Origin of the sequence: Hydrogenophaga taeniospiralis CCUG 15921, assembly GCF_001592305.1 — a bacterium.
GTDB lineage: Bacteria > Pseudomonadota > Gammaproteobacteria > Burkholderiales > Burkholderiaceae_C > Hydrogenophaga > Hydrogenophaga taeniospiralis.
Genome location: NZ_BCWR01000006.1, coordinates 1 through 109,712 on the forward strand (window position 1 = coordinate 1; position 109,712 = coordinate 109,712).

112 protein-coding genes and 2 pseudogenes (1 of these 114 running past the window's edge) are annotated in these 109,712 nt (G+C 67.2%); 43 read left to right on the forward strand and 71 right to left on the reverse strand.

All coding sequences use genetic code 11. From position 1 onward, the window contains the following. Window positions 1-103: 103 nt before the first annotated feature. The 9 genes from fusA to HTA01S_RS09050 form a co-directional block, all read right to left on the reverse strand. Window positions 104-2,206: an elongation factor G gene (gene fusA / locus HTA01S_RS09010; protein WP_068169690.1), complete on the reverse strand. Its 2,103-nt coding sequence runs from the start codon at window positions 2,204-2,206 to the stop codon at window positions 104-106. 99 nt (window positions 2,207-2,305) lie between these two features. Then, a complete protein-coding gene (rpsG, locus tag HTA01S_RS09015) occupies window positions 2,306-2,776 on the reverse strand; it encodes a 30S ribosomal protein S7 (protein WP_068169697.1) in 471 nt (156 codons plus the stop codon). Between the two features lie 156 nt (window positions 2,777-2,932). Next, a complete protein-coding gene (gene rpsL / locus HTA01S_RS09020; protein WP_068169701.1) occupies window positions 2,933-3,310 on the reverse strand; it encodes a 30S ribosomal protein S12 in 378 nt (125 codons plus the stop codon). Between the two features lie 167 nt (window positions 3,311-3,477). Then, window positions 3,478-4,602 carry a D-alanyl-D-alanine carboxypeptidase family protein gene (locus HTA01S_RS09025; RefSeq protein WP_157572058.1) on the reverse strand — a complete coding sequence of 375 codons (1,125 nt, stop codon included), beginning with the start codon at window positions 4,600-4,602 and terminating at the stop codon, window positions 3,478-3,480. A 97-nt stretch (window positions 4,603-4,699) separates the two neighbouring features. After that, on the reverse strand, window positions 4,700-5,323 hold the full coding sequence (locus tag HTA01S_RS09030; RefSeq protein ID WP_068169703.1) for an alpha/beta hydrolase: 624 nt from the start codon (window positions 5,321-5,323) through the stop codon (window positions 4,700-4,702). Window positions 5,324-5,390: 67 nt separating this feature from the next. Beyond that, entirely contained in the window at window positions 5,391-5,729 is a 339-nt protein-coding gene (locus HTA01S_RS09035; protein ID WP_068169708.1) for a (2Fe-2S) ferredoxin domain-containing protein, read from the reverse strand. Window positions 5,730-5,738: 9 nt separating this feature from the next. Beyond that, window positions 5,739-6,845, reverse strand: coding sequence for a VanZ family protein (locus HTA01S_RS09040; protein WP_068169711.1), 1,107 nt, complete (start codon window positions 6,843-6,845; stop codon window positions 5,739-5,741). Between the two features lie 27 nt (window positions 6,846-6,872). Continuing rightward, on the reverse strand, window positions 6,873-7,301 hold the full coding sequence (locus HTA01S_RS09045) for a CopD family protein (RefSeq protein WP_068169714.1): 429 nt from the start codon (window positions 7,299-7,301) through the stop codon (window positions 6,873-6,875). A 245-nt stretch (window positions 7,302-7,546) separates the two neighbouring features. Then, complete coding sequence (locus HTA01S_RS09050; protein WP_068169717.1) at window positions 7,547-8,674, reverse strand: hypothetical protein; 1,128 nt, start codon at window positions 8,672-8,674, stop codon at window positions 7,547-7,549. 325 nt (window positions 8,675-8,999) lie between these two features. Between HTA01S_RS09050 and hemB the strand changes: the two genes are divergently transcribed. Both hemB and HTA01S_RS09060 read left to right on the forward strand, forming a co-directional pair. Continuing rightward, window positions 9,000-10,001, forward strand: coding sequence for a porphobilinogen synthase (gene hemB, locus HTA01S_RS09055; protein ID WP_068169720.1), 1,002 nt, complete (start codon window positions 9,000-9,002; stop codon window positions 9,999-10,001). A 34-nt stretch (window positions 10,002-10,035) separates the two neighbouring features. Next, window positions 10,036-11,145, forward strand: a complete 1,110-nt coding sequence (locus tag HTA01S_RS09060; RefSeq protein WP_068169723.1) for a magnesium transporter CorA family protein — start codon at window positions 10,036-10,038, stop codon at window positions 11,143-11,145. A 2-nt stretch (window positions 11,146-11,147) separates the two neighbouring features. Here HTA01S_RS09060 and HTA01S_RS09065 read toward each other — a convergent pair whose 3' ends face one another. The 3 genes from HTA01S_RS09065 to HTA01S_RS09075 form a co-directional block, all read right to left on the reverse strand. Beyond that, window positions 11,148-11,798: a glutathione S-transferase family protein gene (locus tag HTA01S_RS09065; protein ID WP_068169726.1), complete on the reverse strand. Its 651-nt coding sequence runs from the start codon at window positions 11,796-11,798 to the stop codon at window positions 11,148-11,150. A gap of 87 nt (window positions 11,799-11,885) precedes the next feature. Next, the gene (locus HTA01S_RS09070) at window positions 11,886-12,569 is read right to left on the reverse strand and encodes a dienelactone hydrolase family protein (RefSeq protein WP_068169729.1); all 684 of its coding nucleotides are present in this window, start codon (window positions 12,567-12,569) and stop codon (window positions 11,886-11,888) included. 33 nt (window positions 12,570-12,602) lie between these two features. After that, entirely contained in the window at window positions 12,603-13,202 is a 600-nt protein-coding gene (locus HTA01S_RS09075) for a 2-hydroxychromene-2-carboxylate isomerase (protein WP_068169732.1), read from the reverse strand. Between the two features lie 83 nt (window positions 13,203-13,285). On the opposite strand from HTA01S_RS09075, the gene HTA01S_RS09080 reads away from it, so the two are divergent. The 4 genes from HTA01S_RS09080 (at window position 13,286) to HTA01S_RS09095 (ending at window position 15,716) form a co-directional block, all read left to right on the forward strand. Further along, window positions 13,286-14,056, forward strand: coding sequence for an SDR family oxidoreductase (locus HTA01S_RS09080; protein ID WP_068169735.1), 771 nt, complete (start codon window positions 13,286-13,288; stop codon window positions 14,054-14,056). A gap of 80 nt (window positions 14,057-14,136) precedes the next feature. Beyond that, window positions 14,137-14,757: a MarC family protein gene (locus tag HTA01S_RS09085; protein ID WP_068170721.1), complete on the forward strand. Its 621-nt coding sequence runs from the start codon at window positions 14,137-14,139 to the stop codon at window positions 14,755-14,757. Continuing rightward, a complete protein-coding gene (locus tag HTA01S_RS09090) occupies window positions 14,754-15,197 on the forward strand; it encodes a hypothetical protein (protein ID WP_245638044.1) in 444 nt (147 codons plus the stop codon). Before HTA01S_RS09085 ends, HTA01S_RS09090 begins: the two co-directional genes overlap by 4 nt. A gap of 105 nt (window positions 15,198-15,302) precedes the next feature. Then, the gene (locus tag HTA01S_RS09095) at window positions 15,303-15,716 is read left to right on the forward strand and encodes a VOC family protein (protein WP_068169738.1); all 414 of its coding nucleotides are present in this window, start codon (window positions 15,303-15,305) and stop codon (window positions 15,714-15,716) included. A 91-nt stretch (window positions 15,717-15,807) separates the two neighbouring features. Here HTA01S_RS09095 and hpaI read toward each other — a convergent pair whose 3' ends face one another. From hpaI to hpaR, 10 genes are all read right to left on the reverse strand, one after another. Further along, on the reverse strand, window positions 15,808-16,617 hold the full coding sequence (gene hpaI / locus HTA01S_RS09100; protein ID WP_068169741.1) for a 4-hydroxy-2-oxoheptanedioate aldolase: 810 nt from the start codon (window positions 16,615-16,617) through the stop codon (window positions 15,808-15,810). Next, on the reverse strand, window positions 16,614-17,636 hold the full coding sequence (locus HTA01S_RS09105; protein WP_068169743.1) for a 2-dehydropantoate 2-reductase: 1,023 nt from the start codon (window positions 17,634-17,636) through the stop codon (window positions 16,614-16,616). Before HTA01S_RS09105 ends, hpaI begins: the two co-directional genes overlap by 4 nt. Then, window positions 17,633-18,394 (reverse strand): class II aldolase/adducin family protein, encoded by a 762-nt coding sequence (locus HTA01S_RS09110; RefSeq protein ID WP_068169745.1) that lies wholly within the window; start codon window positions 18,392-18,394, stop codon window positions 17,633-17,635. Before HTA01S_RS09110 ends, HTA01S_RS09105 begins: the two co-directional genes overlap by 4 nt. Before the next feature lie 34 nt (window positions 18,395-18,428). Continuing rightward, entirely contained in the window at window positions 18,429-19,256 is an 828-nt protein-coding gene (gene hpaH, locus HTA01S_RS09115) for a 2-oxo-hept-4-ene-1,7-dioate hydratase (protein ID WP_068169747.1), read from the reverse strand. Window positions 19,257-19,259: 3 nt separating this feature from the next. Next, window positions 19,260-19,706, reverse strand: a complete 447-nt coding sequence (locus tag HTA01S_RS09120) for a 5-carboxymethyl-2-hydroxymuconate Delta-isomerase (RefSeq protein ID WP_068169750.1) — start codon at window positions 19,704-19,706, stop codon at window positions 19,260-19,262. A 14-nt stretch (window positions 19,707-19,720) separates the two neighbouring features. Then, complete coding sequence (hpaD, locus tag HTA01S_RS09125) at window positions 19,721-20,647, reverse strand: 3,4-dihydroxyphenylacetate 2,3-dioxygenase (RefSeq protein ID WP_068169752.1); 927 nt, start codon at window positions 20,645-20,647, stop codon at window positions 19,721-19,723. 337 nt (window positions 20,648-20,984) lie between these two features. Further along, window positions 20,985-22,457: a 5-carboxymethyl-2-hydroxymuconate semialdehyde dehydrogenase gene (hpaE, locus tag HTA01S_RS09130; RefSeq protein WP_068169755.1), complete on the reverse strand. Its 1,473-nt coding sequence runs from the start codon at window positions 22,455-22,457 to the stop codon at window positions 20,985-20,987. Window positions 22,458-22,576: 119 nt separating this feature from the next. Next, window positions 22,577-23,341 carry a fumarylacetoacetate hydrolase family protein gene (locus HTA01S_RS09135; protein WP_068169759.1) on the reverse strand — a complete coding sequence of 255 codons (765 nt, stop codon included), beginning with the start codon at window positions 23,339-23,341 and terminating at the stop codon, window positions 22,577-22,579. Next, window positions 23,338-24,000, reverse strand: a complete 663-nt coding sequence (locus HTA01S_RS09140; protein ID WP_068169761.1) for a fumarylacetoacetate hydrolase family protein — start codon at window positions 23,998-24,000, stop codon at window positions 23,338-23,340. Before HTA01S_RS09140 ends, HTA01S_RS09135 begins: the two co-directional genes overlap by 4 nt. A 10-nt stretch (window positions 24,001-24,010) precedes the next feature. Next, window positions 24,011-24,502 (reverse strand): homoprotocatechuate degradation operon regulator HpaR, encoded by a 492-nt coding sequence (gene hpaR / locus HTA01S_RS09145; RefSeq protein ID WP_068169765.1) that lies wholly within the window; start codon window positions 24,500-24,502, stop codon window positions 24,011-24,013. Window positions 24,503-24,617: 115 nt separating this feature from the next. Between hpaR and HTA01S_RS09150 the strand changes: the two are divergent. After that, a pseudogene (locus HTA01S_RS09150) lies at window positions 24,618-25,655 on the forward strand (NAD(P)H-dependent flavin oxidoreductase); the annotation flags it as partial. 406 nt (window positions 25,656-26,061) lie between these two features. Here the strand turns inward: HTA01S_RS09150 and HTA01S_RS09155 are convergent. Then, on the reverse strand, window positions 26,062-27,195 hold the full coding sequence (locus tag HTA01S_RS09155; RefSeq protein WP_068169768.1) for a coiled-coil domain-containing protein: 1,134 nt from the start codon (window positions 27,193-27,195) through the stop codon (window positions 26,062-26,064). Window positions 27,196-27,266: 71 nt separating this feature from the next. Here HTA01S_RS09155 and radA point away from each other — a divergent pair, with 71 nt between their 5' ends. From radA to HTA01S_RS09180, 5 genes are all read left to right on the forward strand, one after another. Beyond that, a complete protein-coding gene (radA, locus tag HTA01S_RS09160) occupies window positions 27,267-28,649 on the forward strand; it encodes a DNA repair protein RadA (RefSeq protein ID WP_068169771.1) in 1,383 nt (460 codons plus the stop codon). 7 nt (window positions 28,650-28,656) lie between these two features. Then, window positions 28,657-29,823: an acyltransferase family protein gene (locus HTA01S_RS09165; RefSeq protein ID WP_084235978.1), complete on the forward strand. Its 1,167-nt coding sequence runs from the start codon at window positions 28,657-28,659 to the stop codon at window positions 29,821-29,823. After that, complete coding sequence (locus tag HTA01S_RS09170; protein ID WP_068169775.1) at window positions 29,820-30,266, forward strand: glycerate kinase; 447 nt, start codon at window positions 29,820-29,822, stop codon at window positions 30,264-30,266. The genes HTA01S_RS09165 and HTA01S_RS09170 overlap by 4 nt, the downstream gene beginning before the upstream one ends. Before the next feature lie 58 nt (window positions 30,267-30,324). Continuing rightward, window positions 30,325-31,263 carry a branched-chain amino acid transaminase gene (locus HTA01S_RS09175; protein WP_068169777.1) on the forward strand — a complete coding sequence of 313 codons (939 nt, stop codon included), beginning with the start codon at window positions 30,325-30,327 and terminating at the stop codon, window positions 31,261-31,263. 118 nt (window positions 31,264-31,381) lie between these two features. Continuing rightward, window positions 31,382-31,591 carry a zinc-finger domain-containing protein gene (locus HTA01S_RS09180; protein WP_068169780.1) on the forward strand — a complete coding sequence of 70 codons (210 nt, stop codon included), beginning with the start codon at window positions 31,382-31,384 and terminating at the stop codon, window positions 31,589-31,591. 320 nt (window positions 31,592-31,911) lie between these two features. Here HTA01S_RS09180 and HTA01S_RS09185 read toward each other — a convergent pair whose 3' ends face one another. After that, window positions 31,912-33,204: an ATP-binding protein gene (locus tag HTA01S_RS09185; protein WP_068169782.1), complete on the reverse strand. Its 1,293-nt coding sequence runs from the start codon at window positions 33,202-33,204 to the stop codon at window positions 31,912-31,914. Continuing rightward, entirely contained in the window at window positions 33,201-33,920 is a 720-nt protein-coding gene (locus HTA01S_RS09190; RefSeq protein ID WP_068169784.1) for a response regulator, read from the reverse strand. The genes HTA01S_RS09185 and HTA01S_RS09190 overlap by 4 nt, the downstream gene beginning before the upstream one ends. Window positions 33,921-34,007: 87 nt before the next feature. Between HTA01S_RS09190 and HTA01S_RS09195 the strand changes: the two genes are divergently transcribed. After that, entirely contained in the window at window positions 34,008-35,615 is a 1,608-nt protein-coding gene (locus HTA01S_RS09195; RefSeq protein WP_084235979.1) for a class I adenylate-forming enzyme family protein, read from the forward strand. 65 nt (window positions 35,616-35,680) lie between these two features. Here HTA01S_RS09195 and HTA01S_RS09200 read toward each other — a convergent pair whose 3' ends face one another. Next, a complete protein-coding gene (locus tag HTA01S_RS09200; RefSeq protein ID WP_084235980.1) occupies window positions 35,681-37,264 on the reverse strand; it encodes an AmpG family muropeptide MFS transporter in 1,584 nt (527 codons plus the stop codon). Between the two features lie 46 nt (window positions 37,265-37,310). Between HTA01S_RS09200 and HTA01S_RS09205 the strand changes: the two genes are divergently transcribed. Continuing rightward, window positions 37,311-38,183: a M48 family metallopeptidase gene (locus tag HTA01S_RS09205; RefSeq protein ID WP_068169792.1), complete on the forward strand. Its 873-nt coding sequence runs from the start codon at window positions 37,311-37,313 to the stop codon at window positions 38,181-38,183. A gap of 149 nt (window positions 38,184-38,332) precedes the next feature. Here the strand turns inward: HTA01S_RS09205 and HTA01S_RS09210 are convergent, their stop codons facing one another. Genes HTA01S_RS09210 through HTA01S_RS09225 form a run of 4 tightly spaced genes read right to left on the reverse strand, consistent with a single transcriptional unit; the run spans window position 38,333 to window position 41,902 of the window. Beyond that, window positions 38,333-38,965 (reverse strand): MBL fold metallo-hydrolase, encoded by a 633-nt coding sequence (locus tag HTA01S_RS09210; RefSeq protein WP_068170723.1) that lies wholly within the window; start codon window positions 38,963-38,965, stop codon window positions 38,333-38,335. Window positions 38,966-38,991: 26 nt separating this feature from the next. Beyond that, the gene (locus HTA01S_RS09215; RefSeq protein ID WP_084235981.1) at window positions 38,992-39,954 is read right to left on the reverse strand and encodes a lysylphosphatidylglycerol synthase domain-containing protein; all 963 of its coding nucleotides are present in this window, start codon (window positions 39,952-39,954) and stop codon (window positions 38,992-38,994) included. Beyond that, entirely contained in the window at window positions 39,951-41,165 is a 1,215-nt protein-coding gene (clsB, locus tag HTA01S_RS09220) for a cardiolipin synthase ClsB (RefSeq protein ID WP_068169794.1), read from the reverse strand. Before clsB ends, HTA01S_RS09215 begins: the two co-directional genes overlap by 4 nt. Beyond that, complete coding sequence (locus tag HTA01S_RS09225) at window positions 41,162-41,902, reverse strand: endonuclease/exonuclease/phosphatase family protein (RefSeq protein ID WP_407656102.1); 741 nt, start codon at window positions 41,900-41,902, stop codon at window positions 41,162-41,164. Before HTA01S_RS09225 ends, clsB begins: the two co-directional genes overlap by 4 nt. 332 nt (window positions 41,903-42,234) lie before the next feature. Here HTA01S_RS09225 and pgm point away from each other — a divergent pair, with 332 nt between their 5' ends. Together pgm and HTA01S_RS09235 are read left to right on the forward strand one after the other, a co-directional pair. Beyond that, window positions 42,235-43,905, forward strand: coding sequence for a phosphoglucomutase (alpha-D-glucose-1,6-bisphosphate-dependent) (gene pgm / locus HTA01S_RS09230; protein ID WP_068170729.1), 1,671 nt, complete (start codon window positions 42,235-42,237; stop codon window positions 43,903-43,905). Between the two features lie 104 nt (window positions 43,906-44,009). After that, entirely contained in the window at window positions 44,010-44,501 is a 492-nt protein-coding gene (locus tag HTA01S_RS09235; RefSeq protein WP_068169802.1) for a hypothetical protein, read from the forward strand. A gap of 145 nt (window positions 44,502-44,646) precedes the next feature. Here HTA01S_RS09235 and HTA01S_RS09240 read toward each other — a convergent pair whose 3' ends face one another. Then, the gene (locus HTA01S_RS09240) at window positions 44,647-45,438 is read right to left on the reverse strand and encodes an exodeoxyribonuclease III (protein ID WP_068170732.1); all 792 of its coding nucleotides are present in this window, start codon (window positions 45,436-45,438) and stop codon (window positions 44,647-44,649) included. Between the two features lie 10 nt (window positions 45,439-45,448). Here HTA01S_RS09240 and pyrE point away from each other — a divergent pair, with 10 nt between their 5' ends. Together pyrE and HTA01S_RS09250 are read left to right on the forward strand one after the other, a co-directional pair. Continuing rightward, window positions 45,449-46,165: an orotate phosphoribosyltransferase gene (gene pyrE / locus HTA01S_RS09245; RefSeq protein WP_068169804.1), complete on the forward strand. Its 717-nt coding sequence runs from the start codon at window positions 45,449-45,451 to the stop codon at window positions 46,163-46,165. A 7-nt stretch (window positions 46,166-46,172) separates the two neighbouring features. Next, window positions 46,173-46,871, forward strand: a complete 699-nt coding sequence (locus HTA01S_RS09250) for a DUF4124 domain-containing protein (protein ID WP_245638045.1) — start codon at window positions 46,173-46,175, stop codon at window positions 46,869-46,871. Window positions 46,872-46,899: 28 nt separating this feature from the next. On the opposite strand, the gene gatB is transcribed toward HTA01S_RS09250, so the two are convergent. The 3 genes from gatB to gatC all read right to left on the reverse strand — a co-directional run bounded on the left by gatB (window position 46,900) and on the right by gatC (window position 50,343). Further along, window positions 46,900-48,420 (reverse strand): Asp-tRNA(Asn)/Glu-tRNA(Gln) amidotransferase subunit GatB, encoded by a 1,521-nt coding sequence (gene gatB / locus HTA01S_RS09255; RefSeq protein ID WP_068169806.1) that lies wholly within the window; start codon window positions 48,418-48,420, stop codon window positions 46,900-46,902. A gap of 133 nt (window positions 48,421-48,553) precedes the next feature. After that, entirely contained in the window at window positions 48,554-50,047 is a 1,494-nt protein-coding gene (gatA, locus tag HTA01S_RS09260; protein WP_068169809.1) for an Asp-tRNA(Asn)/Glu-tRNA(Gln) amidotransferase subunit GatA, read from the reverse strand. After that, window positions 50,044-50,343 carry an Asp-tRNA(Asn)/Glu-tRNA(Gln) amidotransferase subunit GatC gene (gatC, locus tag HTA01S_RS09265; protein ID WP_068169812.1) on the reverse strand — a complete coding sequence of 100 codons (300 nt, stop codon included), beginning with the start codon at window positions 50,341-50,343 and terminating at the stop codon, window positions 50,044-50,046. Before gatC ends, gatA begins: the two co-directional genes overlap by 4 nt. A 264-nt stretch (window positions 50,344-50,607) precedes the next feature. Here gatC and HTA01S_RS09270 point away from each other — a divergent pair, with 264 nt between their 5' ends. From HTA01S_RS09270 to HTA01S_RS09300, 7 genes are all read left to right on the forward strand, one after another. After that, window positions 50,608-51,651 carry a rod shape-determining protein gene (locus tag HTA01S_RS09270; RefSeq protein WP_068169816.1) on the forward strand — a complete coding sequence of 348 codons (1,044 nt, stop codon included), beginning with the start codon at window positions 50,608-50,610 and terminating at the stop codon, window positions 51,649-51,651. A gap of 51 nt (window positions 51,652-51,702) precedes the next feature. Continuing rightward, window positions 51,703-52,653, forward strand: coding sequence for a rod shape-determining protein MreC (mreC, locus tag HTA01S_RS09275; RefSeq protein WP_068169818.1), 951 nt, complete (start codon window positions 51,703-51,705; stop codon window positions 52,651-52,653). Then, a complete protein-coding gene (gene mreD / locus HTA01S_RS09280) occupies window positions 52,650-53,180 on the forward strand; it encodes a rod shape-determining protein MreD (protein ID WP_068169821.1) in 531 nt (176 codons plus the stop codon). The genes mreC and mreD overlap by 4 nt, the downstream gene beginning before the upstream one ends. Before the next feature lie 122 nt (window positions 53,181-53,302). After that, window positions 53,303-55,279 carry a penicillin-binding protein 2 gene (gene mrdA, locus HTA01S_RS09285; protein ID WP_068169824.1) on the forward strand — a complete coding sequence of 659 codons (1,977 nt, stop codon included), beginning with the start codon at window positions 53,303-53,305 and terminating at the stop codon, window positions 55,277-55,279. Between the two features lie 478 nt (window positions 55,280-55,757). Then, on the forward strand, window positions 55,758-56,141 hold the full coding sequence (locus tag HTA01S_RS09290; RefSeq protein WP_068169827.1) for a hypothetical protein: 384 nt from the start codon (window positions 55,758-55,760) through the stop codon (window positions 56,139-56,141). Between the two features lie 11 nt (window positions 56,142-56,152). Continuing rightward, on the forward strand, window positions 56,153-56,767 hold the full coding sequence (locus HTA01S_RS09295; RefSeq protein ID WP_068169830.1) for a type IV secretion system protein: 615 nt from the start codon (window positions 56,153-56,155) through the stop codon (window positions 56,765-56,767). Window positions 56,768-56,868: 101 nt separating this feature from the next. Next, window positions 56,869-58,497, forward strand: a complete 1,629-nt coding sequence (locus tag HTA01S_RS09300; RefSeq protein WP_068169833.1) for a type IV secretion system protein — start codon at window positions 56,869-56,871, stop codon at window positions 58,495-58,497. 63 nt (window positions 58,498-58,560) lie between these two features. Here the strand turns inward: HTA01S_RS09300 and HTA01S_RS09305 are convergent, their stop codons facing one another. After that, window positions 58,561-59,928, reverse strand: a complete 1,368-nt coding sequence (locus tag HTA01S_RS09305; protein ID WP_157572036.1) for an alpha/beta hydrolase family protein — start codon at window positions 59,926-59,928, stop codon at window positions 58,561-58,563. Beyond that, the gene (locus tag HTA01S_RS09310) at window positions 59,925-60,605 is read right to left on the reverse strand and encodes a hypothetical protein (RefSeq protein WP_068169839.1); all 681 of its coding nucleotides are present in this window, start codon (window positions 60,603-60,605) and stop codon (window positions 59,925-59,927) included. Before HTA01S_RS09310 ends, HTA01S_RS09305 begins: the two co-directional genes overlap by 4 nt. Before the next feature lie 222 nt (window positions 60,606-60,827). Between HTA01S_RS09310 and HTA01S_RS09315 the strand changes: the two genes are divergently transcribed. Beyond that, entirely contained in the window at window positions 60,828-61,022 is a 195-nt protein-coding gene (locus tag HTA01S_RS09315; protein ID WP_068169841.1) for a hypothetical protein, read from the forward strand. Window positions 61,023-61,034: 12 nt separating this feature from the next. Further along, complete coding sequence (locus tag HTA01S_RS09320) at window positions 61,035-61,235, forward strand: hypothetical protein (protein ID WP_068169845.1); 201 nt, start codon at window positions 61,035-61,037, stop codon at window positions 61,233-61,235. 160 nt (window positions 61,236-61,395) lie between these two features. Here HTA01S_RS09320 and HTA01S_RS09325 read toward each other — a convergent pair whose 3' ends face one another. The 30 genes and pseudogenes from HTA01S_RS09325 to HTA01S_RS09465 form a co-directional block, all read right to left on the reverse strand. Further along, on the reverse strand, window positions 61,396-62,154 hold the full coding sequence (locus HTA01S_RS09325) for a sulfite exporter TauE/SafE family protein (protein WP_068169850.1): 759 nt from the start codon (window positions 62,152-62,154) through the stop codon (window positions 61,396-61,398). A 132-nt stretch (window positions 62,155-62,286) separates the two neighbouring features. Then, entirely contained in the window at window positions 62,287-63,630 is a 1,344-nt protein-coding gene (locus HTA01S_RS09330) for a sensor histidine kinase (protein ID WP_068170737.1), read from the reverse strand. Window positions 63,631-63,637: 7 nt separating this feature from the next. Next, on the reverse strand, window positions 63,638-65,080 hold the full coding sequence (locus tag HTA01S_RS09335) for a nickel-dependent hydrogenase large subunit (RefSeq protein WP_245638046.1): 1,443 nt from the start codon (window positions 65,078-65,080) through the stop codon (window positions 63,638-63,640). A gap of 95 nt (window positions 65,081-65,175) precedes the next feature. Continuing rightward, on the reverse strand, window positions 65,176-66,171 hold the full coding sequence (locus tag HTA01S_RS09340; protein ID WP_068169857.1) for a hydrogenase small subunit: 996 nt from the start codon (window positions 66,169-66,171) through the stop codon (window positions 65,176-65,178). Further along, window positions 66,168-66,638, reverse strand: coding sequence for a hydrogenase maturation protease (locus HTA01S_RS09345; RefSeq protein ID WP_068169860.1), 471 nt, complete (start codon window positions 66,636-66,638; stop codon window positions 66,168-66,170). Before HTA01S_RS09345 ends, HTA01S_RS09340 begins: the two co-directional genes overlap by 4 nt. After that, window positions 66,635-68,155 carry a Ni/Fe hydrogenase subunit alpha gene (locus HTA01S_RS09350; RefSeq protein ID WP_068169863.1) on the reverse strand — a complete coding sequence of 507 codons (1,521 nt, stop codon included), beginning with the start codon at window positions 68,153-68,155 and terminating at the stop codon, window positions 66,635-66,637. Before HTA01S_RS09350 ends, HTA01S_RS09345 begins: the two co-directional genes overlap by 4 nt. A 4-nt stretch (window positions 68,156-68,159) precedes the next feature. Then, complete coding sequence (locus HTA01S_RS09355) at window positions 68,160-68,687, reverse strand: NADH-quinone oxidoreductase subunit B family protein (RefSeq protein WP_068169866.1); 528 nt, start codon at window positions 68,685-68,687, stop codon at window positions 68,160-68,162. Next, window positions 68,684-69,382: a 2Fe-2S iron-sulfur cluster-binding protein gene (locus tag HTA01S_RS09360; protein WP_068169870.1), complete on the reverse strand. Its 699-nt coding sequence runs from the start codon at window positions 69,380-69,382 to the stop codon at window positions 68,684-68,686. The genes HTA01S_RS09355 and HTA01S_RS09360 overlap by 4 nt, the downstream gene beginning before the upstream one ends. Beyond that, window positions 69,379-71,202: an NAD(P)H-dependent oxidoreductase subunit E gene (locus HTA01S_RS09365; RefSeq protein WP_068169872.1), complete on the reverse strand. Its 1,824-nt coding sequence runs from the start codon at window positions 71,200-71,202 to the stop codon at window positions 69,379-69,381. Before HTA01S_RS09365 ends, HTA01S_RS09360 begins: the two co-directional genes overlap by 4 nt. Continuing rightward, on the reverse strand, window positions 71,199-72,659 hold the full coding sequence (locus tag HTA01S_RS09370; protein WP_279338449.1) for a sigma-54-dependent transcriptional regulator: 1,461 nt from the start codon (window positions 72,657-72,659) through the stop codon (window positions 71,199-71,201). Before HTA01S_RS09370 ends, HTA01S_RS09365 begins: the two co-directional genes overlap by 4 nt. Next, window positions 72,656-74,545 carry an enoyl-CoA hydratase-related protein gene (locus HTA01S_RS09375; protein ID WP_068169874.1) on the reverse strand — a complete coding sequence of 630 codons (1,890 nt, stop codon included), beginning with the start codon at window positions 74,543-74,545 and terminating at the stop codon, window positions 72,656-72,658. Before HTA01S_RS09375 ends, HTA01S_RS09370 begins: the two co-directional genes overlap by 4 nt. Window positions 74,546-74,552: 7 nt before the next feature. Then, window positions 74,553-75,059 (reverse strand): hypothetical protein, encoded by a 507-nt coding sequence (locus tag HTA01S_RS09380; RefSeq protein WP_068169877.1) that lies wholly within the window; start codon window positions 75,057-75,059, stop codon window positions 74,553-74,555. A 164-nt stretch (window positions 75,060-75,223) separates the two neighbouring features. Next, window positions 75,224-76,336 (reverse strand): hydrogenase expression/formation protein HypE, encoded by a 1,113-nt coding sequence (hypE, locus tag HTA01S_RS09385; protein WP_068169881.1) that lies wholly within the window; start codon window positions 76,334-76,336, stop codon window positions 75,224-75,226. Next, entirely contained in the window at window positions 76,333-77,496 is a 1,164-nt protein-coding gene (hypD, locus tag HTA01S_RS09390; RefSeq protein ID WP_068169885.1) for a hydrogenase formation protein HypD, read from the reverse strand. The genes hypE and hypD overlap by 4 nt, the downstream gene beginning before the upstream one ends. After that, entirely contained in the window at window positions 77,493-77,732 is a 240-nt protein-coding gene (locus tag HTA01S_RS09395; RefSeq protein WP_068169892.1) for a HypC/HybG/HupF family hydrogenase formation chaperone, read from the reverse strand. Before HTA01S_RS09395 ends, hypD begins: the two co-directional genes overlap by 4 nt. Then, window positions 77,723-78,874, reverse strand: coding sequence for a Kae1-like domain-containing protein (locus HTA01S_RS09400; RefSeq protein ID WP_068169895.1), 1,152 nt, complete (start codon window positions 78,872-78,874; stop codon window positions 77,723-77,725). The genes HTA01S_RS09395 and HTA01S_RS09400 overlap by 10 nt, the downstream gene beginning before the upstream one ends. Before the next feature lie 13 nt (window positions 78,875-78,887). Continuing rightward, entirely contained in the window at window positions 78,888-79,880 is a 993-nt protein-coding gene (hypB, locus tag HTA01S_RS09405) for a hydrogenase nickel incorporation protein HypB (protein WP_068169901.1), read from the reverse strand. A gap of 19 nt (window positions 79,881-79,899) precedes the next feature. Beyond that, entirely contained in the window at window positions 79,900-80,247 is a 348-nt protein-coding gene (locus HTA01S_RS09410; protein ID WP_068169905.1) for a hydrogenase maturation nickel metallochaperone HypA/HybF, read from the reverse strand. Further along, a complete protein-coding gene (locus HTA01S_RS09415; RefSeq protein WP_068169908.1) occupies window positions 80,240-81,418 on the reverse strand; it encodes a hypothetical protein in 1,179 nt (392 codons plus the stop codon). The genes HTA01S_RS09410 and HTA01S_RS09415 overlap by 8 nt, the downstream gene beginning before the upstream one ends. Beyond that, window positions 81,415-81,966: a [NiFe]-hydrogenase assembly chaperone HybE gene (hybE, locus tag HTA01S_RS09420; protein ID WP_068169913.1), complete on the reverse strand. Its 552-nt coding sequence runs from the start codon at window positions 81,964-81,966 to the stop codon at window positions 81,415-81,417. The genes HTA01S_RS09415 and hybE overlap by 4 nt, the downstream gene beginning before the upstream one ends. Before the next feature lie 184 nt (window positions 81,967-82,150). After that, entirely contained in the window at window positions 82,151-82,390 is a 240-nt protein-coding gene (locus HTA01S_RS09425; protein WP_068169916.1) for a rubredoxin, read from the reverse strand. Between the two features lie 2 nt (window positions 82,391-82,392). Beyond that, on the reverse strand, window positions 82,393-83,274 hold the full coding sequence (locus HTA01S_RS09430) for a hydrogenase expression/formation protein (protein ID WP_068169918.1): 882 nt from the start codon (window positions 83,272-83,274) through the stop codon (window positions 82,393-82,395). Between the two features lie 25 nt (window positions 83,275-83,299). Beyond that, window positions 83,300-83,800: a thioredoxin domain-containing protein gene (locus HTA01S_RS09435; protein ID WP_068169923.1), complete on the reverse strand. Its 501-nt coding sequence runs from the start codon at window positions 83,798-83,800 to the stop codon at window positions 83,300-83,302. Continuing rightward, window positions 83,797-84,198, reverse strand: a complete 402-nt coding sequence (locus HTA01S_RS09440; protein WP_322788361.1) for a HypC/HybG/HupF family hydrogenase formation chaperone — start codon at window positions 84,196-84,198, stop codon at window positions 83,797-83,799. Before HTA01S_RS09440 ends, HTA01S_RS09435 begins: the two co-directional genes overlap by 4 nt. Before the next feature lie 15 nt (window positions 84,199-84,213). Further along, entirely contained in the window at window positions 84,214-84,891 is a 678-nt protein-coding gene (locus HTA01S_RS09445) for a HyaD/HybD family hydrogenase maturation endopeptidase (RefSeq protein ID WP_068169926.1), read from the reverse strand. Between the two features lie 20 nt (window positions 84,892-84,911). Continuing rightward, the gene (locus tag HTA01S_RS25515) at window positions 84,912-85,274 is read right to left on the reverse strand and encodes a HigA family addiction module antitoxin (protein WP_218017337.1); all 363 of its coding nucleotides are present in this window, start codon (window positions 85,272-85,274) and stop codon (window positions 84,912-84,914) included. Continuing rightward, window positions 85,263-85,973 (reverse strand): annotated as a pseudogene (gene cybH / locus HTA01S_RS09450) (Ni/Fe-hydrogenase, b-type cytochrome subunit); the annotation flags it as partial. The pseudogene cybH and the gene HTA01S_RS25515, both read right to left, overlap by 12 nt. A gap of 41 nt (window positions 85,974-86,014) precedes the next feature. Continuing rightward, window positions 86,015-86,617, reverse strand: coding sequence for a HupE/UreJ family protein (locus tag HTA01S_RS09455; protein WP_068169929.1), 603 nt, complete (start codon window positions 86,615-86,617; stop codon window positions 86,015-86,017). Between the two features lie 26 nt (window positions 86,618-86,643). After that, a complete protein-coding gene (locus HTA01S_RS09460) occupies window positions 86,644-88,503 on the reverse strand; it encodes a nickel-dependent hydrogenase large subunit (RefSeq protein ID WP_068169932.1) in 1,860 nt (619 codons plus the stop codon). 24 nt (window positions 88,504-88,527) lie between these two features. Further along, window positions 88,528-89,616, reverse strand: a complete 1,089-nt coding sequence (locus HTA01S_RS09465; RefSeq protein WP_068170743.1) for a hydrogenase small subunit — start codon at window positions 89,614-89,616, stop codon at window positions 88,528-88,530. Between the two features lie 550 nt (window positions 89,617-90,166). Here HTA01S_RS09465 and HTA01S_RS09470 point away from each other — a divergent pair. Together HTA01S_RS09470 and HTA01S_RS24645 are read left to right on the forward strand one after the other, a co-directional pair. Then, window positions 90,167-91,519, forward strand: coding sequence for an ammonium transporter (locus HTA01S_RS09470; protein WP_068169936.1), 1,353 nt, complete (start codon window positions 90,167-90,169; stop codon window positions 91,517-91,519). A gap of 16 nt (window positions 91,520-91,535) precedes the next feature. Further along, a complete protein-coding gene (locus HTA01S_RS24645; protein WP_084235985.1) occupies window positions 91,536-91,970 on the forward strand; it encodes a hypothetical protein in 435 nt (144 codons plus the stop codon). Here HTA01S_RS24645 and otnI read toward each other — a convergent pair. After that, complete coding sequence (otnI, locus tag HTA01S_RS09480) at window positions 91,949-92,785, reverse strand: 2-oxo-tetronate isomerase (RefSeq protein ID WP_068169941.1); 837 nt, start codon at window positions 92,783-92,785, stop codon at window positions 91,949-91,951. The genes HTA01S_RS24645 and otnI overlap by 22 nt on opposite strands. A gap of 29 nt (window positions 92,786-92,814) precedes the next feature. Further along, window positions 92,815-93,240 carry an Lrp/AsnC family transcriptional regulator gene (locus HTA01S_RS09485; RefSeq protein WP_068169945.1) on the reverse strand — a complete coding sequence of 142 codons (426 nt, stop codon included), beginning with the start codon at window positions 93,238-93,240 and terminating at the stop codon, window positions 92,815-92,817. Between the two features lie 123 nt (window positions 93,241-93,363). On the opposite strand from HTA01S_RS09485, the gene HTA01S_RS09490 reads away from it, so the two are divergent. The 5 genes from HTA01S_RS09490 to HTA01S_RS09510 are packed head-to-tail and all read left to right on the forward strand — an operon-like array spanning window position 93,364 to window position 97,818. Further along, window positions 93,364-94,488 (forward strand): ornithine cyclodeaminase, encoded by a 1,125-nt coding sequence (locus HTA01S_RS09490; protein WP_068169947.1) that lies wholly within the window; start codon window positions 93,364-93,366, stop codon window positions 94,486-94,488. After that, entirely contained in the window at window positions 94,485-95,435 is a 951-nt protein-coding gene (rocF, locus tag HTA01S_RS09495; protein ID WP_068169950.1) for an arginase, read from the forward strand. The genes HTA01S_RS09490 and rocF overlap by 4 nt, the downstream gene beginning before the upstream one ends. A gap of 49 nt (window positions 95,436-95,484) precedes the next feature. After that, window positions 95,485-96,249: an ABC transporter substrate-binding protein gene (locus HTA01S_RS09500; RefSeq protein WP_068169954.1), complete on the forward strand. Its 765-nt coding sequence runs from the start codon at window positions 95,485-95,487 to the stop codon at window positions 96,247-96,249. A 40-nt stretch (window positions 96,250-96,289) separates the two neighbouring features. Then, a complete protein-coding gene (locus HTA01S_RS09505) occupies window positions 96,290-97,078 on the forward strand; it encodes an amino acid ABC transporter permease (RefSeq protein ID WP_068169957.1) in 789 nt (262 codons plus the stop codon). Beyond that, a complete protein-coding gene (locus HTA01S_RS09510; protein ID WP_068169959.1) occupies window positions 97,075-97,818 on the forward strand; it encodes an amino acid ABC transporter ATP-binding protein in 744 nt (247 codons plus the stop codon). The genes HTA01S_RS09505 and HTA01S_RS09510 overlap by 4 nt, the downstream gene beginning before the upstream one ends. A 21-nt stretch (window positions 97,819-97,839) precedes the next feature. Here the strand turns inward: HTA01S_RS09510 and HTA01S_RS09515 are convergent, their stop codons facing one another. Beyond that, on the reverse strand, window positions 97,840-99,510 hold the full coding sequence (locus HTA01S_RS09515; RefSeq protein WP_068169962.1) for a GMC family oxidoreductase: 1,671 nt from the start codon (window positions 99,508-99,510) through the stop codon (window positions 97,840-97,842). A gap of 147 nt (window positions 99,511-99,657) precedes the next feature. On the opposite strand from HTA01S_RS09515, the gene HTA01S_RS09520 reads away from it, so the two are divergent. The 4 genes from HTA01S_RS09520 to HTA01S_RS09530 all read left to right on the forward strand — a co-directional run bounded on the left by HTA01S_RS09520 (window position 99,658) and on the right by HTA01S_RS09530 (window position 103,194). Next, window positions 99,658-100,602 (forward strand): LysR family transcriptional regulator, encoded by a 945-nt coding sequence (locus HTA01S_RS09520; RefSeq protein WP_068170747.1) that lies wholly within the window; start codon window positions 99,658-99,660, stop codon window positions 100,600-100,602. 161 nt (window positions 100,603-100,763) lie between these two features. Further along, window positions 100,764-100,931 (forward strand): hypothetical protein, encoded by a 168-nt coding sequence (locus HTA01S_RS25520; RefSeq protein WP_169804758.1) that lies wholly within the window; start codon window positions 100,764-100,766, stop codon window positions 100,929-100,931. Further along, the gene (locus HTA01S_RS09525) at window positions 100,928-102,820 is read left to right on the forward strand and encodes a M48 family metallopeptidase (RefSeq protein WP_068169965.1); all 1,893 of its coding nucleotides are present in this window, start codon (window positions 100,928-100,930) and stop codon (window positions 102,818-102,820) included. The genes HTA01S_RS25520 and HTA01S_RS09525 overlap by 4 nt, the downstream gene beginning before the upstream one ends. A 23-nt stretch (window positions 102,821-102,843) precedes the next feature. Then, complete coding sequence (locus HTA01S_RS09530) at window positions 102,844-103,194, forward strand: hypothetical protein (RefSeq protein WP_068169968.1); 351 nt, start codon at window positions 102,844-102,846, stop codon at window positions 103,192-103,194. 83 nt (window positions 103,195-103,277) lie between these two features. Here HTA01S_RS09530 and HTA01S_RS09535 read toward each other — a convergent pair whose 3' ends face one another. Next, window positions 103,278-103,664 carry a VOC family protein gene (locus tag HTA01S_RS09535; RefSeq protein ID WP_068169970.1) on the reverse strand — a complete coding sequence of 129 codons (387 nt, stop codon included), beginning with the start codon at window positions 103,662-103,664 and terminating at the stop codon, window positions 103,278-103,280. 529 nt (window positions 103,665-104,193) lie between these two features. Between HTA01S_RS09535 and HTA01S_RS09540 the strand changes: the two genes are divergently transcribed. From HTA01S_RS09540 to HTA01S_RS25200, 5 genes are all read left to right on the forward strand, one after another. Continuing rightward, window positions 104,194-104,562, forward strand: a complete 369-nt coding sequence (locus HTA01S_RS09540; protein WP_068169973.1) for a hypothetical protein — start codon at window positions 104,194-104,196, stop codon at window positions 104,560-104,562. Window positions 104,563-104,799: 237 nt separating this feature from the next. Further along, complete coding sequence (locus HTA01S_RS24650; protein WP_218017331.1) at window positions 104,800-106,095, forward strand: hypothetical protein; 1,296 nt, start codon at window positions 104,800-104,802, stop codon at window positions 106,093-106,095. A gap of 605 nt (window positions 106,096-106,700) precedes the next feature. Then, window positions 106,701-107,090 (forward strand): hypothetical protein, encoded by a 390-nt coding sequence (locus tag HTA01S_RS25195; protein ID WP_157572038.1) that lies wholly within the window; start codon window positions 106,701-106,703, stop codon window positions 107,088-107,090. Between the two features lie 108 nt (window positions 107,091-107,198). Beyond that, on the forward strand, window positions 107,199-107,624 hold the full coding sequence (locus HTA01S_RS24655; RefSeq protein ID WP_169804759.1) for a DUF4259 domain-containing protein: 426 nt from the start codon (window positions 107,199-107,201) through the stop codon (window positions 107,622-107,624). Between the two features lie 226 nt (window positions 107,625-107,850). Beyond that, a complete protein-coding gene (locus tag HTA01S_RS25200) occupies window positions 107,851-108,333 on the forward strand; it encodes a hypothetical protein (RefSeq protein ID WP_157572039.1) in 483 nt (160 codons plus the stop codon). Between the two features lie 475 nt (window positions 108,334-108,808). On the opposite strand, the gene HTA01S_RS09545 is transcribed toward HTA01S_RS25200, so the two are convergent. Continuing rightward, a protein-coding gene (locus HTA01S_RS09545) for an IS91 family transposase (protein WP_068169975.1) crosses the window boundary here: on the reverse strand, window positions 108,809-109,712 show its 3' portion. 290 nt of this gene lie beyond the right edge of the window; 904 of the gene's 1,194 nt are visible here — the last part of the coding sequence; its start codon lies beyond the right edge, outside the window — the gene reads right to left on this strand; the stop codon is at window positions 108,809-108,811.

Sequence of the window (109,712 nt, forward strand, 5' to 3'; positions counted from 1 at the left end):
TTCCTAGAAAGAACAAACCCGTGTCACGGTTTTAGGTCTGCACCCCACTGCTGATTCGCCCCGCACGGGGACAGGGCGGCGTGAGATCGCAGACCGGCTGAAATTACTTGGAGCGTGCCGCGACGATGGCTTCGGCCACGTTGCGCGGTGCTTCGGAGTAGTGCTTGAACTCCATCGTGTAGGTGGCACGGCCTTGGGTGGCAGAACGCAGCGAGGTCGAATAGCCGAACATTTCGGACAGGGGCACTTCAGCCTTGATGGCCTTGCCGCCACCGACCATGTCTTCCATGCCCTGCACCATGCCACGGCGGCTGGAGAGGTCGCCCATCACGGTACCGGCGTAGTCTTCCGGTGTTTCCACTTCCACGGCCATCATGGGTTCCAGAATGACCGGCTGGGCCTTGCGGCAGCCTTCCTTGAAGCCAAAGATCGCGGCCATCTTGAATGCCAGTTCGTTCGAGTCCACGTCGTGGTACGAACCGAAGTGCAGCGTGACCTTGACGTCCACCACCGGGTAGCCGGCCAGCACGCCCTGACCCAGGGCTTCGATCACGCCCTTTTCCACCGCGGGGATGTACTCGCGCGGCACCACGCCGCCCTTGATGGCGTCGACGAACTCAAAACCCTTGCCGGCTTCTTGCGGCTCGATCTTGAGCACGACGTGGCCGTACTGGCCTTTACCACCGGACTGGCGCACGAACTTGCCTTCGGCTTCGTCAACGGTGCCGCGAATCGTTTCGCGGTAAGCCACCTGCGGCTTGCCGACGTTGGCTTCCACACCAAACTCCCGCTTCATGCGGTCGACGATGATTTCCAGGTGCAGCTCGCCCATGCCGGCGATGATGGTCTGACCCGATTCTTCGTCGGTGCGCACGCGGAACGACGGATCTTCGGCGGCCAGGCGGCTAAGGGCGATGCCCATCTTTTCCTGGTCGGTCTTGGTCTTGGGCTCGACCGCCTGGGCGATCACCGGCTCGGGGAACACCATGCGCTCCAGCGTGATGATGGCCGACGGGTCGCACAGGGTTTCACCCGTGGTCACATCCTTCAGGCCCACGCAGGCAGCGATGTCGCCGGCACGGATCTCTTCCACTTCCTGGCGGTTGTTGGCGTGCATCTGCACGATACGGCCGATGCGCTCTTTCTTGCCCTTGACCGCGTTGTACACGGTGTCGCCCTTCTTGAGCACGCCGGAGTACACACGCACGAAGGTCAGCTGACCCACGAACGGATCGGTCATCAGCTTGAACGCCAGCGCAGACAGCTTCTCTTCGTCGTCCGCCTTGCGGGAGGTCGGCACTTCGTCTTCGTCGGTACCGGTCACCGGAGGAATGTCCACCGGCGAGGGCAGCAACTCGACCACGGCGTCCAGCATGCGCTGCACACCCTTGTTCTTGAAGGCGGTGCCGCACAGCATGGGCTGGATTTCACAAGCCAGGGTACGCGCGCGCAGGCCAGCGGTGATTTCCGCCTCGGTGAGCTCACCCTCTTCGAGGTACTTGTTCATCAGCTCTTCGGTGGCTTCGGCAGCGGCTTCCACCATCTTTTCGCGCCATTCCTTGGCCTGCTCCAGCAGGTTGGCCGGAATTTCCTCGAAAGTGAACTTCATGCCCTGGGAAGCCTCGTCCCAGATGATCGCCTTCATCTTGCGCAGATCGACCACGCCGGTGAAGTGCTCTTCAGCGCCGATCGGGATCACGATAGGCACCGGAGTTGCTTTCAGGCGCAGCTTCATCTGGTCAACGACCTTGAAGAAGTTGGCACCGGTGCGGTCCATCTTGTTCACGAAGGCCAGACGCGGCACCTTGTACTTGTTGGCCTGACGCCAGACGGTTTCCGACTGGGGCTGCACGCCACCCACGGCGCAGTACACCATGCAGGCGCCGTCGAGCACGCGCATGGAACGCTCCACCTCGATGGTGAAGTCCACGTGGCCGGGGGTGTCGATGATGTTGAAACGGTGCTCCGGGAAGGAGTTGTCCATGCCTTTCCAGAAGCAGGTGGTGGCAGCAGACGTGATCGTGATGCCACGCTCCTGCTCCTGCTCCATCCAGTCCATGGTGGCTGCACCGTCGTGCACTTCACCGATCTTGTGGTTCACACCCGTGTAGAACAGGATGCGCTCGGTGGTGGTGGTCTTGCCAGCGTCGATGTGCGCCGAGATACCGATATTGCGGTAACGCTCAAGGGGCGTATTGCGTGCCATGAAAATTCTCCAAAATTAAGTACCAGAGCCCGCTGCCCTCATGAGGCCAGCGGGCTCGCTTCTGACAAGGATGGCGGACCCGAATGGAGCCCGCGAGCTTCAGAAGCGGAAGTGGCTGAAAGCCTTGTTGGCTTCGGCCATGCGGTGCACTTCGTCACGCTTTTTCATGGCGCCTCCGCGGCCTTCGGTGGCCTCGATCAGCTCGTTCGCCAGGCGCATGGCCATGGACTTCTCACTGCGCTTGCGCGCAGCTTCCTTGATCCAGCGCATCGACAGCGCCAGACGACGCACCGGGCGCACTTCAACAGGCACCTGATAGTTCGCGCCGCCCACACGGCGGGACTTGACCTCCACCATGGGCTTGACGTTGTTGATGGCGATGGAGAAGGCTTCGACCGGGTCTTTGCCGGTCTTTTTCTCGATCTGCTCCAGGGCACCGTAGATGATGCGCTCGGCGACAGCTTTCTTGCCGCCTTCCATGATCACGTTCATGAACTTGGAGAGCTCGACGTTGCCGAACTTGGGATCCGGCAGGATTTCACGTTTAGGGACTTCGCGACGACGTGGCATTTTTTCACCTCATATTTGTTCAGTTGGCACCTTTTCAGGCACCGCGAGAGCCATCCTGAACTCTCACTTACTCGACCCGCACGGACGATTCCGTGTTGTGGGCCTTGGCGCTCGATCCACCGGCCAGGCAGAAGCGGCACCGGAATTTCCAAAGAGTCAGGCCTTCTTGGGACGCTTGGCGCCGTACTTGGAGCGCGACTGCTTGCGGTCTTTCACGCCCTGCAGGTCCAGCGAGCCACGCACGATGTGGTAACGCACACCAGGCAAGTCCTTGACACGACCACCGCGAACCAGCACGACGCTGTGTTCCTGGAGGTTGTGGCCTTCACCGCCGATGTAGGAGATGACCTCAAAACCGTTGGTCAGGCGCACCTTGGCGACTTTACGCAGAGCGGAGTTGGGCTTCTTGGGGGTCGTGGTGTACACACGGGTGCACACACCGCGACGCTGCGGAGAGTTTTCCATGGCCGGGCTCTTGGATTTGGTCTTTTCGACCTCCCGGCCGTGGCGCACGAGTTGATTGATGGTTGGCATGAAACGTCCCTAAACGTTTAAAGAAAAGCGAAAACGAAAACCTCTCGGAAAATTCCGAAAAGCCCTCTACTGTAGCACGGGCCTGGTTTTCTGACAAACCAACGCATGGATTCGACCGCCCTCATAGGGCAAGGCCGCCAAATGCCCCCTCAGCACTTCGGCGGACCTCACTGGATCCAGAGGCGCAAGGCATCCCAGGCGCGGCCAAAAACACCGCTTTCGTCCACCGTTTCGAGCACCGTCAACGGCACCTCGGCCACGGGCGCGCCGTTGGCCAGGGTCACGCGCAGCGTGCCCACGGGCTGCCCGCGCGTCAAGGGCGCCACCAAAGGCTCGGGCCGAACGATATCGGTCTTCAGCTTGGCCCCCTCCCCGGTCGGCACGGAAACCACCACGCCCTCGGGTCGCCCCAGCTTCACCTGGGCGGCCGTACCCTTCCAGACGCGCGGCGTGGCCAACGCCCCACCCACCGGGGACAGGCGCACGGCTTCGTACGCCGTGTATCCCCAATTGAGCAGCTTTTGACTCTCCGCCGCCCGCGCGTTTTCACTGGTCGCCCCCAGCACCACGCTGAGCAGGCGACGCTGCCCTTGCGCACCCTCACCCAGACCGGGAACCTGGCGCCGAGCAGTGGCCACCAGGCAATAGCCCGCGGCATTGGTATGCCCCGTCTTCAACCCATCAACACTGGGATCGCGAAACAGCAACAGATTGCGGTTGGTGTCGTTGGAGGCCGGCGTGCCTGGGTAACGGTAGCGCTGGATCGCGTAGTACGGCACATACTCCGGAAAATCCCGAATGAGGCGGGTGGCCAGGGTGGCCAGATCCCGGGCGGTGGTGGTGTGGCCGGCCACGGTCAACCCCTCGGGGTTCTTGTAGCTGCTGGCCTTCATGCCCAGGGCCTTGGCCTGATCGTTCATCATCTGGACGAACCGCTCTTCGGTCCCCCCGACGCCCTCAGCCAGCGCCATGGTCGCATCGTTACCCGACTGCACGATCATGCCCTTGACCAGGTCTTCAACCGGCACTTGCATCTTGGGGTCGATGAACATGCGCGATCCCGGCATTTTCCAGGCCCGCTCGCTCACCGGCAGGGTTTGCTTCAGACTGATCTTGCCCGACTTGAGGGCATCAAACACCAAGTAGGCGGTCATCAGCTTGGTCAGCGAAGCGGGCTCCACCGGCTTGTCGGCATCCCGGGCCGCCAACACCTGCCCGGAGGTCACATCCAGCAACAGGTATGCCTGCGCGGCAACCTCGGGTGGTTGGGGCATCTGGGCCGCCGCCGACATGGCCACCGTGGCGGCCAACACAGAAACTACACGGGAAAACAATCGACGCAACAAATCCGGTCCTTGAGAAAAAGTAGAAAGAACACCCGCCGCCAGTTCAGGCACGCAGGTGACGCAAGACCAGCTCCCGGAGCAAGGGCAACTGGCCATGAAAGAAATGCCCTCCACCGGGCACTACCAGCACCGGCAACGATTGGGGTCGCGCCCAATCCATCGCGGCCGACAGCGGCACGGTATCGTCGCGCTCGCCATGGATGACCAAGGTGCGCAGATGGAGTTCCGCAGGAACGCTCGCCACCTCGAACCGGCTGGCGGCAGTGCCCACCAGAACCACCCGTTGAATGTCGCGCCGTGGGTGCAGCGCTGCCACCGCGTGACTGGTGACAAAGGCGCCAAATGAGAAGCCGGCCAGACACAGCGGCCCCTGCGGTGCCTGGGCTTCCACAATGGACAGCAGATCGGCCAACTCGCCCCGACCCTCGTCGTAGGCGCCTTCGCTGCGCCCCACACCCCGGAAGTTGAAACGCACGGCGGTCCAGCCCCCGAGCACCCAAGCGCGGGCCAGGGTCTGCACGACCTTGTTGGTGAGCGTTCCACCGTGCAAGGGGTGAGGATGTGCCAGCACCGCCACCCCCAGAGAGGTCCCCTCGGGCCGGTCAATCGCCACTTCCAGCAAACCAGCGGGGCCGGTCTGTAGCAAGTATTCGGTCTGCGCATTCATATGCAGGCTCCATGGACCAGGCGTGCGACCGGCCCCAGGGCAGGACACACCGGTGCGGGCACCATGGCTAGCGCCCCACGTCGGGGGGCGTCAGAAGGCGCTGCACCACCACGCCATCACGCAGATGGGACTGCACGATCTCGTCGATGTCGCTCTCGTCGACATAGCTGTACCAGACGGCTTCCGGGTACACCACCGCGATCGGCCCTCCCGCACAGCGGTCCAGGCAACCGGCCTTGTTCACCCGGACTTTGCCGACCCCCAGCAGGCCGAGGCTTTTCGCCTGGGACTTGCAACGGTCAAACGCCGCCTGGGCCTTGTGCTGGGCACAGCAGGCCTCCCCGCCATCGCGCTGGTTGAGGCAGAAGAAGATGTGCCGCTCGTAATAAGACTTGTTTTCAGGCATCGGTGGATTTTAGTGGGGGTGGGGTGATGGGGTCGGCCGGGCCACGGCCATCACCCCATGGATCAACGCAGCAAACGGCCAGAGCCAGCCCAGCCACTGGGACAGGCCATGAAAGCGGATGAACCGGCCCTGCTCCCAGACTTCCAGCGACTGGGCGAAGTACGGACTGGCCGGCGCGCGGTTCAACAGGCTCAGCGACACCGCCAGACTCAGCAACATGCCCACGTTGCAGACCCGCCTGGGCAGGGGCAACAGCGCGAGCCCGACCAACAACGCCAAGCCCATGCCCAATACCGCTTGAGGACTGACCCATGACCAGACGTGCTCCGGACCGTAAGTGAGTGCTGACGATACACCGGCCGCCGCCGTCGCGCACAACAACAACATCACCATGAAACCTGCCCGACGGGGGACGGATCGCATGTCGGCGTATCCCATCAACAAAGGAGCCAACAGGCTCAGGACCACGCACAGCGTCTCCGCCAGCGGCCCCAGGGGAACCGATGCCTCCCCCCGCAGCGGCAGCCATTCCAGAAAGGGCGTGTCCTCCAGCAGGGCGGTCAGACCCGCCTCCAGCCGATCCCACACCTGCCCAAGACCGAAGGGCACTGACACCGGATAAAGCAGCGCAAAAGGCCACAGGGCCAGCAACACCAGCCCCCCGCGGGCGCTGGGCTCGAACCAGTCGGCGCGAAACCGGGCCCAGCGCCTCACCCCCCCCAGCCGCTCCAGCACCCAGGCCGTGCTCGCTCCCAGCACGGCGCCAGCCGCGTTCAGCGCGAAGTCCACATTGGACGGAATCCGCATGGGCAGGTAGTTCTGCAGCGTTTCCACCACCAAGGACAACAGGACGGGCAGGCCGACCGCCAAGGGCCAGGACCAGTGCCCCCAGCCGGAGCGCAGCATCGCCAGCGCCAGCAGGAATCCCAGCGGCGCATAACCGAGCAGGTTGGCGACCACATCGAACCCGGTCCAATACTGCGGCAAGGGCGCCTGGAGGAACGCCATGGGCAGGACGCCCTGCACCCGCCAACCCGAAAACGGATAGAGGCTGGCGTAGACCACCAGCGCGCCAAACAGCAACGCCAGTGGCCAGGCGGAAGAAGACGGTTTCACAGCGGAATCAAGTCCGCAAAACGGACGTCAAAAGGGTTTGACCACGACCAGCAGGACCACGAGCACCAACATGATGACCGGCGCCTCGTTGAACCAGCGGAACCAGCGATGGTCGCGCCGATTGGTTCCCCGCACGAACTGGCGCAGCAAGACCCCACAGGCGTGGTGATAGCCCAGGATCAACACCACCACCGCCAGCTTGGCATGCAGCCATCCGTTGCCCGCGCCGCGCCCGATGCCGTAGCCCAGCCAGAGCCACAGCCCCAGCCCCAGGGCAGGGACCGCCAGCATGGTGGTGAAACGCATCAGTTTGCGCGCCATGAGCAACAGGCGCTCGCGTTCCGCCACGCTCTCGGGCGGCATCATGGCGAGATTCACGAAGATGCGGGGAAGGTAGAACAGGCCGGCAAACCAGCTGGTCACAAAAACGATGTGAAAGGATTTGACCCAAAGCATGAGGTCAGTGTAGCCCCCGCACTGAGCCCATCGAAAAAGCCGCGGGCAAAAAAGAACCCGGCCGTGGGCCGGGTTGGGAAGCCTTTTTGCTGTCACACACTAAGGCACCCGCTCAGGGAGGAAAAGCGGGAGGCTCACCTTTCGGCTCGCCCAGCTAGATGTTACACCAAAAAAACATTTCCTCCAAAAAACACCCTGTCAATTTTGACAATTTCGCGGCCTGCACAGGCCACAGAGTGTGACATTTACATCATTTTTGCAAGTTCGAACATGACGGCGGTACCCAGCGCCTCGCGAATATTGCCGCGCCCAACCTTGGCCATGGAAAACTCGCCGAACCCGGACATGTCGAACGAGCTGTCGTCGGGAGAGATTTCAACAAACGGGAACTCGAACACTTCGCGCAGCAGGTCGCGGCGGAAGCTCTCGAACGCGTCGTTCTTGATTTCAGAGTCAACCACGATCAGGTTGGGCATGCGCGCCTTGATCGCATCGCGGGCCTGCTCGAAGTCCACCACGCTGTCGGAAACGATGCCGATCTCCCGCAGGGCGTCGCGCACGTCGGCACGGATCTGCAGGCTGGGCGAAATGGTCAGCACGTAGGTGCCCGAGAGCGACTTGAACATGGAGGAGTGATCGTCGGACAGGTCGACAGCCGAAATGCCATCGATCGCCTGCACGGTGCGGTTGAACAGCGCCGTGAAGTTGACCCCTTCGTCGGTCATCTCCCGCGAAATCTCGATCCCGCCTGCGCCCAGCGCAATCTGCCGGATCAACATCCAGCTCAGGTTGTCGGACGAAGTGACGCTGGAGGGCGGCACGCCATCGTTGGACACCCGCATCTGCAACCGGGCGTGCTGGGGCCAGGCGTTGAGGTCCATGCGCACGTCCACCCGGTTGCCGAACGGCATTCCCCAGTCCAGCACAGCGTTCACGAAGGTGTGCGCCACCGTGGGGTCGATCAGCACCTCGACCGGCTTGAGCTTGCGTCGAAGGGCAATGCCCAGGATGGCCAGCTCTTTCTTGCGCTCCTGCAACACGCCCTCGACCAGCACCGACATGTCCACCTTTTCATGGGACTGGCGGATGCGTCCGCCATGGAACCGGTTGATCTGCTGGGCGCTCACCCCCGCCAGCTTGATGCGCTCGGCCGGAACGCTCAGCGCGCGGTGTTCCAGCTTGTTGATGCGGCCGTTGGCCAGCAGGTTGTCGATGTGCTGCTGCAGCGTGCTCACGCCTTCGGTGATCTGATCGGCCAGGCCCGTGACCAATTCGGGCCAGTGGGCCTCCAGCGACCAGGCATCGGCGTCGCCAGCACCTCCCGCCTTGCCGGCGGCCGTGGGGTTGGGAGAGCTTTTCTTGGTTTGCAACATGGTGAGGACTCGTGAATTAGGTGCAGGATCCCCAACCTGAGCGCACCGGGAGCACAGACGCCGGTTTCACCGCATGGTCAAAAGCGGCCCGGAAGGCCATTTGACGGTAGGGGGCGACATGAAAGTACCACCGCCTCCCCGAGCGCGATACGGGGACAACTGCAGTATTTTCTTCTTACTGTGGAGTTCAACACAATCCCCCATATTTTTCAATCTCATTGCTCTTCTTACCAACTGATACATGCGGGATCGGCCCCGCTTGCCCGGTGTCGCCCTTGAAAACACCAAGCGTCCAGCCCGGCGCGGCTTTGCCACAATAGCCCCCATGCATCTACCCACCCCCTACCCCCTCGCCCGCCCGCGTCGCCTGCGCCGCGATCCTTTCACCCGGGATCTGGTGCGCGAACACCACCTCACCGCGTCGGACCTGATCTACCCGGTGTTTGTGCTTGATGGGCACCACCGGCGCGAAGCGGTGGGCTCCATGCCGGGCGTGGAGCGCCTGAGCCTGGACCTGCTGCTGCCGGTGGCGGAAGACTGTGTGAAGCTGGGCATCCCGGTGATGGCGCTGTTCCCGGTGATCGACCAGTCGCTCAAGACATCCGACGGCCAGGAAGCACTGAACCCCGACGGCCTGGTGCCACGCGTGGTACGTGAACTCAAGAAGCAATTCCCCCAGCTGGGTGTGATGACCGACGTGGCGCTCGACCCGTTCACCAGCCACGGGCAGGACGGCGTACTGGACGAGCACAACTACATCCTGAACGACCCCACGGTCGAGATCCTGGTGCAGCAGGCCCTCACCCAGGCCGAAGCGGGTGTGGACATGGTCGCGCCCAGCGACATGATGGACGGCCGCATCGGCGCCATCCGCCGCGCCCTGGAGGCCAAGGGCCTGGTGCACACGCGCATCATGGCCTACAGCGCCAAGTACGCCAGCGCCTTCTACGGCCCGTTCCGCGATGCCGTGGGCTCGGCGGCCAACCTGGGCAAGGCCGACAAGAAGGTCTACCAGATGGACCCGGGCAACAGCGACGAAGCGCTGCGTGAAGTGGCGCTGGACATCGCCGAGGGCGCCGACATGGTGATGGTCAAACCCGGCATGCCGTACCTGGACATCGTGCGCCGCGTGAAAGACGAGTTCCATGTGCCGACCTTCGCCTACCAGGTCAGCGGTGAATACGCCATGCTCAAGGCCGCCGCACAGAACGGCTGGCTGGACCACGACGCGGTGATGATGGAAAGCCTGCTGGCCTTCAAGCGCGCGGGCGCCGACGGCGTGCTGACCTACTTCGCTCGCGACGCGGCCCGTCTGCTGCGCGCCTGAGCCTGCTCCCACCGCCCGGAACCCGTCACCCCCCATGCGCATCTTCCACATCCAGCCCGGCGGGGTCCGTGAAAGCGATCAGCTGCCGGGGCCACTGGAGGGCCCGGGATACGTCTGGATCGCGTGCGGACGGCGGGAATTCGAGATCGGGCAGGCGGAGATCCAGGCCACGCTGCAGGCGCTGTGTGGCATGAAGCTGGTGGACCTGCACCTGTCGGACCTGCTGAACAACCAGCTGCCCTCCCACTACGACTACACCTCGCAGTACGACATCCTGGTGTTCCGGCGCCTGGCCGCCGGCCACAGCGAAACCGATCTGTCCCGGCCCGGCGCCGTGCTCACCGAGCCGATCAAGCGCAGCGGCCCGCCGGTGCTGCGGCGCATCGACACCAGCCCGGTCGGGTTCGCCGTGTTTGACCGGGTGCTGCTCACGGTGCACCCGGCCGGCTGCACCGTGCTCGAACAGTACGCCACGCGGCTGCTGTCGGCCGCCACCGTCACCGCCCGCGCTGCTGGTGTGCACCTGCCCCCCCACCCGGCCGATCTGATGCTGCGCATCGTCAACCAGATGGTGGACGGCTATCTGGAGCTGCGCCGCGAACTCACGCGCCAGCTCGACCACTGGCAGGCCGAGCTGTTGCACCCCAAGGGGCGTTTCAACAACTGGGGCTCGCTGCTCGACGCGCGCAATTCCCTGCACCACCTCGACGAAATCTGCGAAGACCAGCGCTCGGCGATCCAGGACTGGATCGAATCGCTGGCCACCTGGGACGCGAACGAGCACAGCGGCGGACAGGCCGGGCTCGAAATGCTCATGGTGCGCAGCCGCGACGTGCTCGAGCACATCGAACGGGTGGTGCACCACGTGCGCCGGCTGGAACAGAACGCGGAAACCGCGGTGCAGATGCACTTCTCGGTCCAGAGCAACCGCACCAACGACATCATGCGCACGCTCACGGTGCTGACCGCGATCTTCCTGCCGCTGAACCTGATCGCGGGTATCTTCGGCATGAACTTCGAGTTCATCCCGCTGCTGCACCGGGAGTCGGGCTTCTGGTGGGCCATGGGCACCATGGCGTTGACGGCGGTGCTGCTGGGTGTGCTGTTCTGGCGCAAGCGTTACCTGGCACGCACGGCGAGATAGGCTCAAACAAACGGCGGACTCAGACCTTCGTTGGCCAGGGCGCGCTGAACCGCTGGCCGCTCCAGCACGCGCTGCAGGTAGGGCCCCAGATGGGGCCGGTCGCGTGCCGGTGTGCTGGCGAAATTCCGCGTCCATCGGCACAGGGTGAACACATACGGGTCCAGCGCGGTGTACGAGGTCCCCATGAACCAGGGCCCGGCGTGGCGCGCCAGCTCGGTGTCGAGCTGGTCCAGCAGGATGCGGATGCGGGCCTCGGCATGGATCTTGACCTGGGCCACGCCCGAGGCATTGCCGGCGTTGACCCAGCGGTCCGGATGGAAATACACCATCAGCGTGCTCTGCAGCGTGTTGGTCAGCCACATCAGCCACTTGTAGAAATGGGCGCGCTCGGCCGTGCCCAGCCCGGGCACCAGACCGGCCTCGGGGTGGGTGTCGCACAGATGCAGGCAGATGGCGGCGGTCTCGTAGAGCACCAGATCACCATCGGTCAGCACCGGGATCAGGCCATTGGGGTTGAGCCGGAGGTAGGCGGTCGTCTTCTGCGCGTCCTGCGTGCGGTCCACCAGCACCCGCTCGTAAGGCAGGCCCAGTTCTTCGAGCAGGATGTGCGGCACCATGCTGGCGGTGCTGGGGTAGTGGTACAGCTGGATCATGGTCAGTTCTTCGGGGTGGATGCACCCAACAGATTGGCGGCATTGTCCCAGGCGATGCGGCGCGTCACATCCACGGCGTACATGGCGTCAGGCGAGGTGCTGGGCCAGGAAGGCGAGCGTGCGCTCTCGCGCGAGCTTCGCAGCCGGGGCGTTCCAGGCGCCGCGGTGGTCGCAGTTGAAGCCGTGGTTCGCGGCATAGACGTGCACCGCCACACCGGGCTGGAGCTTTTCGAAGGCGTGCACGCTGTCCAGCGGAATCCAGTGGTCCTGTTCGCCGAAGTGGGCCATCACCGGCACCCGGGGCTGGCGCGCCACCTCGGCCTCGGTGGTCATGCCGCCGCCGTAGTAAGGCACGGCGGCCGACAGGCCTTTGAGCGCGCTGGCCGCACGCCATGTCAACAGGCCGCCCCAGCAGTAGCCCACGATGCCGACCTTGCCCGCCTGCGCCGCGTGGTCAATGGCGGCCTGGATGTCGGACATCACGCCCGGCGCCGGCAGCGCTTCCACCGCGGCCTTGAGCGCCATGCCGGCCTGCATGTCGGCTTCGGCGTAGCCCATTTCCACACCAGCCTTCACGCGGTGGAAGGTCGAGGGCGCGACAACGAAATAACCGTCGGCCGCGTAGCCATCGGCCACGGCGCGGATGTGCGCGTTGACGCCGAAGATTTCCTGCAACACGACAAGGCCGCCTCTGGGCTGGCCCGCGGGTTGCGCCACGTAGGCGGGAAAGGTGAAGCCGTCGGCGGCAGTGAGGTTGGTGAATTGCCCCATGCAATGCTCCTGTGTCGAAGTTAAAAAAGGTGGTCAGGCGAGTAGCCGGCGTTCGACGAAATCGAGCCGGTCCTGGCCCCAGAAAACTTCGCCGTCGATGACGTAGCTTGGCGCACCGAACACCCCGGCGTCAATCGCCTGCGTGGTGTGAGCCGTGTACAAGGCCTTCACGCCGTCCTGCTGCGACTGCGCCAGGCGCTGCGGGTCCAGCCCACATTCGTCCAGCAGTTCGGCCAGCACGACGGCGTCGGCGATGTCGCGCTCCTGCGCCCACACCGCCCGGCCCACCGCGCCGGTCAGCCGCATCGCGGCGGCCTCACCGTCCTGCCCGGCCACCACCGTGATGAGCCAGCCCGCGGGATCGCCCGCCACCGGGAAGCAACGTGGCTGCGGGTTGAGCGGAATGCCCAGCGCCTCGCTGAAGCGGCGCAGTTCCACCAGGCGGTAGGCCTGGCGCTGGGGCGCCCGCTGCGGCAGCGGCAGACCGCCCGAGGCGGGGAACACCTGGCCGAAGTCCACCGGCAGCACGCGCACCTGGGTGTCGGTGCGCTGCAGCAGCTCGGCAAAGCGCTCGTGACCGAGGTACATCCAGGGGCTCTGGGGAGCGAAGTAGTAGTCGACGGTGCGACGCATGGAGGTCTCCTGACGCTGTTGTAATGGCGGACTGGGGAGCCGGTGTTGTAAGCGATGCCGGCGGCTTTTGCAGGAGACAGGTTATGGGACAGGACGACAACGCAAGGTATCCGAAGGTGTTGCTGGTGACGGGTGGTAGCCGAGGCATCGGTGCGGCCACCGCCCTGCTCGCCGCGCGCCAGGGCTGGGCCGTGGCGGTGAACTACACCGCCAACTCGCTCGCGGCCGACGAGGTGGTGCGCGCGATCCGCGCGGGCGGCGGCACGGCGATCACGGTGCAGGCCGATGTGGCCGACGAGGCGCAGGTGCTCAAGATGTTCGAGAAGGTGGACGCCAAGCTCGGACGGCTCACCGGGCTGGTGAACAACGCGGGCGTGGTGGACGTGACCGCGCGGGTGGATCAGATGAGCGCTGCGCGCTGGAAGCGCATGTTCGACATCAACGTGTTCGGCAGCTTCCTCTGCGCGCGCGAGGCGGTGCGCCGCATGAGCACGCGGCACGGCGGCGAGGGCGGGTCGATCGTGAACGTGTCCAGTGCCGCGTCGCGCCTGGGTTCGCCGGGGCAGTACGTGGACTACGCGGCGGCCAAGGGCGCGGTCGACACCTTCACCATCGGCCTGGCCAAGGAGGTGGCGGCCGAAGGCGTGCGCGTCAACGCGGTGCGACCGGGCCTGATCGAGACACAGATCCACGCCTCGGGCGGACTGCCCAACCGCGTCAACGAGCTCAAACACCAGGTGCCCATGCAGCGCGGCGGCACGGCCGAGGAAGTGGCGCAAGCCATCGTCTGGCTGCTGTCGGACGCGGCGAGCTACACCACCATGAGCCTGCTCGACGTGTCTGGCGGCCGCTAGCCACAACCGCTGCGCACGAATGCCCCCTGAAATCCGCTGATGCGGTGTGGGCGCCCCGTTCCTGCCCCACAATGCCGCCCATGGATTTCAAGCCCCTCATCACCCTGCTCGCCATCGTCAACCCGCTGGCGATCGTGCCCTTTTTCATCCACTACACGCAAGGCTTCAGCGGCCAGCAGCGCCGGCGCACCATCCTGATCTCGTCGATCAGCGCTTTCGCGGTCATCGCCACCTGCGCCATCATCGGCCTGCAGATCCTGGAGTTTTTCAGCATCTCGCTGGCGAGCTTCCAGGTGGGCGGCGGCATGCTGCTGCTGACCTCGGCGCTGTCGATGCTGAACGCGCAACCGGCCGAAGCCAAGACCACCCAGGGCGAGGTGGACGACGCCTCGGCGCGCGCCTCCATCGCCGTGGTGCCGCTCACCATCCCGCTGCTCACCGGCCCAGCCACCATGTCCACCGTGGTGATCTACGCCGACCAGGCCAAGACCTTCTTCCAGCACGCCGCGCTGGTGGGCTACGGCGTGGTGGTGGCGCTGGCCACCGCCGTGTGTTTCTCGCTCGCCAAGCCGATCGCGCGCCTGATGGGCCAGACCGGCATCAACGTCATGACCCGGCTGATGGGCCTGATCCTGGCCGCGCTGTCGGTGGAGGTGATGGCCGCTGGCCTGACCAAGCTGTTCCCAGCCCTGGGCGGTTGAAGGTCGAACCCGAGCTCGGGCTGCGCCGGCACACCGCGCTCGACGCGCGGCAGGCGCCCGTCGACCGCCACACCTTGGCCGCCACCGTGGACGGCGCGTTCGCCTGCCTCGAAGCCGTGCACACGACCTGGACCGGCTACCGCTTCAACCTGGCACAGAACACCGCCGACAACTCGTCCGCCGGCCAAGTCGTCGTCGGACCGCGCCTGCCCGTGACCGACCTGATGGCGCTCGATGCCGTAGTGGTGCGCCTGCACGACGGCAGCCGCACGTTGGGCCACGCCCTGGACGCGGTGGCGCGGCTGGCGCGGGAGCTGGCTGCCACGAACAGCGCGCCCACGTCAAGTTACTGCTGCGCCAACGCCAGGTCGGTCGAGAGGATGCCGGCAGCCTTGCAGGCGGCGCGCACGGTGGCGATCCTGTCTAGGATCACCTTCTGACCTCGGCTGACCGGATGGCTGCACAAAACCCTTCCCCAAATAACTGTATGAATGTACAGTTTTGTGGTGCCATCTTGCACTCCAAACCCACTCAAGGACCCCACCATGCTGGACCACATGACTTTTCGCGTGACGGACATTGCCAAGGCCAAGGCCTTCTACAGCGCAGCCCTGGCGCCGCTGGGCTACAGCGTCTGCTTTGAAGGAAACTACGGCTCGAACATCCTCGGTCTGGCCTACCCGGACGCCGCCGAGCCCGACGGCAAGAAGGCCGACGTCTGGTTCATCGACGGGCCTTCGCCGTACGGCGGGCCCCCGGCCACATCGGGCTGCCATCTGGCGTGGCGCGCATCCAGCCGCGCGCAGGTGGACGCCTTCTACAAGGCGGCGATGGCCGCCGGCGGCAAGGACAACGGCGCGCCCGGCCTGCGCCCGGACTACCACCCCAACTACTACGGCGCCTTCGTGATCGACCCTGAGGGCAACAACGTCGAAGCCGTCTGCCACCTGCCCGAGTGAGCGGCCAGAAAAAATCTTCAGTCGCCCGACTTTTTCTTCAGAAACCGGGTTTTCGGAGATTTTTTCTTCAGATTTGGCGCCCTGCCGTCGCTCAGTACCCGCCCGAAGGCGACGCCGGCGCCTTGGAAGCACCCGCACTGAACCGCTGCACCAAGCCACTTGCCGCCTTCACCAGCAGCGTGGTGTCCAGCCCCACCGCCACGAACAGCGCGCCCGCGTCGAGGTACTGCTGCGCCAGCGCCGGGTCGGTGGCGAGGATGCCGGCGGCCTTGCCGGCAGCTCGCACGGTGGCGATGCCGTCGAGGATCACCTTCTGCACATCGGGGTGGCCGGGCTGGCCGCGGTGGCCCATGCTGGCCGAGAGATCGGCTGGACCGAAGAACACGCCGTCCACGCCCTCGGTTTCGGCGATGGCCTGGAGGTTCTTGATCGCTTCCACCGTCTCGGCCTGCACCAGCAAACACATCTGGCCGTTGGCCTGGTTCAGGTAGTCGTCGACCTGGTTCCAGCGCGAGGCGCGCGCGAGCGCTGCACCCATGCCGCGGATGCCTTCGGGGGCGTAGCGCATGGCCTTGACCATCAGCGCCGCCTGCTCGGCCGTGTCCACCATGGGAATCAGCAGCGTCTGCGCGCCCACGTCGAGGTACTGCTTGACCAGGGCCACGTTCGCCTCGACGGCGCGCACCACCGGGTGGGTGGCGCTGTAGGGCGCGACGGCGCGCAGCTGGTCGAGCACGGTGCGCGGATCGTTCGGCGCGTGTTCGCCGTCGAGCAGCAGCCAGTCGAAGCCGCAGCCGGCCAGGGCCTCGGCCACATCGGGCGAGGCGAAGCCGACCCAGCAGCCGATCTGGGGCTGGCCGGCTTTCAGTGCGTCGCGGAAGGTGTTCTGGGGGATCTTCATGGGTTGTTCGGGTAAAGGTTTTTCATCTGCCCCATGAGCCGGGTGAGGCCCATGAGCGCGTCCATGTTCGGCGTGGCTTCGCCCAGGTGCTGGCCGATCTCGCGCACCGCGCCCACCAGGGCGTCGAGCTCGATGGGGCGGCCGGCCTCCACGTCCTGCAGCATCGAGGTCTTGAACGAGCCCATCTTGCGCGTGACGGCGTGGCGGTCTTCGGGCTGCTGGTCGATGGGGATGCCGATGCGCGCGCCGATGGCCTGCGCCTCGCGCATGACGGCGCTGCAGAAGCCGCGCACGAGCTCGTCGTCGAGGATGCGGTCGCAGGGCGCGCCGGTGATGGCCGAGACCGGGTTCATGGTCATGTTGCCCCAGAGCTTGAACCAGATGTCGCGCTGGATGCGTTCGGTCACCGTGACGCCGAAGCCGGCCGCGCCCAGCAGCTCGGCCACGGCCTGCACGCGCGGGGTCACGCCGCCGGCCGGCTCGCCAATGATGAGCTGGTTGTTCTTGATGCGTTCGATGCGCGCGAGCTGCGGCGCGGCGGCGCTGGCGTGCACCACACAGCCGATGACCTGTGATGTGGGAATCTGCGCGGCCGTCACGCCGCCCGGGTCCACGGTCTGCAGTTGCAGGCCCGCGGCTTCACCGGGCAGACCGTCGAAGAACCACCAGGGCACGCCGTTCATGGCCACCAGCACCACCGTGTGCGGTCCCATGAGCGCGCGCACGGCAGGCGCGACCACGGGCATGGCCGGGCCCTTGACCGAGACGATCACCAGGTCCTGCACACCGAGGCTGGCCGGGTCGTCGCTGGCGTTGACCGCGACGCGGTGTTCGGCGCCCTCGGCGTCGACCCAGGTCAGGCCCTGCTGGCGCAGGGTGCGCAGCGTGTCGCCGCGCGCCACGGCGGAGAGCTGGATCTGGCCGGCCGGCAGGCGCGAACCCAGCCAGCCCGCGAACAGGCCGCCGATGGCGCCGACGCCGACGATGGTGATCTTCTGGAACACAGAGGTTTGATTCATGCGCGGTACCCTGGGTCGATGCGGTCGATCAGGCGCTGCATGGCGGCGAAGGAGTCTTCACCGGCGCCGTATTTCGGATTGAAGTTCAGCGAGTCTCGCACGCAGCTTTCCAGCACCGGCACCGGGATCTGGCGCATCGTTCCCAGCGCCGCCGAGGCCACCTGGACCTCGCAGGCGCGCTGCAGCAGCCACAGTAGGTTGAAGGCTTGAGGCAACGTGTGGCCGATGACGACAGGGCCGTGGTTGCGCAGCAGCAGCACGCGCTTGCCACCAGCCGAGGCGAGGATGCGCGCGCCCTCTTCGCGGTGCACGGTGATGCCTTCGAAGTCGTGGTACGCCACCTGGCCGTGCAGCTGCGCGGCGTAGAAGTTGGTGTAGCTCAGGCCTTCTTCGCTGCAGCACACGGCCATGGTCGGCGTGGTGTGCACGTGCATCACGCAGTGCGCGTCGGGCAGCGTGGCGTGGATCGCGCCGTGGAAGGTGAAGCCGGCCGGGTTGATCGGCCAGTCGTCGTTGCCGATGATGTTCCCGTCCACATCGACCTTGACCAGGTTGGACGCGGTGACCTCGGTGTAGTGCAGGCCGAAGGGGTTGATGAGGAAGTGGTCGTCCGGCCCCGGCACGCGCAGCGAGATGTGGTTGTAGATGAGCTCGGCCCAGCCCAGGTGGGCAAAGATGCGGTAGCAGGCGGCGAGCTGCACGCGCGCCTGCCATTCGGCGTCGCTGAAGCGTGCGGGTCTGAGGAAGGCGTCGGCCATGGGGGGCTCCTTCTATATATATATGTGTGTGCGGTCAGACGAAGCGGAAGCGCAGGCAACCGAGGGGGCCGTAGTCCGCCTCGAACAGGTCGCCCGCCCTGGCCGCGACGGGCCGCGTGAAGCTGCCGGCCAGCACGATCTCGCCGGCCTGCAGCGTCTCGCCCCAGGGCGCGAGCTTGTTGGCCAGCCAGGCGATGCCGATGGCCGGGTCGCCCTGCACGCCGGCCGCCAGGCCGGTCTCTTCGACCGCGCCGTTCTGCCGCAGGATGGCGCCGCACCAGGGGCGGTTAGTACTGCGCGGGTCGGCGCGGAAAGCGGGATCGCCCTCGCCGATCACGATGCCGGCGTTGGCCGCGTTGTCGCTGATGGTGTCGTAGACCTTGCGCATCACCTTGGTGTGGCGGTCGAACTGCTCGATGCGCGCGTCGATGATCTCGATGGCGGGCGTGATGTAGTCGGTGGCGGCGAGCACGTCGTCGACCGTCACGTTCGGCCCGGCCAGCGGCGCCTTGAGCACGAAGGCCAGCTCGACCTCGACGCGCGGGGCGATGAAGTTCTCGACTGGAATCTCCAGCACCTCGCCAGCCTGGGCGACGTAGAGCATGTCGTCGAGCAGGGTGCCGTAGTCGGGCTCGTCGATCTGGCTGCTGATCTGCATGGCGCGGCTGGTCAGGCCGATCTTGTGGCCGATGACTTTTTTACCGGCAGCTTTCTCCAGCTCGACCCAGGCGCGGCCGATGCGGTAGCCGTCTTCGACGGTCATGCCGGGGTGGCGCTTGGAGAAGTGCTCGACCTGGGTGCGGGTCTGCTGGGACTGCTGCAGCTCGGCGGCAAGCTGCTGAACGAGGGCGTCGTCGAACATGGTTTATGGCTTATTGAAGAGCGGGTGCAGCGAACTGTTCTTGGCGTCGAAGACCTCGTGGCCTTCGTCCACCTGCACGGTGATGCCGATGGGACGGCGAGCGAGCTGCTCGGCGAAACGCTCCTTGACACAGGCGTTCAGCGCCTCGCCCACGCGCTGGTGCACGACGGCGCTGCGGCCCTTGGCCATGCGCACGTTCATGTAGACGAAGGCGTAGTCGCCGCCCAGGCCGGCCGCGATGCCGGCCGCTCCGCCGTCGGACACGGCGCTGTGCGCGGCCGGGTAGGCCAGCACGCGCGTGCCGCCGGTGGGAAAGACCTGCCGGTCCTGCTCGTCGCGCACCGCGAGCATGGCATCGCACAGGGCGCGGCACAGGCCGCCCATGTCGACGCCGCCCTCGGCCGCGGGCTTGTCGAGGTTGGGGGTGTAGAGGATGACGAGGTGGGGCATGGGGTGGCCTTGATTCAGAGGCGCGAACTCACAAGGCTGAAGCCATCGGCGGCCGAAGCCTGCTCCTTGGGAATGGCTTTGCCGGTGACGGGGGTGACGGGAAACACGGCGTTGATCTGGCCGGTGCCCGAGGCGCCGAAGTACGGCGTGATGACCTCGGCCTTGCCGTCGTATTCGCTCCAGCCCAGCACACCCAGCATCATGGCCGTGTCGTGCATGAAGCCTTCGCCGTGGCCCTTGGCCGCGTACTCGGGCAGCATGCCGCAGAAGTCGGCCCACTCGCCGTTTTCCCACATCTGCACCACGCGGTGGTCCAGGGTTTCAAGGAAGGGGCTCCAGACCTTGAAGGCGAATTCGGGCGCGAGGCCGTTCTGCGCGAAGCGGTGACTGAGCGAACCGCTGGCGAGGAAGGCGACGGTGCCGTCGTAGTGGTCTTCCACCGCACGGCGCATGGCCCAGCCCAGGCGCGCGCTGTCGTTGAGGTAGTGCACCGTGCACAGCGCTGAGACGGAGATGGCCTTGAAGTGCTGGTCGGCGTTCATGTAGCGCATGGGCACGAGGGTGCCGTACTCGGGGCCGAGCGTGGTGGCATGGTGGGCCAGGGTCTCGACGCCGTGCTCGTTGGCCACCTTGGCCAGCAGTTGCCCGAGCTCGGGGTTGCCGGGGATGGAGAACGGCAGGTTGCTGATGAAATGCGGCAGCTCGTTGCTGGTGTAGGTGCCCTCAAAATGCGGCGCGCAGTTGAGGTGGTAGCTGGCGTTGACGAGCCAGTGGGTGTCGAAGACGACGATGGTGTCCACCCCGGCTTCGCGGCAGCGGCGTGCGATTTCGATGTGGCCGTCGATGGCGTCCTGCCGGGTGCCTTTGCGCGGGCCGTCAAGCTCGCTGAGGTACATGGAGGGGACGTGGGTGATCTTGCCGACGAGTGCTACTTTGCCCATGGGGTTTGTCTCCTGTCAGTGCTTAGGATGTGTTTCGTTCGCCCCGTGGGCTGGCCACGCCGGGCGCCCACCTACGCTCATGTCCCCCGGTCTGCGCTGCGCGCAGCCCTCCTCCTTTACTTCGCTGCGGTGGACACCCATCGCCGCCTTCTCGCTACGCATCGGTTCGCCCACGGTTCGCTCCCACGTTGCTTCTGGATCAGCGAGTCGGGGTATCCGACGCAGCGAAGTAAAGGAGGAGAAACGGGCGCAGCCCGTTTCGGGGGACATAAGCGGAGTCGGGTACCCCGGCTCGCTGAGCCCGCCCAGGTCCACGAGCGAAACGCAGGAGAGCAAATCAAACTCCCCAATGAGGAATGTGGTGCGCCCCCAGAGACACGGCGACGTTCTTCGGCTCCAGGAACACCTCGTAACTCCAGGTGCCGCCCTCGCGCCCCGTGCCCGACGCCTTGGTGCCGCCAAACGGCTGACGCAGGTCGCGCACATTCTGCGAATTCACGAAACACATGCCCGCTTCGATTGACGCGGCCATGCGGTGCGCCTTGCCGATGTTCTCCGTCCAGACGTAACTGGAAAGACCGTAGGCAATGTCGTTGGCCAGCTCAATGGCGTGCGCCTCGTCGCGGAACGGAATCAGGCACGCCACCGGGCCGAAGATCTCTTCCTGCGCGATGCGCATGCGGTTGTCCACGTCGGCAAACACGGTGGGCCACACGTAGTTGCCACGCTGCACATGTGCCGGCAGCTCGGCCGCATAGCTTGGCCGATCCAGGCCACCGCACAGCAGGGTCGCGCCCTCCTTCGGACCCAGCTCGATGTAGCTGCGCACCTTGGCTAGGTGGCCCTGACTGATCATCGGACCGATGGTGGTCTTCTCGTCCTGCGGGTCGCCCACGATGATGCGTTTGGCGCGCTCGGCGAATTTCGCGGCGAAGTCGGCGTAGATGCTCTGCTGCACCAGGATGCGCGAGCCCGCCGTGCAGCGTTCACCGTTGTTGCTGAAGATCATGAAGATCGCTGCGTCGAGTGCGCGGTCCAGGTCGGCGTCGTCAAAGACCACGAACGGGCTCTTGCCGCCCAGCTCCATGCTGAACTTCTTCAGGCCCGCGGTCTTGACGATGCGGTTGCCCGTGGCGGTGGAGCCGGTGAAGGAAATCGCGCGCACATCGGGGTGCGCGCACAGCGGCTCGCCCGCTTCCTTGCCGAAGCCGTGCACCACGTTCAGCACACCGGCCGGGATGCCGGCCTCCAGCGCCAGCTCGCCCAGGCGCGCTGCGGTCAGGGGCGACAGCTCGCTCATCTTCAGCACCGCCGTGTTGCCAAACGCCAGCGCGGGTGCGACCTTCCAGGTGGCCGTCATGAAGGGCACGTTCCACGGGCTGATCAGCGCGCACACGCCCACCGGGTGAAACAGCGTGTAGTTCAGGTGCGTGGGCGTGGGGTAGGTGTGGCCGTCCACGCGGGTGCACATCTCGGCGAAGTAGCTGAAGTTGTCGGCCGCGCGCGGAATCAGCTGCTTTCCGGTCTGCGAGATCACCTGGCCGGTGTCGTCGGTTTCGGTCTGCGCGATCTCGGGCACGTGTTTCGCGATCAGCTCGCCCAGCGCGCGGATTTTCTTCGCGCGCTCGGTGGCCGGCAGGCCGGCCCACTTGGGGAACGCGTCCTTGGCGGCCTGGACGGCAGCGTTGACCTCGACCTCGGTGCCCGAAGCGACCTCGGCGAGGACGCCCTGCGTGGCCGGGTTGACGGTTTCGAAGTAGTCGCGGCCGGCGACGGTCTTGCCGTTGATGAGGTGATCGATGCGGGTCATGTCGTTTCCTGGGTGCAATCGGTTGAAGGGTTGTCGTCCAGCACACGCCGTGGAACTGGCTTTGCCAGGCCACAGGCGTGGTCCCCCTCAGGGGGAAGCCGCGAAGCGGCGCAGGGGGGTCATCTGTTCGTGATGGTGTTCGTGAGGGCGCCGATGCCCTCGATCTCGGTCACGATCACGTCACCGGGCTGGCAATCCACCACGCCGTCGGGCGTGCCGGTGAAGATCAGGTCGCCGGGCATCAGCGTCATGAAACGGCTGAAGTACTCAATCAACGTGGGCACGTCGAAGATCATGTCTTTCGTGCTGCCTTGCTGCGTGAGCTGGCCGTTCACGGTCGTCTTCAGCGCCAGGTTCATTGGGTCGGGCACGTCGGCCGCGTCCACCAGCCAGGGGCCGATGGGCGTGCAGGTGTCGCGGTTCTTCACCTTGAGGTTGGGCCGGTACCAGTTCTCCAGGTAGTCGCGGATCGCGTAGTCGTTGGCCACGGTGTAGCCGGCCACGTACTGCAGCGCGTCGGCTTTCTTCACGCGCTTCGCCGCGCGACCGATCACCACCGCGAGTTCACATTCGTAGTGCATGAACATCACGCCGTCGGGTCGCACGGTGAAGGCGCGGTGACCGATCAGCGAAGCCTCGCCCTTCACAAAGGCCAGCGGCTCTTCGGGCGCCTTGAAGGCCAGTTCCTTGGCGTGGTCGGCGTAGTTCAGCCCCAGCGCGAGTACGGTGCGCGGGCGATCCAGGGGCGCCAGCGGCGGCAGCCAGACCACCTCGTCAAACCCGACGCGGCGGCCCTTGAAAGCGGGCGTGAGCAGTTCGAGCTGGCCATCGGCTTCGGTGGCGTCGTGGACCGCGCCGGCCCAGGCGATGCGGGCTCTTTTCATGACGCTTCTCCGACAAAGGCGTTCACCAGCGGCTTGAAGCCGGTGGCCAGGATCTCCACCGCGTCACCCGCTTTGGCGCGCGGGCGGCTGCCGTCGGGCAGGCAGTCGGTGCCGAGCATCAGCACGTCGCCCGGCCGCATCGTCTGGAACGCGTTCACGTCGGCCCAGAGCGTGGCCGCGTCGCGCACCAGCTCGGCCAGCGCCACGGTCTGGCGGTGCACACCGTTGATGCGCAGCTCGATCACGAGGCTGGCCAGACCGTCGAGGCCCCCCAGCGCGTCCAGCGCCACCGCATCGCGCCCCACACCCAGGAAACCGTCCACACAGCGGAACTTCACCGGCGGGCGGTAGTAGCTGTCGTGCGGGATCGCCACGTCGTTGAACAGCACGGCACTGGCGATCCGGCCGCCCTCGCCCGCGACCAGACCGATGGCCGCGCTCACATCGACCTCGGCGACCCGGCGGGGCAGCGGGATGGCGTGGCCCGACGGCGTGAAGGTGTTGGCGGTCTTGATGTAGAGCACCGGCGCCTGCGGCTGCGCCTTGTACGGCGCCTCGTTCATGCGCGGCGCCCACAGCGCGTGTTCGCGCCGGAAGTTCAGCAGGGTGCCGTAGACCGTGCCCTGCGGCAGGTACGGCGGGGTCCAGGGGGTGTTCATGGATGGTCCTTCATGCGGCGTCTTCTTCGACCCCGCCTTCGCCCGCATCGGCATCGGGCACTTCCAGCGCGATCACGCTGTCGAGCAGGGTGTAGAGCTGCGCCAGCCGCGCCTTGCCCAGGCGCTCTTCCATCCAGGCGTAATGCGCCTCGATGGTCTGCGACAGTGTGGCGACCAGCTTCAGGCCGGCCGGCGTGGCGCGCACCACGGTGCGGCGTGCGTCCTGCGGGCAGCGCGCGCGGCTGATCAGGCCGTCGCGCTCCATGCGCGTGAGCACGCCGGTGAGGCTGGGGCCGAGCAGCAGCGCTTCGCGCGCCACGCGCCCGGTCTCCACGCCCGCCGGATCGGCCGCGTGTTCGCCCAGCACGCGCAGCACGCGCCACTGCTGGTCCGACAGGCCGTGCTCGCGCAGGCTGGGCCGGGTGTGTTGCATCACGGCCTCGCGCGCTTCGAGCAGCAGGCGCGGCAGGTTGCGGTGGACAAAGGGGGTTTCGGCGCTCATTTATTTAATATGTTAAATGATTTTCTATGACCTTGTTTTCGGGTTTACCCTGAGCCGCTCAAAGGCCTATCCCAGTGCGCTGGTCACATGCGTGCGGCGCACCGACAATCCGCGCATGACCATCCTGACCGAGCTGCTGAACACCGAATTCCCGTTGATCCAGGCCCCGATGGCCGGCGTGCAGGGCGCTGCCCTGGCCATTGCGGTGAGCAACACCGGCGGCCTGGGCTCGCTGCCCGGCGCCATGCTCACGCCCGAGGCCCTGCAGCGCGAGCTGACGACCCTGAGAGCCGGCACGCAGCGTCCCTGGAACGTCAACTTCTTCTGCCACACCCCGCCCGAGCCCGATACGGCCCGCGAAGCCACCTGGCGCGCTGCGCTCGCACCCTTCTATGCCGAAGCCGGGCTGGACCTCGCCGCGGTGCCGGCCGGCGCCGGCCGCGTCCCGTTCAGCGCCGCAACGGCCGACCTGCTCGAACCCTTCCGCCCGCCGGTGGTGAGTTTTCACTTCGGTCTGCCGACGTCCGATCTGGTGGCCCGCGTGAAAAGCTGGGGCAGCGTGGTGCTGTCCAGCGCCACCACGGTGGACGAGGCGCGCTGGCTCGTGGCCCATGGCGCCGATGCGGTGATTGCCCAGGGCCTGGAAGCGGGCGGCCACCGAGGGCACTTTCTGTCGCACGACCTCAGCCAGCAGATGGGCAGTTTCGCGCTGCTGCCGCAGATCGCGGCGGCGGTGAACGTGCCGGTGATCGCGGCCGGCGGCATCGCCGACGCGGCGGGGGTGGCCGCGGCGATGGCGCTGGGCGCGGCGGGCGTGCAGGTGGGCACGGCTTACCTGTGCAGCGCTGAAGCCACCACCAGCGCACTGCACCGCGCCGCCCTGCAGAGCGATGCCGCGCGCCACACCGCACTCACCAACGTGTTCACCGGCCGGCCGGCGCGCGGCATCGTCAACCGCGTGATGCGCGAACTCGGCCCCCTGAGCCCCGCCGCGCCGGCCTTCCCGCTCGCCACCGCCGCCATGGCGCCGCTGCGCGCGCACTTCGAGGCGTTGGGCAGTGGCGACTTTTCACCGCTGTGGTCAGGCCAGAACGCCAGCGGCTGCCGGTCGCTGCCGGCGGCCGAAATCACCCGTCAACTCATCCAAGGATTCGAGTCCATGGCCCCCACGCTCCACCGCTTGCGCGGGTCGCTGCCCCCCGAGGGGGCCGCGATTCCAGCTGGGGGCGGCCCGGCGCTGGAATCCGGGTTTGTCGTGATCTTCCGCGCCAAGGCGCGCGCGCTCGACGCCGAATACAGCGCCATGGCGGCTCAGATGCGTGAACTGGCATTGACCCAGTTCGGTTGCCTGGATTTCACCGCTGCCACCGAAGGCGACCAGGAAATCGCTCTCTCTTACTGGCCCGATGAGGCCAGCATCCGCGCCTGGAAACAGCACACCGACCACCTGGCCGCGCAGCAGCTGGGGCGCGAGCGCTGGTACGCCAGCTACTCGGTGGAGATCGCCGAAGTGAAACGCCGCTACAGCCACCCGGCGAAGTAAGTCCACAAGGCGCGGTTCAGAAATAGTCGTCGGGATCGCGGTCCGCACGCACACGACCCGGTGTTTCGCGCTGCTGGTTGAGCCAGCGCTTGAGGCCGGCGGGTTCCTGCACCCGCTCCAGATCCTGCTCGGTCTGCGCCACGGCCGACTCCAGCGCTGCCACCTGGGCCAGCAGATGCTGTTTGAGCGTGTTCGGGTTGGCCACCTGGCCCGGTGGCAGGTCGAACTCGCCCGCCAGACGCTGCTGGCGCGCGGCGCGCTCGCGCTCCAGCCCAGCCACCTGCTGTTTGAGCAACAGGGTCAGCGCAGCCAGCCGGTCGTCGGCCAGGCGCGACACGGCGGCCGGGTCGGCCAGCTCGGCGCGCAGCTGGATCTGCATCAGCGTCACCAGATCCTTGCGGCCGTAGGCGGCGTTGGCCTCGCTCATGAGCGCGGTCTTGCGCAGGCGCTCCTGGGCGTCGGTCTCGCGGTCCGGGTGCAAAGCGCTGGCGAGCTGGCGGAACAGCGTGCGCAGCTGCGTCTCGGCGTCGGCCTGCTGCACCTGGGCCTGGGTCTGTTCCGCGCCGGGTTTCTGCCGCGCCTTGCGGGCCTTCGCCTTCGCCTGGCGGCGCGCCTGTTCTTCGTCCTGCGACTCGCGCAGCCGCGCCATGCCGGCGCGCAACAGCTCTTCCATCGACGCGTCTTCACTGGCATCAGCCAGCGGTTCGCCCAGCACCTGTTCCAGCCGCTCGCGCAGGGCATCGGCCGCGGCCTGCTTCTTCTGCGCCAGCGTCTGCGGGCTGTGCTGGTCGTGCAGCGCAGCCATGGCGCGATCGCCCTCCTCGGCCAGGGTCTGCGCCAGCCGACACAGGGCTTCGGTCGCCGTCGCCTGCTGCAGGCGACTCAGGGTCTTGCCCTGCAGGCACTCCGCCAGCCACAAGGCCAGCTCGCGCATGCGTTGGCGCTGGCGCTGCTGCAAGGGCGCGACCCAGCGGTGCAACTCCACCCGGTGCGCCTGGCCCAGCGCGTCCAGCTCGTCGAGCTGCGCCTTGAGCTTGTCGACGCGGGTCAGTTGCAGGTTGAAGGCCCGCGCGGCGGCCGAGAGCGGCTGCTCGCCGGGCGGCAGCGCGCGCAAGACCGCGGCGGGCGGCGGGGAGGGGTGGTGGGGCACGGGCGAAAGGGGTCCAGGGGGCAGGCCGGGCCGGAGCCGGCCCGGCGGGACTCGACTATATTGCCTGCCACATGGCCAAAGACAAAACCCAATACACCTGCAACGAATGCGGCGGCACCAGCCCCAAGTGGCTGGGCAAGTGCCCGCACTGCAACGCCTGGAACACGCTGATCGAATCGGTGGCCGAATCGCCGTCGGCCCCGGCGAAGAACCGCTTCGCCTCGCTGGCCAAGACGGCCGAGGTCACCACCCTGGCCGACATCGACGCCACCGACGTGCAGCGCACGCCCACCGGCCACGACGAACTGGACCGCGTGCTGGGTGGTGGCATCGTGGAAGGCGGCGTGGTGCTGATCGGCGGCGACCCGGGCATCGGTAAATCCACCCTGCTGCTGCAGGCGCTGGATTCGCTGCAGCGCTCCGGTCAGAAGACGCTCTACGTCACGGGTGAAGAGAGTGGCGCCCAGGTGGCGCTGCGCTCGCGCCGGCTCGGACTGGACGGCTCGCAGGTCAGCGTGCTGGCCGAGATCCAGCTGGAGAAGATCCTCGCCACGCTGGACCACACCCAACCCGCCATCGCCGTGATCGACTCGATCCAGACCGTGTACTCCGAACAGCTCACCAGCGCACCCGGTTCGGTGGCGCAGGTGCGCGAATGCGCCGCCCACCTGACGCGCGCGGCCAAGGCCAGCGGCACGGCCATCGTGCTGGTGGGCCACGTGACCAAGGAAGGCGCGCTGGCCGGCCCGCGCGTGCTGGAGCACATGGTCGACACCGTCCTGTATTTCGAAGGCGACACGCACTCGAGCTTTCGCCTGATCCGCGCGATCAAGAACCGCTTCGGCGCCGTGAACGAGATCGGCGTGTTCGCCATGACCGAGCGCGGCCTCAAGGGCGTGAGCAACCCGAGCGCGATCTTTCTGTCGCAACACTCGGAACCCGTGCCGGGCAGCTGCGTGATGGTGACGCTGGAGGGCACACGGCCGATGCTGGTGGAGATCCAGGCGCTGGTGGACAGCGGCGGCCCGTCGCCGCGGCGCCTCAGTGTGGGCCTGGACCGCGACCGCCTGGCGATGTTGCTGGCCGTGCTGCACCGCCACGCCGGCGTGGCCTGCATGGACCAGGACGTGTTCGTCAACGCGGTGGGCGGCGTGCGCATCAGCGAACCGGCGGCCGACCTGGCGGTGATGCTCGCCATCACCAGCAGCCTGCGCGGCAAGGCCCTGCCCAAGGGTTTCATCGCCTTTGGCGAGGTGGGCCTGGCCGGCGAAGTGCGCCCGGCGCCGCGCGGGCAGGAGCGGCTGAAGGAAGCCGCCAAACTCGGATTTTCCGTGGCGGTGGTGCCCAAGGCCAACGCGCCGAAGAAAAACGACAAGGCCTTCGAGGGCCTGACCATCCACGCCGTGGAGCGCATCGAAGAGGCCATGTCCCTGGTCCGCCAACTCGCCGATTGAGGGGACCATGAAATTCAATCCCGTCTTGCACGGTCTGCGGGGCATGGCCGCCTTGCTGGTGCTGCTTTACCACTGGATCGGCAACTTTCCCGCTCTCGCCAACCACCACAGGAGCGTCTCGTTCCTGGGCACGGACTGGGCGCCCTTCTTTTTCATCGACTATGGATGGATCGGCGTTCATTGGTTTTTCGTGCTGTCGGGCTACCTGCTGGCCGCAACCATCTGGAACCGGCCGCTGACCCGGCACGACGTCGTCCAGTTCTGGCAACGGCGCTTCATGCGCATCTACCCGGCGCTCTGGGTCCAGCTCGCCATCTCCATCGTCGCCACCTACGCCTTCCTGGGCTCGTTCCAGTTCCTTGAGGCGCGGCAACTGGTGGGCAACTTCCTGCTCTGGCTGGCACCGCTGCCCGGTGGGGTCAACATGTACAACGGGGTGTGGTGGACGCTGCCGGTGGAGCTGCTGTTCTATCTGCTGCTGCCGCTCCTGCTGCTGTGCCAGCGTCGGTGGGGGCTGTGGCCCATCGTGGTCATGGCCTTGCTGGTCAGCCTGGGCTGGCGCGCCGGCGTGGCGCAACAGCATGCTGGCGAAAGCCTGCAGCGCTATGCGTACCTGCTGAAGGCCTTCCCGGGCATGCTGTTCCTGTTCGTGGCGGGGCTGTCCATCAACCACTGGGCCGGTTCCGCCCACCTGGCGGTCCGCCGCGCCCTGCTGCTGCCGGCGGTGGCCATCTATGTCGCGCTGCTCTGGCTGCTCGACGCCAACAAGGCCGTGCTGGAAAAAGGCGGACCCCTGCTGGTCACCTGGGATCTGCTGGCCGGGCTGTCCATCGCCCTGGTGATCGCCGCACTGATCCATCCGGGCAAAAGCGTGCGCTGGCTGGGCTCCACCGTCCTGGTGCGCCTCGGAGACTGGAGCTATGGCATCTACCTCTGGCATTTCCCGGTGCTGCGCTGGCTGCCCAAGCTCCTGCCCCTGCCATGGAACACCATCCAGGGCAGCGCAGGGGCGCTCGGCCTTTGCCTGGTCATCACCCTGTTGCTGGCCTTCGCGAGCCACGAGTGGGTGGAAAAGCCGGCCCTGGCCTGGCTGGCCCGGCGCCAGCGGGCGCCCAGGAGGACCTTGAGCCAGACATCGCAGAATCCCTCACTTCCACCGCCCCAAACTCCATGAACACCCGTGTGAAAAACGCAACCCTGGCGCTCGCCGCCCTGTTCCTCGTTTATGTGGCCTGGCAGCGCTACGGCTGGCCCGGCGTGGTTGCCGTGTCGGGCGGCCTGCTCATGTGGCTGCTGCTGCACTTCACGCGGCTGATGACGGTCATGAAACGGGCCGCGAACCGGCCGATCGGCTGGGTGGACAGCGCCGTCATGCTCAACGCAAAGCTCAAGACCGGCGTGACGCTGATGCACGTGATCGCCATGACGCGCGCGCTCGGTGAACGCCTGTCCGTCGAGGGCGAGGAGCCCGAAGTGTTCCGCTGGACCGACGGCAGCGCCTCATCGGTGACCGCCACATTCCGGGGCGGTCGGCTGCAGATCTGGGTGCTGAACCGCCCGGCGGCCGACCCGGGCACGGAAACAGCGCCCGCCCCGGCGCCGGATACCGCGCCGTAAAATCGCCGGTTGGCAGGCCTGGCCCCGGGCCACCCCCTCATCTCCAAAGGACGAATGCATGAGCCCCGTAGTTCCCTCGATGTCTGACCGCGACGGCAAGATCTGGATGGACGGCCAGATGGTCGACTGGCGCGATGCCAAGATCCATGTGCTGACCCACACGCTGCACTACGGTTGCGGCGCGTTCGAAGGCGTGCGCGCCTACAACGCGGCGGGCGGCACGGCCATCTTCCGTCTGGAAGAGCACACCGAGCGCCTGTTCAACAGCGCCAAGATCCTGCGCATGAAGCTGCCGTTCACCAAGGAAGAAGTGAACGAGGCCCAGAAGGCCGTGGTACGCGAAAACAAGCTCGAGAGCTGCTACATCCGCCCGCTGACCTGGATCGGCGACAAGAAGCTGGGCGTCAGCCCCAAGGGCAACACCATCCACCTGATGGTCGCGGCCTGGGCCTGGGGCGCCTACCTGGGTGAAGAGGGTTTGAAGCGCGGCATCCGCGTCAAGACCAGCAGCTACACCCGCCACCACGTCAACATCACCATGACGCAGGCCAAGGCGGTGAGCAACTACACCAACTCCATCCTGGCCAACATGGAAGTGACCGACGAGGGCTACGACGAGGCCCTGCTGCTGGACAGCTCGGGTTTCGTGAGCGAAGGTGCCGGTGAAAACATTTTCGTGGTGAAGAACGGCGTGATCTACACGCCCGACCTCTCGGCCGGTGCGCTCAATGGCATCACCCGCAACACCGTGTTCCACATCGCCAAGGACCTGGGCCTGGAGATCGTGCAGAAGCGCATCACGCGCGACGAGGTCTACATCGCCGACGAGGCCTTCTTCACCGGCACCGCCGCCGAAGTGACCCCGATCCGTGAGCTGGACCGCATCGAACTCGGCGCCGGCAGCCGCGGCCCGATCACCGAGAAGATCCAGAGCGCGTTCTTTGACATCGTCAATGGCCGCAATGACAAATACGCCCACTGGCTGACGAAAGTGTGATCCCCCCGCGCCGCCTGCGGCGTCACCCCCAAGGGGGCAGCACCTGCGGCCCGGCAAAGCCGGTTCCGCGGTGCCACTGGAACAAGTCCCGGCATTTCCACCGAACCTGAATATTCCTATGAGCACTTCTTCCACCATCGAACTCGCTGCCGCCGATCTGAACCACCAGGGCGGCATCTTCTGCCCCAGCCCCAAGGCCGACATGAAGCTCTGGAACTCCCACCCCAAGGTGTATCTGGACATCGCCACCACGGGCGAGGCGCGCTGCCCCTACTGCGGCACGGTGTACCGGCTCAAGGCCGGCGAGACGGTTTCGCACGGGCACTGATCCCGAAGCGTCGGCATGAGCCGCATGGGCCGACCTGGGTGTCGGCCCATTTTTTTGGGCGACGGCGCGGCAGGCCAAAAAAAAGCCACCCGGAGGTGGCTTTTGGAAGGTCCTTGGAAGGACGTCGTTGGGAGACCAGTTTCAAACGTGCTTGTGACGTGTGTTGTTTGCCGGATCCGTCTGTTGGTGATGTTGTGACAGCAACAACTTAAATTGTGCGCCGCCACATGCTTTTGCGCCATCCCCCGTTTGGGGGATTTGTGGTATTTCGAGGGTGAATATGACCCGAAATGTTTGTGATCCAGATCACAAATCCACGCCTACAGCGGCAGTTCGACCACGAAACGGGCGCCGCCGCCTTCGCTGCCCTCACAGCGCACGCTGCCGCCATGGCGCTCGGCAATGGTCTTGACCAGCGCCAGCCCCAGGCCGACCCCACCCTCGCGCTCGCTGGCGCCGGGCAGGCGGTAAAACGGCTCGAAGATGCGCTCGCGCAGCTCGGGCGGCACCCCTGGCCCGTGGTCCTCGACCCACACCACGGCGCGGGAAACCTGGGTGGCGGGCATGGCGCTGCGCGAGCGCCGAGCCGGCTCCACCGTCCGCACGAAGATGCGCAGGTGCACGTCGGCGTCGCCGGCCGCCTCCGGCTGCGATGCGCGCACGCCATAGCGCCGCGCGTTCTCCAGCAGGTTGCGCAGCAGGCGGCGCAACAGGCGGGCGTGGCCCTGGACGAGCACCGGCGAGGCGCCCTCGGCGATCTCCAGCTCGGCGCCGGTGCGGGCGCATTCTTCGGCCGCCAGGCCCACCAGGTCCACTTCCTCCGTGGGCCCCAGGACCGAGCTGTCGTTGGCATCGCGCACGTCGAGCCGGCTGGCGAGCAGGATCTCGTCGATGAGCTGGTCGAGTTCTTCGATGCTGCGCGCGATCTCGGCGCGCTGGCCGGTGGTGGCGTTGTCGCGCCCCAACAGCTCCAGCCCCATGCGGATGCGCGCCAGTGGCGAGCGCAGTTCGTGCGAGGCGTTGGCCAGCAGTGCCTTGTGCGACATCAGCAGGGTCTGCACGCGCTCGGCGGCGGCGTTGAAGCGCGCGGCCAGGAAGGCCACCTCGTCCTGCCCATGCACCGGCAGCCGCGTGGACAGATCCCCCTGGCCCCAGCGCTCAACCCCTTTTTGCAGCGCTTCGAGCCGCTTGGTCAGACGGCGCACGATCGGGTACGCGCCAAAGGCCACGGCCAGCGCCACCATGCCCAGCAGCCAGGCAAAGCCAAACGGTGCCTCCAGCCCCAGGGGGGCGCGCCGGGACGACACCACGCTGCCGGGGGGCCGGTTGGGGCGCGGCAGCTGGACGTACAGGGTCTGGCCGTCTTTCATCGTGACCTGGAATTCCAGCCCCTGGCCGGGCACACGCACGGCCTTCGCCGGCGACTGGCCCACCACCTCGCCCGCGCTGTTGCGCAGCACGATCTCGCGCGCCATGCGGGCGTCGCGCTCCTGCCGGTCGCGGTCGAGCGCCATCTGCCACAACCAGCCGACCACCAGGGTCAACACCGCCACCGCGGCGACCACCGCCAGCCAGATGCGCAGGTACAGGCGCTGCCCGAGCAGGCTCTTCATTCCTGCAGCTTCGCGAAAACGTAGCCCACGCCACGCACCGTGAGGATGCGCTTGGGGTCTTTGCTGTCGGTTTCGATGGCGTTGCGGATGCGGCCGATGTGCACGTCGATGGAGCGGTCGAAGGCTTCGAGTTCGCGCCCGCGCACGGCCTCCATGATCTGGTCGCGCGTGAGCACGCGCCCGGCGCGCTCGGCCAGCGCCACCAGCAGGTCGAACTGGTACGAGGTCAGCTCACACGCCACCCCGCCGACCTGCACCGAGCGGGCGTCGCGGTCGATTTCCAGGGAGCCGAAGCGCAGCACCGGCGTGCTGCGCGTGGTGGAGGTGGCCCCGCCGTTTTCCGAACGACGGCGCAACACGGCGCGGATGCGCGCGAGCAGCTCGCGCGGCTCGAAGGGCTTGGGCAGGTAGTCGTCGGCCCCCATCTCCAGCCCGATGATGCGGTCCATCGGGTCGCCCTTGGCGGTGAGCATGATCACGGGCACGCGGGCGGCCTCGCCCGGCAGGGCACGGATGCGGCGGCAGACTTCGAGCCCGTCGATGCCCGGCATCATCAGATCCAGGATGACCAGCTCGGGCAGCGCCAGCTGGAGTTGCTCCAGGCCTTTTTCACCGTCGGCGGCGTGGGTGACCTCGAACCCCGACTGGCCGAGGTACTCCGCCACCATCTGGGCGAGGCGGCCGTCGTCTTCAATCATCAGCAATGGAGATGTCATGGGTTTCAGTGTAGCGGTGTCCACCAGGGCACACCATGGTGGCGCGGCCCGGTAAACCGGGTGGGTGGCTCGCGTAAAGTAAGGTGAATGTCGCCACTTCCGCCCTGGCCGGTCACGGTCACACCCCCCGCCTTGCCGGCCGGCTCGTTCGATGCCCTGCTGGGGCGGCTGGCCACGCAACGGCCCACGCAGCCGCTGCTGCGCTGGCGCGACCCGGCGGCCACCAGCACCGATGCCGACTGGGCCGTGCTCGATGCGGCGGCGCTGCGCCAGCGCGTGGAGGGCGTCGCGCAATGGCTGCACCGCCAGGGGCTGCGGCCCGGCGAGCGGGTTGCCTGGCTGGGGCTGAACCACCCGGCGCAGATCGTGCTGCTGTTCGCCCTGGCGCGGCTGGGTGCGCTGCTGGTGCCGCTGAACCACCGCCTCTCGCCCGCCGAATGGGCGTCGGTGCTGCTCGACTGCACGCCCACGCTGCTGCTGCACGACGACGCCCTGGCCGCCGCCGCGCAAGACCTGGTGCGGCGCGCCCACCCGGCGCTGGCGCTGTGGCCTGTGCACGCGCTGGAGCCCTCCTTGCCGACAGGCGATGCGGCGCCCGCCAGCGATGCGTCGCCGCCGCCCCTCACCGACGACCCCTTGCAACGCCCGCTGCTGCTGGTCTACACCTCGGGCACCACCGGCCAGCCCAAAGGCGCGGTCCACACCCAGGGCAACCTGCTGGCCAACATGGCCATCGCTGCCCAGGTGCAGGGCCTGAGCGAACGCGACGTGGTGGCCACGGCGTTGCCGCTGTTCCATGTGGGCGGGCTGTGCATCCAGACCCTGCCGGCGCTGTCGGTGGGCGCACAGGTGCTGCTGTTCACGCGCTTCGATGCCGGCGCCATGCTGACCTGCCTCGAGACCGACCGCCCCACGCTCACGCTGCAGGTGCCCGCCACGCTGCAGGCGCTGACCGCGCACCCGCGCTGGGCCGGCACCGATCTGTCCAGCCTGCGCGCGGTCTGGGCCGGCTCCAGCCTGCTGCCGCCCGGGCCGCTGCAGGCCTTTCACGCGCGCGGCGTGCCGGTGTGCAATGTGTACGGCAGCACGGAAACCGGGCCGTTTTCCATCGCCCTGCCGCCCGGCTGCGCCAGCAGCCACCTGGGTTCGTGCGGCTGGCCCGCGCCCGGGGTCGGCGTCGAACTGCGCGATGCCCGGGGGCAGGCGGTTGCCCAGGGCGAGGTGGGCGAACTCTGGATTCGCGCGCCCAACGTGGTGCGCCACTACTGGCCGCGCTGGCCCGCCTGCGACGACGCGGCCTTTTTCCACACCGGCGACCTGGCACGGCAGGCGCCCGATGGCAGCTACACCGTGGTGGACCGCGCCAAGGACATGATCATTTCCGGCGGCGAAAACATCTACCCGGCCGAGATCGAGAACCTGCTGCTGCAGCACCCCCTGGTGGCCGAGTGCGCGGTGGTCGGCCAGCCGGACGCGCGCTGGGGCGAAGTAGCCGCGGCCGTGCTGGTGCTGCGCGAGGGCGTCCCCAGCGGCGACGACTGGACACAGCCTCTGCTGGAGTTTCTGGACGGACGGCTGGCGCGCTACAAATGGCCGCGCCGCTGGCACCGGATGAACGCCCTGCCCAAGACCGCCCTGGGCAAGGTGCAGAAGCCAGCGCTCAGGGCCGTGCTCGACACCCTGCACCCGAGCTGAAGCGCCAGAACACGGCCCGGTTCAGGGCTTGTTCTGGGCAGGCACCAGCCGCGTGGCCAGCCAGATCAGCGCCCCACCGGCAGCAGCCGCTTGGACAAGACCACGAGCACCAGAACCGGCAGGCCCATCAAGGTCGTCAGCATGAAGAACCCGGGGTAGCCCAGCGCGTCCACCATGCCACCCGAATAGCCGCCCAGCGTCTTGGGCAGCAGGGTCATGAGCGAGCTGAAGATGGCGTACTGCACGGCGGTGAAGGACACGCTGGTCAGGCTGGAGAGGAAGGCCACGAACGCGGCACTGGCGAAACCGGCGGCTAGGTTGTCGGCCGCGACCACGGCGTACATCAGCTGCACGTCGTGCCCGGCAAACGCCAAGGCCACGAAACCCAGGTTGGTCAGTGCGGCCAGCACCGCGCCCCAGAACAGCGAACGCATCACGCCAATGCGCGTGGTCAGCAAGCCCCCCACAAAACCGCCGGCAATGGCCACCACCACACCAAAGGTCTTGACCGCGTAGGCGATCTCGGTCTTGGAAAAACCCATGTCCTGGTAGAACACGTTGGAGATCACGCCCAGCACGATGTCCGAAATGCGGTACAGGCCGATCAGCGCCAGCAGCAGCCAGGCGGTGTGCGCGCCATAGCGGCGAAAAAAGTCCAGCACCGGCAACACCCAGGTCTCGCGTGCCTGTTCCCGGCTGGCCAGGCCCGCGTGCACCATCAAGGCGCCCACGCCGAAGGCCGACGCCAGCGCAGCCCCCATGCGCAAGGCCTCCACCAACAGACCCAACAAGGGGCCAGGCTCGGCCGGCGACAGCCATTGCCCCCAGGACCAGAACACCCCCACAAAGCCCAGCACCGCGCAGAGAAACACCGCCAGCAGGCGCGCGTGCGCCCCCGAAGGCTGGGGTTCGCGCTCGGCAACCACGGGCTCGCGGATCAGCAGCGTGGTCAGCACCCCCACGCCCATGGCCAGGGCCATCACCAGATAGGCCTGCTGCCAGGCGGCGTACACATAGGCCTCGCGCGCCGAGCCCCAGTGCGAGGCCAGAAACAGCGCGCCCGCGCCCGCCACGATCATGCCGATCCGGTAACCCGCGATGTAGGCCGAGGACAGCACGCCCTGCCGCTCGGGCGGAGCCACCTCGATGCGGTAGGCGTCGATCACGATGTCCTGCGTGGCCGACATGAAGCCCAGCAGCACCGCGAACAGCGCCATGGCGGTCAGGCTGGTGGGGCCGCTGGCCGGATCCGTGCTGGCCATGCCGACGATGGCCACGATCACGCCCAGCTGCGCGAGCAACAGGTAGGCGCGGCGCCGGCCCAGCCAGCGCGTCAGCAGGGGCAGCGGCATGCGGTCCACCAGCGGCGCCCAGATGAACTTGAACGAATAGCCCAGCGCCGCCCAGCTGAAGAAGGTGACCGCCGCGCGCTCCACCCCGGCCTCCACCAGCCACAGCGAGAGCGAGGAAAAGATCAGCAGGATCGGCAGGCCGGCGGCAAAACCCAGGAACAGCATGGTCAACACACGCCGGTCCCACAGGGAGCGCAAGGTGTCGCGCCAGGGCGGGCGGGAAGGCGGCCTTCCCTGGCCGGCGTCAGGGGCGTTGGGGGAAGCGTTCGCGACAGCGCTGGGTGTGGGTTGGGCCATGCCCCCATTGTGCCCATGCGCCAACCGTCCCCCCTATCATGGCGGCATGTGTCTTCTCTGCGATCTCAAGTCCCCCCGCCCTGCCGTTTCCGCACCGCTCCCCGGCCACGGCTGGTCGTCGCGGCGCGCCTTCGTCCTGGCCGCCGCCGCCTCGGCGGCCACCACCACCCTGCCCGTGGCGGCGCAGGTCGACGTGGGCAAACCGTCTTCCCTGCGCAAGCTGGTGCCGGCCGACGAAATCGAGGGCGCGGCCACGCAGCAATACGTGCAGATGATGCGCGAGGCCCAGGGCAAACAGGTGCTGCTGCCCGCCAGCCATCCACAGGTCAAACGCCTGCACACCATCGCGCGGCGCATCATTCCGCACACTGCGGCCTGGAACCCGCGCGCACGCGAATGGAAATGGCAGGTCAACCTGATCCAGAGCCCGCAGATCAACGCCTTTTGCATGCCGGGCGGCAAGATCGGCTTCTACACCGGCATCCTGGACCAACTGGCGCTCAGCGACGACGAAACCGCCATGATCATGGGCCACGAGATGGCCCATGCGCTGCGCGAACACGCGCGCGAGCGCCTGGCCAAGAGCAGCGCCACCGACATCGGCCTGCGCCTGGGCGCCCAGCTGCTGGGGCTGGGCGATCTGGGCAACGTGGCCGCCGGGCTGGGGTCGCAGTTGCTCACGCTGCGGTTCAGCCGCGAGGACGAGTCCGAGGCCGATCTGGTGGGCCTGGAGCTCGCGGCACGCGGCGCCTATCAGCCCCGGGCCAGCGTGAGCCTGTGGCAGAAGATGGCCGCCAAGACGGGCGGCCCGGGCATCGGTTTTCTCTCGACCCACCCCACCGGCCCGAACCGCATTCGCGATCTGGAGGCGAATGTGCCCAAGGTGATGGGCTTGTACGAGCAGGCCCGAAAGGGATAGAGCCCCCACGCTCCACCGCTGCGCGGGTCGCTGCCCCCCGAGGGGGCTGGGCCTGCCTTGGGGCGGCCCGGCGGCTGGCCCGTCGCCCCCACGCTCGGCCACTGCGCGGGTCTCGTGGCGTCGCGCGCAGCGCGGCAGGGGTGATTCAATCAGCGCACGTAGGGATTGTGGCGTCGCTCTTCGCCGAACGTGCTCTCCGGCCCGTGCCCGGGGATGAACACGGTGTCGTCGCCCATGGGCCAGAGGCGCTGCTGGATGCTGCTGATCAGCTGGGCGTGGTTGCCCTGCGGGAAGTCGGTGCGCCCGATGCTGCCGGCGAACAGCACGTCGCCCACGAACGCGCGCTTGGCCTCGGGCGAATGGAACACCACGTGCCCCGGCGTGTGGCCCGGGCAATGGCGCACGTTGAGCGTGCTGTTGCCGATCTGCACCGTGTCGCCGTCGGCCAGCCAGCGCGTGGGCGTGAAGGGGCCGGCGGGCGGGAAACCGAACATCTGGCTTTGTTGCGGCAGGCCGTCGATCCAGAACTGGTCGCCCGGGTGCGGGCCGATGACGGGCAGCGCCAGGCGCCGGGCCAGCTCGGCCGTGCCACCGGCGTGGTCGATGTGGGCGTGGGTGAGCCAGATCGCCTTGAGCGTGACGCCCAGGCGCCGGGCTTCGGATTCGATGCGGTCCAGGTCGCCGCCGGGGTCGATGACGGCGGCGTCCAGCGTCTCGTCGCACCAGACGATGGAGCAGTTTTGCGCAAACGCGGTGACGGGAACGGTGAGGTACTTCAACATGGGCATGGGCCAGAGGGTGGCCCGGATTATCGTTGGCCCGGCGCCTCGGCCGCCCCGCTGCGGTCCCGCGCAGCCGCCTCGCTCAGCGCGTAGGCGGGCAGGGCCAGCGCCAGCGGCAACAGGTAGTAGGTGGCGCGGTAGGCCAGCACCGTGGCGAGCACCTCGGCCACCGGCAGGCGGCCGCCCAGCATGGCCACGAACACCGCTTCCAGCACACCCAGGCCCGCCGGCACATGCGTCAGCACGCCGGCCAGCGCCGCCAGCAGCAGGGCCCCGAGCACGGTGGGGTAGTCGATGCGGCCACCGAACAGACTCCACACCGTGGCGCCGATCAGCAGCCAGCTCGCGCCACCCGCCACCAGTTGCCACACGGCCAGGGGAGCGCTGGCCAGTGTGATCGACTGGCCGCGCCAGGCCAGCCGGTGCGGGCGCGCGAAGCGGCACAGCACCGGGTAAGCCAGCGCCGCCAGCACCATCGCCAGCCCGATGGCGCGCAGGGCCGGGTCCGGCAGCGCCCAGCCCTCGCTCAGGCGGGGCGGCGCCCACAGCAGCACCGCGCCGCCCACCCAGAGGTAGCCCAGCCAGTTCGTCGCCATGCTGTGCGCGATGATCTGCGCCACGGTCGACGCGGACAGGCCCCAGCGCGTGTACAGGCGCAGCCGCAGGGCGAAGCCGCCCACCAGCGAACCGGCGTTGAGGTTGAAGGCGTAGCAGATCGCGGCGGTGCCGAGGGTTCGCCGCGGCGACAACCGGTGGCCGGTAAGCCTGCGCCCGATCAGGTCGAAACTGGCGTACAGGCCATGGCTGAGCAGCGCCAGACCGGCCGCCGCCGCCAGCCGACCGGGCGGCATCTGCTGCAGCGCCTGCCACACCGCGGGCCAGTCCACCGTGCGGGCCTGCCGCACCACGAGTGCGAGCACCAGCACCGCCAGTGCCCATGGGGCCACGCGCTTGAACCACGACCAGGCGGTGCGGGCCCAGGGACTCATGGAGCGTCGGCCCGCAGGGGAACGACCCGCGGCGCTCGCGCAGGCTTGAGCAGCGCCCAGGTCGGGTAGCGGCGCAGGACGTGGAACACCACCAGGCTGCGCAGCGCGATCCAGGCCGAGCGCAGTGGCCCCGGCGTCGGCAGCCGCACACGCTGGCACCCGTGCCGCAGCAGGTGTTCCAGGCGCCGGCCCAGATGCCGGGCGAACGCGCCGTCGCGCACCACCACGTTGGCCTCCAGGTTCAGGCTGAGGCTGGTCGGGTCGAGGTTGCTCGATCCGACGGTGGCCCACTGGCCATCGACCACCGCCACCTTGGCGTGCAGCGGGCGCTCGCCGTACTCGTAGACATGCACCCCGGCGCGCATCAGATAACCGTACAGCAGCGCCGAGGCTTTTTGCACCCAGGGCTGGTCGGGCCAGCCCTGCAGGATCAGGTCGACCCGCACGCCGCGCCGCGCCGCGTGGCGCAGGTCGCGCAGGAACCGGTAGCCGGGAAAGAAATAGGCGTTGGCGATCAGCACGCGGTCGCGCGCGCTGCGCACCGCGGCGCGGTAGTGGCGCTCGATGTCGGTGCGGTGGTCGCGGTTGTCGCGCGTGACGAAGGCGGCCACGGCTCCGTCGCCGTCGCCTTCGTCATCCGGCTCGCCACCCCAGGTGCGGATGGCGCGCCAGCGCTGCAGCCACACGCGGCGCGCGGGTTGGGGTGCGTCCAGGTTGGCGCGGCAGAAAGCCTGGATCTGGCCCACCAGCGGGCCCTCGATCTCGACCGCGTAGTCCTGCTTGGCCAGCGGCCCGAACTCGGCCAGGTGGTCCAGTGCGTAATTGATGCCGCCGACAAAGGCCCGCCGGCCGTCCACCACCACCAGCTTGTGGTGCATGCGCCGCAGCATGTTGATGCGCGCGCCAAGCAGGATCCGGGCCGGCTCGAAGCTGCGCAGCCGCACGCCCGCGTCGAGCAGCGGCTGCGTGAACGACGGTGACAGGTCGGGCGAGCCCCAGCCATCGACCAGCACGTGCACCACGGCGCCACGCCCAGCCGCGCGCAGCAGCGCCTGCTGCAGCTCGCGCCCGACCTTGTCGTCGAACAGGATGAAGGTTTCGAGCAGCACCTCGTGCTCGGCCGCGGCGATGGCGTCGAACACGCGCGGGAAGTAGGCCTCGCCGTTCTCCAGCAGCGTGATGCGGTTGCCCGGCACCCAGTGCGAGTTCATGGTGCCTCCTGCAGGTCGATGCCGGCGGCCAGCGGCGCGTGGTCGGACAGCCGGGACCAGGGCCGCAGCGGCAGCGGCAGCGGCCGGGCCGCGGCCACGCCACGCACGTAGATGCGGTCGAGCCGCAGCAGCGGAAAGCCGGCCGGAAAGCTGCGTGCGTGCGCCCCCTGGTGGTGGCGGAACACCTCGGTGAGCCCGCAGCCGCCCAGGCTGGCGTCGGCGCGGGAACGCCAGTCGTTGAAGTCACCGGCCACGAGCAGCGGCGCGTCGGCCGGCACCTCGCGCCGCACCGTCTCGCACAGGCGCGCCAGTTGGTGGCGCCGGTGCGACTCCCTCAGCCCCAGGTGCACGCACATCACCTGCAGATCGGGCAGGCCGTCGGGCATGGCCAGCACGCAGTGCAGCAGGCCGCGCGGCTCCACGCCGGGCAGCGAGATGTCGTGGTTGGCGCTGTGCAGCACCGGGAAGCGGGAGAGCACCGCGTTGCCGTGGTCCAGGCCCTCGGCCACCGCGTTGCGCCCGTAGGCATGATCGGACCAGATCTGGTCGGCCAGGAACTCGTACTGCGCGCTCTCGGCCCCCGAACCGCCTTCGACCTCCTGCAGGAACACGAGGTCGCTGCCCACCGCGCGCACCGCCTCGCGCAGGCCGTGCAGCACGGAGCGGCGGTTGAAGGCGCTGTAGCCCTTGTGGATGTTGACGGTCAGCACACGCAGGAAGCGGGAAGACGGAAGGATGCTCATGGGTTCGCGTCGGCTGCGGGCAGCGCGCTGGGGATGCGCGGGGCCAACGGTTGGCCCCAACGCGGGTGTTGGCTTGAAGACACAGCCATGCTCCTGGGTTGAATGGGGGCGGCCTCGGACGGACCGGGCAGCGTTCCATCTTGGCCCGTCGTTCACCACATGACTGTGCGTCATCGCACAGACGTTTTGAGGCCCGCAGACCACGCTTGCACCCATCCCTGCGCCATGAAATCCACCACCCCACACCGGCATTCCCAGCACCCGCGGCCCGCCCTGCGGTGCGGGCCGCGCACGCCGGCCGCAAAAGCGGCGCGGCGGGTCTGACCATGTCCGCGCAACCCAGCCCCCTGGCCGGGCAGCTCGCGGGCGCCGAAACGCTGATCGACGTGGCGGCGCTCACCGCCGCCTATTACGATCTGCGACCCCACCCCTCGGAGCCGGCTCAGCGCGTGGTCTTTGGCACCTCGGGGCACCGCGGTTCGGCGCTGGACGGCAGCTTCAACGAATGGCACGTGCTGGCCATCACGCAGGCCATCTGCCAGGAGCGCAAGGCGCACGGCGTCACCGGGCCGCTGTACCTGGGCGTCGACACCCACGCCCTGTCGGCCCCGGCCTGCGCCAGCGCGCTGGAGGTGCTGGCGGCCAATGGGGTGCACACCCTGCTGGCCACGCACGACGAGCCCACGCCCACACCCGCCGTGTCGCACGCCATCCTGGCGCACAACCGCCAGCGCCAGGGCCCGCCGGGCGAAGCCCTGGCCGACGGCATCGTCATCACGCCATCGCACAACTCGCCGCGCAATGGCGGGCTGAAGTACAACCCACCCCACGGCGGGCCGGCCGGCCCGGCCATCACGGCGCGCATCGAAGACACGGCCAACCGCCTGCTCGAACGCGAACTCGGCGGCGTGCACCGCATGAGCCACGCCCAGGCGTTGCGCGCCGCCACCACCCACCGCCACGACTTCCTGCACGCCTATGTGAACGGCCTGGCCAGCGTGATCGACATGGAGGCCATCCGCGAGGCCCGGGTCCGCATCGGGGTGGACCCGCTGGGCGGCGCGGGGGTGCACTACTGGGCCGCCATCGCCGAGCGCCACGGGCTCGACCTGCAGGTGATCAGCGACGCGGTGGACCCCACCTTCGGCTTCGTGCCGCTGGACGCCGACGGCTGCCTGCGCATGGACCCGTCGTCACCCTGGACGCTGCGCCGCCTCATCGACCTGCGCCAGCGCTTCGACATCGCCTTCGCCTGCGACGCCGACCACGACCGCCACGGCATCGTCACGCCCGGCGCGGGCCTGCTGCCGGCCAGCCACTACCAGCCGGTGGCGATCGACTACCTGTTCCGGCTGCGCCCGCGCTGGGGCCAGCACACCGGCATCGGCAAGACCGTCGTCAGCACGCAGCTGATCGACCGCCTGGCCACCCGGCTGCACCGCCCGCTCTACGAGGTGCCGGTGGGGTTCAAGTGGTACGCGCCGGGCCTGCTGGAGGGCACGCTCGGCTTTGCCGGCGAAGACAGCGGGGGCGCGAGTTTTCTGCGCGGCGATGGCCAGGTGTGGACCACCGACAAGGACGGCATCACCGCCGCCCTGCTCGCCGCCGAGATCACCGCACGCACCGGCCAGGATCCGGGCGCCCACTACCTCGCGCTGGCGAACGAGCTGGGCCAGCCGCAGAGCGAGCGGGTGCAGGCGCCGGCCACGCCCGTGCAGAAAGCCCGGCTGGCCGGGTTGTCGGCACACGACGTGAAGGCCCACACGCTCGCGGGCGAACGCATCGAGCGCATCACCACCCACGCCCCGGGCAACCGCGCGGCCATCGGTGGCCTCAAGGTCAACACCGCCAGCGGCTGGTTCGTGGCCCGCCCGTCCGGCACCGAGGACATCTACCGGATCTGCGCCGAAAGCTTCGCCGGCCCGCAACACCTGCAGCGCCTGCTGGAAGAGGCGCAGGCGCTGGTGGATGCGGTGCTGGCGGCCGACGAGGCCTGAGTGCCCCTCCCTGTGGCGGGCGGTACACAGCCCCCGGCGATTCACGGCAACGTCACACAAGCGTCCGATCATGCAGCCTGTCCCTGGAACCGCCGTGGAACACCATGCTGAACAAAACCGACAAAGGCCGGGCTGAAGTGCAGCCCGGCGCACGCACGCTGGGCCAGCGCGAACGCGCCGTGCTGCTGATGACCGATGGCCAGCGCTCCACCGACGAACTGAACCAGCTGTTTGGCGGGCTGGGCCGTCCCATCGTGGCGCAGCTGCTGGCCCAGGGCTACATCGCCGAGGTGCGCACGACAGCGCGCACCGCTCCGCCCGAACGCCAGGTCTCGGCCGACAGTTTTTCCGGGCCGCGCTCCCTGGCCAGCGCGCGCATGTTCCTGTTTGATCTGAGCGAGCGCATGTTCACCCCACGCGACCCCCAGCTGGCACTGCGTCACCGCGAGGCCCTGCGGGAGGCGAAAGACGTGGACACCATGCTGGCGGTCAGCCGGCGCATGCTGCTCGACATCGAGCGCATGGCGGGGACCGAGCGGGCCGACGCCATCAGCGAACGACTGGCCAAGCTGCTGCCAGAGTCGGCCCTGGCGTAGGGGAACACCCCCGCCGCGCTGCGCACGACCCCCTCAAGGGGGCGACACCAGCCGTCCGGCAAAGCCGGCCCGGCGGTGTCCTGGGCTGGGCCACTTCATGCGTCCGGGTCACACTTGGAGGCGGGGGCGGGCACCCCCGCCATGCTCACAGGTCGAGGTCGTACTCGATGGTGATGGGGGCGTGGTCGCTGAACTTCTCGCCTTTGTAGATCGCCTCCGAGCGCGCCAGCGCCGCCAGCGCCGGGGTGGCGAGGTGGTAGTCCAGCCGCCACCCCACGTTGTTGGCGTAGGCCTGGCCCCGGTTGCTCCACCATGTGTAGCAGGTGTCGGTGGTGTCGGGCTGCAGGCGCCGGTACACGTCGACCATGCCGCCGTCGTTCAGCAGCCGGGTCATCCAGGCGCGCTCTTCGGGTAGGAAGCCGCTGTTCTTCTGGTTGCTGCGCCAGTTCTTCAGGTCGGCGTTCTGGTGCGCGATGTTGACGTCGCTGCAGACGATGAAGTCGCGCTGGCCCTTGAGCGCCATCAGGTGCGGGTAGATCAGGTCGAGAAAGCGGTATTTGGCTTCCTGCCGTTCGGGGCCGGAGGAGCCGCTGGGAAAGTACACGCTGATGATGGAGCGCTTGGCACGGGGGGTGTCGAAGCGCAGTTCCACATAGCGGCCCTCGGCGTCGAACTCGCCGCCATCGAACCCGATGACGACCTCGCTCGGTTCGTGCCGGGTGTACACCGCCACGCCGGAGTAGCCCTTCTTCTCGGCGAAATGGAAATGCCCCTTGAGACCGGCGATGGCTTCGAAGCGCCCGCTCACGTCGGGCGCCTGGGCCTTGACTTCCTGCACGCAAATACAATCGGGGGCGTGCCCGGCGAGCCAGGCCTCCAGCCCTTTGGTGCTGGCGGAGCGGATGCCGTTGAGGTTGAGGCTGGTCAGTTTGAACAAGGAATTCCCCATGGTGTTGGAAACAGGCCCGGCGGCGACCGGTGCCGACAGTGGCGCGCTGGCGCAGGACTTCGTGCAGTTCTGCGTGGACTCAGGCGTGTTGCGCTTTGGCGAATTCAAGACCAAAGCCGGGCGGCTCTCGCCCTATTTCTTCAATGCCGGCCTGTTCGACGACGGCGCCAAGCTCGGCCGGCTCGCGCAATTCTATGCAAAAGCCCTGCTCGACAGCGGCCTCGAATTCGACATGATTTTCGGCCCGGCCTACAAGGGCATTCCGCTGGGCGCGGCGGTCGCCATCGAGCTCGCGCGACTCGGACGCAACGTGCCGTTCGCCTACAACCGCAAGGAAGCGAAAGACCACGGCGAAGGGGGTTCGCTGGTGGGCGCGCCGCTCCGGGGCCGGGTGCTGATCGTGGACGACGTGATGAGCGCCGGCACCGCCGCACGCGAGTCGATCGCGCTGATCCAGGCGGCTGGGGCCACGCCCCACGCGGTGGTGATCGCGCTGGACCGCCAGGAAAAAGCCACCGAAGCCGGCCCGGACGGCACCGTGCGTGACGTGGACCACAGTGCGGTGCAATACGTGCAACAACAACTCGGCCTGCAGGTCTGCGCCATTGCGAGGCTGGCCGATTTGCTGCAGTATCTGGCCACACACACCGGTGGGGGGCTTGGGGCTCATCACGAGCGCGTGCTGGCCTACCGCCAGCGCTACGGTGTGGCTTGAGGACGACGTGTTTTCCCCGACCCCCTCCCCGCTTCACCGCCAACGCCTGATCCGTGCCGGTCTGCCCTGGCTGGCCGGCGTCGTCGTGTCGGCGAGCGCCCTGGCGCAATCGTCCAATCCGGGTGGCATCTACACCTGCATCGACAGCAAAGGGCGGCGCCACACCTCGGACCGTCCCATCATCGAGTGCCTGGACCGCGAGCAGCGTGAGCTGGACGGAACCGGCCTGGTGCGCCGCGTGTTGCCGCCGAGCTACACCGCCGAAGAACGGGCCCGGATGGCCGAACAGCGCAGGGCCGAGGACGAACAGCGCGCGCGCATGGCCGAAGAACGGCGCCGTGACCGCGCCCTGGTGATCCGCTACCCCAACCAGGCCTTGCACGACAAGGCGCGCGCCGAGGCGCTGGCCCAGATCGACGAGGTCGTGGGCGCGGTGCACAAGCGCGAACAGGCGCTGGAACAGCAGCGCAAGGACATCCGGGCCGAGCTGGAGTTCTACCAGAACGATCCGAGCAAAGCGCCGGTGGCGCTGCAGCGCAAGGTCGAGGACAACACCCAGCAGATGCAGGTGCAGAAACGTTTCCTGGAAGAGCAGGCCCAGGAGAAGAAGCGCATCAACGCGCGCTTCGACGAAGAGCTGGCCAAACTGCGCCAGCTCTGGGGCGGCAACGCCGCGGCCAGCAGCGGCGCGGTGCCGCAACGCTGACGCAGCGCGCCAGCGCCACGGCACGGTCTTATTGCAGCTTCTGACGCAGCAGGTCGTTGACCTGCTGGGGGTTGGCCTTGCCCTTGCTGGCCTTCATGACCTGGCCGACCAGGGCGTTGAACGCCTTGTCCTTGCCGGCCCGGAACTGGGCCACGTTGTCGGCATTGGCGGCCATCACCTCGTCGATGATTTTTTCCAGCGCGCCGGCGTCGTTCATCTGCTTGAGGCCCAGAGAGTCGATCATTTCAGCCACACTGGTAGTTGGATTTCCGAACTGTGTGACGGGGTCTAGTGAGCTGGCCTGGCCGACCTGTGCCGGATGCTGCCATAGGTGATCAAAAAGCTGCTTTGCTCCGCCATTGTTGATCGTGCCAGAGACGATATTCGTAATGATTTCGCCAAGCTGCTTAGGGCTTACAGGCGCATGATCGATGCCGATCTCGCCGGCATTCAGCCGACGCGACATCTCCCCCATGATCCAGTTGCTCACCAGTTTCGGCTGGCCGCAAGCCTTGGCCGCGGTTTCGAAGTAGGCCGCCATCGCCGGGCTTTGTGTCAGCGTGGTGGCGTCGTACTCGGGCAGCGCATAGTCGCGCACGAAGCGCTCGGCCATCTGGCGCGGCAGCTCGGGCATGCCGGCCTTCACCTGCTCCACCCAGTCGCGTGCGATCACCAGCGGAGGCAGATCCGGGTCGGGGAAATAGCGGTAGTCGGCCGCGTCTTCCTTGGTGCGCATGGCGCGCGTCTCACCGGTGTCGGGGTCGAACAGCACGGTGGCCTGCTGGATGGCGTGGCCGTCCTCGATCTGCTCGATCTGCCAGCGCACTTCGTAGTCGATCGCCTGCTGCATGAACTTGAACGAGTTCAGGTTCTTGATCTCGCGGCGCGTGCCCAGCGGATCGCCGGGCTTGCGCACCGAGACGTTGGCGTCGCAGCGGAAGCTGCCTTCCTGCATGTTGCCGTCGCAGACGCCGATCCAGGTCACGATCTTGTGCAGCTCTTTCGCGTAAGCCACGGCCTCGGCGCTGGAGCGCATGTCGGGCTCGGTCACGATCTCCAGCAGCGGCGTGCCGGCGCGGTTCAGGTCGATGCCGCTCATGCCGTGGAACTCTTCGTGCAGGCTCTTGCCGGCGTCTTCTTCCAGGTGCGCGCGCACCAGGCGCACGGTCTTCTTCTCGTCACCGAGGAAGAAGCTCACCTCGCCGCCCTGCACCACCGGGATCTCGAACTGGCTGATCTGGTAGCCCTTGGGCAGGTCGGGGTAGAAGTAGTTCTTGCGCGCGAACACGCTCTGCTCGGCGATGTGCGAACCCAGCGCGAGGCCCAGACGGATAGCGTGCTCGACCGCGCCGCGGTTCATCACCGGGAGCGTGCCCGGCAGGGCCAGATCCACCGCGCAGGCCTGCGTGTTGGGTTCGGCGCCGAAGGCCGTGGGCGCGCGGCTGAAGATCTTGGACTGCGTGGCGAGCTGGGCGTGGGTCTCGAAGCCGATCACGACCTCGTAGCCTCGCACCAGCAGGGACGCTTCTTTTTTGACTTGTTGGTTCATTCCAGAAAACCTCTTTCAATCCGCAAGGTTCATGCGCGAAGTGTCTACGTCGAGAGTCACCGCGGAACTGGCTTGGCCAGGCCGCTGGTGACGCCTCCTTGAGGAGGTGACGCCGAAGGCGGCGCGGGGGTGGTTAAAGCGCAGGTGCGCGCTCATGCCAGTCGGTGGCCTGCTGGAAGGCGTGCGCGGTCTGCAGCAGCTCGCCTTCCTTGAAGTAGTTGCCCACCAGTTGCAGACCCACCGGCATGTGGGCCGCGCCGAAACCGGCCGGCACGCTCATGCCAGGCAGGCCGGCCAGCGAGGTGGACAGGGTGTAGATGTCGGCCAGGTAGTTGGCGACCGGGTCGTCGCTCTTCTCGCCGATCTTCCAGGCCACCGTGGGCGCCACCGGGCCGGCGATCACGTCGCACTGGGTGAAAGCGCTCTGGAAGTCCTGCGCGATCAGGCGGCGGATCTGTTGTGCCTTCAGGTAATACGCGTCGTAGTAGCCATGGCTCAGCACATAGGTACCGATCATGATGCGGCGCTGCGCCTCGGGCCCGAAACCTTCGCTGCGCGACTTCTTGTACATGTCGGTCAGGTCGTCGAACTTGGCCGCGCGGTGACCGAACTTCACGCCGTCGAAACGGCTGAGGTTGGACGATGCTTCGGCCGGCGCAATGATGTAGTAGACCGGGATGGAGAGTTCGGTGCGCGGCAGCGAGATGTCCACCAGCGTGGCGCCCAACTTTTCATATTCGGCCAGGGCGGCTCGCACGGCAGTCAGCACGTCGGGCGCACAGCCTTCGCCAAAGAACTCTTTCGGCAAGCCGATGCGCAGGCCCTTGAGCGGCTGAGCAGCGCTGGCACCCTCGCGCGGCTGGCCCAGCAGGCGCGTGTAGTCCTCGGCAGGGTGGTCGAGGCTGGTGGAATCGCGGTCGATGTCGGGGCCGGCCATCGCCGTCAGCAGCGTGGCGCAGTCGGCGGCGCTGCGCGCCATCGGGCCGGCCTGGTCTAGGCTGGAGGCGAAGGCCACCATGCCGTAGCGCGAGCAGCGGCCATAGGTGGGCTTGATGCCGGTGATGCCGGTGAAGCTCGCGGGCTGGCGGATCGAACCGCCGGTGTCGGTGCCGGTGGCGGCGGGCACCAAGCGCGCGGCCACGGCGGCGGCCGAGCCGCCCGAGGAACCACCCGGCACACGCGCCGTGTCCCAGGGGTTGTGCACCGGCGCGTAGGCCGAGTTGTCGTTGCCCGAGCCCATGGCGAACTCGTCGCAGTTGAGCTTGCCCAGGGTCACGGCGCCGGCCTGGGCCAGGTTGGCCACCACGGTGGCGTCGAACGGGCTCTGGTAACCGGCCAGCATCTTGCTGCCGGCGGTGGTGGGGAAGCCCTGGGTGACGAAGATGTCCTTGTGCGCCAGCGGCACGCCGAGCAGCGGTCCGCGTTCGCCGGTGGCCACGCGGGCGTCGGCGGCCTTGGCCTGCGCCAGGGTGAGGTCTTCGTTGAAGGCGAGGTAGGCGCCCAGGCTCTGGTGCTGCTTCGCCCGGGCGAGCAGGGCCTGCACGGCTTCGACAGAAGAGGTCTTTCCGTCGGCAATGGTGGTGGCCAGTTCGGCCACGCCCATTTCGTGAATCTGCTTGGAGCTCATTCGATCACCTTGGGCACGAGGAACAGGCCGCGCTCAACGGCAGGGGCGCTCTTCTGGTTGGCTTCGCGGTTGTTGGGTTCGCTGGCCACGTCGGGGCGCAGGCGCAGGCTCACGTGGTCGATCACGGCCGTGGGGTGGGCCAAGGGCTCCACGCCGGTGGTGTCCACGGCATTCATCTGCTCGACGATGTCGAAAAAGCCGTTGAGCTGGCTGAGCATGCGCTCGCTCTGCGGTTCGGACAGCTCCAGGCGCGCCAGATTGGCGATGCGCCCGATGTCGGACAGGGTCAGGGACATGGCTGGACTCGGTTCCGGTGTAAGAAAAAAGAAGCCCGCTCAACCGCGCCCAAAGAGCACCGAAACGGGGTGTAAAGTGAAGATTTGCCCCCTGGAAGCGTGCAGTTATGCACAGGGGATGCGGTATTATCCAAGGTTTAACGGCAATTCCTGCTCCGAAACGGTTTTTGTCGCTGAATCAAAGACTTAACACCCGACCTCCCCGTTTAGAACCAGGCGATGGCCGCACGAAGCTGCTGCCATGCCCCACAGGATTTTTGCACCATGTTTGAAGCTTTTCGTCGGCAGTTTTCGACCGACCTCGCCATTGACCTCGGCACCGCCAACACCCTGATTTACGTCCGAGGCAAAGGGATCGTTCTTGACGAGCCCTCGGTGGTCTCGATCCGCCACGAAGGCGGCCCCCAGGGCAAAAAAACCATCCAGGCGGTGGGCCACGAAGCCAAGGCCATGCTGGGCAAGGTGCCCGGCAACATCGAGGCGATCCGCCCGATGAAAGACGGCGTGATCGCCGACTTCACCGTCACCGAGCAGATGCTCAAGCAGTTCATCAAGATGGTGCACCCGCGCTCGATGTTCAAGCCGAGCCCGCGCATCATCATCTGCGTGCCCTGCGGCTCCACCCAGGTCGAGCGCCGTGCCATCCGCGAGTCGGCCCTGGGCGCCGGCGCGTCCGAGGTGTACCTGATCGAGGAACCCATGGCCGCGGCCATCGGCGCTGGCCTGCCGGTGTCCGACGCCTCGGGCTCCATGGTGGTGGACATCGGCGGCGGCACGACCGAAGTCGGCGTCATCAGCCTGGGCGGCATGGTCTACAAAGGCAGCGTGCGCGTGGGCGGTGACCGTTTTGACGACGCGATCATTGCCTACATCCGCCGCAACTACGGCATGCTGATCGGCGAACCCACCGCCGAAGCGATCAAGAAGAACATCGGCTCGGCCTTCCCCGGCTCCGAAGTCAAGGAAATGGAAGTCAAGGGCCGCAACCTCTCCGAAGGCGTGCCGCGCAGCTTCACGATTTCCAGCAACGAGATCCTCGAAGCCCTGACCGACCCGCTGAACAACATCGTTTCGGCCGTCAAGATGGCGCTGGAACACACGCCGCCCGAGCTGGGCGCCGACATCGCCGAACGCGGCATGATGCTCACCGGCGGCGGCGCGCTGCTGCGCGACCTGGACCGCCTGCTGGCCGAAGAAACCGGCCTGCCGGTGCTGGTGGCCGAGGAGCCGCTGACCTGCGTGGTGCGCGGCTGCGGCATGGCCCTGGAGCGCATGGAGCGCCTGGGCACCATCTTCACCAGCGAATAAGCCCCCCGCCGATTTTCGGCCCCACCCCGACACCCGCCAGCCCACCCCGCCATGCCACTGGGCACCCTGGACCGCACGCCGCCCCCCTTTTTCAAGCAGGGGCCGTCGGCCATGTCCAAGCTCATGGTGTTCAGCGCGGTGGCGCTGTTCCTGATGGTGGCCGACCTGCGTTTCCGGGTCGCGGTGCCGGTGCGTGCGGCCATGGCGACCGCCCTCTACCCGGTGCAGTGGCTGGTGCTGCAACCGGTGCAGGCGGTGGGCATGGCCGGGGGCTATTTCACGTCGCTGCACCGGGCACAACAAAGCGAAGCCGAGGCGCTCCAGCGGCTGGCGGCCCAGGCCGGCAACGCGCTGCAACTGGACCAGCTCCAACTGGAAAACCAGCGCCTGCGCGAACTGCTGGCCATGCGCGAACGCCTCAACGCCCAGGCCACGGGCGCCCAGGTGCTGTACGACGCGGCCGATCCGTACTCGCGCAAGGTCGTGATCGACCGCGGCCAGACCCACGGCATCGAGGCCGGTTCGCCGGTGATCGACGAGAGCGGTGTGCTCGGGCAGGTCACGCGCGTCTACCCGCTGCTGTCCGAGGTCACGCTGCTGACCGACCGGGACCAGGCCATCCCCGTGCTCAACACACGCACCAGCGTGCGTGACGTGGCGTTCGGCCAACCGTCGTCAGACGGCGATGGCCTGGAGCTGCGCTACACCCTGGCCAACGCCGACATCCAGGAAGGCGACCTGCTGACCACCAGCGGCGTGGACGGGGTGTACCCGCCGGGTCTGCCGGTGGCGCGGGTGGCGCGGGTGGAAAAGCGCGCCGAATCGTCCTTTGCCCGGGTGGTGTGCACGCCGCTGGCCCGCACGCAGGGCACGTTGCATGTGCTGGTGCTGTCACCGGCGGCGCACACGCTGCCGCCCGCACCACCCCCACAGGAGCCGGCCGGCCGACCACGCCGCAGCGGGCAGCTCGACATGCCCGGCGGCAGGAGCGCAGCGCCATGATCATGCGTCCCGGCCAGCAACTGCTGCTGCCCGCCAACCCGGCGTTCATCTGGTTCAGCCTGCTCGGCGCGCTGATGCTCAACATGCTGATGAACATCGGCCTGTGGGGGCGCGAGGCCTGGATGCCCGATCTGCTGGTCGTGGCGCTGGTGTTCTGGAGCGTGCACCAGCCCCTGCGCATCGGGGTGGGCGTGGCGTTCGCCTTCGGTCTGGCCATGGACGTGCACCAGGGCGCCCTGCTTGGCCAGCACGCGCTGGCCTACACCGTGCTGGGTTATTTCGCCATCTTCATGCACCGGCGCCTGCTGTGGTTCGGGGTGCCGACGCAGGCGGTGCAGGTGCTGCCGCTGTTCCTGTGTGCGCATGTGCTGGTGCTGCTGGTGCGCCTGGCCTCGGGCGGCACGTTTCCGGGCTGGCCGGTGTTCCTGGCCCCGTTCATCGAAGCCGCGCTCTGGCCCGTGGCCAGTGTGCTGTTGCTCGCGCCGCAGCGCCGCGCGCCGAACCCTGACGACAACCGGCCGCTCTAGATGGAACACCCCCGCGCCGCCTTCGGCGTCACCCCCTCAAGGGGGCGATGCGAGTGGCCCGGCAAAGCCGGTTCCACCGCATCCTTGCGCGAGGCATCCCGTGCCGGAGAGGGCTCGCCTGCATGACCGAGATCCGTAACGTCGAGGCCGACCTGGCGCAGTTCCGCACCCGCGTGCTGGTGGCCGGGCTGGCGGTGGTGTTCGCGTTCGGGCTGGTGGCCGCGCGCATGGTCTACCTGCAGGTGACGCGCCACGACGATCTGCTGGCCCAGGCCGAGAGCAACCGCACGGCGGTGCTGCCGGTGGTGCCCAACCGGGGCCAGATCGTGGATCGCCACGGCCGCGTGCTGGCCACCAACTTCTCGGCCTACACCCTGGAGATCACCCCTTCCCAGGTGGACGATCTGGATGCCACCATCGAAGCCTTGTCCGGTCTGGTGGAGATCCAGCCGCGCGACAAGCGCCGCTTTCGCAAGCTGCTGGAAGAGTCGCGGCGGTTCGACTCGCTGCCCATCCGCACCCGGCTGAGTGACGAGGAGGTGGCCCGTTTCACGGTGCAGCGCTACCGCTTTCCCGGCGTGGAGGTGCGCGCGCGACTGCTGCGCCAGTACCCGAACGGCGAAATCGCCAGCCACGTGATCGGCTACATCGGGCGCATCAACCAGCGGGAAAAGGAGTCCATCGAAGACTGGCCCGAGGAAGAACAGGCCAACTACCGGGGCACCGAACACATTGGCAAGCTGGGCGCCGAACAGAGCTACGAACGCGAACTGCACGGCATCACGGGCTTCGAACGGGTGGAAACCTCGGCCGGGGGGCGCGCCGTGCGCTCACTGGCCAACATCCCCGCCACCCCGGGCAACACCCTGGTGCTGTCGATCGACATCCAGTTGCAGAAACTGGTCGAGGACATGTTCGGCGAGCGCCGGGGTGCGCTGGTGGCGATCGATCCGCGCAATGGCGAGGTGCTCGCCTTCGTGAGCAAACCGACCTTCGACCCCAACCTGTTCGTCGAAGGCATCGACACCGACAACTGGAAGCTGCTCAACGAGTCGCTGGAAAAGCCCCTGCTCAACCGCGCACTGCGGGGCACCTACCCACCGGGCTCGACCTACAAGCCCTTCATGGCGCTGGCCGCGCTGGAGACCGGCAAGCGCAGCGCCGAAACCGTGATCAACGACCCGGGCTACTGGATGTTCGGCAACCACCGCTTCCGCAGCCACGGCGACGGCGGCCTGGGCGCGGTGGACATGTACCGCAGCATCGTGAAGTCCAGCAACGTCTACTACTACTCGCTGGCCAACGAGATGGGCGTGGACGCCATGCACGACTTCATGCAGCCACTGGGCTTTGGCCAGATCACCGGGCTGGATCTGCGCGGCGAAGTGCGCGGCGTGCTGCCCAGCCAGGCCTGGAAACGTAACAACTACAAGCGGCCCGAACAGCAGCGCTGGTACGCGGGTGAAACCATCTCGCTGGGCATCGGCCAGGGCTACAACAACTTCACCATGCTGCAGCTCGCCCACGCCATGGCCACCCTGGCCAATGGCGGCACCAAACACACGCCCCATGTGGCGCTGGCGATCGAAAACGTGCTGACGCGCGAACGCAGCCTGCTGTCGCCCCAGGAGACCGTGAACCTGGGCTACAAGCCCGAGAACGTGCGCACCGTGCTGCACGCCATGCAGGGCGTGACCACCGAAGGCACCTCGACGCGGGTGTTCGCGGGCGCCGGCTACGCCAGCGGCGGCAAGACCGGCACCGCCCAGGCGGTGACGATCGGGCAGAAAGACCGCTACGACGCGCGCAAGCTTGAAGAGCACCAGCGCGACCACGCGCTCTACATCGCCTTCGCCCCTGTGGACAACCCGCGCGTGGCGATCGCCGCGGTGGTGGAAAACGCCGGCTTCGGTGCCGCCCACGCCGCCCCCATCGCGCGGCGCGTGTTCGACTACCTGCTGCTCGACCAGTACCCCAACCCGCAGGATCTGGCGGCGGTGCAACGCGGCGAGGCCAGCGCCCCCATCGGCACGCCGCTCAAGGCCAGCGCGATGCCATGGCCGCCAACACCACTGGCGTCACCGGCCACGGCCCCATAACGGCCCACAACGGCCCGCCGGCCAGACTCTGGTGAGTGAGTCGTGGGTAGCAGCCAGGCGCCCGTTTCTGGCTCTAAATAGCAACAAAAAGTATTCGAATCGCTGATCTTGCCATCGGCTGCGATACGATCCTGACCGGCGTCGCCATGACGCCGCACAGCCGTCGCACGACGGTTTCGATGCAGGGTTTGCAGGGAGGACATCGATGAAACATCCAGGCTTGGGCGCGCGCGCACGGGCGCTCGATCCACGGGCACGTGCAGCGGGCCCGTGGGCTCGCCGTCATCCCATCGCGCCAACAGGAGGCGACGCAGATCGCACCACGGCACACCCCTTGGGCGCCGATCTTCGGAACATGGCGCCCTGCCCGACCCACACCCATCCATACACACAGATGCGCGCGCCGGTGAAGGCATGCGTCTGAACCCTGTTCTGTCGAACATCACACACATCCACACACCACATCAGGAGGACTCACATGGACCACCCACTCACCCGGGCACCCCACCACCACCCCATGCACCGACGGCAATGGGCTCGCCTGGCGCTGGCCGGTGCAACAGCACTGGCGCTGAGCGCTTGTGGCGGGGGCAGCGGCGGTGATGACGGGGGATCTTCGAACAACCTGCGCGAGGCCTTCGACAAGCTGGAGCCGGGCATGCTCAAGGAAGATGTGATCGCTTTGGTGGGACGGGCACCGGATCACGACAGTGCCGACAAATACGGTGGTTCGCTTGGGTGGCGGGCCGGATCGGAATGGCTTGACGTGGAATTGAGCATCCAACAAGGCGAGACGATTCCCATCATCACCTCGGCACGCTGGGACAGCGGCACGACCTCGGAAACGCGGCTCTACGTTTAAAGGGGCGTCTCATGTTGAAAACTCTGCTGACCCTTTGGGCGCTGATCGGAACGACATCGGCGACTGCGCAGTGGGCGGTCTATGACGACAAGGTCAAGGAGCAACTTGTCTACATCAATACAGTTGCCTCCATTGGGGACAAAAAGCTCTCTGAGTTCGACAAACAGGCGATCCTGAGCGAAAAATTCGAAACCAAGGCACCCGCCGACCCCACCAAGTACATCGGCACCGTCGCCGACTGTGGCGACCCGAAGCTCAACGCCCACCACCACAACGCCTGCCTGGGCCTGCGCAACCTGCGCCTCAAGACCCTGGAGCAGACCGAGGCCATCCTGGTCAAGATCGACGCACGGCGCACCGAGCTCAAGAACCTGATCGCTGAAGCCAAGAAAGCCAAGGACAAGGCGGGTGTTCTCCAGCGCTACGAGTTCGAACTGCAGGGCCTGCAAGCCCACATGCAGAACGACGCCATGCAGCTCCAGGCCCTGCGCGACGGCTACCAGCAGCGCGAGAAGATGTACGAGATGCAGATGGCCGAGGCGCGCCGGGCCACCGACACCCGCCCGCCCAATGGCGCGGTCAGTTTCGGGGCGGTGCCCTTCGTCAAGCCCCCCAAGAACTGGTGAGGGACCGGCCCGACCTGCACGCCCCACTCTGCGAGGGGGCATGCCGGGCGGACCGTTTCCACCGGGTTTCCATACACAACAACATCAGGTGAGGTGATTCCATGACTTGTGGCGACGCCGCTGTTCCGGGTTTTCTGCTGGCAGCGCTGGGCATGCTGGACCCCAAGTACATCAAGATGATCGACGACGCGGTGTTCATGTGCAGCATCCGCGAGTACCTGATCGACGACATGTTGATCGGCACCTACCGCGAGCTGGTCGCGTCGCGGCTCGGCACGGCCCTGGCGTATCTGTCGACGGCCATCATGACGGCCTGGGTGCTGGTCCAGGGGTTCACGCTGATTTCCGGCACCAACCGCCAGCCCGTGCTGGGGCTGGCTTTCAAGACGGGCAAGATGGTGTTCATCCTGTCGCTGGTGACCCTGTTGGCCACCAAGTCGCCCGTGATCGCCGACACCGTGCTCGATGTCCAGGCCTTGATCACGGCGGCCATCGTGGGCGAAGGGACCGACGTCTACCAGATCATCGACTTCAACCTGGCCCTGGCCCAGGTGTTCAACGCACTGGTGAACAGCCTGGTGGGTGGCCAGCAGGTGGGCGCGCAAGGCAATGCACTGACGTCCTTGTCCGGGATGATCGGCCAGAGCGGGCCGGCCATGCTGGTCTCGGTGCTCGCGATGATGGCGGAGATCTCGATCACGCTGGCCGTGATGCTGTCGCCCCTGTTCATCTTCTTCCTGTTGTTTCAGCAGACGGCCAGCATGTTCTGGTCGTGGGCGAAATTCCTGCTGGGCACGATGGTGTCGCTGGCGGTGCTGGCGCTGCTGTCGGGCGTGCTGCTGAAGATGACGATGTTCTACGGAGGCTCGGTGCTGGCGGCGTTCTACATCAACGGTGCCCTGGGTGACGCGGGGACGATCGACATGGCGAACAGCGCCTTGCGCATGAGCGTCATGGGCGTGCTGTCCAGCATGCTGGTGATGCTGGTCCCGCCCCTGATCATGCAATTCTTCAACTCGGGGGCGTCGTTCGCGGCGGGTGCGATGACGGGCGCCATGGCAGGCGGCGGCGCCATGGCGGCGCACGGCTCGCCAAGCGCGGGGCTGGCGGGTGCGCTCGGCGCCATGCAGAACGGACCACCCGCCCTGGGGAACGGCACCCCAGGGGGTGCGCCCGGAGGCCGCGACGCCCACAACGAGGCGGGGGGCCATGGCAACTTTGCCGCGGCCAACAACCAGGAACTGCTTGCGCGCTCCCGAAACCTGGCGGGGCCAGACGCCGAGGCCGGCGGGGGTGCCCGTAGGGGGGCGGTGCTGGGCCAAGGCCTGCGGGGCCTGGCGAACCAGTCTTCGGACGCCATGGCGCTGGCGGGCCTGCAGCAGCGGCAAAGCACGAACGAATTCCGCGGCGGCGCATCCGGCGGATGGAGTGGGTCCAACCGGGTTTCGTCGGCAGACGCCATCGAAGATGCGGTGATCCGCGACCCGGCACTGGGCAGCGGTGGGCACCTGGGCGTGCATGGTGGGGGTGGGGGTGCGAGGGCTACGGCCCAGGCACCTACAGAATCCACGGCGGCCCCTGTGGGCCATCCATCCACGGCCAGCGGGCCAGCAACCACGACGCCCGTCCATGCCACGCCGCCGACCCGGGCCCAGCACGCGAACCAGGCGTCGCCGCAGCGACCGAACATCCGCCACGCACCGAGCGTGGGGGCGGTGCGCAGGCCCTGACGCAGAGCCTCCTGCTGCCCCTTCGGCAGCAGGGCCCATCAAGCCATCCCGCGCCTGGGCGACTTACATCGCGCGCAACTGCGGCTCTTGCACCGGCGTCTGCGCCCAGCCGGGTGGCATCCCGTTGCGGGGTTCCAGGCTCGCCTGCCGGTCCAACATGGCCAGCCGCGACAGCGAATCGGCGGCCGGCGTATTGGCCGCCTGCCGGGCGTCGAGCACGCCGTCCTTGAGCAGGCCGTGCTCGTGTTGACCGAACCGGATCTGGCCGTTGTTCACCCTCAGCAGGTTGATGCCGCTCAGACCGTTTTCCCGCGCGCAGCGGGCCAGCGAGCAGACGGTGTTGTCCAGGCCCCGATCCCAGGGCAGGTGGTGGGTGGCGGCGAGCTGGCGCACTTCGCGCTGGCTGTCGCTCAGCAACGCCTGGGAGACGCGTGAGAGCGCCGGCCCCGCATCCGCTTCGCGCTCGCGTCGGGCGGGTTCACCGGGCGGCAGTGGGCCACGCAGGGTGTCCACCGCATCCAGGGCATTGCCCACGGGCCCTCGACCCACGGCGGTGATGACGCTGCGCATGCCTTGCACATCGCGCCGGTACTCACCGATGCGCGTGGCGTTGTCCTGCGCACGTTGCACGGTGGCCGGGTCCTCCAGCACCGAACGGTCGGGTCGGCCGTTGGCATCCACGCTGGCGAAGTGGTGCATCTTGTGGCTATCGCCCATGGCGATGGCGGCTGCCGTGGTGGTGGGCGGGGTGAATCCGGTGGCCAGCTGGATGGGGCCGCGACCGCGCAGGGGGTCGCTCCAGTGGGTCTTGTTGTCGTAGCCATGGGCGTCCAGGGTCTGGATTTCCTGGGCCGTGGCGTGAACCTTGACCTGGCCGTAGTGGGCGCTGGCGGCACTGACCAGGTCGCCGGCCATGACGTGGTTGGTGACCGAACTGCCCCCGGCGGGGATGCGCAGGCCCAGGCTGGTAGCGCCGTAGGCGTTGAAGGTTTCTCCGCGCAGATCGAAGTGGTGGGCCGTCACCTGCGCCAGCGTGCCGCCGAGGGAGTGGCCGGTGACGGTGACGGGGGGCGCGATGCCACCTTCTCCAATTGCTTTTTCTTGTGCGATCTGCAGCGCTTTGCGGGTCAGCGCGATTGCATCGGAAGCCTGCAAGTTGGAGCGGTTGAGCACCATGCCGCCGTCGGCCAGCAGCCCGTCTTTCAGGGCTTCGCGGTCGAACTCGGTGCCCCGGTGGGCGACGATGATCTCGTTGGTGTCCACCCGCTGGTAGATGGTGCCCTGGTAACCGGTGCGTGGGTTGTCGTGGTGCTCAAGAATCCTGTATTTGTGACCACCTATCGTCTCGGGCTTCTCGTCACGGCGCGTCACCGCTCGGCTAGCGTACGAGTCCAATGCCAAGTCGGCGTAGTCCTGGCTGCTCATGCTCATGGCTGCACCTTTTTAGGCGTCAACGTCATGGAGAAGAGGTTGTCGCGAGCCTCTGGCGCAAATTGCTCTCGCGTGCTATTGCCCCAGGTCTTGAATCCATCGACCTTGCTTTGAGGGTAGTAACCTTTCCAATAAAACAACTGCACTGGCTGCTCTGCCAACAACTGCTCGGAAGACAGATCGGTGTCAAACAAGGTTTCTGCGGGTGATCCAGTCGCCATGACCCAAGGCCCCACGCTCGTCAGCGTCCACTGGCACACCCCATTGCCGTAGTAGTCCTCATCCAGCATGGCGTCGAGGTAGACGGTGGCGGCGAAGCTGCCATCGGGCCGCTCGGTGAAGGGCAGGACCACCGTGTGTTCCGGCTCCCCCCGCACGCCAGCGAAGTCGTTGACGACGTAGTTGCAACCCTTGGCCTGGTACAGCGCGCTCCAGCCCATTTTCTTGAACGGCCCCGGCGCGTCCTGGATGGTCAGCACGAGCTCGTAACCCTGCCGGGGCGTGGGGTTGAGGCGGTAGAGGTGTGGTTGCGCGGACTTGTCGTTCTTGCCGGCGCCGGGACTCGCTGGGGCATCGGGTGTCATCGTGGGCTCCGTGGTGGATTGGGGTTGGCAGCCCGTGGCCCACAGCGTCAGGCTCAGGCACAGGGCGAATGGCAGTCGGTGTTTGAACGACAAGGGGACCTCCTTTGAGAACTTTTGGACTCAGTCTACCTGTGTTCAGGAGCGGTACCCGGGATGACCTGCGTTGAACAACGTCTGTGTCACGCAGCCTCGTCCCCCTTCATACCTTGGGGAGCGGCATCCGATGCTTAATTAGCATAACTTATGACATTGGCTTTCATGGCGAATGTCTTTATGATTAGGGTAAACCCTAGTCCCAAAGAAAAGAGAAACACCATGAACACCAACACCGAGTCCCTGTGGTCCCGCGTGACCCGCACCATCCGCGACCTTTTCAACCGCGCCACCGCCGGCACGTCCGACGAGTTGGAGACCTACCTCAGCACGGCAACCAGCCTCACCCAGCTGGAAGACATGCAGCGCCGTTGGGACCAAGCCCACCGTGGGCACAACAGTTCTGGTGCTTACTGAGCGAGAAATGCCATGCTGAAATTCCTCAAATCCCTGTTCGAAAGTCAAAGGCCCCGGTTTTCTATCGGTGCTCGCGTCAACCGCTTCAACAAAGGCAGCATCGACCGCCTCGACGGCCGCGTCATGGCCCAGACCGATGAAGGCGTGCTGGTCGATTGGCCGCGCTACGGCTCGGGCTGGGAGCAGCCCCACATGCTCTGCCTGCAGGTCTGAAGCCCGCTGCTCCGCAGGCCTTTGTGGGACACGCCCCTCTGACATCGACCGACTTCGCCAGCGTGCGGGCTTGATCCCAGGATGCGGTGGAACCGGCTTCGCCGGGCCACTCGCATCGCCCCCTTGAGGGGGTGACGTCGCAGGCGGCGCGGGGGTGGACTCACCGCCACCAGGCGTCGTAGCCGGTCTTCAGGATCAGCGCGGCGACCACCACGATGAAGGCGCCGCGCACGAAACCGCTGCCGTGTTTGAGCGCCAGCCGCGTGCCGAGCAGGCTGCCCACCACGTTGGCCACAGCCATCACCAGCGCGAAATGCCACCAGACGTGGCCTTTCAAAGCGAAGAGCATCAACGCCGCCAGATTGGACGTGGTGTTGAGCAGCTTGGCACTGGCGCTGGCGTGCAGGAAGTCGTAGCCCAGCCAGCGCACGAACAGGAAGACGAAGAAACTGCCGGTGCCCGGGCCGAAGAAACCGTCGTAAAAGCCGATGGTGGCGCCCAGCGTGGCCGCGGCCATCGCCTCCTGGCGGCCGCTGAAGTGCGGCGTGTGGTGCCGGCCCAGGTCCTTGCGGGCCAGGGTGTAGCCCAGCACGCCGAGCAGCACCAGCGGCAGCGCGCGGCGCAGGAAATCGGGCGAGATCACCGTCACCGTCCAGGCGCCCAGCATCGAGCCCACGAAGCACACGGCCGCCGCCGGCAACAGCGCGCGCCAGGGCATCTGCACGCGCTGCGCGTACTGGATCGTGGCCACCCCCGTGCCCCAGATCGACGCGCCCTTGTTGACACCGAACAGCGTGGCCGGGTGGGTGTTGGGAAACACCGCGAACAGCGCCGGCACCAGGATCAGGCCGCCACCGCCGACGATCGAATCGACAAAACCGGCGAACAGCGAAGCAATAGAGACCAGCAATAGTTCCATGCGGTGGATTGTCGCCGCCCCCCTGCGCCGCTGCGCGGCTTCCCCCCGAGGGGGACCACACCCTGGGACCGGCAAAGCCGGATCCTCGGCGTGTGCTGGGTTCAGGCACGCACTCCGGTAGATGGGCTTGCGCTACTGCGCCTTGGGCAGTTCGAGGATGAACTCGGCCCCACCGCTGTCCGAGTTGCGCGCGCTCAGGCGCCCGCCGTGCTGCTCGACGATGCCGTAGCTGATCGACAGGCCCAGGCCCGTGCCCTTGCCCACCGGCTTGGTGGTGAAGAAGGGATCGAAGATGCGCAGCAGGTGCTCGGGCGGAATGCCCGGCCCGTTGTCGCGCACGCTCACATGCACCTGCGCGCCTTCGTAGGCCATCGCCACCCAGACGCAGGGCGACGCCACCCCGGGGCCGCCCACGGCATCGAAGGCGTTCTGCAGCAGGTTCATCATCACCTGCTGCAGTTGCCCCGCACTGCCCATCACGGTGCAGCGCTCGCCTGCCTGCCAGCGCACGTCCACCGGCGTCGGTCGCCCTTTTTGTACCCAGTGGATCGCACGATCGATCACCTCCACCAGGTTCACCGGCGTGCGCTCCTCCGGGTCCATGGCCGAAAACCGCTTGAGCCCGTGCACGATGTCGGCGGTGCGCTGCGCGCCTTCGAGCGTGCCCTCGATCAGTGAAGGCAGGTCGCCCAGCAGGTGTTCGATGCGCAGCTTCTGCCGCAACGCCTGCAGCACCGGCTCGGGCTCGTGCGCGTGCAGTGCGGCCATGTAGGTCTGCAGGCGGTCGCAGTACTTGCGCAGCGCGTGCACATTGCCCAGCACGAAGCTGATCGGGTTGTTGAGCTCGTGCGCCACACCGGCCACCAACTGGCTGAGCGAGGCCATCTTTTCCGAATGCAGCAGTTGCTGCTGGGTGCGCTTCAAGGCCTCGTGCGCGGCGCGCATCTCGTGGTACGCGCGCTTGAGTTCGGCCGTGGGCCGGCCCACCCACACGGTGCCCACGCGCCGGCCGTTGCCGCCGATGCGTGGTGTGCAGTTCGCGTCCACCGAGATCGCCTGGCCCTGCTGGTCGAGCAGGTTGAGTTCGATCGCCTCGCCCGCGCGCGGCGCGTCGGCCTTCTCCATCGCCGCGCGCGCCGCGTCGACGCTGGCGTCATCGGCCAGCAGCTCGTACAGCCGCGTGCCACGCAATTGCGCTTCGGAACGCCCGACCAGCTCGCACAAGGCCGCATTGGCCTGCTCGATCAGACCGCCCTCGTCGCACACCACCAGCACGTCCGACATCGAGGTCAGCACGCTGAAGATGAACTGCTGCGACTGCTCCAGCTCGGTGTTCTTCTTCTCCAGCTCCACCTCGTCGTCGATCAGCCGCGTGTAGACCTCGTCCATCTTCTGGATCACGTCCAGCCAGGTGGACTCGTCCACACCCTCCATCGGCACGGTGGGCAAGGGGCTGGGAGAACGGGGCTTGCTCATGATCAATCTAGTGCACCGTGCAGACCATGCAGGGGTCGAAGGAACGCACGATGTGCTGGACAGCGACAGGGGTTTTTTCGCCTTCCCGCACCGGTGCGTCCACCAGCGCCTGCTCCAGCGCACCGGGCGTTCCCTGCGCATCGCGCGGGGAAAAATTCCAGCTGGTGGGCGCAACGATCTGGTAGTTGGCGATGCGCCCGCGCCGCACCACCAGCCAGTGGCCCAGGCTGCCGCGCGCGGCCTCGCTCAGGCCCACGCCACTGCCCTCGTCGGGCAGCGTCGTCGGCACGCAGAAGGCTTCGGTCGGGCGGATCGCCTGCAACCAGTTTTCCATCAGCGGCACCACGCGCGCGAGCTCGATCAGCCGCGCCAGCACGCGCGTGTAGACCGTGCCGCCGTGGCGCGCCACCGCGTCGCGCACCAAGGGCATGCCGCTGGTGAGCTGGCGGGCGATGGCGCCGGTCTCGACCACTTCGCCGCCCAGCCGCGGCGCCTTGTTCCAGGTGTAGGCGCCGGGCTTGTCGGGCTCGGGGCGGGTGATGCCGTGCAGCGGGTGCAGCGGCTCGCGTGCGTGGGCCAGCCAGGCGTGGGTGGCGTCTTCGGTGATGGCGTGCGGGTTCAGCGCTTCGACCGCGCCGGTCTGCGCGCGCCACACCCCACCGGGCAAGGCCCAGCCACCACCCGACTGTGCATAAGCGCCATAGCTCAGGTAGCGGCCCGGACCGGGGCCGAGCGTGTCGAGCCGCAGGTCGCGCACAAGGGTGAGGAAAAAACGCAGGTCGCCGCCCAGCGGGTCCTGTGCGTGCCAGTCCCAGAGCGCGTCTTCGTTGGCCAGCGCGGCCACGGCTTCCAGCGGCGCGGCGAACAGCTGGCGCTCCAGGAAGCTGCGGAACTCGCGCACTTTCGCCAGCAGGCGCACACGCTCGGCGGCGTCGATGGCGCGGGTGGAGCCGCCCGGTTCGACCGACTGCGTGTGCGGCCACTTGCCGCCCAGCGTGCCCAGCAGCGTGAGCCAGCGCTGGCGCGCCGCGGTGGCACCGCGCACCTGCTCGCCGTGGTCGGGCGCGAAGCGCCGTTGCGCTTCGGCGTGCCAGGGCTGCCCGGCGTAGACCGGGCGGGCGAAGTCCGGCATGAAGAACAGGTAGAAGTGCGTCAGGTGGTCGGCCAGGTTCTCGGTCGCCAGGATCAGGTTGGTGGCGTGCTGTCCGTTGGTTGGCATCGCTATGCCGGCCAGATCGGCCAGCGCACGCGCCGAGGCCACCGACTGCGACACCGAGCAGATGCCGCAGATGCGCGGCACATAGATCAGCGCGTCGTGCGGCACCTTGCCCTGCAGGATCTGCTCGAAACCGCGGTACATGGTCGCGTTGACCTGCGCGGAGGTGACGCGGCCGCCGTCGATCTCCAGCGAGACTTCGAGATCGCCTTCGACGCGATTGAACGGACCCACGAGCAAACGTGCCCCCACGCTTGTCGCTTCGCGTACTGCGCTGCCCCCCAAGGGGGCGCTCGCGCCTTGGGGCGGCCCTGCGTCGCTCGGTCTGCTCATTTCAGTCTGGTCTTTCTCACCGCGGGTTTGACAACGAGGTGGTCCGCCACCGCGTTGTTCTTCACCCGCTTGGGCGTGGCGCTCTTGGAGAGCGAGGCCAGCGCGACGAACCAGGCCTTGGGCATGTCGGTCGGCAGGCCGATGGGGATGCCGGCGAGCTTGGGCGTTTCGTGGAACGGGTGGCCCGGCTCCTGGAAACCCGGCTCGGTGCAGGCGATGCAGGCGTAGCCGCCGCGCGTGCAGCTGCCTTCGCCGTTCCACAGGCGGGTGTTGCAGTCGGCGTGCACCTGCGTGCCCTTGCAGCCCATGTGCTCCATCATGCAGCCCAGGTCCGACGGCTTCTCGGCACTGGCCTTGAACTCGTAGTACTCGTTGCGCGTGCAGCCGTGGTGCACCAGCTGGTCGGCGTAGAAACGCGGCCGGTTCAGCGGGTCGAGGTCGTCGGCCGCAAAGCCGTCGGCGGCCAGCGCCATGAGCGTGTCGATCACCCAGCTCGGGTGCGTGGGGCAACCCGCGATGTTGATCACCGGCAGGCCGCTGGTTGAGCGAAAGTCCGCGCCGAGCAGGCCACCGATGCGGTCGTCTTCGTACTGCAGACCGCAGGCGTCGGTGGGGTTGTCGCCGCCGGCGGTGATGCCACCCCAGGCCGCACAGCTGCCGACGGCCAGCACGTGTTTCGCCTTCGCCGCGAGCTCGCGCACCCAGTGGATCATGGGCAGGCCGGTGCCGGCCAGCATGTGGAACCGCCCGCTGCCGTTCGGGCCGCGCAGCAAGGAGCCTTCGACGCACAGCGCGTCGAGACGCGTGCCGCCGTCCTGCACCGAGTGCAGCAGCGCGATCACCTCTTCGCCACTCGCCATCGACAGCGAGGGGTGCCACAGCAGGTTCACGCCACCGTCGCGCAGGTGGCCCTGAAAATCGGTGGTGTCGGCGCACAGCAGCGACATGCTGCAGCCACCGCAACCGCCACTTTGAAGCCAGAGCACGTTCATGCGGGTATCTCCTCGGGCAGACGGGCCCATTCCATCGCCCAGGCCAGGGCCAAGGCCAGATCGGTCAGGGCCTGTTCGCCCGGCGCTTCACCGAGCTCGAAGCGCTGGGCGCGGATGGCGAGCAGCGTACAGGGCGGCGGCTCGGCGCGTTCCAGATCACGATACACCTGCAGCAGCGCCTCGGGCGCCAGCGCGTGGGTGGTGAAGCCGGCGACCGGCGCAGGCACCACGGTGCTCACCGCAAACGGGGTCTGCAGGCCGATGGCGGCGTCCACGAAGAGCACGCGCTCGCGGCCCACGAGGTCCAGCGCATGTTCGACCTGCAACTGGAAGTCGGTGAGGCATTCGAGCCGCCGTGCCTGCGCGCGGCCGGCCAGCTGTTCGACCAGCAGCGGGCCGAGCGCGTCGTCGCCCCGGCCCGGGTTGCCCCAGCCGAACACCAGCAGCGGCGCCACCTTGGAGCTCATAACGCAGCCTCCGCCGAATGCGGCCGGGTGCCGCGCACGGTGTCGCCACGGGACGAACGGTGCACGTGGTCGAGCACCTCGCCGCGCGCGTTGCGCAGCGTCACCGCCAGCGGCATCTGGCCCAGCGCATGCGTGGCGCAGGACAGGCAGGGGTCGTAGGCGCGGATGGCGACCTCGATGTGGTTGAGCAGGGGTTCGGTGATGGTCTGGCCGTCGAGGTACTGCAGGGCGATAGATCGCACCGCTTCGTTCATGGCCTGGTTGTTGTGGGTGGTCGAGACGATCAGGTTGCAGCGCGTGACCAGGTCGTCGTCGCCCACTTCGTACTCGTGGATCAGCGTGCCACGCGGCGCTTCGATGATGCCCACACCACTGCGCTGGCGCTCGCCGGTGGCGATCAGCGGGCCACCGAGGATGACCGGGTCGGCCAGCAGATCGGCCACCACCTCCACGCCGTGCAGCAGCTCAATCATGCGCGCCCAGTGGGTCGCCAGCACCGCGTGCACCGGCCGGCCACCGTGCGCCGCGACAAAGGCCTGGCGCCGTGCTTCGGCGCGGGGCGTGGCAATGAAGTCGCAGTTCTGCAACCGCGCAAGCGGGCCGACGCGGTACCAGCCGGCATCTGGTCCGAGCGTCAGGCGGTAGGGAAACTTCATGTAGGTCCAGGGCTTGACGCCCTCGCCGATCAGCTCGCGGTAGCGCTGGTCCTCGAAGCCGTCGACCGCGATGCGACCGTCGGCCTCGCGCACCCGCAGCGTGCCGTCGTAGAACTCCAGGGCGCCGCCTGGGCCGACCAGCGACATCATGGCCGCCGGTGTCTCGGCAAAGCCGACCAGATGCGCCGGCAAGCCGGTGTGCAGGCGCTGTGCCAGATCCACCGCGGCTTCGGCCCAGGCCAGCACCTCGGGCAGTTGCGCGCGCAGCGTGTCGCGTTCGGCCGCATCCACCGCCCGGTTCATGCCACCGGGTATGGAGCCGGTGCCGTGCACCCGCTTGCCCGCCGTGATGCGGATCACCTCCTGACCGAACTTGCGCAGCATCACGCCCTGGCGCGCGGCCTCGGGGTGCGCCATCGCCACGCCGACGATGTTGCGCTGCGCGACGTCGGCATCGAAGCCGAACAGCAGGTCGGGCGAGGACAGGTGGAAGAAGTGCAGCGCGTGGCTCTGCACGATCTGGCCGTAATGCATGAGCCGGCGGATCTTGTCGGCGGCTTCGGGCACGGGCCAGCCGCCAACCACGCGGTCCAGCGCCTTGGTGGCGGCCAGGTGGTGCGACACCGGGCAGATGCCGCACAGGCGCTGCACCATCACCGGCACCTCCCAGTAGGGCCGGCCGACGATGAACTGCTCGAAGCCCCGGAACTCGACGATGTGCAGCCGCACCTGCTGGATGCGGTTGTCATCGCCGAGCAGTAGCGTGACCTTGCCGTGGCCTTCCACGCGCGAGACCGGATCGATCACGATGCGGCGCAGGCTTTGCGGGTTGGCGGCGGTTTCGAGCGAAGGGGTGGTCATGGCATCAGTCGTAACGGATCAGGCCTGGCGCGGGCTCGCGCCCGGCCATCAGGTCCTGCAGCAGTTGCCAGAACGCGTCCGCCGGTGGCGGGCAACCGGGCAGCGAGTGGTCGATGCGCACCACCTCGTGGATGGGGTGCACCTTGTTGAGCGGCAGCGGGAGTTCGGGGTCGTTGGGGACCTCACCGTAGACCGCCTGCAGCATGTCCCCCACATCGAGGTGGTTGCGCAAAGCCGGCAGGCCGCCGGTGATGGCGCAGGCGCCCACGGCCACCAGCACGCGGCAGTTGGCGCGGAAGGCGCGCAACACCTCGACGTTCTCGGCGTTGCACAGGCCGCCTTCAATCAGGCCGATATCGCAAGGGCCCACGGTCTTGATGTCGGTCAACGGCGAGCGGTCGAACTGAATGTGTTCGATGAGCTCGAACAGGCGCTCGTCGATGTCGAGAAAGGACATGTGGCAGCCAAAGCAGCCGGCCAGCGAGACCGTGGCCACGCGCAGCTTGCGGGGGGTGGGGGTCTCCGCGTTCATCCGCGCGTCTCCGCGTCGTCGAAAGGCCGTTGCCCGATGGGCACCGCAAACCCGACCCGCTTGGGCAGCAGCGCGCCGACCGGGCAGATGTGGGCGGCACGGTCGTCCACCGAGAGCGCGCTGTCACCGAGCCGGCCGCTGTCGCTGTTGATCAGCAGATGCGTGCCGATGCCGTGGCCGCCGATGGCGAACACCTGTTTGCCGTCGAGTTCGTCGCTGGCGCGCACGCAGAGCTGGCACAGGATGCAGCGGTTGGGCTCGAACAGCACATCGAGGTGGCTGGCGTCGACCGGGCGCTCGGGGTTCAGGGTCTCGAAATGCAGATCGGTCATACCGGCGCGTTCGGCCTGGTGCTGCAGCAGGCAGTGGCCGCTTTTTTCGCAGCCGGGGCAGAAGTGGTTGCCCTCGACGAAGAGCATCTGCAGCAGGCGCAGCCGCTGCGCGCGCAGTTCGGCGGTGTGGCAATCCACGCGCTGCCCGGCAGCCGCGGCGGTGGTGCAGGCTGCGACTGGCCGGCCGTCCACGTGCACCGTGCAGACCCGGCAGGAGGCGCTGGCCGACACCTCGGGGTGCCAGCACAGGTGGGGCACGTCGTGACCAGCGCGTTGTGCGGCCTGCTGGATGGTGTCGCCGGGCTGCAGCGGCACCGGCTGGCCGTCGAACTGGAACAGGGGTTGGGACGTCACATCGGTCATGACAGATGCTCTGTATTGAGGTGGGCACCCGGGTCGGTGCGACCCGTGACGCGCCGGGCCGCCGAGAGTTCGGCATCGAGATCGAACTCGGGTTCGAACTGTGGCGTCGTCGTGCGCGACGCGTAGACCTCTCCGAAGTGGGCCAGCGTGTCGCGCAGCGGGTTGCAGGCCGAGGCGCCGAGGCCGCAGTGCGTGCCGCTGTGCAGCAGCTCATCCAGCTCGTGCAGGCGTTCCAGGTCGAAGGCCGAGCCGCGACCGGCACCGCGTGCCTGGGCGAGCTTGTCCAGGCGCCGCACCACCAGCTCGGTGCCCACGCGGCAGGGCGTGCAGAGCCCGCAGCTTTCGTGGGCGAAGAAACGGGCGAAGTGGTGCGCCACCTCGAACAGGTCGCGCGTGCCGTTGAAGACCATGAAGGCGCCGGCGCTGGGCACGTCGTCGAAGGCGATGGTCCGGTCGAAAGCCGATGCGGGCACGCAGGTGCCCGAGGGGCCGCCCACCTGCACCGCCTGGGCGTCGCGGGCGCCGCAGTCGGCCAGGATGCGCGCGATCGGCGTGCCCAGCGGGTATTCGTAGAGGCCGGGGCGCTCGCAGTCGCCCGAGACCGAGTGGATCTTGGTGCCGGTGGACGCGCCCGAGCCCATGGCGGCCCACCAGTCGCCACCGCACCGCGCGATGTGGGCCACGGCGCAGAAGGTCTCGACGTTGTTGACCACGGTCGGGCGCCCCAGGTAGCCGCGCTCCACCGGAAACGGCGGGCGGATGCGTGGCGTGCCGCGTTTCCCTTCCAGCGATTCGATCAGCGCCGACTCTTCGCCGCAGACGTAGGCCCCGGCGCCGAGGTGGATGCCGATGTCGAAGTCCAACCCGGCCAGGCCGGCGGCGTTGGCGCCCAGCAGGCCGTCCGCGCGGCGGCGCTCCAGTACGGCTTGCAGCTGCGGCAGCAGGTAGCGGTATTCGCCGCGCAGGTAGAGCCAGCCCTGCTGTGCGCCGACGGCGCGCGCGGCGATGGTCATGCCGTCGAACACGGCGTCGGCGTGCTCGCTGAGCAGCACGCGGTCCTTGAAGGTGCCGGGCTCGCCTTCGTCGGCGTTGCAGACCACGCAACGCTGCGGGCCGCTGGCATCGCTGTCAGCGTCTCGACAAGCCTGCCACTTGCGCGCGGTCGGGAAGCCAGCGCCACCGCGGCCGCGCAGTCCGGCGCGGGCCAGCTCGTCGATCAGGGCCTGGGGCTCACGTGCGATCACGGCGGGCAAGGCCGGCGCGTGCGCCGGCAGCCCGCTCAGCAGCACATCGGCACGGTGCACTGTGTTGTCCACATGGAACCAGTCGGCAGGCCAGTCCTCCACCGGCACTTCGGACAGCATGAGCGCGGCGAGCGCATCCACCCGCTCGGCATCGAGGCGGGTGATGACCTGGTGGTGGTTGATCAGCAGCGCCGGACCCTGGTCGCACAGGCCGGTGCACGACGCCCGGTCGACGCTGAACCGGCCCTGGGCATCGGTCTCGCCCGGCGACACACCGAGGCACTCGCAGAGCCGGGCCAGCAGCGCCTCGCTGCCCAACATGCGGTCGGTGATGTTGTCGGAGAACAGCACCCGCAGCCGACCCACAGGCCGGATGTGGAAGAAACGGTAGAACGTGGCCACGCCTTCGACCTGGGCCAGCGGCAGGCGCAGCGCCTGCGCGATGTGCGTCAACAAGGCGCGCGGCAGCCAGTGGGTCAACGCCTGCGTCTCGCGCAGCACCTGGACCAGCGCGTGCGGGTCGTGGCCCCAGCGGGCCAGCACCGCGTCAGCGAGCGCGTGGTGGTCGGGGCTCATGGTTTGTCCAATCCGAAACGTTGCATCTTGCTACGCAAACCCACACGCGACAAGCCGAGTTCCTGCGCCGCCCGGGTCTTGTTCCAGCGGTGGCGCAGCAGGGTTTCGCGCAGCAGCATGGCCTCGATCACGTCCAGCCGTTCGCCCAGCGTGCCGCTTTGCGGAATGGCCGCGGTGAGGTCGTCGGCACCACCCGCGGCGCGGCCCTGCAACACGCGGCTGGAGAAGGCCGCGGCGTCCAGCCGGGTGCCGTCGTGCAGCGCCAGCGCACGCGCGATCTCGTTGCGCAGCTCGCGGATGTTGCCCGGCCAGGGGTAGGCCACGAGGCAGGCCATGGCTTCATCGGGCAGGGTCGCGCCCGGGTGCCCGAGTTCGGCGGCCACGTCCAGCACCAACTGGCGCGCAATGGGCGGAATGTCGGCCACACGCTCGCGCAGCGGCGGCACGGTGATGGTGATGCCGGCGATGCGGTAGTACAGGTCTTCGCGGAACAGGCCGTCGCGCACGCGCTGCTCCAGCTGGCGGTGGGTGGCAGCGATCACGCGCACGTCCACCGGCACCGGGCGAGCACCGCCCACGGGCCGCACCTCACCCTCCTGCAGCACGCGCAGCAACTTCACCTGGAACGCTGGCGAGGTCTCGCCGATTTCATCGAGGAACACCGTGCCGCCGCTGGCGCGCTGGAACAGGCCCGGGTGGTCTTCGTAGGCGCCGGTGAAGGCACCGCGCTTGTGGCCAAAGAGTTCGGATTCGAGCAGCGAGTCGGGAATCGCGGCGCAGTTTTCCACCACGAAGGGGCCGGTGAGCCGGGGCGAGGCGTAGTGGATGGCACGCGCCAGCAGTTCCTTGCCGGTGCCCGACTCGCCCAGCACCAGCACCGGGATGTCGTAGCGCGCGGTGCGCTCGGCCATGGCGCAGACGAGGTCCAGCGGGCTGCCCGGTGCGCGCACGATGCGGTCGAAACCGAAGCTGCTGCGCGCCTGTGCCATCTGTGTGGCCGTGCGCTGGCGCAGCACGCGGTTGCTGGTGCGCAGCTCCAGGTCGAGCCGGCTGGTCTGGCGCTGCAGCGTCTGCGCTTCCACCGCGTTGCGCACCGAGTCGAGCAGGTGGTCGGGTGCCCAGGGCTTGAGGATGTACTGGTAGATGCCGGCCTCGTTGATGCCGGCAATGATGTCTTCGGAATCGGTGTAGCCCGAGATGACGATGCGCACGGTCTCCGGCCACTGCTCGCGCACCTCTTTGAGAAAGGTCACACCCGTCATCCCGGGCATGCGCTGGTCGCACAGGATCACGCTCACCGGCTGGCGCTGCAGCAGACCACGCGCCTCGTCGGCGCTGCTGGCGGTGAAGACCGTGAAATCTTCGTCCAGCGTGCGCCGCATCGCGTCCTGCGAACGCACCTCGTCGTCCACCACGAGCACGGTGGGCAGGGCTTCGGGAAGGAGTGGAGGTGTCACAGCCGGTGCACCGCGAGGTGCCTCGGGGTCCAGGCGTGCGGCTGCTTGTGCACGAAGTGGTGGCGCGCCACGTGGTAGCTGGGATCGAAGCCGTAGAAGTTGCGGTGCATGCGCGCCAGTTCCTGTTCACGGTAGTGGGCCAGCGGTCGGCGGGCTTCGTCCTGCGCGCGCCGGGCCTGTTTGGCCGCCAGCTCTCCGTTCAGATTGTAGGAGGCGGCCAACGCCAGCGCGCGCTCCAGGCAACGTTCTTCGAAGCCTTCGCGCGCCCCCTCATCGTTGTGGTCGATCAGGCCGATCCGCAGCGCCTCGGCGGCCAGCAGCGGCAGGCGCTGGGCCATCAGGTCTTTCGCACCGGCCTCACCCAGGCGGCGCGGCAGCAGGTAGGTCCAGTATTCGGAGCCGTACAGGTTGCCCATGTTCTTGTAGTGCGGGTTGAGCACCACGCTGCCGTGCGCCCACACCTGGTCGGCCGCCAGCGCGAGAAAGGCACCGCCGGCGCCCGCGTTGCCGCGCAGCACGCTGACCGTGAGCCGGTCGGTGGTCTGCAGCACACCGAGCGCCACGTCGTTCATGGCCTGGATGTTGCGCCAGGAGGCGTCGGCGGCGCTGTCGCCCGGGCGGTGGGCCGCGGCCTCGATGCTGTTGAGGTCGATGCCGTTGCTGAAGAAGCCCTCGCCGCCCATCAGCAGCAACACCTGTGTGGGCCGCTCGCGCACCTGCAGCAGCGCGGCGCGCAGGCGCTCGCAACGCGCGGTGGACATGGCGCCGTTGTAGAAATCGAAGCCCAGGCAGCCCACGCGCGCGCCTTCGGGGCCGTGTTCGGTGTAGCGCAGCTCGCCCCATTCGTCGGGCGCGCGCTCCAGCGGCACGGGGCGCTGCGGCAGGCTGGCCGCCTCCGTGGCGAACAGCTCGGCCGCCACCTGCTTGAAACTGCGGTGTGCCGGGTCCGTCTCTGGCGGATCGACGCGCCGGGCCTGGCCGATCCAGACGCCGCCGTCCACCGTGCGGCGCAGCAGCGCGCCGTCGCGCACGGCCAGCAAGGCGCCGGGTTCGCCGTCGCTGAATTCGGCCATGGTGGCGACGCTGGCCGGATGCGCATCGCCCAGGTAACAGGGCTGGCCCCAGAGCGCGTCGAGCACACCGGGCTGGCCATCGCCGCTGCGAATTTTCGCGAGCACGGTGGCCGTGCTGTCGGTGGCCCAATCAATCGCGCGTTCGCCCTGGCGCAGCAGTGGCTGCCATCCACGCCCCCACGCTCCGCCGCTGCGCGGGTCGCTGGACGGGACGCTGCCAGAGTCAGCGTCTATTCGCGCTGTCCAGACGTGCGCAGGCACGTCCGGAGCCGCGGCGCTCAGCCCCTCGGGGGCTGATTCGCCTTGGGGCGGCCCGGCGGCGAATCGGAGCGGTGGCGCCTCGCGCTCGCCACCGGCGAAGCGCTGCACGGCGGCCAGCGTGGCCTGCAACGCGGCCTGCGTGACCTCGCGCCGGTACAGGCTGCCCTTGGTGGCCGGGCGCATGTCAAACGAGGCATGGGCCCAGACCGGGCCGGCGTCGAAATCGCCATTGCCCTGCAGCACCGTCACACCCCAGTGCGGCTCGCCGCGCCAGACCGCCCAGTCCAGCGCCGAAGGCCCCTGGTCGCCCGGCGGGCCGGGGTGCACCACGAGGCAGGTCACGCGCTGCCACACCGTTGGCGGGATGCGGCGCTTGAGAAACGGCGCCAGCACCAGGTCGGGCCGGAACAGGGCCACGGCCTCTTCGGTCACGCTGTCGGCGATGTCGAGCTCCACGCTCAGGGTGTGGCCCGCCGCGCGCAGCTCGGCGAAGAGCCGCTGGGTGAGGCTGTTGAAGCTGTGGCAGAGCAGGAGGATGCGCAAGGGGTTCATCGAATGGTCAGGTGGCGGGGCGCAGCGCCTGCAGCTCGCGCGCGGCCTGCTTGCGCCCCATGTAGATGGCGAGTTTGGACTCGATGCCGTCGAGTGCGGCGTTGAACTCGGTGGCCGTTCGCGCGGCCAGCAGGGCCTGGGCCACGAGGGGTGTGTCGGGCCCGAAATGGTTGCCCAGATAGGCCATGGCCTGGCGGCGCAGCGTGTCCAGGCCGGGTCCGGCGGGCGCCGCGTGTGCGAACACGGAACCCGGGACAGAGACGGCCCGCTCGGCATCGTTCGCCGGTGGCGCCACAGGCGCGGCACGCGCCACCACCGGCTCGATCAACCCCAGCGCCAGCAACGTGTCCAGATGCCCCTGCAGCTGCGGCAGACCACGCGCCGCCAGCACGTTCACCGAATCGTTGCCATTGACCATGATCAGCACCGTGCGCGTGGCGGGCGACAGCCCCGCCTTGCGCTGGGCGATCTCGGCCTTGCCGCTTTCGGTCTTCTGAAACACCCCACTCGACATGCCCGTCTCCTCGTCTCTTTTGTTATGGGCTGGCGAAAACAACGACCAACATGCCCCCGCTCCGGAGCGCGTGCAGCGCCTCACCCAGAACGCCGCGGAACCGGCTTTGCCGGGCCGCCAGCGTTGCCCCCTGGGGGGGTGACGCCGCAGGCGGCGCGGGGGGATCAACAAATCCGTGGCAGTTGTTCCCCACTCAGCCAGTCCACCACCCGCCGCCCGCCAAAACGCGTGGCCATCTGCACGAAGTGGTGCGGGTCGGCCGTCACTTCGCCGATGCGTGCCGCGTCCTGCCCCAGCGGGTGCGTACGCATCGCGGCGAGCACTGTTTCAGCGAATTCGGGCGACACCACCGCGATCAGCTTGCCTTCGTTGGCGACGTAGAGCGGGTCCAGCCCCAGCAACTCGCAGGCCGCGTCCACCTGCGGCTTGACGGGGATGGCGGCCTCCTGCAGCAGCATGCCCACACCCGACTGGCGCGCCACCTCGTTGAGCGTGGTGGCGAGGCCGCCGCGCGTGGGGTCGCGCAGCACGCGCACCGCGCCGGGTGCGGCGGCCAGCATGGCCGCCACCAAGGTGTGCAGCGCGGCGGTGTCGCTCTCGATGGTGGTCTCGAAGGCCAGCGATTCGCGCTTCGAGAGCACCGCCACGCCGTGGTCGCCGATGCTGCCCGAGAGCAGCAGCACGTCGCCCGGCCGCGCGTTGCGCCCGCTGATGTGCACGCCCGGCGGCAGCACGCCGACGCCGGTGGTGCTGATGAACACGCCGTCGCCTTTGCCCTGCTCCACCACCTTGGTGTCGCCGGTGACCACGGGCACGCCGGCCTCGCGCGACGCGGCGGCCATGCTCTTCACGATGCGCTGCAGGTCGATCAGCGGGAAGCCTTCTTCGATGATGAAGCTCGCGCTCAGGTACAGCGGCTTTGCGCCCGACATCGCCACGTCGTTCACCGTGCCGTGCACCGAGAGGCAGCCGATGTCGCCACCGGGGAAGAACAGCGGCGAGATCACGTGACCGTCGGTGGCCATCACGAGGCGGCCCTGCGCCGGGTCGAAGGCAGGCAGCGCCAGCACCGCACCGTCGTCGCCCTGGCGCAGGAATTCGTTGTCGAAGGCCGCGAGGAACAGCTCCTCGATCAACTGTGCCGCGGCTTTGCCGCCCGCGCCGTGGCTCATGTCGATGCGGCCGTGTTTGATGTCCAGCGGCCGGATGTAGTTCTTCTTCACCGGCTGGGGCGCGGGCGCCTCGCCACCGGCCGGTTGTTCGATGTCGGTTCTCATGGGGTGACCTCTTCGGTGGCGGTGGCGGCGACGATGGGGATGTCGCGGAAACGGCCGTAGGTGTAGTGCGCGGCGCAAGCGCCTTCGCTCGACACCATGCAGGAGCCGACCGGGTTTTCCGGCGTGCAGACGGTGCCGAAAATCTTGCAGTCGGTCGGCTTCTTCACGCCACGGAGGATAGCGCCGCACTCGCAGGCCTTGTTGTCGGCCACGGGCGTGTAGCTCAGGTCGAAACGGCGTTCGGCGTCGAAGGCGGCAAAGGCCTCCCGGATCTTGAGCGCGCTGTAGGGCACCTCGCCCAGGCCACGCCACTCGAAGCTCGGCCGCAGCTCGAACACCTCGGACACCAGGGCCTGCGCCTTGAGGTTGCCCTCGGGCGTGACCGCGCGGGTGAATTCGTTTTCCACGTGGGCGCGGCCCTCGTTGACCTGGCGCACCAGCATCAGGATCGCCTGCATCACGTCCAGCGGTTCGAAGCCGGCGATCACCACCGGCTTGCGGTACTCCTCGGCGAAGTGGTCGTAGGGCGCGGAGCCGATGACGATGCTCACGTGCGCCGGGCCGATGAAGCCGTCGATGGGCACGGTGCCGAGCTGGCGCACCTCGGGCGATTCGAGGATGTGGGTGATGGCCGAGGGCGTGAGCACGTGGCAGCACAACACACTGAAGTTGGCCAGTCCCTCGCGCGCCGCGTCGCGGATGGCGAGCGCCGTGGGCGGCGTGGTGGTCTCGAAACCGATGGCGAAGAACACCACCTCGCGCTGCGGGTTCGCGCGTGCGATGGCCATGGCGTCGGCGGCGGAATAGACCATGCGGATGTCGCCGCCGCGCGCCTTGGCCTTGATGAGCGAGAGACTGTCGGAGGCCGGCACGCGCATGGTGTCGCCGTAGGTGCAGACGATGGCGCCACGCTCCAGCGCGAGGCGGATCGCGAGGTCGATGCGGCCGATGGGCAGCACGCAGACCGGGCAGCCCGGGCCGTGGATCATGCGCACGTTGGTCGGCAGCAGCTCCAGCACGCCGTAGCGGCTGATGGCGTGTGTGTGACCACCGCAGAACTCCATGAAGCTGTAGCGGCGGTCCGGGTGCGCTTCGGCAGCGATGCGCGCGCCAATCTGGCGGGCGAGATCGCCGTCGCGGAATTCGTCGATGTATTTCATGGCTGGACCTCCGCGCCTTCAAGCGCCTGCATCTCGGCAAACAAGGCCAGGGTCTTCTCAGCTTCCTCCGGGTCGATCACGCCGATGGCGTGGCCCACGTGCACGATCACGTAGTCGCCCACCTGCACGTCGGCCACCAGGGCGATGGAAATTTCCTTGCGGATGCCGCCGAGGTTCACCACAGCCTGGTCGTTGGGGCGCAGCTCCACCAGGAGCGCGGGAATGGCTAGACACATGGTTCGGGTTCCTTCGTGGTGTGTTCTTGTGGGGCGGTCGCGACCAGCTGCTGGGCGGCGACCCAAGCCTGGCCGAGCGCGAGACCGGCGTCGCCGCAGCCTTTTTCGAGTGGCCTGTGCACTCGCAACACTGCCGCCTGCAAGCGCGTGGTCACGCGCTCACGCAGGACGCGGTTGAAGAAGCAGCCGCCACCGAGACACACGTCGCGGCTGCCGCGTTCCATGGCGGCACGGACAGCCCAGTCGGCCAGCGCGTCGGCCAGCGCGAGGTGGAAGCCCGCGGCGGCTGCGTCCACGCCATCGGGGCTGGCGTCGAACAGCGCGGGCATGAGGCCGCGCAGGTCGAGACGGTTCTGGGCGTCGATGCGCACGCCGTGCAGTGGTTCGGAGTGGGGGTTTTGTTCGAGCCAGCGCGCAGCGGCGGCTTCGAGCGCGATGGCGGCTTGTGCTTCGTCGGCCTGGCGAACGCTCAGACCCAACGCGCCGGCCGCCGCGTCGAACCAGCGGCCGGTGCTGCTGGTGGCCGGGCAGTTCAGGTTTTTGGCCAGCATCTGCTGCACGCCAGCGGCCACCGCCTCACCGACTTGCGGCGCGAAGCGTGAAGCGATCTGCTCACCACGGCCCATCGCGTGCAGCGCGCTCGCCGCCATGCGCCAGGGCTCGCGTGCGGCGCGGTCGCCGCCGGGCAGCGCCAGCGGCACCAGGTGGCCGAGGCGCTGCCACTGCACGCCGTCCACCCAGAGCAGTTCACCGCCCCAGGCTTGGCCGTCGGTGCCCAGGCCCACGCCGTCGAGCGCGAGGCCGATGACCGGGCCGTTGATGCCGTGCTCAGCGACAACAGCAGCGATGTGCGCGTGGTGGTGCTGCACGCCGATGGCGGGCACGCCCAGCGAACTGGCGAGCTGCACCGCGAGCTGGGTACTGAAGAAGTCGGGGTGCAGGTCGTGCGCCACGGCGGCGATGGGCGCGCCGTGGCCGGCCAGCAGGGCCTCCACCGAGGCTTCGAGCGCGGCGCAGGCCGCCGGGTCGCTGAGATCACCGTGCACCGCCGACCAGATCGGTGTGCCATCCACCAGCAGGCAGGCGGCGTTCTTCAACCAGGCGCCGCAGGCGAGCACTGGGGGCAAAGGTGCGGTGTTCATGGCGGGCGGCGGGTCAGAGTGTGGCGTCTGCAGACAACGCTGCGCGCGCTCGCGCGAGTTCGGCTTCCAGCTGCGCCACACGATCCCGCAGCGCCGCTTCGGATGCCGAAGGCGCGGGCTCTTCGTGGTGGTGATGGCCGTGGCCCATGGCGTGGTCCAGCCAGTGCAGCCAGGCGTCCATGCCTTCGCCGGTGGTGGCCGAGAGCTGCAGGATCTCGATGGTGGGGTTCACGCGGCGGGCGAGTTCGATGCAGCGCGCGACGTCGAATTTCACGTGCGGCAGCAGGTCGGTCTTGTTGAGGATCATGAGCTGTGCCGCCGCGAACATGTCGGGGTACTTGAGCGGCTTGTCTTCGCCCTCGGTCACCGAAAGGATGGCGACCTTGGCGGCTTCGCCCAGGTCCCACACGGCGGGGCAGACCAGGTTGCCCACGTTTTCGATGAACAGCAGGCTATGTTCGTCGCCGTGGTGGTGACCGTGCGAGTGGCCATGCCCGAGATCGTGATGGTCATGACTGTGCAACTGCGCGAAGGCTTCGCTCACCATGGGCGCGTCGAGGTGGCAGCCCTTGCCGGTGTTGACCTGGATCGCGGGCGCGCCGGTGGCGCGGATGCGGTCGGCATCGAAGCTGGTCTGCTGGTCGCCTTCGATCACCGCGACGTGCAGGCCGGGCGCGTGGGCCTTGAGCGCTTCGATGGTCGCGCAGAGCAGCGTGGTCTTGCCCGAGCCGGGGCTCGACACGAAGTTGAGCGCGGTCACACCGTGCGCTTCAAAGTGGGACCGGTTCTGCAACGCCACGCGGTTGTTGGCGCCGAGGATGTCGGTCTCCAGCTTGATGGCGCGCGCCTGGCTCATGCCCGGCACCGAGACGCGGGCCGCACCCGCGCCGAAATGCAGGTCGCCGTTGCCGGGGTTCACCTGCACCACGCCGGCCTCGCCCTCGTGGGAATGGATATGCCGGGCATGGGCCGGGCTGTTGTCACTGCATCCACAAACGACACACATGGTCTGTCTCCTGGTTCACTCAATCATCACTGACTTGCATGTCTATGACACGCAATTCCATACCGCCCGTAGGTTGTAGCTGGTAGCCGCCGCAACCCGGGCAGGCGTCGCCGCGCTGGGCGATGGCCACCGTCTGGGCACAGCCCATGCACCAGGCCTGGCCGGGGGGTTCTTCGATCTCGATCTGGGCACCGTCGAGCACGGTGCCGGGCGCCAGGCTCTCCAGCGCGAAACGCAGGGCCCGCACGTCCACGCCCGCGAGCTGGCCGGCTTCGAGCCGCAGCGACAGCAGGCGCGAAAAGCCTTCGCTCACGGCCGTGTCTTCGACCAGCTGCAACACGCCACCGGCGAGGCTGGCTTCATGCATGTTGCGTCTCCTTCAGGCTCGGCACAGCGTGCGACACGTCAAACGGCACGCAGGGGTCGAACGCGGCCATGAGCAGGCGCACGCGGCGCTCGATGTCTTCGACGGGTTCACCCCCATCCAGCGCCGCGATGGTTTGCGCCACCACACCCTGCGGGTGGAAATTCCATTCGGTCGGCGCGAGCACCCGGCAAGCGGCCACGCGCGCCGGCGCATCGCCGGCCGGTTGATCGATCTCCACCTGGTGCACCAGCAGGCCACGCGCCATCTCCACCCAGGCCATGCCCTGGCCCGGCCCGGTGCGGAGCGAACCGAACGACAACCAGCCGGCGCCGCTCTGGCCCGGTGCGTCGGGCTGGCACAGGCGGATCAGCTCGGCGATGCGGCTGCCCAGCAGAGCCCAAGGACTCAGGGGCAGCTCGACGTCCATGCCGTTCAGGCGCGTCCAGCTGCCGGTGTGGGCGCAGGCACCGTGCCACAACGGGCGCAGCGCGAAGCCGGGCTGGAGCGCCAGCGCGGCGGACAGCGTGCGCTGGTCAGACCCATCGGCATGGGCGTGCAATGCGTCGGCGTGCGCCAGCGTGTTCGGCAGGTCCGACTCGCGCGCAGCGCGCAGCAACGAGGGCAGCCAGCCCGTGTGGCGGCGGCTCCAGTCGTTTTGCCAATCGGCACCGCAGGCATTCCAGGCACGCAGCCAGGTGTGGGGCGGCATCTGCAGCAGCTCGTCTTGCAACCAGGTGAGGGTGGCGGGCCAGGGGTCGGCCGGCAGCGTGGCCGCTGGCAGCAGCAGCGGGCAGCGTTGCAACGCGGCGTGTGCGGCATCGGCCCAGGCGGTGGGGGCAGGACCGGACTCGGCGGCCAGCAGGCGTGGCCAGTCCAGGCCGATGCGGCGGATGTGTTCCTGCGCGGTCTCGGTGCGCAGGCGCTGCGCCACTTGTTGGGGTGCGGGCAACAGGCCGGGCGAAGCGGCTTCGAAGGCGAGCTGCGAGCACAGGCGGTGCGCGTGGCTGCAGAGGTTGAACAGGCTGGCCATCAGGCCGGGCAAGGCGCTTACCGCCTGACCGTGGGCCAGGCGCGGCGCCCAGTCCTGGCGGCTGCTCTGCAAGGCCAGCGGCAGCGATGCGCCCGGCGCCACGCGGAGGCTGCCGGCCAGCGAGGACAGCGCGGTGCTCATACAGCAGCTCCCGCGTCTGGCCGGCGGGCCATGAAAAAGGCGCGGCGCGGTGGCAGCGGCTCGGCCGCAACGGGCGGCACCGCGTCGGATTCGGGCTGGAGACGGACCAGGGCCAGCGAAGCCAGCGCGGTCTCGCGCGCCAGGTTCTGGCTGGTGAAACCGTTCATGGGCGAAAACAGCGCGCAGGTCTCGTGGTAGCCGATGGCGGGGTCGTGCGCGCCGATGAAATCGAACCGTTCGCTGCCGAAGCCATGCACGGCCTTGCGCCCCACGCGGTTGCCGTGGGGCAGGTTGACCGAAGGCAGGCGCAGCAGGCTCATGAACCAGGGGGTGATGAGCACGCCTTCGGCCACCGCATCTGCAGTTTCCTCCGCGCCAGCGGCCCATTCAAAACCCACGGATTCGACATGCAGCGCGGGGTTGAGCAAGGGGATGCCTTGCATGCGTTCGTTTTGCACGTGGCGGTAGAAGTCCACGAGGGTCTGCACGCGTGCGGCCAGCTGCGCAGGTGTGACTGCGGGGGTGTCTGTGCGGGTGAGCGGGCTCATGACTGTTGTCCCTCGCGTTGCCCACTGCCTGCGATACACGCGGTTGGCGCGGCTGGCCCCTCACCCCAACCCTCTCCCCAGAGGGGCGAGGGAGTGACGCCCCCTCTACCGCTCGCGGGAGAGGCTTGGCCTGTCCTGAGCGGGTCGAAGGCCGGTGAGGGTCTGCGGAAGTGTTCCAAGTCCATCACTCCAGCATCAGGAACTGTTCGGCATCGCCATCGCAGTTCGGGCATCGCCAATGCGCGGGCAGGTCGGCGAACGGTGTGCCGGGGACGATCTGCCATTGCGGATCGCCGAGCGCCGGGTCGTAGACCCACCAGCAGATCTTGCATTCGAGGCGCGAGGCGGGTTTGAGCACGTCGCGGTTGCCGAGGTACGAGCCTTCAAAACCTTCAAACCCGTTGGAGTGGTCCGCGCCGGCCATGGTCACACTCCTTCTAAGTAGTTCATCACGTCGGCCAGTCGCTCGTGCGAATCGCGCAGGTCTTCGGGTGCGGCCATGGCCACTTCGGGCATGTCCACCACCTCAACCGTGTTGAGGATGACCTTGTCCATCGAGTTGTAGTACACCACGCGCCAGCAGTTGGGCAAGCGGGTGTTGGAGATGCGGCAGTTGCCGTAACCGCGCGAGAGCATGAGCACGCGGCCGGTGCCGAGGTGGTGGTCGAGAAAGCCGATGTCTTCTGGCGTGACCGGCAGCAGCGTGAGGTTGACCACGTGCGAGACCTGGCCGGGTTTCCAGCCCGCGACCTGGTCGCGGATCTCTTCCACCAGCAGGGGCGCGTTCTGCACATTGGGTGGCAGCGGTCCGGCCCAGTGCGGCATGGCGCCCTGCGGCCACACGTCGTCCACCGCGATGGCGCGCAGCAGCGCAGGCACCGGGCCGACCTCGATCACGTCGTCGATCAGGTTGCGCTCGCCGTCCACGGTGCGGAAGGTGATGAGGCGCCACACGCCCGCGAGCACCGACTCCTGGATGCGCACTTCGAGCGCACCGTCCTCTTCGCGCACCAGGGCGCTGGCCTCGCCTTCGCCCAGGATCTGGTTGACCAGCCGCAGGTCGGCCGCGGGCAACGCGGTCAGCGACACCTGGCCGCCGGGGCCACGCTCGGCCGTGCGGTCGAGCAGCGCCAACACCTGGCCGAGCACCGCGCGGGCCGCGTCGCGCCCGGCCAGCTCTTCGGGTTCGGGCAACACCGGCGGGCGGTAGGTGTCCATGTCTTTCGGCATCGGCAGGTAGTCCAGCGACTGATCTTCGGACTGGGTGCCCGGGCCGAGGGCGACGAGCGGAATGGGGAAGTCTTTCATGGGGTGTCCTTGGTGGTCTGACGGTTCAATGGCAGCCGCTGTCGCTGCTGGTACTGCCCTGGCTCACCACCGGGATGCCGATGGTGGGTGGGCGCGAGGGCGACATGATGAGCGCGGCGGCCACGCCGCTCAGGTACATGTCCCAGTCCTGCATGCCGGCGATGGCGGTGACGTACTGGCCGTCGCGGAAGAACAGCAGCGTGGGCCAGCGTTGCGAGCCGTAGCGGCGCGCCACCGCGTCCTCGTTGTCGCGCGGCACCACGGCGATCTGGAAGCGGTTGGGGAAACTCTTCATGAGTTCGGGCAACACCGCCGCCACGTCCTGGCCTTCGGGGAAACGCACCGGGTCGCCGGCCAGCAGCACGACGCGGTCGCCACCGCCCGCGCTCCACGCGGCCACGGTGGTCTCATCCACCCAGGCGGCACCGAAGTCGCGCGCCAGGCGCATCACCAGCGGGGGCGCGGGGTTGGTGTCGGGCACGGGCAGCGCAAAGGCGCGGCTGGGGGTTTCTGTGGCGGTGTTCATGGGGTCTCCTGTTTGTAGAAATTCAGAGGGTTCGCCGCCGGGCCGCCCCAAGGCCAACCAGCCCCCTCGGGGGGCAGCGACCCGCGCAGCGGCGGAGCGTGGGGGCCTGTCTGACCGGAGAGCTGCTTCAGCTGTTCGGCGGTCATCCGGGAAGGCAAAACAAAGCCGGCGTCGCCGCTGGCATCGAAGCCCTGCATGGCGCCGAGCACCAGATCGAGTGCGCTGTTGACCTCGGCAGCGCGGGTGGCGTCGATGCGCTCGCGGGCGTCGCCCAGGAACACCAGCAACCAGTCGCCAACCTCCAGCGGACCGACCAGCGCGGTGGTCACGCGGCGGCGCTCGCCGCGGCCTTCGCACCAGGCGTGGCCGGGCTCGATGGCGGTGACTTGCATGGGCATGCCGATGCACATGGTTCAGTGCTCCACCGTCGTGGGGAAGAAGCGTTCGTCGCCTTCGCGGCACGCCTGCTCAGGAGCCGGGCGATGCGTTTCGTAGGCGGCGAGCGCGAGTTCGTCCATCGTCACGGCCTCGCGTTCGCCCAGCGGCGTACTGCGTGGCGCAGGCTCGCCGCCCCAGCGCGCGATCTGGTCCACACCCAGGGCCAGCGCCTCTTCCATCGCGGCCTTCACGACCGGCCGCAGGCTGCCGCCGTAGTCTTCCAGCTCCTGCGGCTGGCAGCCGATCAGCAGCACGTTCGTCGGGTACTTGCCGGTGAGCTGCGCGAGCGACAGCACTTCCTGGAAGCCGGTCTGGTGCAGGCTCATCTTCTTGGCGCCCATGAAGCGCGGCACGTCGTCGTCGCGCACCTCTTTCAACGTGCCGGGCTCCAGGCCGTAGTCGATGGCGTCGAAGATCAGCAGCGCGTCGGCCGCCTGCACGTGCTGGATCAGGTACAGGCCCTGCGTGCCGCCGTCGATGAGCGACACGTGTTCGGCGAACTCGTAGCGGCGCTGCAGCGCTTCGATGCAGCGCACGCCAAAACCTTCGTCGGCCCAGAGCAGGTTGCCGATGCCGAGCACGACGATGGTCTGCGGCTGGGCGGGGGTGTCACCACCTGGGTGACAGGTGGATTCGGACGGATGGGCGCTCATGGTGGGTGGTCCCGAAAAACTCAGTGGGAGACGGAAGGGGTGACCGAACCGGAACAGAGGCGCTTCCAGGCGTGGAAGCTGTCCCAGGCGGCCTGGTGCGCGAGCCAGAAGCCGGCGTCGATGCCGAACTGGCGCGCGCAACGGATGGCGGTGTCGGGCGACATCGCCCGCTGGCCATGCACCAGCTCGTGCAGGCGGCGACGCGACAGGCCCAGCACCCGGGCCGCCTCGCTCTGGCTCAAGCCCAGCGGCGCGAGGCAGGTGCGCGCCAGCAGCCGCCCCGGGTGCATGGGCGTGCGCACCGGCACGCCCCGCGGCGGGATGGACCAGCTGACGGCAACCGGCTTCATGGCTTCAGTCTTTAAAAGACGGCCAGAAATCATGGTCGACACGATGCTCTGCCGCCCCATGATGTCTTCGCGGATCGCGGCGTACACGTGCAGGACGATGAAGATGATCAGCGCCCACATGCCCATGCGGTGCCAGGTGTGCACGTCCTGGCTCTGGCCAAACAGCGGGATCACCCAGCCGAACATCCGCTCCTGCCACGAGCCCATCTGTGAGCCTTCGCCATACAGCGCAAAGCCAGTGACCACCATGAAGATCGAGAGCATCAGGAAGCCCGCGAACATGGCCAGCCGCGCCAGCGGGTTGTGGCCCACGTAGCGGCCCGGCCGCGGGATCAGGAAGGCGTACCACTTGAACATGGTGAGCACCTCGTTCCAGTAGGCCCTCTGGAAGATCGGCACCCAGAAGATTTCGCGCGCGTGGTGGTTGCCGACCAGTGCCCAGTAGGCGCGGCCGAGCAGGCCCACGGCCAGCAGGTAGCCTGCCGTGAAGTGCGCGAAACGGATGTAGCCCATGAGGTAGTTCGCACTGGCCTCGCCGGGCATGGTGGGCAGCGGCTGGCCGATGAAATAGCCGGTGAGGGCCAGCACGGTGATGGACGCGGCGTTGATCCAGTGCCAGAGGCGCACGGGCGCTTCGTACACATAGACCGACTTGGTGGTCTGGCCGTGCGAGACGGCGCTCTCGTCGATGCCGGTGACATCGGCGAGTCGTTCGGGGGACGTGGTGGACATGGTGGCCTCCAAATAGCGGTTGCCGTTGATCGGGGTGGCCGTCAGGCCGCCAGCTGACCGAAGAGCACCAGGCCCGATGCGCCCAGCACCGCGCCCAGGCCACCCAGCGCCCAGCCGCTGCGCTCATTCAGCGCGCGACGGATGCCGAGACCCGCGAACACGCCGCCGATGTGCAGCGCGGCGGTGGTCAGCAAAAAGCCCGCGGCATAACCCGCGAAGCCGCTGGCCGGTGTTTCAGCGCCGTGCGCCAGGCCGTGCAGCGCAGCCGCCGCGGCCACCAGCCCCAGGCCGACGGCGGCAGGCATCGGCTGGCGGGCCAGCACCAGCATGGCGCCGAACAGCACCACCGACAGCGCCACGCCCTGTTCCAGGAACGGCAGGCTCACGCCCGCTGCGCCCAGCGCGGCGCTCGCCACCAGGGCCAGCAGGAAGGTGGCCGGGCCTTGCCAGGCCTTGCCTTTCGGCAGGGCCGAGACCGACCACACGCCCACGGCCACCATGGCCAGCAGGTGGTCCAGGCCGAAGGGGTGAACCAGGCCTTCCATGAGGCTGTGGGTGCCGTGGCCGGTGTGTGCCTGGGCGGCGCCGGCCAGACCGGCCAGCAGCATGGCCGCGGTGGCGCGACGGATGTTCTTCGATTGCATGTGTTTCTCCTCGTGGTCTGGGGCGTTCAACGGACGGTCACTTTCGCCATCTCCTGGCCGTCTTCGCTCATCACGTGAGTCGAGCAGGCCAGGCAGGGGTCGAAGCTGTGCAGCGTGCGCAGGATCTCCAGCGGCTGCTCGGGGTTGACCATGGGCGTGTTCATGAGCGAGGCCTCGAAGGCGCCGATCTGGCCCTTGGTGTCGCGCGGCGAACCGTTCCAGGTGGTGGGCACCACGCACTGGTAGTTCTCGATCTTGCCGTCCTTGATCTTGATCCAGTGGCCCAGCATGCCGCGCGGTGCGGCGACCGTGCCCACGCCCTTGGCTTCTTTCGGCCAGGTGGACGGGTCCCACTTGTCGGTGTTGACGGTGCTGGTGTCGCCGGCCTTGATGTTGCCGATGAGCTGCTTGAAGTCGTCCATCATCATCTCGGCGGCGTACTGGCTCTCCAGTGCGCGCGCCAGGGTGCGGCCGATGGTGGTGGGCAGCAGCTGCTTGAGCGTGTAGTTGGTTTCCGGCAGGCCCAGGGCCTTGGGGATCGCGCTGTTGATCGCCACGGCGGACGCGTCCACTTGCTCCTTCACGCGCTGGCAGTATTTGTTGCCCTGCATGGCGTGGGCATAACCCAGGATGTAACGCGACAGCGGACCGACCTCGACCGCGTGGCCGCGCCAGCGCGGGCTCTTGATCCACGAGTACTTGGCGGACTCATCCAGGTTCTCGATCTTGGTGCGCGTGCCCTTGAAGTTCGGGCCTTCGGGGGCGTAGTTGGCTTCGGTGACGCCGTCCCAGGGGTGCAGGCCCTTGGTTTCGTCGCCGTACTTGTACCAGCTGTGGCTCACGAATTCCTGCACCTGCTCGGGGTCGCGCGGGTCGATGGCGTGGATCTTGTCCCAGTTGCCGTCGAGGATCACGCCGCCGGGCAGCTGGTGCGTGCTGTGGTCGTAGGGCACCTTCTCATACGTGCCGTAGTCGGCCACGTTGGTGGCGCTCAAGCCGCCGCCGTAGAGCCAGCCGGCGTTCTTGTAGATGGTGCCGATGGCGAGCACGTCCGGGATGTAGACGTTGTTGTTGAAGTCGATCATTTCCTGGATGCGGGCCTGCACGAAGTTCAGCCGCTCCATGTTGATCGGGGCGCCGGCGGCGCCGTTGCCGTCGAGGTTGATGGCGCAGGGCACGCCGCCCACCAGGTAGTTGGGGTGCGGGTTCTTGCCACCGAAGATGGTGTGCACCTTGACCCACTCTTTCTGCAGGTCCAGCGCCTCCAGGTAGTGCGTCACGGCCATCAGGTTGGCCTCGGGCGGCAGCACATAGGCCTTGCTGCCCCAGTAACCGTTGGCAAAGGGGCCCAGCTGGCCGCTTTCAACGAACTTTTTCAGGCGGTTCTGCACATCGCGGAAGTACCCGGGCGACGACATCGGGTGCGCGGGCGACACCATCTGCTGCAGGTCGCTGGTCTTCTTCGGGTCGGCCTGCAGGCAGGACACGACGTCGACCCAGTCCAGCGCGTGCAGGTGGTAGAAGTGCACCGCGTGGTCGTGCACCTGCAGCGTCTTGGCCATCATCTCGCGGATCAGGTGGGCGTTCAGCGGGATGCGGATGCCCAGCGCGTCTTCCACCGCGCGCACCGAGGTGAGCGCGTGGCAACCGGTGCAGACGCCGCAGATGCGCTCCACAAAAGCCCAGGCGTCGCGCGGGTCGCGGCCTTTCAGAATCACTTCCAGACCGCGCCACATGGTGCCGGTGGACACCGCGTTGCGGATGACGTTGTTGCTGTCGAGGTTGACCTCGCAGCGCATGTGGCCCTCGATGCGCGTGACCGGGTCGACGACGATGCGCCGGCCGGTGTTGTCCATCTTGAAGCCCTGTGTTTCGTAAGCACCCATGGTGTTCTTCCTCGTTTTTCTGGATCAGCTATTGGTGGACGCGGCTTTTTTCTCGGCCGCCTTGTCACGCGAGCGCTTGGCCACCGAGATGGCGGCGTGCGCCGCGACCGCGGCCCCCACCACACCGGCCGCCGTGCCGCCGATCTCGTCGGCGTTGGCTTCGATACCGAAAGCGTGGATGTCGGTCAGGCGGTCGTAGAACGAGCCCTTGTCCCAGAAGCCGTCTTCCGAGCAGCCGATGCAGCCGTGGCCGGCCTTGATCGGGAAGCTGGTGCCCTCGTTCCACATCACCGTGGAGCAGGCGTTGTAGGTGGTCGGGCCCTTGCAGCCGACCTTGTAGAGGCAGTAGCCCTTGCGAGCGGACTCGTCGTCCCAGGTCTCGACGAACTGGCCGGCGTCGAAGTGCGGGCGGCGGTAGCACTTGTCGTGGATGCGCTGGCTGTAGAACATCTTGGGCCGGCCCTGGCGGTCCAGCTCGGGGATCTTGTCGAAGGTCAGCATGTAGGTGATCACGCCCGTCATCACCTCGGGGATGGGTGGGCAGCCCGGCACCTTGATGATGGGTTTGTCGGTGATGACCTTGTGGATGGGCGTGGCCTGCGTCGGGTTCGGCTTGGCGGCCTGCACGCAGCCCCAGCTGGCACACGAACCCCAGGCGATGATGGCCTTGGCGTCCTTGGCCACGTGCTTGAGCTTGTCGATGAAGGGCTTGCCCGACTGGATGCAGAACATGCCGTCTTCGTTCAGCGGCGGGTTGCCTTCCACCGCCAGGATGTACTGACCCTTGTACTTGGTCATGATCTCTTCGAGGATCGCCTCGGCCTGGTGGCCGGCGGCGGCCATCAGGGTGTCGTCGTAGTCCAGCGAGATCATGGACAGCACCACGTCCTTGGCCAGCGGGTGCGCCGAGCGGATGAACGATTCGGTGCAGCAGGTGCACTCCAGGCCGTGCAGCCAGAGCACAGGCGTGCGCGGCTTGGTTTCCATGGCGTGCGCGATCTGCGGCACGAACGAGGGCGCCAGCCCGAGCGAGGTGGCGGTGAGCGAGCAGTACTTGAGAAAGCTGCGGCGCGAAATGCCCTTGCGGCGCATCACCTCGTAAAAGGTTTCCATCATGGGTTGTCTCCGTTGGCTTGTGTGGGTCGGGCCGGCTCTCACCGGTGGGTCCCCCTGGTCCCGCCGCTCATGCAGGCAGGTCACCTACCGTTCGCAAGCCGCAGGCCATCACAAGCCATCCCCGGGAAAACACCGAGAACGCTCCGCAACATATTGATTTTCATCAAGTTTTTTTTGGCTTCAGAGATCACACTCGAAGCCGGTCAATCCAGCAATGGAAACCAATATTCCAGTTAACCAGACAAACAGGACAACCATATTCCGATTGATTTCCAAAAATCGGTGGCCCAAACGGCCAAAAAAAAGCCGACCCTCGTGAGGTCGGCTTGTGATCTGGTGCATCTCTGGGGACGCTGAAAAACCATTTTCTGGTTGGACTGGGTTGTCTCCTCGGTCCCCCGCGGTCGACAGCGGCAAGGCCGCTGTGAGCGAGTGACAGCACTGTAGCCGCTCGCACCGTTCTCGTGCATACGGGCTTTCCCTTGGTTCCGAGGCCGACTGGCACAGGAAATGCTCTGGGCCGTGGGTCGTTGGAAAAGGTAACCAGATGCACCAAAACCGTAGATTCCTTGTGGCTCTGACGTGCGGTCTGACGCTCGCCACCCCTTCCCTGCTCTGGGCGCAGGCCGCGCCCGCCGAGCCCCTCACCGCGCCCGCCCTGGTGGCCGTGGACAACATCCACAACGCCGACACCGCCTGGCTCATGGTGAGTACCGCCCTGGTGCTGCTCATGACGCTGCCGGGCATTGCACTCTTTTATGGCGGCATGGTGCGCCGCCACAACGTGATCAACACCATGGCCAGCGTGGTCGGCATCGCGGCCGTGGTCAGCGTGCTGTGGTTTGCGCTGGCCTACTCGCTGGCGTTCACACCCGGCGACGGCACGCTGGCGGGCTGGATCGGCGGCGCGCAGCGCATGGGCTTTGCCGGGCTGGACTTCCTGGGCGCCAGCGGCCAGGTGGCGGTGAGCCACATCGCGCCGCACGTGCCCGAGTCGGTGTTCGCCATGTTCCAGCTCACCTTCGCCATCATCACCTGCGCCCTGGTGGTGGGCGCGCTGGTGGAGCGCATGCGCTTTGGCGCCCTGCTGCTGTTCGCCGGCCTGTGGCTGCTGCTGGTGTACGCGCCCGTGGCGCACTGGGTCTGGGAGCCGGGCGGCTGGCTGGCCCAGCTCGGTGCGCTGGACTTCGCCGGCGGCGCGGTGGTGCACATCAACGCCGGCGCGGCCGCCCTGGTCTGCGCCTACGCGCTGGGTCCGCGCCAGGGCTACGGGCGCGAGCCCTTCATTCCCTTCAACCTGGGCCTGACCATGGCCGGCACCGGCCTGCTCTGGGTGGGCTGGTTCGGCTTCAACGCCGGCTCGGCGCTCGCAGCCGACGGCCGCGCCGGGCTGGCACTGGCCGTTACCCACATCGCCGCCGCCGCGGGCGCGGTGGCGTGGATGGGCGCGGAGTGGCTGGCGCGCAAACGCGCTTCGCTGCTGGGCCTGTGCTCGGGTGTGGTGGCGGGCCTGGTGGCCATCACGCCGGCCGCGGGCTTCGTCACGCCGCGCTCGGCGCTGATCATCGGCCTGGTGGCGGGCGTGGCCTGCTACTGGGGCGCCACCGGCCTGAAGCGCCGGCTGCGCGCCGACGACTCGCTCGACGTGTTCGGCGTGCACGGCGTGGGCGGCCTGGTGGGCGCGCTGCTCACCGGCGTGCTGGCCGACCCGGCGATCTCCGGACTCGAAGGCAGCCTGCTCAAACAGCTGATCGCCTGCGTGGCCGTGCTGGCCTACAGCGTGCTGATGACGGCGGTGGTGCTGTGGATCACCTCGCGTTTTGCGCGGCTGCGCGTGCGCGAAGGCGACGAGCGCGCCGGGCTGGACCTGGCGCTGCACAACGAGCAGTTGGGACACTGAACCCGGGGGTACTACCATGGCCCACAACGACGCTTTCGCCACCGCCGCCCACCTGCATGTGCTGCTGCGCCGCAAGACCGGGCGCGTGACCGACACCGAGTGGATGGCCACCAACGCCGACTACGCGCACGAGATCGTGCGTTACGCACGCGAACAGGCGGCCACCGAAGGCCACGCCGAGCTGCTGCCCTGGGCCGAGAAACTGGACACCCTGATTCCACAGATGGGTGCGGTGGTGCGCAAGCCCTTGCTGGTGGTCGCCGGCGAGCGGCTCAAGGCTGGCCAGACCGCGGCCAAATCCGCCGGGGCCACACCCGGGCGCCCCAGCGGTTTTTCAGACTCGGCACAACCCAGCGGCTTTCTGGAGTCCACACTCAACTCGGTCTTCGGCACCCCGCGCAAACACGAGGGTGGGGAGCCCGACCTGCGCTACGTGGGCGGCATCCGCTGAGGCTGCGCGCCAGCGGCGCGCAGCCAGCCCAGGCCGTCCGACGTGCCGCCGGGCACTGCGCCGCGCGCCGGCCGGTACTCGCAGCCCACCCAGCCTTGCCAGCCGCAGGCGGCGGCCACCTCGTCGATCACGCCGAACAGGTAGGGGTGGTTCAGCTCGCCCAGATCGGGCTCGTGGCGCATGGGCACACCGGCGATCTGGAAGTGGCCCACGCGCCCGGTGGGCAGGTACTGGCGGATCTTCATGGCCACGTCGCCTTCGACGATCTGGCAGTGGTACAGGTCGAACTGCACCTTCAGGTTGGGCGCGCCGATGGCCATCACGGTGCGGTGCGCCTCGTCCTGCCGGTTGAGGAAAAAGCCCGGCATGTCGCGCGTGTTGATGGGTTCGATCAGCACGTCGCGCCCTGCGCTGGCGGCCTGTCCGGCGGCCCAGGCCAGGTTGGCCTCGTAGGTGGCGGCCAGCGCGGCGCGCTCGGCCCCGGCGGGGGCGAGGCCGGCCATGACGTGGATGCGCGGGCAGTCCAGCGCCTGCGCGTATTCGAGCGCCTTGGCAAAGCCGGCGCGGAACTCGGCCTCGCGCCCGGGCAGGCAGGCCAGGCCACGCTCCCCCGCGTCCCAGTCGCCCGGCGGGGCGTTGAACAACACCTGCTGCAGGCCGTGCTCGGCCAGGCGCCGGGCGATGTCGCTGGCGGCGAAGGCGTAGGGGAACAGGTACTCCACACCTTTGAACCCGTCGGCCGCCGCGGCGGCAAAACGGTCCAGGAAGGCGTGCTCGTTGTAGAGCATGGTGAGGTTGGCGGCGAAGCGGGGCATGGGGTTGGCGGCAAGCGCTGAACGGTGGGTCAGGACAGGCGGTAGGTTTCCAGGTGCAGGCTGGTTTCGGTGTTGCGGATGCCGCGCACCAGGCGGATGCGCTCCAGCACCTGGGACAGCTCCGAAAGGTTGGCCGCACGCAGCTCGGCCAGCAGGTCCCAGCGGCCGTTGGTGTCGTGCAGCGCGGCCACGCCCGGCTCGCCCAGCAGGCTGGCGATCACCGCACGGGTCTCGTTGCCTTCGACGGCCACGCTCATCCAGGCGCTGATCTGGTTGGGCTGGGCGTCGGGCCGCAGGCGCACGGTGTAGCCCACGATCACGCCCGTGTCTTCGAGCTTGGTGATGCGGTTGGTCACGGTGCCGCGCGAGACCCCGAGCTTCTTGGCCAGCGTGGCCACGTTGGTCCGGGCGTCCTTGCGCAGCAGGGAGAGCAGTTGTTGGTCGGTGGCGTCCATGTTTGTCATTATGGCAATGACCATTGGCATTTGTTCAAATATTTGCCAAAAAGCTCGCACAGTTGCCGATTTACATTGCCATGGGCGGTTGAGACATTAACAGTCATACCAACGGAGCTTCCCATGACAACGCATCTTTCCCCCCTACCCACCCAATTTCTGAGCGCCCAGGACGTGGCCCACGTGGTCCACCGCCTGGGGCTGCCCACCGCCCTGGCCCGCATGGCCGAGTACATCCACGCCGACTACCTGCGCTGGCCCGCGTTCGACAAATGCGCCCGCGTGGCCAGCCACTCGGCCGACGGCGTGATCGAGCTGATGCCCATCGCCGACGCCCGGACCTACGCTTTCAAATACGTCAACGGCCACCCCAAGAACACCCAGGGCGGCCTGCCCACGGTGATGGCCTTCGGCGTGCTGGCCGACGTGGACACCGGCGTGCCCGAGCTGCTGAGCGAGCTCACGCTCACCACCGCGCTGCGCACCGCGGCCATGTCGGTGGTGGCCGCGCGGGCGCTGGCCCGCCCGGGCAGCCGGCGCATGGCGCTGATCGGCAACGGCGCGCAAAGCGAGTTCCAGGCCCTGGCCTTCCACCACCTGCTGGGCATCGAGGAAATCCGCCTGTTCGACACCGATCCCGCGGCCACCGCCAAGCTGATGGACAACCTGGCCCACACGGCGCTGCGCCTGCTGGCCTGCGACAGCATCGCCCAGGCGGTGCGCGGCGCCGACATCGTCACCACCGTGACGGCCGACAAGACCAACGCCACCATCCTCACGCCCGAGCTGATCGAGCCCGGCATGCACGTCAACGGCGTGGGCGGTGACTGCCCGGGCAAGACCGAGCTGCACCCCGACGTGCTGCGCATGGCCTCGGTGTTCGTCGAGTACGAGCCGCAGACCCGCATCGAAGGCGACCTGCAGCACCTGCCGGCCGACTTCGCCGTGACCGAACTCTGGCGCGTGCTGGGCGGCCAGGCCTCGGGCCGCCGCAGCGATGCCCAGGTCACGCTGTTCGACTCGGTCGGCTTCGCGCTGGAAGACTTCTCGGCGCTGCGCTTCCTGCGCGACGCGGCGCGCGAACTCGGCCTGGGCCAGCTGTTGCCGCTGATCCCCGGCCTGGCCAACCCCAAGGACCTGTACCAGCTGATCCGCGCCAGCGCCCCGCAGCCGCGCGCCGCCACGGCCACGCCCGCCGCCCACGCGCCGCGGCACCCGCGCGCCAAAACCCCCGCTCTGAGCGCATGACGGCGCCGCGCACGGGCCACTTCGCAGCGGGCGGAGTGAGTCTGATCGGCGTGCCCACCGACATCGGTGCGGGCACGCTGGGTTCCCGCATGGGCCCGGAAGCGCTGCGCGTGGCCGGCATTGCCCCGGCCCTGCAGGCGCTGGGCGTGAAGGTGCGCGACCGCGGCAACCTGCAAGGGCCGGCCAACCCCTGGCTGGCGGCCGTCAACGGCTTTCGCCACCTGCCCGAGGTGGCGCTGTGGAACCGCCTGCTGCACGACGCGATGCACGCCGAACTGCGGGCCGGGCGCCTGCCCATCATGCTCGGTGGCGACCACTGCCTGGGCATCGGCTCCATCAGCGCGGTGGCGCGTCACTGTCGCGCCAGCGGCCAGCCACTGCGTGTGCTGTGGTTCGACGCCCACGCCGACTTCAACACCGCCACCCTCACCCCCAGCGGCAACATCCACGGCATGCCCGTGGCCTGCCTGTGCGGCCAGGGGCCCGAGGAGCTGACCGGGCTGGCCGATCGTGTGCCCGCCATGGCCCCCGCGGACATCCGCCAGATCGGCATCCGCAGCGTGGACGCGGGCGAGAAGCGGCTGGTGCACGACATGGGCATCGAGGTGTTCGACATGCGCTGCATCGACGAGTGGGGCATGCGCCAGGTGATGGAGCACGCGCTCGCCGGGGTGGACCACCGCACCCACCTGCACGTAAGCCTGGACGTGGACTTCCTCGACCCCGACATCGCCCCCGGCGTGGGCACCACCGTGCGCGGCGGGCCGACCTACCGCGAAGCGCAGCTGTGCATGGAAATGATCGCCGACACCGGCCGCCTGGGCTCGCTCGACGTGGTCGAACTCAACCCCGCGCTGGACGTGCGCAACCAGACCGCCGAGCTCGCGGTCGACTTGATCGAGAGCCTGTTCGGAAAGTCCACGCTGATGCGCCAGGCCGACGGCTGACGCCTTTTTTTTCCCGCCCCCGTTCATCAAAACCACAGGAGACAAGACCATGAAACACATCGCCCATTGGGTTCTCACCGCGCTGCTCGCGCTCGGCAGTCTGGGCGCGCAGGCGCGCAGCCTCGACGCCATCCGCAAGGACGGCAAGATCGTCATCGCCACCGAGGGGCAGTTCGCCCCGTTCAACTACTTCCAGGGGGCCAAGCTCAGCGGCTTCGAGATCGAGCTGGCCGAGATGGTCGCGAAAAAAATGGGCCTGGCCGTGGAGTGGAAAGCGCTGAGCTTTGACGCGCTGTTCGCCGGCCTCGGCCAGGACCGCTGGGACCTGGTGATCGCCTCGCACGGCATCACCGAAGAACGCGCCCGGGCCGTGACCTTCACCGCGCCGCACTACTGCTCGGGCGGCAGCATCGTCTCGCTGGACCCGGCGATCCGCCGGCCGGCCGACCTGCAGGGCAAGGTGGTGGCGGTGCAGACCGGCAGCACCTACCTGGAGAACGTCAAAAAGCTCCCGGGCCTGAAGTCGGTGAAGAACTTCCCGCAGGACACCGACGCGCGCAGCGCCCTCATGAGCCGCCGGGTGGACGCCTGGGTCACCGACAAGTTCGTGGTGCTCGCCGCGCTCAACGCCCACCCCGCCTCGGGCCTGAAGGTGGGCGAGTTCCTGTTCGTCGACCGCATCGCCGCGGCCGTGACCAAGGGCAACGACAGCCTGGCCCAGGGCTACAACGCGGCGCTGGCCACGCTGCTCGCCGACGGCAGCTACAGCGCCCTCTCGCGGAAGTACTTCCACGACGACGTGCGCTGCCGTTGAACGGTGTGACCCCCTCCCACCGCTCAAGGGACAACACCCCATGAACGCCCAACTGCTTGCCTGGCCCGGCCAATGGAGCCGCCAGCAGCGCGCCACCGCCACCATGGCCACGGCCGGCGCGGCGCTGATCGCGCTGCTCTGGCTGATGGCCCTGCCACTGTCGCTCGCCCCCGAACCCATCGGCAGCAACGCCGTGCTGTTCGCCGAGGGCACGCTCGCCACCGTGCAGCTCACACTCACCGCCGGTCTGGCGGGCATCGTCATCGGCGTGCTCGCCGCGCTCGGGCGCACCTCGCGCATCGCGCCGGTGCGCTGGTTCGCCTCGCTCTACGTCTGGGTCGTGCGCGGCACGCCGCTGCTGGTGCAGATCCTGTTCGTCTTTCTCGCCCTGCCGGCGCTGGTGCCGGGGCTGCAGCTGGAAGACTTTGCCTCGGCCTGCGTGGCACTGGCCTTCAACGTCGGCGCCTACAACGCCGAGGCCATCCGCAGCGGCCTGCTGGCCGTGCCCAAGGGCCAGGCCGAGGCGGCGCGTTCGCTCGGGCTCTCCAGCTGGCACACCTTCATCGACGTGAGTTTTCCGCAGGCCTTCAAGGTCGCGCTGCCGCCGCTGGTGAACAACACCGTGGCCCTGCTCAAGGACTCGTCGCTGGCCTACGCCATCGGGGTCGTGGAGCTCACCAACGTGGGCAACCGCATCCAGGCCGCCACCTTCCTGCCGCTGCCCACACTGGCCACCACGGCGCTGATCTACCTCACGCTCACCACCGTGCTGACCCAGATTTCCGGCGCCGTGGAGCGCCGCTACGACGTGGAAGGCCGACAGCCATGAACACCCGCCCCCCGCTCATCCGCATCGAAGACGTCAACAAACACTACGGCGCGCACCACGTGCTGCGCGGCATCAGCACGCAGTTCCACGCCGGGCAGGTCAGCGCCATCCTGGGCGCCTCGGGCTCGGGCAAGAGCACGCTGCTGCGCACGCTCAACCGCCTGGAACGCCACGACTCGGGCCGCATCGTGGTCGACGGCATCGAGGTCAACGACGACCTGCGCCAGCTCGAAGCCCTGCGCCGCGAGCTCGGCATGGTGTTCCAGCAGTTCAACCTGTTCCCGCACCTCACCGTGCTGGACAACGTGACGCTGGCGCCGCGCCGCATCCGCAAGACCGCGCGCGGCGAGGCCAACGAGCAGGCCATGGAGCTGTTGCGCTCCGTCGGCATGGAAGCCCATGCGCACAAGCACCCCTTCGCGCTCTCGGGCGGGCAGCAGCAGCGGGTGGCGATTGCGCGCGCGCTGGCCATGCAGCCCAAGGCCATCCTGTTCGACGAACCCACCTCGGCGCTGGACCCGGAGATGGTCAAGGAAGTGCTCGACGTGATGAAGCGGCTGGCCCAGTCGGGCATGACCATGATCATCGTGACGCACGAGATGGGCTTTGCCCGCGAGGTGGCCGACCGCATCCTGTTCGTGGACCAGGGCCAGGTGGCCCAGGACGCCCCGCCCGAGGCCTTCTTCCGTGCCCAGGACAACCCGCGCGTGCGCGCCTTCCTCGGGCAGATCAGCCACTGACCCGCGCGGGCTGCGGGCGGCTCAGTCCCCGCGCAAGATCCAGCGCGCCGCCTTCTCCGCGATCATCAGCGTGGGGCTGTTGGTGTTGCCGCTGGTGATAGTGGGCATCACGCCGGCGTCCACCACGCGCAACCCGGCCACGCCGCGCACGCGCAGGTGGGTGTCCACCACGGCCATCGGGTCGTCGGCGCTGCCCATCTTCGTCGTGCCGACCGGGTGAAAGATGGTATTGGCGATGTCGCCCGCCAGGCGCGCCAGCTCTTCGTCGGTCTGGAACTGCACGCCGGGCTTGAACTCTTCGGGCTGGTAGTTGGCCAGGGCCGGCTGCGCCACGATGCGCCGCGTCACGCGCAGGCTGTCGGCGGCCACGCGGCGGTCTTCGGGCGTGCTCAGGTAACACGGCGCGATGGCCGGCGCGTCCGACGCCTGGGCCGAGCGGACGCGCACATGGCCGCGGCTCGTGGGGTTGAGGTTGCACACGCTGGCGGTGAAGGCCGGGAAGCTGTGCAGCGGCTCGCCGAACGCGTCCAGGCTCAGCGGCTGCACGTGGTATTCGATGTTCGGGTAGGGCTGGGCCGGGTCGCTGCGCGTGAAGGCGCCGAGCTGGCTGGGCGCCATGCTCATGGGGCCGCTGCGCGTGAGCGCGTATTCGAGCCCGATGGCGGCCTTGCCCCAGAGCGAGTTGGCCAGGGTGTTGAGCGTTTTCGCGCCCTTCACCTTGAACACGGTTCGGATCTGCAAATGGTCTTGCAGGTTGGCGCCCACGCCGGGCAGATCGTGCTGCACCGGTATGCCCAGCGGCTGCAGCAGCGCGGCCGGGCCCACGCCCGAGAGCTGCAGGATCTGCGCCGAGCCGATGCTGCCCGCGCTGAGCACCACCTCTTTCGCGCAGGCCACCTTCACCGTCTGGCCCCCGCGCTGCAGCTCCACGCCGGTGCAGCGCAGAGCACCGTTGGCCTCGCGCTGCAGCGTGAGCCGCTGCACCTGCGCCTGCGTCCACACCGTGAGGTTGGGCCGCCGCTGCACCGGCCGCAGAAACGCCTTGGAAGCGTTCCAGCGCCAGCCGGCTTTCTGGTTCACCTCGAAATAGCCCACGCCCTCGTTGGTGCCGGTGTTGAAGTCGGTGGTGGCGGGGATGCCGGCCTGCTGCGCGGCCTGGGCGAACGCGTCGAGCACGTCCCAGCGCAGGCGCTGTTTTTCAATGCGCCACTCGCCCGTGCTGCCCAGGCTGCGGTTGCCGTGCAGCAGGGCCAGCGCGGGGTTGGTCATGCTTTCGTTGGCGGCGTCGAGCCGGTAGTGGTCTTCGTGCGCCTTGAAGTCGGGCAGGCACTGGCTCCACGACCAGCTGGGGTCGCCGGTGAGCTGCGCCCACTGGTCGTAGTCCCGCGCCTGGCCGCGCATGTAGATCATGCCGTTGATGCTGGAGCAGCCGCCCAGCCCCTTGCCGCGCGGGTAGCGCAGCTGGCGGCCGTTGAGGCCCGGGTCGGGCTCGGTCTGGTAGAGCCAGTCGGTGCGCGGGTTGCCGATGCAATACAGGTAGCCCACGGGGATGTGGATCCAGTGGTAGTCGTCCTTGCGGCCGGCTTCGATCAGCAGCACGGTGGTGCCCGGGTCGGCGGACAGCCGGTTGGCCAGCAGGCAACCGGCCGTGCCGGCGCCAATGACGATGTGGTCGAACGTGGGTTGGCTCATGGGGACGGCTTCACTCAAAGGGTTTGTTTATTTGCGATGCTCATGGTCTTCACGCAGGAATGGGCCGAGTTTGTGGACCGAGCGCGTGAAAAGTCCAATGAAATCGCCAGAGGCTTGGTATAAGTCTGGCAAATAATGATGACCGCCATGCCCAAGCCCACACCGCCCCCTGCCACCCCACCCGCCCGGCTGCCCACGGTGGACCCGCAGACCCTGCGCGCCTTCGTGGCTGTGGCGCGCGAAGGCAATGTGTCGCGCGCCGCGTTGCGCCTGCACCTGAGCCAGCCGGCGGTGAGCCTGCAGCTGAAAACCCTGGCCGAGGCCACGGGGCTGGCGCTGTTCACCCGCACGCCCCAGGGCATGGCGCTCACGCACGATGGCGCGGCCCTGCTGCCCATGGCCGAGCGCGCGCTCGCCACCCTGGCCGACTTCGGCCAGGCCGCCGCCGCCCTGCACACCACCGTGCGCGGCACGCTGCGCATCGGCACCATCCTCGACCCCGAGTTCACCCGGCTCGGCGCGTTCCTGAAACAGCTCGTCGAGTCCAGCCCGCAGGTGGGCACCGAGCTGCGCCAGGGCATGAGCGGCGACGTGCTGGCGCAGATCGCGCGCGGCGAGCTCGACGTGGGCTTCTTCCTCAACCTGCCCGACGACCCGGTGGGCGCGCCCTACCGGCTGCGCGCGCTGACCCGCTTCACCTACCGCGTGCTCGCGCCCGCCGGCTGGGGCCCGCAGGTGCGCGGCAAAGACTGGAAAGCCCTGGCCGCCCTGCCCTGGCTCGCCACGCCACCGGCCAGCGCCCACCACCGGCTGCAGCGCCGCGTGTTCGGCCCCGGCTCGCTCACCGGGCTGGAGCCCCGGCGCGTGGCCCTGGTGGACCAGGAAGCGTCCATGCTCGACCTGGTGAAAAGCGGCGTCGGCCTGAGCCTGGTGCGCGACGCCATCGCCATGCGCGAAGCCCAGGCCCACGGCCTGGTTGTGGCCGACCAGGTGGCGCTGGAATGCGACCTGAGTTTTGTCTGTCTGGCCGAACGCGCGGGGGAGCCGGTGATTGCGGGTGCCTGGGGGGCGCTGGAGGCGGTTTGGGGGTGAGGGTGTTGCATTCAACGAAATCCAACACCTCGCCTTCTCAGGGCTGAGAAGCGGCTGAAAGTGGGTGGATGGCCAGCAGGTATGCTGATACGTTCAGTTACCATTTGCCCATGGGATGGCAGCAGACCGCGCGGCGCTGAACGAGATCTTTTGCAGATCTCGTGAACGACACGATGAACCACTTCGTGCGGGAAGAAGAGCTGTTCCAGCGCTTTGGCCACCCGGAAACCGCCCCGCCCATGCTCCACCGCATCCATCCCGCCCCCATCGTCTGCTCCGACCACGAGCGCTCGCAACGCCCCCGCGCCGAGGACAAGGCGGCTCCATGAACCATGCCGATCTGCAGCACCTGGCTCGCCTGAGCGAGCTGGCTTGTGAAGCCAACGCCGAAGCCTATCGCCGCAGCGTCAGGTGGTTCGCACTCCTGGGTTATCTGTGGGTTCTGCTGTGCCTGGCCGTCGGTGTGGCGCTGTTGGGCTGGCTGGCGCTGACCCTCGTGCAAGGCGGCAAGTTCAGGGGCTACATGATTGGGGGCTTCCTTCTCGGCACCGGCCTGCTCACGGCCGGGGTGTCTGCCCTCTGGCTGCGCCTGGAGCCCCCCACGGGCCAGCCCCTCAGCCCCGAACAGGCGCCCGAGCTGTTCAAGCTGCTGCGCAAGATCGGCAAAAAAATCGGCGGACCGCCGATTCACCATGTGCTGGTCGACGACGATTTCAATGCCTTCATCGTCCAGATTCCGCGGTGGGGCCTGATAGGGGGCGCCAACACCAACTACCTCGTGCTGGGGCTGCCCATGCTCATGGCCATCGAGCCGGCCCGTCTGGCCTCGGTCCTGGCGCACGAGTATGGGCACCTGCGCGAAGGCCACGGCAGCTTTTCGGCCTGGATCTACCGCTCGCGCATGGCTTGGCAGCGCTTCTACGAACGCCTGGACGACCAGCAGAACATCGCCGCCGCCGTCAACAACCACTTCATCCGCTGGTATTTCCCGCGCTTCATCGCCAAGAGTTTCGCGCTCGCCCGGCAAGACGAGTACGCCGCGGATCGCGTGGCCTGCCGCTTGATGAAGCCGGAAGTCACCGCCGCGGCGATGAAAGAGATCGTCGTCAAGGGCGACTGGTTGCACAACGAGTTCTGGGATGCCCATTGGAGGCTGGCCCGCACCCACCCGGGGCCGCAGGGCCCCCTGGCGTCCATGCAGCAAGCCTTGCTGCTCCAGCCCGAAGCATCCTTCGCCCAACGCAGCCTGCAACGCGCCTGGCAACAGGCCTCCTCGGTCGAGGACACCCACCCCGGACTGCGCGACCGCCTGGAGGCCCTGGACCCGGAGCGACGGGCCGACCGCCGCGCCCCGGTCTGGTCGCGTCAGTCCGCCCTGTCTCTGCTGGGCTCGGCCCTGCCCAGCCTGATGCAGCAACTGGACAAACAGTGGTGCAGCGCCAACGCCAGCGCATGGAAGGAATACCACGCCGACATGCAGCGCTGGGCCCAACGCATCGAGCAATTGCGGGCGAGCTCGGCGGGCAACCAGGCAGCGGACTGGACCGAGCTGGGCGATCTGATGCTGCGCCTGGACCCGCAGGCCGATGCCGCCGCGATGTACGAGCGCGCGCTCGCGCTGAGCAGCCAGTGGCCCGAGGCGCTGCTGGGCCTGGCCCGGCTCAGCGCCAAGACCGCCCCGGAGCAGAGTCTGGCCTGGGCGCAGCGCCTGCACGAGAACAGCCCGCAGTTCCGCCACTGGGCGGCGCGCCATGCGGTGGCTCTGCTCGAAAACAGCGACGCGCCCGATGCCAAGGAACTGGCCACGTGGCGCCAGCGCCTCAAAGACGCAGAACAAGCCGAAGAGCGCGTGTGGGACGAGCTCACGAGCAACGATTGGCATGCGCAACTGGAACGGCACGACCTCAGCGAGTTCGAGCGCGGCGAGTGCGCGACATTTCTGCGGCACCAGAAGCCCATTCAGCAGGCATGGATCGCGCGCAAGCTATCGCGCGAATTTCCATGGCGCCGCTGTTATGTGCTGGTGGTTGAACTGACCCGCATGAGCGAGGACGAGACGAGGGACTATGTGCACTGGTTGATGCAGCAGTTCCCGACCCCAGGCCCATGCCTGGTCGGCTGCGCCCAATTGGGGATGGACCCCAAACAGGCGCCGCGCGGCGTGCTGAGCCCACTGTGCCCGTCAACGGCCTCGGGCGGTGCGTCCGCTGGGCAATGAGACGGCATCGGGCGTCAATACACATGAACGAGAACTGGTACGACTTGGTGCACGAAGCGAATGAGGACGGCGAGTCCTGTTTGGGGCCTACGGTCCTGTACACGTCGCGCCTGGGGCTTCGCAATCTTGCCAACGAATTGCAAAGGATTGCCAGCGTCGACCGGCTCGGTCGATTTGAGCTGAACATCGCAGAGATGGATCACGATTGCTACGCACCGTTCACCCACGTCGAAGTAGCAGAAAAGCCACCCGAAGAAGCCAAACGTTCCAAGGGAAATAACAGAGCGATTTATTGGTTTTTTGGGGTGATGGTCGGCGTCCCCCTGCTTGCTCTCTATGGTGTGGTCCGCCTGGCAATGGACATCATCGGATGAACCTTTGCTGCAGCTAAGTCAGCCGGTGATGGCCCACCCTTGGGGCGGATCCTCACCGGCAAGGCCGTCACTGAACATGCAGGCTACGCCTCCAGGATGTCTTCGTGGATGCAGAGGTAGTTCCCCTCCGTGTCCTTGAACCAGGCCGCCTTCTCCGCTCCCAGCACGCAGACGTGGTTCACCGTCTTCAGCCCTGGGAAGTCGTAGTCCTCGAACTTCACCCCCGCTTGCTTCAACTCGTCAATGCTGGCGGCAATGTCCTCCACCCGGAAGCTGATCGCCGTGTGGTCGGCCTTGGTCCCTTCAGGCTTCGGAAACAGTGCCAGCGTGGTGCCGCCCACCGTGTAGATGAACTTTCCGTCAGGCCTGAACCCACTGGGTTTCAGACCCAGGCAGCCCTCGTAGAAGGCGCGGGCGCGGTCCATGTCCTTGACCGGCAACATCGTTGTGACAGAGGCATCGGACAACATATGCAGTCCTTTCGCTCAACCCGGTCGTGTCCCAGCTACCAGACACCCGGTACGCCGTCCGCCGGGGCTCAAGCTTATGCCTCTCGGTGGCGTGGCGCCAGTGCAGACGCGGGACGCCATCGCCATGCGCGAAGCCCTGGCCTGCGGCTTGGTGGTGGCCGATCAGGTGGCGCTGGAATGTGACCTGAGTTTTGTTGGCCTGGCCGAACGCGCGGGGGAGTCGGTGATAACGAGTGCTTGGGGGCGTTGGAGGTGGTTTGGGAGTGCTCGGGTGTCGTGTTTCGACCTGAGCAGACAATCCCGCACCTTCCGCAAAGCGGTCACTCCACACTCCAAATAGGCATGGACCCACTCGTTGCTGAGGCTATAGTGGATGTAACGAATACGTACTCGCGCCAGTTCAAGGTACCGATGGAGCCGACGGCGTGGTGCCGGGTTTCGCAAAATTTTTATAACTGTATGTACAGGCAGTTAATGCAGTCAGAAGCAAGACTGCAAGCCACATTCAGGAGGAATCGATGACCAACTTATGGAGCAGCGCCCAACTTATAGAGCAGGTTTTGCTCTGGACATTACGTTGGGCGTCATGATTGATCCGCATCTTTGGAAGATCTGGGGCATTGCCGAAACAACCCTAAAGGACGCTCGGCGATACGTTGTTGAGGCAGCCGGGGAAGCCCTCACAGACGAAGACAAATCTTCTCTCAACCAGTTCGATGAGTACGTTGCTCACAATGAGTTTGGGTTAGCACTGGAAGAGATGGCCAGCCTAGGCAGCGGCCACGCCCCAAAGGCTGCATTCTGGAAGAGGCTCGAAGCGGTGGCAGAGGCAATGGAGTTGCCCGAGGCAGCTTCAATCTATCGGGAGAAGTTCTTTGCGGAAGTTCATCGCCAATAGTCGGTCGTCGAGGCAAAAAGCCAAAATCAAGGAACCCATTGGTGTGTGCCGCATGACGCCCAACCCTTCCATCGAGAGGACTCGCCCCGGCAAGCCGGGTCGAGCCTCTCATGTCAAACGTTAGGCGTCACAGCCAGAACCTCCCCCTTCTCGCCGAGTCTCCGTTCAGTCCAGCTTGGAACCTCGTACACTTTGCACACACAGGCTACAAAATAAGAATGCCAATGGAGGACGTATATGCATAGCTCACTTACAGCAATACTCGCGCAACTCAAAACCGTCGTCACGCAACTCCGTTCAGCGGTGCCCAACGACGAACCATTCGGTAATGCACACAACAACTGGAGCTTTCCCGGCTTGAATCGGGCGGAGCTAATTGACGAAACAGAGTCTCTCATAAAGGTCATTGAGGAGAATGCAATTGAAGATATTGAAAAAGATCGCGCCGCGGAACTAAATGATTATGTTCGGCGTCTGAAGCACCTTCATACCCAAACGATTCCCAATCTTTGGGGAAATGCAGGTCAAGCCGTAACGGCTTTCATGCTGACCTTGCAAGGCTTACGGCGCGCACTCACCAAGGCTCTACCGCTTGATAACCATGCTGCGGCAACGACGACACTTCGTCGCCTGACTGCGCAAGTAAGAAGTATGGAAGCTAGGTTGCTCGATCTTGAACCGCGAACAACATCACTGACGTCAATGGTTTCACGCATAGAAGCGGCACACGAAGCAGCGGACCAATTGCCGACTGATCTTGCATCTCTCGCGGAATCCAGATCCAAACTCGAAACGCTGCTTCACGACTCAACGATAGATTTTGGAAGGATTGAGTCGCTGCGAACGCAGGCAGATGAACTTGACCGAAAACTTCGCCAGAGTGCCGACGACGCAAAGGCAGTTATTGATCGTTGCGAGACAGCCTACTCTGCCGCGACAAGCGTAGGCTTGGCAGCGGCCTTTTCCGAGCGATCGTTGACGCTGTCCAAGTCTATGTGGTTCTGGGTTGCGGGGCTCATCGCTGCACTTGCAGCAGGCAGTCACTTCGGCTCAACACAACTGCAAAGCCTTGTCAGCCTGTTTACGCAACCAAACGTAGGAACTGCAGTTATTGCTCTAAATCTCTTGCTCTCCATACTTTCAGTAGCCGCTCCAGTTTGGTTCGGTTGGCTCGCAACAAAGCAAATAGGCCAAAGATTTAGGCTTGCAGAGGACTATGCCTTCAAGGCTTCAATTTCTCGGGCATATGAGGGCTTTCGCCGCGAGGCTGCTAAGGTTGACAAGAACATGGAAGCTCAGCTGCTAGCTTCGGCACTAAATCGCCTTGACGAGCAACCTCTCCGCCTTGTCGAATCCGACAGCCATGGTAGTCCTTGGCACGAGATAGCGGCATCAGACTCTGTCAAACAAGCTCTGCGCGCTGTTCCCGGATTTGCTGGACAGATTAAGGAGTTGGCAGAATCGGCGATAGACGCAGTTAAGTCCAGAAGGACTACTGCACAAAAGGTAGCTCCCGATCAAGATGCTGCATAGCATCGCACGGTGACGCCTAACCACTCGCTCAAGCGGAGCACCAACGGCAGGACGCCAGGCCCGGGCCGGTGAAAATGTACCGTGTACCACCGGCCTGGGCCTGGTGGCCTGCCGTTGGCGCCCGCTTAGCTCGAACGTTGACCGACCGCTTACTCGCTTGATCGATGGCCGCTCCTGGCCGGTACCACTAGTTCCCGCCCGCACCAAGATGCTGACACTCACCGTGGAGCTGGACCTACCGACTGCTTTCTTAGGCTCCAGTCGGCTCAAGCCGACCCTAAGCGGTCTTTCGGCGGAGGGCCTCATAGCGCCATCCCGTTTGCAGCTATCGGCAGGTCCTGTGGAGTCAAACTTGAACGGCACAGTAGACTGTCAAAGCGATTTGGGGGACAGACCGGCGACTCGGTGGGCTGTTCGGAATTTGTCGGGTTTGTCGGATCTGTTATTCCTGCTCACCAACCCGCCAGTTTGGGTCAACTGGTTGACTTCAAACAATTTTCGGAGGAAGCATGCGACATTGTTTGACGACTGGCGTTGTGGGGACCCGGTGTTTTTCCTATTTAATCAAAGTTAGCCAGCCTATTCCAGTTGCGCGATAGACCAACGTGAACTATGTGGAGAAATCATTGATACTAACCAGCGTTACTAAAAGAGCATGGCCTTCTGTTATTGCTTTTGCATTGACAGCTGCCTATTTCGGCAATTGCAAAAAAGCTCATGCTGAGGATTGGAAGCCCAGTCCTGCGCAAGCCAAAACAATTGCATCTGTGTGCGATGGATATCAACTCATCGCTGGTGCGATGTTTAGCTTGAAACAGCAAGGTAAACCAAGGGTACCGGGATCCAACCACTTAGCCGAAAAGATCGCCGACGAAATATTTTCGCCAACTACTTCCATCACGACGGAAGAAATGGCCAAGAAGTGGAGTGATGAGATATGTATTCCTCTCGTCACTAAAAGCGAATACCTAAAACAGTTGCGAGCAAACAAGTAAATGCGCGTCGCCGTGCTCGCGCTGGCAAACATTCCAATCCACCGAACCGTCAAAAGCTGTGCTTTTGCCGTCCGGTAATTTACAACGTTAATCCAAAGGAGGATAACCTTGGGAGCATGGGGTCACAAGAATTTCGAGAACGATGATGCCGGTGACTGGGTCTATGATTTGGAGAAGTCGAAAGACAAATCTGTCATTCATCAGGCTCTGGACACCGTGCTGAACAATCAGGAATATCTGGAAGCACCAGATTGCTGTGTTGCACTCGCAGCCGCAGAGGTTGTCTATGCTGGGAAGACATCGGATCACTCACGTGTTTCAGAAGATGTGTCCGCCTGGCTAAACCGGAAGCACGGCTTCATCAAGAAGAAGGCAATTACATTCGATTCTGAAGATGTCTCCAAATCAATCCAGGCTGTTGGAAAAATACTAGACTCATCCGAGCTGAAGGAGTTGTGGGAGGAATCTGATGATTTTCAATCATGGGTCGATTTGCAGATTGAACTTATAGCCAACCTAGAAGAGAGGGCATGACAAATGCTTGCAGCCGCCACACTATGGTGCGTTGCTGAAACGGGAAGTTGAAGGACTGCTTTTCGGTTTGACAACCGACCGGTGTTGGCCGGGGTCGGGCCTTCGTTTGTTTTACGATCTCTTCGCACCTGCGTGCGTCCTCACATGGTGCACTCGAACTGGGCTTTCATGCTCGGGAGTGAGTGGGCCAACTCATGATTGGTTAGGCGTTACTACAGATGTTCATATGAACGAAAAACAATTGAAGCTACTAGCGGTCCTCATCTCCGCTTTCAGCGCCATGCTTCTCACAGGCTGTGACACGATCAGCGGCAGCAGGCGCACTGTGCAGGTCCACCGATTACCAGAGGCTTCGGCTGTCGTCGCCGCCCTCAAATCTGTTCCTGGCGTTCAGCGCGTCATGCAACGAGAAGCCCCGCCTCGAACATCCTGGGGTTTATACGACGGTGTCAGACGCGACCCCGCTTTTAATCAGTTCTCATTTGCGACCACTACAACCGGAGGCGTAGTCGAGACCAAGCAGGATTCCGAGGGCGTAAAGACCGTTAGCGTTTACTCTCACTGGATGAACCACACTCCATCAAAGGCCAAGTTCGATGAGACTCGCGCTTTGCTCGACGCTGCATACCTCAGCTTGCGACGCGAAGAGTCCAGCTTGCCCCCGCCCGAAGAATTGAAAGAAACTCTCATTCGCTACCCCTCCAAATGATTGCAACGCCTAACCATGCGCTGCAGCGAACCCGGCCATTGCATCACTGTTGCAAGCTTAGCGTCCCGCAGGCCGAGTCGCTAAGCTTGGGTCGTTGACCGTCTGCTTCACCGCATGATCACCGACTGCTTCAGTTAAGGCTTGTGTGACACCTGCCCAGCCGCACAAGCGGTCGAACACCCTCACTGCTGTCGGGCAGGTGTTGCATAAGCCTCGAGGGAGGAAACCGCGGCGAGCGCCACGGTAGATGTCGAGCGCGGTGGCTATGGCGATTGCTCTGCGCTCGCGTCGCGAGTTGGCAGCCTACGACTGAGCATCGACACCTCATCGATGACCGCAGGCGCCCGTGCGTGTGCCACTTCGATACGACAGTAGCTCCTAGCCGAGCCTGCGCAGACGCTGACCAAACGACGCACGCAGCAGCCCACCGGACGCCATGTCCAGCGTCGAGTTGATCGGCGGTGTTCGAGCGTGGTCATGGTGCCGGCGGCGCCCGAATCGAGCAGTCGCGCAAGAGGACCTGCAGCACCGTCATCGCGTGGCCGCAGTGCGCGCAGACGAAGGTCGGACGCGGCGAGTCCAAGCCATCGGCGGCCGGCGCTTGCGGCGATGACGGCGTCACCTGCAACAACTGGCGCGCCAGCGCCAGGTTGACCCGCCGGTTGCTGTTGGCCAGCAGACCGTAGTGCCGGATCCGGTGGAAGCCGCCTGGGAGGACATGCAACAGGAAGCGGCGCATGAACTCCTGCGGGCTCAGCGTCATCGCCTTGTGGCGCTTCTTGCCCATGCCAGGCTTGTTCGCCCGGTAGTCCTTCCAGCGGAAGGTGACGCCGCGCTCGTCCATCGCGAGCAGCCGGCTGTTGGAGATGGCCACGCGGTGCGTGTATCGCGACAGGTAGGCCAGTACCGCCTGCGGTCCGGCGAATGGCCGCTTGGCATAGACCACCCACTCGCTCTTGCGCAGTGGCGCGAGCCACGCCTTGAAGGCATCGGCGTTGGTCAGCGCCGCATGCTCGCCGAAGAACCTGAGTTTGCCGCCATCGTGCAGCCGCTGCAGTTCCTCCAGGAAGCGGCGCCTGAACAACCGAGACAGAACGCGCACCGACAGGAAGAACCCCGGCCGGCAGGCCACCCAGCGCGAGCCGTCGGGCGCCAACCCGCCACCCGGCACGATGCCATGCACGTGTGGGTGATGAGTCAGGGCCGAGCCCCAGGTGTGCAGCACCAGCGTGGCGCCGATGTGGGCGCCCAAGTGCTTGGGGTCGGCCGCGATACGCAGCAGTGTCTCGGCGGCGATGTCGAACAGCAAGCCGTACAGCGCCGCCTTGTTCTGGTACGCGATGTCGGCGATCGGCGCCGGCAGCGTGAAGACCACGTGG

Bases quoted from the DNA above. Each gene is read 5' to 3' on its own strand.
- fusA (WP_068169690.1), bottom strand. From the start codon at position 2,206: ATGGCACGCAATACGCCCCTTGAGCGTTACCGCAATATCGGTATCTCG.
- rpsG (WP_068169697.1), bottom strand. From the start codon at position 2,776: ATGCCACGTCGTCGCGAAGTCCCTAAACGTGAAATCCTGCCGGATCCC.
- rpsL (WP_068169701.1), bottom strand. From the start codon at position 3,310: ATGCCAACCATCAATCAACTCGTGCGCCACGGCCGGGAGGTCGAAAAG.
- HTA01S_RS09025 (WP_157572058.1), bottom strand. From the start codon at position 4,602: ATGTCGGCGGCGGCCCAGATGCCCCAACCACCCGAGGTTGCCGCGCAG.
- HTA01S_RS09030 (WP_068169703.1), bottom strand. From the start codon at position 5,323: ATGAATGCGCAGACCGAATACTTGCTACAGACCGGCCCCGCTGGTTTG.
- HTA01S_RS09035 (WP_068169708.1), bottom strand. From the start codon at position 5,729: ATGCCTGAAAACAAGTCTTATTACGAGCGGCACATCTTCTTCTGCCTC.
- HTA01S_RS09045 (WP_068169714.1), bottom strand. From the start codon at position 7,301: ATGCTTTGGGTCAAATCCTTTCACATCGTTTTTGTGACCAGCTGGTTT.
- HTA01S_RS09050 (WP_068169717.1), bottom strand. From the start codon at position 8,674: ATGTTGCAAACCAAGAAAAGCTCTCCCAACCCCACGGCCGCCGGCAAG.
- hemB (WP_068169720.1), top strand. From the start codon at position 9,000: ATGCATCTACCCACCCCCTACCCCCTCGCCCGCCCGCGTCGCCTGCGC.
- HTA01S_RS09060 (WP_068169723.1), top strand. From the start codon at position 10,036: ATGCGCATCTTCCACATCCAGCCCGGCGGGGTCCGTGAAAGCGATCAG.
- HTA01S_RS09065 (WP_068169726.1), bottom strand. From the start codon at position 11,798: ATGATCCAGCTGTACCACTACCCCAGCACCGCCAGCATGGTGCCGCAC.
- HTA01S_RS09070 (WP_068169729.1), bottom strand. From the start codon at position 12,569: ATGGGGCAATTCACCAACCTCACTGCCGCCGACGGCTTCACCTTTCCC.
- HTA01S_RS09075 (WP_068169732.1), bottom strand. From the start codon at position 13,202: ATGCGTCGCACCGTCGACTACTACTTCGCTCCCCAGAGCCCCTGGATG.
- HTA01S_RS09080 (WP_068169735.1), top strand. From the start codon at position 13,286: ATGGGACAGGACGACAACGCAAGGTATCCGAAGGTGTTGCTGGTGACG.
- HTA01S_RS09085 (WP_068170721.1), top strand. From the start codon at position 14,137: ATGGATTTCAAGCCCCTCATCACCCTGCTCGCCATCGTCAACCCGCTG.
- HTA01S_RS09095 (WP_068169738.1), top strand. From the start codon at position 15,303: ATGCTGGACCACATGACTTTTCGCGTGACGGACATTGCCAAGGCCAAG.
- hpaI (WP_068169741.1), bottom strand. From the start codon at position 16,617: ATGAAGATCCCCCAGAACACCTTCCGCGACGCACTGAAAGCCGGCCAG.
- HTA01S_RS09105 (WP_068169743.1), bottom strand. From the start codon at position 17,636: ATGAATCAAACCTCTGTGTTCCAGAAGATCACCATCGTCGGCGTCGGC.
- HTA01S_RS09110 (WP_068169745.1), bottom strand. From the start codon at position 18,394: ATGGCCGACGCCTTCCTCAGACCCGCACGCTTCAGCGACGCCGAATGG.
- hpaH (WP_068169747.1), bottom strand. From the start codon at position 19,256: ATGTTCGACGACGCCCTCGTTCAGCAGCTTGCCGCCGAGCTGCAGCAG.
- HTA01S_RS09120 (WP_068169750.1), bottom strand. From the start codon at position 19,706: ATGCCCCACCTCGTCATCCTCTACACCCCCAACCTCGACAAGCCCGCG.
- hpaD (WP_068169752.1), bottom strand. From the start codon at position 20,647: ATGGGCAAAGTAGCACTCGTCGGCAAGATCACCCACGTCCCCTCCATG.
- hpaE (WP_068169755.1), bottom strand. From the start codon at position 22,457: ATGACCCGCATCGATCACCTCATCAACGGCAAGACCGTCGCCGGCCGC.
- HTA01S_RS09135 (WP_068169759.1), bottom strand. From the start codon at position 23,341: ATGAAAAGAGCCCGCATCGCCTGGGCCGGCGCGGTCCACGACGCCACC.
- HTA01S_RS09140 (WP_068169761.1), bottom strand. From the start codon at position 24,000: ATGAACACCCCCTGGACCCCGCCGTACCTGCCGCAGGGCACGGTCTAC.
- hpaR (WP_068169765.1), bottom strand. From the start codon at position 24,502: ATGAGCGCCGAAACCCCCTTTGTCCACCGCAACCTGCCGCGCCTGCTG.
- radA (WP_068169771.1), top strand. From the start codon at position 27,267: ATGGCCAAAGACAAAACCCAATACACCTGCAACGAATGCGGCGGCACC.
- HTA01S_RS09165 (WP_084235978.1), top strand. From the start codon at position 28,657: ATGAAATTCAATCCCGTCTTGCACGGTCTGCGGGGCATGGCCGCCTTG.
- HTA01S_RS09170 (WP_068169775.1), top strand. From the start codon at position 29,820: ATGAACACCCGTGTGAAAAACGCAACCCTGGCGCTCGCCGCCCTGTTC.
- HTA01S_RS09175 (WP_068169777.1), top strand. From the start codon at position 30,325: ATGAGCCCCGTAGTTCCCTCGATGTCTGACCGCGACGGCAAGATCTGG.
- HTA01S_RS09180 (WP_068169780.1), top strand. From the start codon at position 31,382: ATGAGCACTTCTTCCACCATCGAACTCGCTGCCGCCGATCTGAACCAC.
- HTA01S_RS09185 (WP_068169782.1), bottom strand. From the start codon at position 33,204: ATGAAGAGCCTGCTCGGGCAGCGCCTGTACCTGCGCATCTGGCTGGCG.
- HTA01S_RS09190 (WP_068169784.1), bottom strand. From the start codon at position 33,920: ATGACATCTCCATTGCTGATGATTGAAGACGACGGCCGCCTCGCCCAG.
- HTA01S_RS09195 (WP_084235979.1), top strand. From the start codon at position 34,008: ATGTCGCCACTTCCGCCCTGGCCGGTCACGGTCACACCCCCCGCCTTG.
- HTA01S_RS09200 (WP_084235980.1), bottom strand. From the start codon at position 37,264: ATGGCCCAACCCACACCCAGCGCTGTCGCGAACGCTTCCCCCAACGCC.
- HTA01S_RS09205 (WP_068169792.1), top strand. From the start codon at position 37,311: ATGTGTCTTCTCTGCGATCTCAAGTCCCCCCGCCCTGCCGTTTCCGCA.
- HTA01S_RS09210 (WP_068170723.1), bottom strand. From the start codon at position 38,965: ATGTTGAAGTACCTCACCGTTCCCGTCACCGCGTTTGCGCAAAACTGC.
- HTA01S_RS09215 (WP_084235981.1), bottom strand. From the start codon at position 39,954: ATGAGTCCCTGGGCCCGCACCGCCTGGTCGTGGTTCAAGCGCGTGGCC.
- clsB (WP_068169794.1), bottom strand. From the start codon at position 41,165: ATGAACTCGCACTGGGTGCCGGGCAACCGCATCACGCTGCTGGAGAAC.
- pgm (WP_068170729.1), top strand. From the start codon at position 42,235: ATGTCCGCGCAACCCAGCCCCCTGGCCGGGCAGCTCGCGGGCGCCGAA.
- HTA01S_RS09235 (WP_068169802.1), top strand. From the start codon at position 44,010: ATGCTGAACAAAACCGACAAAGGCCGGGCTGAAGTGCAGCCCGGCGCA.
- pyrE (WP_068169804.1), top strand. From the start codon at position 45,449: ATGGTGTTGGAAACAGGCCCGGCGGCGACCGGTGCCGACAGTGGCGCG.
- gatB (WP_068169806.1), bottom strand. From the start codon at position 48,420: ATGAACCAACAAGTCAAAAAAGAAGCGTCCCTGCTGGTGCGAGGCTAC.
- gatA (WP_068169809.1), bottom strand. From the start codon at position 50,047: ATGAGCTCCAAGCAGATTCACGAAATGGGCGTGGCCGAACTGGCCACC.
- gatC (WP_068169812.1), bottom strand. From the start codon at position 50,343: ATGTCCCTGACCCTGTCCGACATCGGGCGCATCGCCAATCTGGCGCGC.
- HTA01S_RS09270 (WP_068169816.1), top strand. From the start codon at position 50,608: ATGTTTGAAGCTTTTCGTCGGCAGTTTTCGACCGACCTCGCCATTGAC.
- mreC (WP_068169818.1), top strand. From the start codon at position 51,703: ATGCCACTGGGCACCCTGGACCGCACGCCGCCCCCCTTTTTCAAGCAG.
- mreD (WP_068169821.1), top strand. From the start codon at position 52,650: ATGATCATGCGTCCCGGCCAGCAACTGCTGCTGCCCGCCAACCCGGCG.
- mrdA (WP_068169824.1), top strand. From the start codon at position 53,303: ATGACCGAGATCCGTAACGTCGAGGCCGACCTGGCGCAGTTCCGCACC.
- HTA01S_RS09290 (WP_068169827.1), top strand. From the start codon at position 55,758: ATGGACCACCCACTCACCCGGGCACCCCACCACCACCCCATGCACCGA.
- HTA01S_RS09295 (WP_068169830.1), top strand. From the start codon at position 56,153: ATGTTGAAAACTCTGCTGACCCTTTGGGCGCTGATCGGAACGACATCG.
- HTA01S_RS09300 (WP_068169833.1), top strand. From the start codon at position 56,869: ATGACTTGTGGCGACGCCGCTGTTCCGGGTTTTCTGCTGGCAGCGCTG.
- HTA01S_RS09305 (WP_157572036.1), bottom strand. From the start codon at position 59,928: ATGAGCATGAGCAGCCAGGACTACGCCGACTTGGCATTGGACTCGTAC.
- HTA01S_RS09315 (WP_068169841.1), top strand. From the start codon at position 60,828: ATGAACACCAACACCGAGTCCCTGTGGTCCCGCGTGACCCGCACCATC.
- HTA01S_RS09320 (WP_068169845.1), top strand. From the start codon at position 61,035: ATGCTGAAATTCCTCAAATCCCTGTTCGAAAGTCAAAGGCCCCGGTTT.
- HTA01S_RS09325 (WP_068169850.1), bottom strand. From the start codon at position 62,154: ATGGAACTATTGCTGGTCTCTATTGCTTCGCTGTTCGCCGGTTTTGTC.
- HTA01S_RS09330 (WP_068170737.1), bottom strand. From the start codon at position 63,630: ATGAGCAAGCCCCGTTCTCCCAGCCCCTTGCCCACCGTGCCGATGGAG.
- HTA01S_RS09340 (WP_068169857.1), bottom strand. From the start codon at position 66,171: ATGAACGTGCTCTGGCTTCAAAGTGGCGGTTGCGGTGGCTGCAGCATG.
- HTA01S_RS09345 (WP_068169860.1), bottom strand. From the start codon at position 66,638: ATGAGCTCCAAGGTGGCGCCGCTGCTGGTGTTCGGCTGGGGCAACCCG.
- HTA01S_RS09350 (WP_068169863.1), bottom strand. From the start codon at position 68,155: ATGACCACCCCTTCGCTCGAAACCGCCGCCAACCCGCAAAGCCTGCGC.
- HTA01S_RS09355 (WP_068169866.1), bottom strand. From the start codon at position 68,687: ATGAACGCGGAGACCCCCACCCCCCGCAAGCTGCGCGTGGCCACGGTC.
- HTA01S_RS09360 (WP_068169870.1), bottom strand. From the start codon at position 69,382: ATGACCGATGTGACGTCCCAACCCCTGTTCCAGTTCGACGGCCAGCCG.
- HTA01S_RS09365 (WP_068169872.1), bottom strand. From the start codon at position 71,202: ATGAGCCCCGACCACCACGCGCTCGCTGACGCGGTGCTGGCCCGCTGG.
- HTA01S_RS09375 (WP_068169874.1), bottom strand. From the start codon at position 74,545: ATGAACCCCTTGCGCATCCTCCTGCTCTGCCACAGCTTCAACAGCCTC.
- HTA01S_RS09380 (WP_068169877.1), bottom strand. From the start codon at position 75,059: ATGTCGAGTGGGGTGTTTCAGAAGACCGAAAGCGGCAAGGCCGAGATC.
- hypE (WP_068169881.1), bottom strand. From the start codon at position 76,336: ATGAGAACCGACATCGAACAACCGGCCGGTGGCGAGGCGCCCGCGCCC.
- hypD (WP_068169885.1), bottom strand. From the start codon at position 77,496: ATGAAATACATCGACGAATTCCGCGACGGCGATCTCGCCCGCCAGATT.
- HTA01S_RS09395 (WP_068169892.1), bottom strand. From the start codon at position 77,732: ATGTGTCTAGCCATTCCCGCGCTCCTGGTGGAGCTGCGCCCCAACGAC.
- HTA01S_RS09400 (WP_068169895.1), bottom strand. From the start codon at position 78,874: ATGAACACCGCACCTTTGCCCCCAGTGCTCGCCTGCGGCGCCTGGTTG.
- hypB (WP_068169901.1), bottom strand. From the start codon at position 79,880: ATGTGTGTCGTTTGTGGATGCAGTGACAACAGCCCGGCCCATGCCCGG.
- HTA01S_RS09410 (WP_068169905.1), bottom strand. From the start codon at position 80,247: ATGCATGAAGCCAGCCTCGCCGGTGGCGTGTTGCAGCTGGTCGAAGAC.
- HTA01S_RS09415 (WP_068169908.1), bottom strand. From the start codon at position 81,418: ATGAGCACCGCGCTGTCCTCGCTGGCCGGCAGCCTCCGCGTGGCGCCG.
- hybE (WP_068169913.1), bottom strand. From the start codon at position 81,966: ATGAGCCCGCTCACCCGCACAGACACCCCCGCAGTCACACCTGCGCAG.
- HTA01S_RS09425 (WP_068169916.1), bottom strand. From the start codon at position 82,390: ATGGCCGGCGCGGACCACTCCAACGGGTTTGAAGGTTTTGAAGGCTCG.
- HTA01S_RS09430 (WP_068169918.1), bottom strand. From the start codon at position 83,274: ATGAAAGACTTCCCCATTCCGCTCGTCGCCCTCGGCCCGGGCACCCAG.
- HTA01S_RS09435 (WP_068169923.1), bottom strand. From the start codon at position 83,800: ATGAACACCGCCACAGAAACCCCCAGCCGCGCCTTTGCGCTGCCCGTG.
- HTA01S_RS09440 (WP_322788361.1), bottom strand. From the start codon at position 84,198: ATGCCCATGCAAGTCACCGCCATCGAGCCCGGCCACGCCTGGTGCGAA.
- HTA01S_RS09445 (WP_068169926.1), bottom strand. From the start codon at position 84,891: ATGAGCGCCCATCCGTCCGAATCCACCTGTCACCCAGGTGGTGACACC.
- HTA01S_RS25515 (WP_218017337.1), bottom strand. From the start codon at position 85,274: ATGATTTCTGGCCGTCTTTTAAAGACTGAAGCCATGAAGCCGGTTGCC.
- HTA01S_RS09455 (WP_068169929.1), bottom strand. From the start codon at position 86,617: ATGCAATCGAAGAACATCCGTCGCGCCACCGCGGCCATGCTGCTGGCC.
- HTA01S_RS09460 (WP_068169932.1), bottom strand. From the start codon at position 88,503: ATGGGTGCTTACGAAACACAGGGCTTCAAGATGGACAACACCGGCCGG.
- HTA01S_RS09465 (WP_068170743.1), bottom strand. From the start codon at position 89,616: ATGGAAACCTTTTACGAGGTGATGCGCCGCAAGGGCATTTCGCGCCGC.
- HTA01S_RS09470 (WP_068169936.1), top strand. From the start codon at position 90,167: ATGCACCAAAACCGTAGATTCCTTGTGGCTCTGACGTGCGGTCTGACG.
- HTA01S_RS24645 (WP_084235985.1), top strand. From the start codon at position 91,536: ATGGCCCACAACGACGCTTTCGCCACCGCCGCCCACCTGCATGTGCTG.
- otnI (WP_068169941.1), bottom strand. From the start codon at position 92,785: ATGCCCCGCTTCGCCGCCAACCTCACCATGCTCTACAACGAGCACGCC.
- HTA01S_RS09485 (WP_068169945.1), bottom strand. From the start codon at position 93,240: ATGGACGCCACCGACCAACAACTGCTCTCCCTGCTGCGCAAGGACGCC.
- HTA01S_RS09490 (WP_068169947.1), top strand. From the start codon at position 93,364: ATGACAACGCATCTTTCCCCCCTACCCACCCAATTTCTGAGCGCCCAG.
- rocF (WP_068169950.1), top strand. From the start codon at position 94,485: ATGACGGCGCCGCGCACGGGCCACTTCGCAGCGGGCGGAGTGAGTCTG.
- HTA01S_RS09500 (WP_068169954.1), top strand. From the start codon at position 95,485: ATGAAACACATCGCCCATTGGGTTCTCACCGCGCTGCTCGCGCTCGGC.
- HTA01S_RS09505 (WP_068169957.1), top strand. From the start codon at position 96,290: ATGAACGCCCAACTGCTTGCCTGGCCCGGCCAATGGAGCCGCCAGCAG.
- HTA01S_RS09510 (WP_068169959.1), top strand. From the start codon at position 97,075: ATGAACACCCGCCCCCCGCTCATCCGCATCGAAGACGTCAACAAACAC.
- HTA01S_RS09515 (WP_068169962.1), bottom strand. From the start codon at position 99,510: ATGAGCCAACCCACGTTCGACCACATCGTCATTGGCGCCGGCACGGCC.
- HTA01S_RS09520 (WP_068170747.1), top strand. From the start codon at position 99,658: ATGCCCAAGCCCACACCGCCCCCTGCCACCCCACCCGCCCGGCTGCCC.
- HTA01S_RS09525 (WP_068169965.1), top strand. From the start codon at position 100,928: ATGAACCATGCCGATCTGCAGCACCTGGCTCGCCTGAGCGAGCTGGCT.
- HTA01S_RS09530 (WP_068169968.1), top strand. From the start codon at position 102,844: ATGAACGAGAACTGGTACGACTTGGTGCACGAAGCGAATGAGGACGGC.
- HTA01S_RS09535 (WP_068169970.1), bottom strand. From the start codon at position 103,664: ATGTTGTCCGATGCCTCTGTCACAACGATGTTGCCGGTCAAGGACATG.
- HTA01S_RS09540 (WP_068169973.1), top strand. From the start codon at position 104,194: ATGGAGCAGCGCCCAACTTATAGAGCAGGTTTTGCTCTGGACATTACG.
- HTA01S_RS24650 (WP_218017331.1), top strand. From the start codon at position 104,800: ATGCATAGCTCACTTACAGCAATACTCGCGCAACTCAAAACCGTCGTC.
- HTA01S_RS25200 (WP_157572039.1), top strand. From the start codon at position 107,851: ATGAACGAAAAACAATTGAAGCTACTAGCGGTCCTCATCTCCGCTTTC.